96 protein-coding genes (1 of these 96 running past the window's edge) are annotated in these 115,343 nt (G+C 70.9%); 55 read left to right on the top strand and 41 right to left on the bottom strand.

All coding sequences use genetic code 11. The features are described from left to right. Window positions 1–212 precede the first annotated feature (212 nt). Complete coding sequence (locus ACGFNU_RS26625; RefSeq protein ID WP_392597789.1) at window positions 213–419, bottom strand: DUF4236 domain-containing protein; 207 nt, start codon at window positions 417–419, stop codon at window positions 213–215. Window positions 420–659: 240 nt separating this feature from the next. Between ACGFNU_RS26625 and ACGFNU_RS26630 the strand changes: the two genes are divergently transcribed. Beyond that, window positions 660–2,609: a Xaa-Pro dipeptidyl-peptidase gene (locus ACGFNU_RS26630; protein ID WP_392597791.1), complete on the top strand. Its 1,950-nt coding sequence runs from the start codon at window positions 660–662 to the stop codon at window positions 2,607–2,609. Window positions 2,610–2,942: 333 nt separating this feature from the next. Next, window positions 2,943–5,234 (top strand): WD40/YVTN/BNR-like repeat-containing protein, encoded by a 2,292-nt coding sequence (locus ACGFNU_RS26635; RefSeq protein WP_392597793.1) that lies wholly within the window; start codon window positions 2,943–2,945, stop codon window positions 5,232–5,234. An 18-nt stretch (window positions 5,235–5,252) separates the two neighbouring features. On the opposite strand, the gene ACGFNU_RS26640 is transcribed toward ACGFNU_RS26635, so the two are convergent. Together ACGFNU_RS26640 and ACGFNU_RS26645 are read right to left on the bottom strand one after the other, a co-directional pair. Beyond that, complete coding sequence (locus ACGFNU_RS26640) at window positions 5,253–8,033, bottom strand: tetratricopeptide repeat protein (RefSeq protein WP_392597795.1); 2,781 nt, start codon at window positions 8,031–8,033, stop codon at window positions 5,253–5,255. A gap of 126 nt (window positions 8,034–8,159) precedes the next feature. Then, on the bottom strand, window positions 8,160–9,245 hold the full coding sequence (locus ACGFNU_RS26645; protein ID WP_392597796.1) for a DNA polymerase domain-containing protein: 1,086 nt from the start codon (window positions 9,243–9,245) through the stop codon (window positions 8,160–8,162). 114 nt (window positions 9,246–9,359) lie between these two features. Here ACGFNU_RS26645 and msrB point away from each other — a divergent pair, with 114 nt between their 5' ends. After that, window positions 9,360–9,761 (top strand): peptide-methionine (R)-S-oxide reductase MsrB, encoded by a 402-nt coding sequence (msrB, locus tag ACGFNU_RS26650; protein ID WP_392597798.1) that lies wholly within the window; start codon window positions 9,360–9,362, stop codon window positions 9,759–9,761. 59 nt (window positions 9,762–9,820) lie between these two features. On the opposite strand, the gene ACGFNU_RS26655 is transcribed toward msrB, so the two are convergent. The 3 genes from ACGFNU_RS26655 to hemG form a co-directional block, all read right to left on the bottom strand. Then, window positions 9,821–10,420 (bottom strand): hypothetical protein, encoded by a 600-nt coding sequence (locus ACGFNU_RS26655; protein ID WP_392597800.1) that lies wholly within the window; start codon window positions 10,418–10,420, stop codon window positions 9,821–9,823. A 140-nt stretch (window positions 10,421–10,560) separates the two neighbouring features. Then, entirely contained in the window at window positions 10,561–11,277 is a 717-nt protein-coding gene (hemQ, locus tag ACGFNU_RS26660; RefSeq protein WP_392597802.1) for a hydrogen peroxide-dependent heme synthase, read from the bottom strand. Then, window positions 11,240–12,721, bottom strand: coding sequence for a protoporphyrinogen oxidase (gene hemG, locus ACGFNU_RS26665; RefSeq protein WP_392597804.1), 1,482 nt, complete (start codon window positions 12,719–12,721; stop codon window positions 11,240–11,242). Before hemG ends, hemQ begins: the two co-directional genes overlap by 38 nt. Window positions 12,722–12,898: 177 nt before the next feature. Between hemG and ACGFNU_RS26670 the strand changes: the two genes are divergently transcribed. Next, a complete protein-coding gene (locus ACGFNU_RS26670; protein WP_392597806.1) occupies window positions 12,899–13,825 on the top strand; it encodes a DUF4349 domain-containing protein in 927 nt (308 codons plus the stop codon). A gap of 16 nt (window positions 13,826–13,841) precedes the next feature. On the opposite strand, the gene hemE is transcribed toward ACGFNU_RS26670, so the two are convergent. Then, window positions 13,842–14,852, bottom strand: coding sequence for a uroporphyrinogen decarboxylase (gene hemE, locus ACGFNU_RS26675; RefSeq protein WP_392598801.1), 1,011 nt, complete (start codon window positions 14,850–14,852; stop codon window positions 13,842–13,844). Between the two features lie 377 nt (window positions 14,853–15,229). Between hemE and ACGFNU_RS26680 the strand changes: the two genes are divergently transcribed. The 4 genes from ACGFNU_RS26680 (at window position 15,230) to efeU (ending at window position 18,851) form a co-directional block, all read left to right on the top strand. Next, on the top strand, window positions 15,230–15,427 hold the full coding sequence (locus tag ACGFNU_RS26680; protein ID WP_392597808.1) for a hypothetical protein: 198 nt from the start codon (window positions 15,230–15,232) through the stop codon (window positions 15,425–15,427). A gap of 232 nt (window positions 15,428–15,659) precedes the next feature. Next, complete coding sequence (locus ACGFNU_RS26685; RefSeq protein WP_392597810.1) at window positions 15,660–16,241, top strand: DUF3000 domain-containing protein; 582 nt, start codon at window positions 15,660–15,662, stop codon at window positions 16,239–16,241. Between the two features lie 283 nt (window positions 16,242–16,524). Continuing rightward, window positions 16,525–17,808: an HRDC domain-containing protein gene (locus tag ACGFNU_RS26690; protein WP_392598803.1), complete on the top strand. Its 1,284-nt coding sequence runs from the start codon at window positions 16,525–16,527 to the stop codon at window positions 17,806–17,808. A gap of 182 nt (window positions 17,809–17,990) precedes the next feature. Beyond that, window positions 17,991–18,851, top strand: coding sequence for an iron uptake transporter permease EfeU (gene efeU / locus ACGFNU_RS26695; RefSeq protein ID WP_392597811.1), 861 nt, complete (start codon window positions 17,991–17,993; stop codon window positions 18,849–18,851). Between the two features lie 7 nt (window positions 18,852–18,858). Here efeU and ACGFNU_RS26700 read toward each other — a convergent pair whose 3' ends face one another. The 6 genes from ACGFNU_RS26700 to ACGFNU_RS26725 all read right to left on the bottom strand — a co-directional run bounded on the left by ACGFNU_RS26700 (window position 18,859) and on the right by ACGFNU_RS26725 (window position 24,670). Then, window positions 18,859–19,221, bottom strand: coding sequence for a hypothetical protein (locus ACGFNU_RS26700; protein ID WP_392597812.1), 363 nt, complete (start codon window positions 19,219–19,221; stop codon window positions 18,859–18,861). 308 nt (window positions 19,222–19,529) lie between these two features. Continuing rightward, a complete protein-coding gene (locus tag ACGFNU_RS26705) occupies window positions 19,530–20,720 on the bottom strand; it encodes an ABC transporter permease (protein WP_392597814.1) in 1,191 nt (396 codons plus the stop codon). Further along, window positions 20,717–21,397 (bottom strand): ABC transporter ATP-binding protein, encoded by a 681-nt coding sequence (locus ACGFNU_RS26710; RefSeq protein WP_392597816.1) that lies wholly within the window; start codon window positions 21,395–21,397, stop codon window positions 20,717–20,719. Before ACGFNU_RS26710 ends, ACGFNU_RS26705 begins: the two co-directional genes overlap by 4 nt. Further along, window positions 21,394–22,419: a peptidoglycan-binding protein gene (locus ACGFNU_RS26715; protein ID WP_392597817.1), complete on the bottom strand. Its 1,026-nt coding sequence runs from the start codon at window positions 22,417–22,419 to the stop codon at window positions 21,394–21,396. Before ACGFNU_RS26715 ends, ACGFNU_RS26710 begins: the two co-directional genes overlap by 4 nt. An 8-nt stretch (window positions 22,420–22,427) precedes the next feature. After that, window positions 22,428–22,919 (bottom strand): hypothetical protein, encoded by a 492-nt coding sequence (locus ACGFNU_RS26720; protein WP_392597818.1) that lies wholly within the window; start codon window positions 22,917–22,919, stop codon window positions 22,428–22,430. A 440-nt stretch (window positions 22,920–23,359) separates the two neighbouring features. Then, on the bottom strand, window positions 23,360–24,670 hold the full coding sequence (locus ACGFNU_RS26725) for a helix-turn-helix domain-containing protein (protein ID WP_392597819.1): 1,311 nt from the start codon (window positions 24,668–24,670) through the stop codon (window positions 23,360–23,362). 258 nt (window positions 24,671–24,928) lie between these two features. Between ACGFNU_RS26725 and ACGFNU_RS26730 the strand changes: the two genes are divergently transcribed. Further along, window positions 24,929–25,723: an SDR family NAD(P)-dependent oxidoreductase gene (locus tag ACGFNU_RS26730; protein WP_392597820.1), complete on the top strand. Its 795-nt coding sequence runs from the start codon at window positions 24,929–24,931 to the stop codon at window positions 25,721–25,723. On the opposite strand, the gene ACGFNU_RS26735 is transcribed toward ACGFNU_RS26730, so the two are convergent. Then, window positions 25,720–26,931 (bottom strand): cytochrome P450, encoded by a 1,212-nt coding sequence (locus tag ACGFNU_RS26735; protein WP_392597822.1) that lies wholly within the window; start codon window positions 26,929–26,931, stop codon window positions 25,720–25,722. The two genes, ACGFNU_RS26730 and ACGFNU_RS26735, sit on opposite strands and share 4 nt — an antisense overlap. 12 nt (window positions 26,932–26,943) lie before the next feature. After that, window positions 26,944–27,432 carry a hypothetical protein gene (locus ACGFNU_RS26740; RefSeq protein WP_392597824.1) on the bottom strand — a complete coding sequence of 163 codons (489 nt, stop codon included), beginning with the start codon at window positions 27,430–27,432 and terminating at the stop codon, window positions 26,944–26,946. A gap of 57 nt (window positions 27,433–27,489) precedes the next feature. Here ACGFNU_RS26740 and ACGFNU_RS26745 point away from each other — a divergent pair, with 57 nt between their 5' ends. The 3 genes from ACGFNU_RS26745 (at window position 27,490) to ACGFNU_RS26755 (ending at window position 30,103) form a co-directional block, all read left to right on the top strand. Beyond that, window positions 27,490–28,104 (top strand): TetR/AcrR family transcriptional regulator, encoded by a 615-nt coding sequence (locus tag ACGFNU_RS26745; RefSeq protein WP_392597826.1) that lies wholly within the window; start codon window positions 27,490–27,492, stop codon window positions 28,102–28,104. A 104-nt stretch (window positions 28,105–28,208) separates the two neighbouring features. Next, window positions 28,209–28,862: a response regulator transcription factor gene (locus tag ACGFNU_RS26750; protein WP_392597827.1), complete on the top strand. Its 654-nt coding sequence runs from the start codon at window positions 28,209–28,211 to the stop codon at window positions 28,860–28,862. Further along, window positions 28,859–30,103 carry a sensor histidine kinase gene (locus tag ACGFNU_RS26755; RefSeq protein ID WP_392597829.1) on the top strand — a complete coding sequence of 415 codons (1,245 nt, stop codon included), beginning with the start codon at window positions 28,859–28,861 and terminating at the stop codon, window positions 30,101–30,103. Before ACGFNU_RS26750 ends, ACGFNU_RS26755 begins: the two co-directional genes overlap by 4 nt. On the opposite strand, the gene ACGFNU_RS26760 is transcribed toward ACGFNU_RS26755, so the two are convergent. Then, the gene (locus ACGFNU_RS26760) at window positions 30,051–32,180 is read right to left on the bottom strand and encodes an AMP-binding protein (protein ID WP_392597831.1); all 2,130 of its coding nucleotides are present in this window, start codon (window positions 32,178–32,180) and stop codon (window positions 30,051–30,053) included. The genes ACGFNU_RS26755 and ACGFNU_RS26760 overlap by 53 nt on opposite strands. Window positions 32,181–32,548: 368 nt before the next feature. Between ACGFNU_RS26760 and ACGFNU_RS26765 the strand changes: the two genes are divergently transcribed. From ACGFNU_RS26765 to ACGFNU_RS26785, 5 genes are all read left to right on the top strand, one after another. Further along, entirely contained in the window at window positions 32,549–33,751 is a 1,203-nt protein-coding gene (locus ACGFNU_RS26765; RefSeq protein ID WP_392597833.1) for a thiolase family protein, read from the top strand. 103 nt (window positions 33,752–33,854) lie between these two features. Continuing rightward, on the top strand, window positions 33,855–35,948 hold the full coding sequence (locus tag ACGFNU_RS26770; RefSeq protein ID WP_392597835.1) for a 3-hydroxyacyl-CoA dehydrogenase NAD-binding domain-containing protein: 2,094 nt from the start codon (window positions 33,855–33,857) through the stop codon (window positions 35,946–35,948). Window positions 35,949–36,168: 220 nt separating this feature from the next. Next, window positions 36,169–37,653 carry an amino acid permease gene (locus tag ACGFNU_RS26775; protein ID WP_392597836.1) on the top strand — a complete coding sequence of 495 codons (1,485 nt, stop codon included), beginning with the start codon at window positions 36,169–36,171 and terminating at the stop codon, window positions 37,651–37,653. A gap of 135 nt (window positions 37,654–37,788) precedes the next feature. Then, complete coding sequence (locus ACGFNU_RS26780; protein ID WP_392597838.1) at window positions 37,789–39,144, top strand: FAD-dependent oxidoreductase; 1,356 nt, start codon at window positions 37,789–37,791, stop codon at window positions 39,142–39,144. A 152-nt stretch (window positions 39,145–39,296) separates the two neighbouring features. Beyond that, window positions 39,297–39,662: a hypothetical protein gene (locus ACGFNU_RS26785; protein WP_392597840.1), complete on the top strand. Its 366-nt coding sequence runs from the start codon at window positions 39,297–39,299 to the stop codon at window positions 39,660–39,662. Between the two features lie 61 nt (window positions 39,663–39,723). On the opposite strand, the gene dxs is transcribed toward ACGFNU_RS26785, so the two are convergent. Beyond that, window positions 39,724–41,640 carry a 1-deoxy-D-xylulose-5-phosphate synthase gene (gene dxs, locus ACGFNU_RS26790; RefSeq protein WP_392597841.1) on the bottom strand — a complete coding sequence of 639 codons (1,917 nt, stop codon included), beginning with the start codon at window positions 41,638–41,640 and terminating at the stop codon, window positions 39,724–39,726. 156 nt (window positions 41,641–41,796) lie between these two features. Here dxs and idi point away from each other — a divergent pair, with 156 nt between their 5' ends. From idi to ACGFNU_RS26825, 7 genes are all read left to right on the top strand, one after another. Next, a complete protein-coding gene (gene idi / locus ACGFNU_RS26795; RefSeq protein WP_392597843.1) occupies window positions 41,797–42,378 on the top strand; it encodes an isopentenyl-diphosphate Delta-isomerase in 582 nt (193 codons plus the stop codon). 154 nt (window positions 42,379–42,532) lie between these two features. Beyond that, a complete protein-coding gene (locus ACGFNU_RS26800; protein ID WP_392597845.1) occupies window positions 42,533–43,849 on the top strand; it encodes an ABC transporter substrate-binding protein in 1,317 nt (438 codons plus the stop codon). Next, window positions 43,846–44,874, top strand: coding sequence for a carbohydrate ABC transporter permease (locus ACGFNU_RS26805; protein ID WP_392597846.1), 1,029 nt, complete (start codon window positions 43,846–43,848; stop codon window positions 44,872–44,874). Before ACGFNU_RS26800 ends, ACGFNU_RS26805 begins: the two co-directional genes overlap by 4 nt. Then, a complete protein-coding gene (locus ACGFNU_RS26810) occupies window positions 44,871–45,761 on the top strand; it encodes a carbohydrate ABC transporter permease (protein ID WP_392597848.1) in 891 nt (296 codons plus the stop codon). Before ACGFNU_RS26805 ends, ACGFNU_RS26810 begins: the two co-directional genes overlap by 4 nt. A 98-nt stretch (window positions 45,762–45,859) precedes the next feature. Beyond that, window positions 45,860–46,741, top strand: coding sequence for a hypothetical protein (locus ACGFNU_RS26815; RefSeq protein WP_392597849.1), 882 nt, complete (start codon window positions 45,860–45,862; stop codon window positions 46,739–46,741). Next, window positions 46,734–47,318 carry a class F sortase gene (locus tag ACGFNU_RS26820; RefSeq protein WP_392597851.1) on the top strand — a complete coding sequence of 195 codons (585 nt, stop codon included), beginning with the start codon at window positions 46,734–46,736 and terminating at the stop codon, window positions 47,316–47,318. Before ACGFNU_RS26815 ends, ACGFNU_RS26820 begins: the two co-directional genes overlap by 8 nt. A gap of 185 nt (window positions 47,319–47,503) precedes the next feature. After that, window positions 47,504–47,947: a hypothetical protein gene (locus ACGFNU_RS26825; protein WP_392597852.1), complete on the top strand. Its 444-nt coding sequence runs from the start codon at window positions 47,504–47,506 to the stop codon at window positions 47,945–47,947. A gap of 104 nt (window positions 47,948–48,051) precedes the next feature. On the opposite strand, the gene ACGFNU_RS26830 is transcribed toward ACGFNU_RS26825, so the two are convergent. Then, window positions 48,052–49,377: an FG-GAP-like repeat-containing protein gene (locus ACGFNU_RS26830; RefSeq protein ID WP_392597854.1), complete on the bottom strand. Its 1,326-nt coding sequence runs from the start codon at window positions 49,375–49,377 to the stop codon at window positions 48,052–48,054. A gap of 149 nt (window positions 49,378–49,526) precedes the next feature. After that, entirely contained in the window at window positions 49,527–50,087 is a 561-nt protein-coding gene (mug, locus tag ACGFNU_RS26835; protein WP_392597856.1) for a G/U mismatch-specific DNA glycosylase, read from the bottom strand. Window positions 50,088–50,204: 117 nt separating this feature from the next. On the opposite strand from mug, the gene ACGFNU_RS26840 reads away from it, so the two are divergent. After that, a complete protein-coding gene (locus tag ACGFNU_RS26840; protein WP_392597858.1) occupies window positions 50,205–51,776 on the top strand; it encodes an FAD-binding oxidoreductase in 1,572 nt (523 codons plus the stop codon). Window positions 51,777–51,830: 54 nt separating this feature from the next. Here ACGFNU_RS26840 and ACGFNU_RS26845 read toward each other — a convergent pair whose 3' ends face one another. Continuing rightward, on the bottom strand, window positions 51,831–52,556 hold the full coding sequence (locus ACGFNU_RS26845; protein WP_392597860.1) for a sulfite exporter TauE/SafE family protein: 726 nt from the start codon (window positions 52,554–52,556) through the stop codon (window positions 51,831–51,833). Between the two features lie 65 nt (window positions 52,557–52,621). On the opposite strand from ACGFNU_RS26845, the gene ACGFNU_RS26850 reads away from it, so the two are divergent. Beyond that, window positions 52,622–53,242 (top strand): LysE family translocator, encoded by a 621-nt coding sequence (locus tag ACGFNU_RS26850; protein ID WP_392597862.1) that lies wholly within the window; start codon window positions 52,622–52,624, stop codon window positions 53,240–53,242. 46 nt (window positions 53,243–53,288) lie between these two features. On the opposite strand, the gene ACGFNU_RS26855 is transcribed toward ACGFNU_RS26850, so the two are convergent. Next, the gene (locus ACGFNU_RS26855; protein ID WP_392597864.1) at window positions 53,289–53,798 is read right to left on the bottom strand and encodes a TetR/AcrR family transcriptional regulator C-terminal ligand-binding domain-containing protein; all 510 of its coding nucleotides are present in this window, start codon (window positions 53,796–53,798) and stop codon (window positions 53,289–53,291) included. Between the two features lie 25 nt (window positions 53,799–53,823). On the opposite strand from ACGFNU_RS26855, the gene ACGFNU_RS26860 reads away from it, so the two are divergent. Continuing rightward, window positions 53,824–54,234 (top strand): hypothetical protein, encoded by a 411-nt coding sequence (locus ACGFNU_RS26860; RefSeq protein WP_392597865.1) that lies wholly within the window; start codon window positions 53,824–53,826, stop codon window positions 54,232–54,234. Between the two features lie 68 nt (window positions 54,235–54,302). On the opposite strand, the gene ACGFNU_RS26865 is transcribed toward ACGFNU_RS26860, so the two are convergent. After that, window positions 54,303–57,068 carry an aconitate hydratase gene (locus ACGFNU_RS26865; protein ID WP_392597867.1) on the bottom strand — a complete coding sequence of 922 codons (2,766 nt, stop codon included), beginning with the start codon at window positions 57,066–57,068 and terminating at the stop codon, window positions 54,303–54,305. Between the two features lie 361 nt (window positions 57,069–57,429). Here ACGFNU_RS26865 and ACGFNU_RS26870 point away from each other — a divergent pair, with 361 nt between their 5' ends. From ACGFNU_RS26870 to ACGFNU_RS26880, 3 genes are all read left to right on the top strand, one after another. Then, on the top strand, window positions 57,430–58,140 hold the full coding sequence (locus ACGFNU_RS26870) for a PadR family transcriptional regulator (RefSeq protein WP_392597869.1): 711 nt from the start codon (window positions 57,430–57,432) through the stop codon (window positions 58,138–58,140). 2 nt (window positions 58,141–58,142) lie between these two features. Further along, a complete protein-coding gene (locus ACGFNU_RS26875; protein ID WP_392597871.1) occupies window positions 58,143–58,610 on the top strand; it encodes a DUF1707 domain-containing protein in 468 nt (155 codons plus the stop codon). 272 nt (window positions 58,611–58,882) lie between these two features. Next, on the top strand, window positions 58,883–60,112 hold the full coding sequence (locus ACGFNU_RS26880) for a M28 family peptidase (RefSeq protein ID WP_392597873.1): 1,230 nt from the start codon (window positions 58,883–58,885) through the stop codon (window positions 60,110–60,112). A gap of 45 nt (window positions 60,113–60,157) precedes the next feature. Here the strand turns inward: ACGFNU_RS26880 and ACGFNU_RS26885 are convergent, their stop codons facing one another. Both ACGFNU_RS26885 and ACGFNU_RS26890 read right to left on the bottom strand, forming a co-directional pair. Beyond that, window positions 60,158–60,814 (bottom strand): response regulator, encoded by a 657-nt coding sequence (locus ACGFNU_RS26885; protein WP_392597875.1) that lies wholly within the window; start codon window positions 60,812–60,814, stop codon window positions 60,158–60,160. Beyond that, entirely contained in the window at window positions 60,811–62,073 is a 1,263-nt protein-coding gene (locus ACGFNU_RS26890; protein WP_392597876.1) for a sensor histidine kinase, read from the bottom strand. The genes ACGFNU_RS26885 and ACGFNU_RS26890 overlap by 4 nt, the downstream gene beginning before the upstream one ends. Before the next feature lie 211 nt (window positions 62,074–62,284). On the opposite strand from ACGFNU_RS26890, the gene ACGFNU_RS26895 reads away from it, so the two are divergent. Next, window positions 62,285–64,810 (top strand): ABC transporter permease, encoded by a 2,526-nt coding sequence (locus tag ACGFNU_RS26895; protein ID WP_392597878.1) that lies wholly within the window; start codon window positions 62,285–62,287, stop codon window positions 64,808–64,810. 62 nt (window positions 64,811–64,872) lie between these two features. Here ACGFNU_RS26895 and ACGFNU_RS26900 read toward each other — a convergent pair whose 3' ends face one another. The 5 genes from ACGFNU_RS26900 to edd all read right to left on the bottom strand — a co-directional run bounded on the left by ACGFNU_RS26900 (window position 64,873) and on the right by edd (window position 70,066). After that, window positions 64,873–66,078: an amidohydrolase family protein gene (locus ACGFNU_RS26900; RefSeq protein ID WP_392597880.1), complete on the bottom strand. Its 1,206-nt coding sequence runs from the start codon at window positions 66,076–66,078 to the stop codon at window positions 64,873–64,875. 42 nt (window positions 66,079–66,120) lie between these two features. Then, a complete protein-coding gene (locus ACGFNU_RS26905; protein WP_392597882.1) occupies window positions 66,121–66,516 on the bottom strand; it encodes a PPOX class F420-dependent oxidoreductase in 396 nt (131 codons plus the stop codon). Window positions 66,517–66,639: 123 nt separating this feature from the next. After that, window positions 66,640–67,269, bottom strand: a complete 630-nt coding sequence (gene eda, locus ACGFNU_RS26910; protein WP_392597884.1) for a bifunctional 4-hydroxy-2-oxoglutarate aldolase/2-dehydro-3-deoxy-phosphogluconate aldolase — start codon at window positions 67,267–67,269, stop codon at window positions 66,640–66,642. After that, a complete protein-coding gene (gene glk, locus ACGFNU_RS26915) occupies window positions 67,266–68,249 on the bottom strand; it encodes a glucokinase (protein ID WP_392597886.1) in 984 nt (327 codons plus the stop codon). Before glk ends, eda begins: the two co-directional genes overlap by 4 nt. Further along, complete coding sequence (gene edd, locus ACGFNU_RS26920; protein WP_392597888.1) at window positions 68,246–70,066, bottom strand: phosphogluconate dehydratase; 1,821 nt, start codon at window positions 70,064–70,066, stop codon at window positions 68,246–68,248. The genes glk and edd overlap by 4 nt, the downstream gene beginning before the upstream one ends. 120 nt (window positions 70,067–70,186) lie before the next feature. On the opposite strand from edd, the gene ACGFNU_RS26925 reads away from it, so the two are divergent. The 6 genes from ACGFNU_RS26925 to ACGFNU_RS26950 all read left to right on the top strand — a co-directional run bounded on the left by ACGFNU_RS26925 (window position 70,187) and on the right by ACGFNU_RS26950 (window position 76,382). After that, entirely contained in the window at window positions 70,187–71,287 is a 1,101-nt protein-coding gene (locus tag ACGFNU_RS26925; protein ID WP_392597890.1) for an ROK family protein, read from the top strand. Window positions 71,288–71,944: 657 nt separating this feature from the next. Next, window positions 71,945–72,052 (top strand): keywimysin-related RiPP, encoded by a 108-nt coding sequence (locus ACGFNU_RS26930; protein ID WP_392597892.1) that lies wholly within the window; start codon window positions 71,945–71,947, stop codon window positions 72,050–72,052. A gap of 80 nt (window positions 72,053–72,132) precedes the next feature. Continuing rightward, entirely contained in the window at window positions 72,133–73,971 is a 1,839-nt protein-coding gene (locus ACGFNU_RS26935; RefSeq protein ID WP_392597894.1) for an asparagine synthase-related protein, read from the top strand. Next, the gene (locus ACGFNU_RS26940) at window positions 73,952–74,212 is read left to right on the top strand and encodes a lasso peptide biosynthesis PqqD family chaperone (protein WP_392597895.1); all 261 of its coding nucleotides are present in this window, start codon (window positions 73,952–73,954) and stop codon (window positions 74,210–74,212) included. Before ACGFNU_RS26935 ends, ACGFNU_RS26940 begins: the two co-directional genes overlap by 20 nt. A 39-nt stretch (window positions 74,213–74,251) precedes the next feature. Continuing rightward, window positions 74,252–74,668, top strand: coding sequence for a lasso peptide biosynthesis B2 protein (locus tag ACGFNU_RS26945; RefSeq protein ID WP_392597897.1), 417 nt, complete (start codon window positions 74,252–74,254; stop codon window positions 74,666–74,668). 4 nt (window positions 74,669–74,672) lie between these two features. Continuing rightward, entirely contained in the window at window positions 74,673–76,382 is a 1,710-nt protein-coding gene (locus ACGFNU_RS26950) for an ABC transporter ATP-binding protein (protein WP_392597899.1), read from the top strand. A gap of 663 nt (window positions 76,383–77,045) precedes the next feature. On the opposite strand, the gene ACGFNU_RS26955 is transcribed toward ACGFNU_RS26950, so the two are convergent. Beyond that, window positions 77,046–78,323: a DUF222 domain-containing protein gene (locus tag ACGFNU_RS26955; RefSeq protein WP_392597901.1), complete on the bottom strand. Its 1,278-nt coding sequence runs from the start codon at window positions 78,321–78,323 to the stop codon at window positions 77,046–77,048. Between the two features lie 984 nt (window positions 78,324–79,307). Between ACGFNU_RS26955 and ACGFNU_RS26960 the strand changes: the two genes are divergently transcribed. The 6 genes from ACGFNU_RS26960 (at window position 79,308) to ACGFNU_RS26985 (ending at window position 86,415) form a co-directional block, all read left to right on the top strand. After that, entirely contained in the window at window positions 79,308–80,321 is a 1,014-nt protein-coding gene (locus ACGFNU_RS26960) for a LacI family DNA-binding transcriptional regulator (RefSeq protein ID WP_392597903.1), read from the top strand. A 92-nt stretch (window positions 80,322–80,413) separates the two neighbouring features. Then, window positions 80,414–81,715: an extracellular solute-binding protein gene (locus ACGFNU_RS26965; RefSeq protein ID WP_392597905.1), complete on the top strand. Its 1,302-nt coding sequence runs from the start codon at window positions 80,414–80,416 to the stop codon at window positions 81,713–81,715. Between the two features lie 313 nt (window positions 81,716–82,028). Beyond that, a complete protein-coding gene (locus ACGFNU_RS26970; protein WP_392597907.1) occupies window positions 82,029–83,012 on the top strand; it encodes a carbohydrate ABC transporter permease in 984 nt (327 codons plus the stop codon). Then, complete coding sequence (locus tag ACGFNU_RS26975; RefSeq protein WP_392597909.1) at window positions 83,009–83,917, top strand: carbohydrate ABC transporter permease; 909 nt, start codon at window positions 83,009–83,011, stop codon at window positions 83,915–83,917. Before ACGFNU_RS26970 ends, ACGFNU_RS26975 begins: the two co-directional genes overlap by 4 nt. After that, window positions 83,914–85,350 (top strand): GH1 family beta-glucosidase, encoded by a 1,437-nt coding sequence (locus tag ACGFNU_RS26980; RefSeq protein WP_392597910.1) that lies wholly within the window; start codon window positions 83,914–83,916, stop codon window positions 85,348–85,350. The genes ACGFNU_RS26975 and ACGFNU_RS26980 overlap by 4 nt, the downstream gene beginning before the upstream one ends. Window positions 85,351–85,398: 48 nt before the next feature. After that, the gene (locus ACGFNU_RS26985) at window positions 85,399–86,415 is read left to right on the top strand and encodes a LacI family DNA-binding transcriptional regulator (RefSeq protein ID WP_392597912.1); all 1,017 of its coding nucleotides are present in this window, start codon (window positions 85,399–85,401) and stop codon (window positions 86,413–86,415) included. An 83-nt stretch (window positions 86,416–86,498) separates the two neighbouring features. On the opposite strand, the gene ACGFNU_RS26990 is transcribed toward ACGFNU_RS26985, so the two are convergent. Next, a complete protein-coding gene (locus tag ACGFNU_RS26990) occupies window positions 86,499–87,884 on the bottom strand; it encodes an endo-1,4-beta-xylanase (RefSeq protein WP_392597913.1) in 1,386 nt (461 codons plus the stop codon). A gap of 317 nt (window positions 87,885–88,201) precedes the next feature. Between ACGFNU_RS26990 and ACGFNU_RS26995 the strand changes: the two genes are divergently transcribed. The 8 genes from ACGFNU_RS26995 to ACGFNU_RS27030 are packed head-to-tail and all read left to right on the top strand — an operon-like array spanning window position 88,202 to window position 96,044. Further along, window positions 88,202–88,900, top strand: coding sequence for a hypothetical protein (locus tag ACGFNU_RS26995; protein WP_392597915.1), 699 nt, complete (start codon window positions 88,202–88,204; stop codon window positions 88,898–88,900). Continuing rightward, window positions 88,887–89,648 (top strand): glycosyltransferase family 2 protein, encoded by a 762-nt coding sequence (locus ACGFNU_RS27000; protein ID WP_392597917.1) that lies wholly within the window; start codon window positions 88,887–88,889, stop codon window positions 89,646–89,648. The genes ACGFNU_RS26995 and ACGFNU_RS27000 overlap by 14 nt, the downstream gene beginning before the upstream one ends. Next, complete coding sequence (locus ACGFNU_RS27005; RefSeq protein WP_392597919.1) at window positions 89,645–90,991, top strand: 2-phospho-L-lactate transferase CofD family protein; 1,347 nt, start codon at window positions 89,645–89,647, stop codon at window positions 90,989–90,991. The genes ACGFNU_RS27000 and ACGFNU_RS27005 overlap by 4 nt, the downstream gene beginning before the upstream one ends. Next, complete coding sequence (locus ACGFNU_RS27010; RefSeq protein ID WP_392597921.1) at window positions 90,988–91,668, top strand: HAD family hydrolase; 681 nt, start codon at window positions 90,988–90,990, stop codon at window positions 91,666–91,668. Before ACGFNU_RS27005 ends, ACGFNU_RS27010 begins: the two co-directional genes overlap by 4 nt. 32 nt (window positions 91,669–91,700) lie before the next feature. Next, entirely contained in the window at window positions 91,701–92,465 is a 765-nt protein-coding gene (locus tag ACGFNU_RS27015; protein ID WP_392597923.1) for an NTP transferase domain-containing protein, read from the top strand. Beyond that, entirely contained in the window at window positions 92,453–93,754 is a 1,302-nt protein-coding gene (locus ACGFNU_RS27020; protein ID WP_392597924.1) for a lipopolysaccharide biosynthesis protein, read from the top strand. The genes ACGFNU_RS27015 and ACGFNU_RS27020 overlap by 13 nt, the downstream gene beginning before the upstream one ends. A gap of 38 nt (window positions 93,755–93,792) precedes the next feature. Further along, window positions 93,793–95,049 carry a glycosyltransferase family 4 protein gene (locus tag ACGFNU_RS27025; protein WP_392597926.1) on the top strand — a complete coding sequence of 419 codons (1,257 nt, stop codon included), beginning with the start codon at window positions 93,793–93,795 and terminating at the stop codon, window positions 95,047–95,049. Beyond that, complete coding sequence (locus tag ACGFNU_RS27030) at window positions 95,046–96,044, top strand: glycosyltransferase family 2 protein (RefSeq protein ID WP_392597927.1); 999 nt, start codon at window positions 95,046–95,048, stop codon at window positions 96,042–96,044. Before ACGFNU_RS27025 ends, ACGFNU_RS27030 begins: the two co-directional genes overlap by 4 nt. Here the strand turns inward: ACGFNU_RS27030 and ACGFNU_RS27035 are convergent. The 8 genes from ACGFNU_RS27035 to ACGFNU_RS27070 all read right to left on the bottom strand — a co-directional run bounded on the left by ACGFNU_RS27035 (window position 96,032) and on the right by ACGFNU_RS27070 (window position 104,592). Then, window positions 96,032–97,009, bottom strand: coding sequence for an aldo/keto reductase (locus ACGFNU_RS27035; RefSeq protein ID WP_392598805.1), 978 nt, complete (start codon window positions 97,007–97,009; stop codon window positions 96,032–96,034). The genes ACGFNU_RS27030 and ACGFNU_RS27035 overlap by 13 nt on opposite strands. 104 nt (window positions 97,010–97,113) lie before the next feature. Next, complete coding sequence (locus ACGFNU_RS27040) at window positions 97,114–97,851, bottom strand: cupin domain-containing protein (protein ID WP_392597929.1); 738 nt, start codon at window positions 97,849–97,851, stop codon at window positions 97,114–97,116. After that, window positions 97,845–98,759 (bottom strand): PmoA family protein, encoded by a 915-nt coding sequence (locus ACGFNU_RS27045; protein WP_392597930.1) that lies wholly within the window; start codon window positions 98,757–98,759, stop codon window positions 97,845–97,847. The genes ACGFNU_RS27040 and ACGFNU_RS27045 overlap by 7 nt, the downstream gene beginning before the upstream one ends. Next, window positions 98,756–99,880, bottom strand: coding sequence for a Gfo/Idh/MocA family protein (locus ACGFNU_RS27050; protein WP_392597932.1), 1,125 nt, complete (start codon window positions 99,878–99,880; stop codon window positions 98,756–98,758). Before ACGFNU_RS27050 ends, ACGFNU_RS27045 begins: the two co-directional genes overlap by 4 nt. Beyond that, window positions 99,877–101,310 carry a glycoside hydrolase gene (locus tag ACGFNU_RS27055; RefSeq protein ID WP_392597934.1) on the bottom strand — a complete coding sequence of 478 codons (1,434 nt, stop codon included), beginning with the start codon at window positions 101,308–101,310 and terminating at the stop codon, window positions 99,877–99,879. Before ACGFNU_RS27055 ends, ACGFNU_RS27050 begins: the two co-directional genes overlap by 4 nt. 21 nt (window positions 101,311–101,331) lie before the next feature. Beyond that, window positions 101,332–102,216 carry a carbohydrate ABC transporter permease gene (locus tag ACGFNU_RS27060; protein WP_392597936.1) on the bottom strand — a complete coding sequence of 295 codons (885 nt, stop codon included), beginning with the start codon at window positions 102,214–102,216 and terminating at the stop codon, window positions 101,332–101,334. After that, window positions 102,213–103,289 carry a carbohydrate ABC transporter permease gene (locus ACGFNU_RS27065; RefSeq protein ID WP_392597937.1) on the bottom strand — a complete coding sequence of 359 codons (1,077 nt, stop codon included), beginning with the start codon at window positions 103,287–103,289 and terminating at the stop codon, window positions 102,213–102,215. Before ACGFNU_RS27065 ends, ACGFNU_RS27060 begins: the two co-directional genes overlap by 4 nt. A 7-nt stretch (window positions 103,290–103,296) precedes the next feature. Then, a complete protein-coding gene (locus ACGFNU_RS27070; RefSeq protein WP_392597939.1) occupies window positions 103,297–104,592 on the bottom strand; it encodes an extracellular solute-binding protein in 1,296 nt (431 codons plus the stop codon). 255 nt (window positions 104,593–104,847) lie between these two features. On the opposite strand from ACGFNU_RS27070, the gene ACGFNU_RS27075 reads away from it, so the two are divergent. From ACGFNU_RS27075 to ACGFNU_RS27090, 4 genes are all read left to right on the top strand, one after another. Then, window positions 104,848–105,936: a LacI family DNA-binding transcriptional regulator gene (locus ACGFNU_RS27075; protein ID WP_392597941.1), complete on the top strand. Its 1,089-nt coding sequence runs from the start codon at window positions 104,848–104,850 to the stop codon at window positions 105,934–105,936. Then, window positions 105,908–108,277: a glycoside hydrolase family 3 N-terminal domain-containing protein gene (locus ACGFNU_RS27080; protein ID WP_392597943.1), complete on the top strand. Its 2,370-nt coding sequence runs from the start codon at window positions 105,908–105,910 to the stop codon at window positions 108,275–108,277. Before ACGFNU_RS27075 ends, ACGFNU_RS27080 begins: the two co-directional genes overlap by 29 nt. After that, on the top strand, window positions 108,277–109,815 hold the full coding sequence (locus ACGFNU_RS27085; protein ID WP_392597945.1) for a glycoside hydrolase family 43 protein: 1,539 nt from the start codon (window positions 108,277–108,279) through the stop codon (window positions 109,813–109,815). The genes ACGFNU_RS27080 and ACGFNU_RS27085 overlap by 1 nt, the downstream gene beginning before the upstream one ends. A gap of 189 nt (window positions 109,816–110,004) precedes the next feature. Next, on the top strand, window positions 110,005–112,308 hold the full coding sequence (locus tag ACGFNU_RS27090) for a xyloglucanase (protein ID WP_392597947.1): 2,304 nt from the start codon (window positions 110,005–110,007) through the stop codon (window positions 112,306–112,308). Between the two features lie 83 nt (window positions 112,309–112,391). On the opposite strand, the gene ACGFNU_RS27095 is transcribed toward ACGFNU_RS27090, so the two are convergent. After that, window positions 112,392–113,561, bottom strand: a complete 1,170-nt coding sequence (locus tag ACGFNU_RS27095; protein ID WP_392597949.1) for a lactonase family protein — start codon at window positions 113,559–113,561, stop codon at window positions 112,392–112,394. 148 nt (window positions 113,562–113,709) lie between these two features. Further along, a protein-coding gene (locus ACGFNU_RS27100) for a glycoside hydrolase family 6 protein (protein WP_392597951.1) crosses the window boundary here: on the bottom strand, window positions 113,710–115,343 show its 3' portion. 103 nt of this gene lie beyond the right edge of the window; only the last 1,634 of its 1,737 coding nucleotides appear in the window; its start codon lies off the right edge, out of view; its stop codon occupies window positions 113,710–113,712.

The following is a 115,343-nucleotide window of genomic DNA, read 5'->3' on the forward strand; positions in this document are numbered from 1 at the left end:
TCCATCTCGGCCAGCCGCGCCATCTGGACCGCGCGCTGCCGCTCCATGTCCGCCCGGTCGCGGTGCTCCCGGACGACCATCGCGGTGAGCACCGGGCCCCCCCCCCCCCCCCCCCCCCCCCCGCCCGCCCCCCCCCCCCCCCCGCGGGGGGGGGGGGGGGGCGCGCCCCCCCCCCCCCCCCCCCCCCCCCCGCCACAAGCGCATCTAGCGGATCAGCGGCGGCGACGGCGGTCCCGGCGTCCCACCGGGCGCCGCCAGGACAGGCCGGTGCCGGGGATGCGGAACGTCATCTCCCGGCGGCCGTCCGCCGTGCGGGTGTAGCGGGCGCCGCGTCCGCCGACGCTGTGTCCGACGCCCGACTTGGACAGATTGATCCGGAAGGGACCCATCTTGATTGACTTTCGATAACCCCAGCCCATCGTTCCTCCTGATCGACTCGAGGACGTTCGCTGGGATGCCCCGGAGCGCGGCGGATCACCCGCACCGCCACAAAACAGACAGATCAGAACCCTCGAAGAGGGCGGCCCGGAACCGCAACGGCAAGAACGACCAAAACCGGCCATGGTTACTGGAGCCTGGGATATTTACCTGAAGCCGGACAACGAGGAACCTGTGCCTCCGTAGAGATCACCCTTTCGATTCCCCTCCGGAGGTGCGGGTTGCCCAGGAGATCCCTGAGACGAACCCCGCAGACGATCGCGATCGCCGTGCTGTCCAGTGCGGCGTTGATCGGCGCGGGCGGCGTCGCCGACGCCCAGGCCGCGGCGCCCAAGATCGTGGTGAAGGACGGCGTCACGCAGCCGGTCTTCTCCTACAAGGACGCGATCCGCGAGTACGTGTACGTGGAGTCGTCGCTCGACAGCGACGGCGACGGCAAGCGCGACCGCGTCCGGGTCGACATCGTCCGGCCCAAGGAGACCCAGAACGGGCTCAAGTCACCGGTCATCATCGACAACAGCCCGTACTTCGACAACCTCGGCCGAGGCAACGAGTCCGAGCACAAGACCTACGACGCGGCGGGCAATCCCCTCAAGTTCCCGCTGTTCTACGACAACTACTTCGTGCCGCGCGGCTACGCCTACCTGGCGATCGACATGATCGGCACCACCAAGTCCGACGGCTGCCCGGGCACCGGGCAGGTCCAGGACATCGCGGGCGGCAAGGCCGTCATCGACTGGCTGAACGGGCGGGCCACCGGATACGGCGCCGACGGCAAGAAGGTCAAGGCGAGCTGGCACAACGGCCGGTCCGGCATGATCGGCAAGTCGTACGACGGCACCCTCGCCAACGGCGTGGCGGCGACCGGCGTCAAGGGCCTGTCGACCATCGTGCCGATCTCGGCGATCAGCAGCTGGTACGAGTACATCCGCAGCAACGGCGCCAAGTTCGCCGACAACTACCACGACTACCTGGCCAAGGTGGTCGACAGCGACCCCGACGCCAAGTGCGAGGCCGTCCGCCAGGCGCTGCACGTCGGCGAGGACGACGCGACCGGCAACTACAACAAGTTCTTCGCCAACAGCAACTACCGGCACGGCACCTACGGCGACGTCCGCAAGGTCCGCGCCAGCGTCTTCGTCATCCACACCGTGAACGACCTCAACGTTCAGCCGGTGCACTTCTCGCGCTGGTGGGACGGGCTGAAGAAGCAGGGCGTCAAGCGGAAGATCTGGGTGGGCCAGTACGGCCACACCGACCCGTTCGACTTCCGCCGCGAGACGTGGGTGCCGACGCTGCACCGCTGGTTCGACAGCGAGCTCTTCAAGATCAACAACGGGATCCACCGCACGCCCAAGGCCGACGTCGAGACCGCGCCGGGCCAGTGGATCAAGCAGCCGGACTGGCCCGCCAAGTCCCGCGAGGTGACCCTCCACCCGGGCGCCGACGGCACGTTCGGCCTGAAGACCGCGCCCAAGGGCAGCACCGCCTCGTTCACCGACACCGCGGCCTCCGAGGCCGACCTGGTCGCCGACCCGACGACGGCCAAGCCGTACCGCCTCGCGTACGTGTCGCAGCCGCTGCCGGGCGACGCCCGCCTGTCGGGCACCCCGGTCGCCGACCTCAAGGTCAAGCTCGACAAGCCGACGAGCAACCTGACCGCGATGCTGGTGGACTACGGCACCGACGCCCGCGTCGACTACCTCGGCGCGCGCGGCGGCCTCGACGAGCTGCCCACCGAGACGTGCTGGGGTGAGAGCACCGCGGCCGACGACGCCTGCTACAGGCAGACGCCGATCCGCACGGTCACGAGCCCGGTGAACGTCGTGGCACGCGGTTGGATCGACGCCCAGAACCGCCTGTCCCTGACCGACCCGACCCCGCTCACGCCCGGCAAGTTCCACCGCGTGAAGTGGCAGACCCTCCCGCAGGACTATGTCTTCAAGAAGGGTCACCGCCTCGCCCTGGTGATCGCGGGCACCGACACCGACTACCTCGCCGAGAACGCGACCGGCGCCCAGGTGACGGTGGACCTCGCGGGCAGCGGCATCAGCGTCCCGGTCGTCGTCGGCGGCTCCGCCGCCTCGGCGCTCGCCACCCCGCAGACCAGGTCCGCCTGGCGCGGCCCGGTCAACGTCACCATCCCCGTCCAGTCCCGCGAACTGAAGTAACGAACCTCGACCCGGGCCGCCGTCCCCACCAGGGGCCGGCGGCCCACCCACGTCCAGAACACCCCCACCCGGCAACACACCCAGGCGCGGCATACTCCCAGCGCTGCACCCGGGCCAGGCGCGGGCGTATGTGGCTTGCGGGGTCTCTGTGCTGCGTGGGGGCGGCCAGGCTCGGCCAGGAGGGCGGGGCTAGAGCGGCGGTCAGCAGCGGACTTCGCGACAGTTGGGGTGATGCGCGCGGAAGTTCGTGAACAGCTGTGGATGTACGGATCGAGGGCGCCGCGTTACGAGTGATGCCGGAGGCGATCGGACACGATCCCTGGAGGCACCCCCATGCCGTTCCCCTCACGTTCCCCGGCCCGGCGCGGCGCGCTCGCGCTCGGCCTCACGGTCGTTCTCGCGTCCTCGACGCTCGCCGCGCCGCCCGCGGCCCGGGCGGATCGCGTCCCCCCGAGGCTGGGCCCGGCCGCACCCGGCGAGTTCAAGGCGTTGCAGGACACCTCGGGCGGCCTGGGGCTGCCCGAGCGCGCATTGATCCAGGCCGGTGCCGCCGCGCGGCAGCGGCCCGGCATCGGCGTGCGATGGCGTCCGGAAGGGCCCGACAACATCGGCGGCCGGGTCACCGGCGTCGCGGTGGACCCGCGCCGGGCCGGCACCGTCTACGTCGCGGCGGCCAGCGGCGGCATGTGGAAGAGCACGGACCGGGGCCGCACGCTCACCGCGATCTGGCCCGAGTCGTATCCGCAGGCCATCGGCGCGGTCGCCACCGGCCCGGACGGCTCGATCTACGTCGGCACCGGCGAGGCCAACCCCGGCGGCGGCTCCATCACCTACGAGGGCGACGGGATCTACAAGTCCACCAACGGCGGCCGGACCTGGACGAACATCGGGCTCCGCCGCTCGGCCACGACCTCGCTCATCGCGGTCGACCCGGCGAACCCGAAGCGGATCTACGTCGCGGCGACCGGCTCGCTGTTCCGGCCGGGCGGCGAGCGCGGCGTCTACGTCTCGTCCAACGGCGGCCGCACCTGGACGCGAAGCCTGGACGTGCCCAACGACACGACGGGTGCCAGCGACCTGGCCATCGACCCGGCGAACCCCAAGCGCGTCTTCGCCACGCTGTGGGACCGGCGCCGCGAGCCCGACCTTCGCCGCTACGGCGGCACCGGCTCGGGCCTCTACCGCTCGCTCGACGGCGGCGCGTCCTGGAAGCGCCTCGACAACGTGACCACGCCGACGCCCGGTGACGACATCGCGCTGCGCAGCGACCCGCGGCTGGGCCGGATCGGCGTCGGCGTCGCGCCGTCGCGTCCGGACCGGGTGTACGTACTGACCTCGACGTACGGGCAGTTCGGCAACCACAAGGGCTTCTACGTCTCCGACGACGGCGGCGACTCGTTCGCGACGGCGGAGCTGCCGCCCGGCAACGTGCCGTTCTGGTGGACCGGCCATGTCTGGGTCGACCCGGCCGATCCCGAGCGAGTGCTCGTCCCCTCCGCCTCGCTCTGGGAGTCGACCAACGGCGGCAAGAGCTGGACGTCCAACGAGGGCATGCACGTCGACCATCACGCGATCGCCTGGGATCCCAAGGTGCCGGGCCGCGTGTACGAGGGCAACGACGGCGGCGTCTACCGTTCGGACTCCAACGGCCAGAGCAACACCTGGCAGATGGCGACGAACCACCCGTTCACCCAGTTCTACACGCTGACCGTCAGCGCGCAGGACGCCACGCGCATCGCCGGTGGCGCGCAGGACAACGGCTCCCTGCGCACATGGGGCGGCCCGCGCTGGAACGAGTTCCAGGGCGGCGACGGCGAGGCCAACGTCATCGACCCGGCCGACCAGAACATCGTCTACAGCTGCTACCAGTTCGGCTTCTGCTCGCGTTCGGCCGACGGCGGCGACACCCTCGTGGAGTTCCGCGGACTGGCCGACGCCGACCGCTACAACTGGCTCAGCCCGGTCGTCCTGCAGCCCGGCGCGACCGGCACCGTCTACTTCGGCAGCAACCGGCTCTACCGTTCGGCCAACGGCCTCGACTACGCGCCCATCAGCCCCGACCTGACCGGCGGCCCGGGACGCGACGAGGTGTACCCGTTCGGCACCCTCACCACGATCGCGCCGAGCGCCACCGACCCGCGGTCGATCCTGGTCGGCTCCGACGACGGCCGCGTCTCGGCCACGACGGACGGCGGCCAGAGCTGGCGCCTGCTCCTCAAGGACCAGCCTTGGGTGACCCGTGTGGCCGTCGACCCGCGCAACGCCCGCCGCGCGTTCGCCACCCTCTCGGGCTACCGCGCGCAGGGCACGGGCGGCCACGTGCTGCTCACCACCGACGGCGGCGCCACCTGGCGGGACGTCACCGGCACGCTTCCCCAGGCACCGGTGAACGACATCGTCATAGGCCCGGCCGGAATCCTGTTCGTGGCGACCGACGTCGGCGTCTACGCGGGTGCCCCGTCGGGCCGCTTCTGGCTGCGCCTGGGCGACCTGCCCCTGGCCCCCGTGAACGACATCGAGTTCAACGCCACGTCCGGCCGCCTCTTCGCGGCGACCTTCGGCCGCGGCATCTACAGCACCCAGATCACCCCGGCCATCCGATCCCGCCTCCTCCAAACCCCCTGACCACCAGGAGGAACCCGGTCACCAGCGTTTGGTGTAGTCCTTTCCGCGCTTGATCAGGGACAGGTAGTGCTTCCTGTCGCCGGGCGTGGCGCCTTCCACCGAGGAGGTGAACGAGCCGTACGGGTTGGCGTCCTGCTGGACGTTCGAGAGTTTGGGAAGGCTGCCGCGCAGAGTCAGATGCCAGACCGCGGCGTCCGCGTTGACGTGGATGTCGTAGAGATCAGGGCAGTTGTCGAACTCCAGGCGTTCGGGAAAGGCGCCCGAGTAGTCCTCGTCGATTCCGGTGTGGAACTTGCTGAGCGGGGAGCCGGGGCCGGCATAGAGCGAGTCGGCATGGACGACGCAGTCCTCGAAGGACAGGACGCGCAGGCGTGATCCGGTGTCGAGGCGGATGTCCCTGACCTCGCCCTTGTACTCCGACTCGCGCAGGTACAGCTCTTCCAGGGCCGGGTGGGTGAACACCGAGGCGTTCACAAGCCCGTCGCGGACGGCCAGGTAGCGCAGGTTGGGGCACGACGCGGCGAGGTCGAGCGCGCTCAGGTCAACGGTGGTGAAGCGGTACGACCTGATGGTGAGCTTGTCGAGCAGGCGGCCGTGCTCCGACAGGAACTCCATGAGCCGAGCGAGCTCGACCTCGGGCAGTTCCTCTGCCAGCAAGGCGACCTTTCCCTCCTCGATGCCGGTGACGTCGTCCAGCCGATCAAGACGGCCTGGCCTGATGTGCCACACATGCTCGCCCGGTGGCAGCACACGCGGCAGGAGGAAGGCGCCGAGCGTCGGGGCGAGATAGGTCAGGGTGTGATCCGGGGAGACGCGGTAGATCTCGCCGGTCGCCCCATCGACGGCGGCCTCTCCGCCGTCGTCGAGGCGGCCGAGGATGTACAGGCCGTCGCCCAGGCCCGGAGGCAGGCGGTCGCCGGGCAATCCTCGGTGACCGCCGAGCTCATAGGGACGCAGGGTCTCGGAGTACGCCTCCAGATCCAGCTCGAAGCCGTCCGCGGCGCGGGGAAGACCGACCTCGCGCAACAGCGAGCGCAGCCGCGGCTCGGCGATCTCGCCGGGCAGCTTGTGGTCGTCGAGCCGCCGGGGGTGGACGCCTCGCATCTCGAAGATGGTGGTGAGATCGGCCAGGTCGCCTTGAGCGGTGGGAGGAGGGCCGGGCGGGCGTACGGCTGCGCGGGCGTTGCGGTGGTACGTGGTCTCCGCGGCGGCGGCCAGCTCGGGAAGCCGCGCGAAACGCGGATCCGTACGAAGCGGATGCAGATCCAGGTCTTCGACGATCTCGTTCGCGAGCCAGGGGCTCAGCCGCACCGCCTGTTCGAGGCTGTCCAGGGCCGGGCCGTGCTCTCCGGTGAGCATCTGCGCGTAGCCCAGGAAGTACCACAGCTCACCGTCGGCGTGGAGCTCCGTCGCCTCAGTGAGCACCTCGACCGCTTCCGCCGCCCGGCCGGACTTCGCCAAGATCAGCCCCCGCCAGGCCCAGCAGGTGACATGCGCCGGATCCTCCGTCGTGCCACGCGTGAAGGCCGCGATGGACTGCTCCACGTCCCCGATCACCCAGTTGAGCACCAGCCCCCGCAGGCGGTGGGACTCCCCCGTGACACCGCCGCCCGCGGCCGCGCGCTCCAGATCGTCCAGAGCCGCGTGCGGGTTCAGATACCGCCGGAGCCAACCGCGGCACATCAGCGGCAGCCCGCCCGCGACACCGAGCTCGGCGGCCTTACCGAACGTGGTCACCGCGAGATGGGGCAGCTGCGCCTTCACCGCGGCGAACCCGGCGGCCAGCCACCTGTCGCCGTCATCCGGATGCGCGCGTACCTCCGCGGCCGCCTCCTCCAGCGTCAGGCCGGTGTCGCGGGAGGGGGCGACCTTGACATCCTCGCCGAACCGCATCCGAGCGAGCGTCCACCGCTGCCCCCTCCAGTAGTGGACGGCCGCGGCCGCCACCAGCCCTTGGCACAGCCGGTCGAACGGCTCCCCGGCCAAGAGATCGGGGGCGCTTCGCCGGATCAGCGCGAGCATCTCCTCAAGCTGATCATCGTGGTCGTCGAACGGCAGCTCCGGGCCCGTCGCACCGGTCACGTCGATCATGAGATTCCACGTCTCGGCCACCGTCCCGGCGGTCTCCGGGAACGCGCACCGCCACCACAGCGCCTCGGGAAGCTCGGGATCGCCGGTCAGCACGTAGGCGATGTGGTGCCTGACCTTCGCCGGGCCGCTCAGGGCCGCCATCCACAAGACCCGCAGACCCGGTTCGGGCTTGGTCGCGGCGCGAGCGGTGGTATCGCGCCAGCCCGCGTCGCGCAGGGAGTCGAGCGTCCGCGCCGCCCGCCGCTGGGTTTCGGGACGCGGCTCCGCGGTCAACGATCCGAGCAGCGTTGTGACCAGCGGCTGGAGGTCTTCGCCGGGCCCGTCGGCCTTTCGGCGACCGACACCGCCGCCGAGCGGCCACCATGGTCCCGTCGCCTCGCGGACCCACACCGGCGTCTCATGCCGCACCCGGTCGAGCCATGGCACGACCGCGCCGGCCGCCACCATCGCCGGACCGGCGAGAGCGAGATCGGCGATGCGCTCGAACCAGTCGCCGCCCGTGTGCCTGCTGGTGTTCTCGAAGCCGACGGCGAACGAGATCCGGCGCCCCGCAGGCTCCCACGTCACGCACAGCAGCTCACGATCTGGAAGGCCGTCGCCGCCGGCCACGGCGAACGCCTCCGCCCCGTCCGGCTCCCGGAACACGTCGCCGTCCGCGCCGCGCGTCCAACCCGCCGTGAGCGCCCTCTCCTCGAAGACCTTCCGCACCGCTACGCCGCCTTCTATCCAGTTGTCAGAGAAATCGAGCACACTGACGCGAGCCACATCCCCGGGCTCCGCGCCTTCGTGATCTTAAGACCGCGCGTGCGCCCCGGGCAGGGTGTTGCGGCGAGGTCAGTCTTCTTCTTTGCGGGCCTTGCTCGGCTGGACGCGCTTGGGCTCGCCGGCCATCTTGGGGTAGTTGGGCGGGTAGGGGGCGTCGCCGAGGCCGTGGTCCTTCTCGTCGCGGTCGGCCATCTCCAGGAGCGGCTCCAGGGAGAACGCCTGGTCGTCGATGGTGGCGTGCAGGTCGCCCACCTCGGCGAAGCGGGCGGGCATGGTGGCGATGGTGAAGTCCTCGGGCTCGACGTCCGGGAGCTCGTCCCAGGTCACGGGCGCGGAGACGGGCGCGTGCGGGAGCGGCCGGATGCTGTAGGCCGAGGCGATCGTCCGGTCGCGCGCGTTCTGGTTGAAGTCGATGAAGACCTGCTCGCCGCGCTCTTCCTTCCACCACTTGGTGGTGACCAGCTCGGGGACCTGGCGTTCGACCTCACGGCCGAACGCCAGGGCGGCGCGGCGGACGTCGGTGAACGTCCAGCGGGGCTCGATGCGCACGTAGACGTGCAGGCCGCCCTTGCCGGACGTCTTGGCGAAGCCGGTGTAGCCCAGCTCGTCCAGCAGGTCGCGGGCGGGGCCGAGGGCGACCTTGACCGCGTCGCCGAAATCGGTGCCGGGCTGGGGATCGAAGTCGATGCGCAGCTCGTCGGGGTGGTCGACGTCGTCGCGGCGCACCGGCCAGGGGTGGAACGTCAGCGACGCGAGATTGGCCGCCCAGGCGATCACGGCCACCTCGGTCGGGCACACCTCGTCGGCGGACCGGCCGCTCGGGAACTCGATCCGGGCGGTCTGCACCCAGTCGGGCGCGCCCTTGGGCACGCGCTTCTGGTAGAAGCCGTCGGACTTTCCGGCTCCCATGCCCGCCTGGCCGCGCGCGTAGTCCATGCGGGTGGCCATCTTGGCGCCCTCGAAGAAGCCGCCGGGCCACCGTTCGAGCGTGGTGGGGCGGTCGCGCGTGGCGCGGAGGATGCCGTCTCCGACCGCGATGTAGTACTCCACCATCTGGCGCTTGGTGTAGCCGCGTTCAGGAAAGAGCACTTTGTCGGGATTGGACACTTTGACGAGCCGATCCCCTACCGGGATCTCGATGAACGGCGAGGCCATACACGCACGTTAACCCACGGGTCCGACATGATCAGGTACCCGTCCCGTAACGGCCGCCGCCGCCCGCTCCCCCCATGCCGCGCGTTCCGGCGCCCGCGAGGTACCGTCGAAGGCATGGAGAAGATCCACAAGAGCGACGAGGAATGGCGGGCCTCGCTGAGCCCCGAGGAGTACCACGTGCTCCGCGAGGCGGGCACCGAGCGTCCCTTCACCGGCGAGTACACCGACACCAAGACGGTCGGCGTCTACCGCTGCCGGGCCTGCGGCACCGAACTGTTCCGCTCGGACGCCAAGTTCGACTCGCACTGCGGCTGGCCGAGCTTCTTCGAGCCGTCCAAGTCCGAGGCGGTCACCCTGCTGGAGGACCGGTCGCTGGGCACGGTCCGCACCGAGGTGCGGTGCGCCACCTGCGACTCGCACCTGGGCCACGTGTTCCACGGCGAGGGCTACCAGACCCCGACCGACGACCGTTTCTGCATCAACAGCATCAGCCTGACCCTGGAGCCCGCCGAGTAAGCACGCCCCGCACGTTCCGCACGCCCGCGCCCGCGTGGCCTTGAGGCTTCGGATGCGGGTCAGCGCGTCTCGTCTACGCCGCAGTCGTCCTTGTCGCTCTGCTTGTTGGCGAGCACCACCATGCCGTTGTCCTCGCTCTTGCCATGGACGAAGACGCGGGGGGCCGTCTCACCGCCGTCACGCAGGAACTGCGTGGTCCACTCGCAGAGGGACTTGGCGGGTGCGGAGTTCTCGTCGCCCTCTTCGAGATCGGTGTAGACGCGCAGGAACGTGCCGCTGCGGCGGACGTCCTTGACGTGCTTGGTGACCTTCTTGTCCGGGTCCTTGCTCTCGAAGAAGGGCATCGCGTCCGGGACCTCGTCCGGGTCGGCACCGTCCGTCTCGGCACCGTCGGACGGACTGGCGGTGGCGGCGGACTTGCTCTTCTGCGCGGCGATGGCGGCCCGGGGCGCGCGGTCGTCGCCCGTCGCCGCCGAGAGCCCGGCGAGCCCGGCCACGCCGAGCAGCGCGACCGAGGCCGTGCCGGTCCCGATGACGATCAGCCTGCGCCGCCCGGGCTCCCCCATGGCGTTCTTGATCATGCGGTCCCAGCGCGTGGCGAACTCGGACGGCGGCTTGGCATGCCGGCCACGGGCATGCTTGGGGGGAGCTTTGGTCACGGCCAGCACTTTACTGGCCTTTTGCCTTCCGTTCCTCCCAGATTGGACAATCTTGGACCGTACGACGCACCGGTTACAGAAGGGCCATGACAAGGGCTACGGAGAGCCCGGCGAGGGCTATGGAAGGGCCCGGACGAGCACTACGGAAGGGCCCGGACGAGCTCCGCGATCGGCTTGCGGCGGCCGGTGTAGAAGGGAACTTCCTCCCGGACGTGGCGCCGCGCCGTGGAACCGCGGAGGTGGCGCATCAGGTCGACGATGCGGTGCAGCTCGTCGGCCTCGAACGCCAGCATCCACTCGTAGTCGCCCAGCGCGAACGAGGACACGGTGTTGGCCCGCACGTCCGGGTAGCCGCGCGCCATCTTGCCGTGCTCGGCGAGCATGGCGCGGCGCTCCTCGTCCGGCAGCAGGTACCACTCGTACGAGCGGACGAACGGGTAGACGCACACGTAGTCGCGCGCCTCCTCCTCGGCCAGGAACGCCGGGACGTGGCTCTTGTTGAACTCGGCCGGCCGGTGCAGCGCCATCTGCGACCAGACCGGCTCGCTGGCGCGGCCGACGGCGGTCCGGCGGAACCGGCTGTAGATCTCCTGCAGGTCGTCGGACGTCGCCGCGTGCCACCAGAACATGTAGTCGGCGTCGGCCCGCAGGCCGGACACGTCGTACAGGCCGCGCGTGGTCACGTCCTTCTCCGCCGCCTGGTCGAGCAGGTCCTGCACCTCGGCGGCGTCCTGCTCGCCGATCTGGCCCGGGTTCTTGACCCGGAAGACCGACCACATCGTGTAGCGGATGACCTGGTTGAGATCGCGTGCCTTCGGCTTAGCCGCCCGCTGCGGCTCCTGCTCCGTCGCTGCCATGGCTCAATTCTCCCCGACTGTCGAGATGGTCCAGCACCCGGGCCGCCGCGGCGCGCGCCGTGGCGATGCAGGCCGGGACGCCCAGCCCGTCGTACGCGGCGCCCGCGACCGCCAGGCCGGGCTGCCCGGCGACGGCCGCCCGGATGCGCGCGACCCGGTCGGCGTGGCCGACGTTGTACTGCGGGAGCCCGCCGCCCCAGCGGGTCACCCGGGTCTCCAGCGGCAGTTCGGCGACCCCGCAGGTGGCCGCCAGCTCGGTCATCGCCGCCGCCTTCAGATCGTCGTCGGCGCGCTGGAGGGTGTGCTCCTCGCCGAACCGCCCGATGGAGCAGCGGACGACGATCATCTCGGGCGCCCTGTCGCGCAGGTGCGGCCACTTGACCGAGCTGAACGTGACGGCCTTGACCTCGCGGCCCTCCACGGCTGGCACGAGATAGCCCGATCCGCGCGGCAGCCTGCGGAAGGCGGACGTGGCGTACGCGAGTGTGACGATCGCCATGCTCGCGTACTCGATCCGCCGCAGCTCCCGGGCCGCGGCCGGGACGTCCTCGGCGAGCAGGCGGGCCGCCGGGGCCGCGGGCACCGCGATCACCACGCCGTCGGCGTCCATGATCTCGGGATCGCGGGCCGAGCCGAGCGTCAGCCGCCAGCCGTCCGGGCGGCGCCGCAGCTCGCGCACCATCGTGCCGGTGCGGATCGTTCCACCGCCGCCGGTGATCGCCTCGGTCAACAGCCCAGGCAGCGTGCCCAGCCCGCCCGGCAGCGTCGCGAAGACCGGCCCGGCGTTCTTGGGCGCCGCGTCCCGCACGCCCCTCGCCGCCGAGATCAGTGACCGATGGACGCGTGCGGCCGTCGCGATCGCGGGCAGCGTCGACTCGAACGAGAGCTCCTCGACGCGCCCCGCGTACACCCCGCCCAGCAGCGGCTCGACCAGCCGGTCGACGACCTCGCGCCCCAGCCGCGCGCCGACGTAGTCGGCGACCGAGACGTCGGTGCCGTGCGGCGTCTCCGGCAGGACGAGATCGAGCGGGACGCGCGCCATCCCCGCAGGCGACAACACCTGCGAGGCCGCGAGCGCGCGCAGGTCGGACGGGACGCCCATCACCTGCCCGGCCGGCATCGTGCGCAGCGCCCCGTGGCTGAGGATCGCGGCGGTGGTCGTGCCGGGGTTGACCAGTTCGTCCCCGTGGCCGAGCTCGCGGACGAGCTCAAGGCCCTCTGGGCGGCGCGCCAGCATCGACTCGGCGCCCTCGTCCACCGGCAGGCCCGCGATCTCGCTGATGCGCAGCTTGCCGCCGACCAGCGGCGAGCCCTCCAGCACGGTCACCCGCACGCCGCCACGGCTCAGCAGGCGGGCGGCGGCCAGCCCGGCGACGCCGCCCCCGACCACGACGACGTGCGCCGCGCCCCGCGCGGCGCCGGCGGGTCTCCGAGAGGTGGTCATGGCCTCCACGATCCCAGATGCCGGCCCGCACCCGGTAACGGGGCGCCCCTTCGCGGAGCGTCCATCCGGCGTCTTCGTGGAGCGCCACCCGGCGCCGTGATCCGAGCGCACTCTCATCGTGGCCGTATCGCGACCCTCGGAGCGGAACGGTGATCTGCGACACACCGTCGAAACGCCATGCAGACCGTCACAAGAGCCAGATACGCGCTGTGTGCCGTCGTCCTGTTGCTGGCCGGCGGACTGCTGGCCGGCTGCGCGGGCGACGCCTCCGACGAGTCGGGAAGCGCCTCGTCCGCACGCAATTCGGCGCCGCAGCCGGCGCAGGCCTCCGGCGCTCCCGGTTTCTCCGGGGGTGCCTCCGACTCGTCCGGCACCCAGAAGCGGCAGGCGAACGGGGCGAATCCCGCGAAGCTCGAGCCCTACCCGGCCGGCCGGGCCGTCATCTACCAGTCGGACCTGCGGGTGCGGGCCAAGAACGTGGAGGCCGCCACAGCGCGGGCCAAGCAACTCGTCACGGCGGCGGGCGGCTACGTGGACAACGAGTCGTCCACGAGCGAGCCGGTGGGCGCCACCATCACGTTCAAGATCCCTGCCGACCGCTACCCGGCCGTCCTGGACCAGCTCGCCGGGCAGCTCGGCACCAAGCTCTCCTTGCGGCAGCAGGCCGAGGACGTCACCGGCGAGGTCGCCGACGTGGACAGCAGAGTCCGTTCGGCGCAGGCCACGCTCGGCTCGTTCCGCAAGCTCCTCGACAAGGCCCGCACGGTCGGCGAGGTGATGAACGTGGAGCAGGAGATCTCGCAGCGCCAAGCGGACCTGGAGGCTCTCCAGGCCCGCCAGAAGTCGCTCCAGCAGCGCACGCGCTTCGCCACGGTCTCGCTCGCCGTGGAGGCACCGAAAGCCGGGCAGAAGAGCAGCAAATCCCGAGAGGGTTTCCTGGGCGGGCTTGAGGGCGGATGGGACGCGTTCACCGCGTTCGTCAGCGGGTTCCTGCTGGTCCTCGGTTGGCTGCTGCCGTTCCTGGTCCCGCTGAGCGTCGTCGCCGCAGGCGCGCTGGCACTCCGGCACCGTCTGAAGCGGGAGAAATCACCCTCGTCCTCGTAGCCAGGTTGCGCCTGACTCAACGCTCGGCGGAAGCCTCGTGGACGAGGTCGGTGAGGCGGGCCAGCACGTCGGGGTTGGTGGACGGCGGAACGCCGTGGCCGAGGTTGAAGATGTGGCCCTCGGCCGTACGTCCACGGGCCAGAACATCGCGGGCCCGCTGTTCGACGACCTCCCACGGGGCGAACAGCAGCGCCGGGTCGAGGTTGCCCTGCAGCGCCTTACCGGCCTCCACACGATGCACGGCCTCGTCCAGGGGCACCCGCCAGTCGACGCCGACGACGTCGGCACCGGCCTCCCCCATCAGGCCCAGCAGCTCACCCGTGCCCACGCCGAAGTGGATCCGCGGGACGCCCAGGGACTCGATCGCCTCGAAGATCTTGCGGCTGTGCGGCAGGACCGACTCGCGGTAGTCCTGCGGGCCGACCGCGCCCACCCACGAGTCGAACAGCTGGATCGCGCTCGCGCCCGCCTCGATCTGGACCTTGAGGTAGTCGATCGTCATGTCGGCCAGCCGGTCCATGAGCTCGGCCCACAGCTCCGGCTCGCCGTACATCATGGCCTTGGTGTGGTCGTGGTTCTTGGACGGCCCGCCCTCGATGAGGTACGAGGCCAGCGTGAACGGGGCGCCCGCGAAGCCGATCAGCGGCGTCGAGCCGAGCTCGCCCACCAGCCCCCGGATCGCCTCGGTGGTGAACGGCACGTCGCCCGGAGTCAGCCGGCGCAGCCGTCGCACGGCCGCCTCGTCCCGGATCGGGTCGGCGATCACCGGGCCGACGCCGGGCTTGATGTCGAGGTCCACGCCGATGGCCCGGAGCGGCACGACGATGTCGCTGAAGAAGATCGCCGCGTCCACCCCGTACCGCCGGACGGGCTGCATCGTGATCTCGACGATCATGTCCGGCCGGGCGCAGGCCTCCAGCATCGGCACGCCCTCGCGCACCCGCAGGTACTCCGGCAGCGAGCGGCCCGCCTGCCGCATGTACCAGACGGGGGTGTGCGGCACCGGCAACCGGCGGCACGCCCGCACGAAAGCGCTGTCCTCCGGACCGGAGGCTTCCTTCGAACCAGCAACGTCAACAGCCACGTGCCGATGGTCCCACGAACTCACCGCCGCCACGCACCAGGGTGAGACCTCCCGCCCATGACGCGCAAGGCCAGCGCGAGACCGGCGCGCGGGCGTTGCGAGACCGAGTGCGGGCGATGTGCGTGCAACGTCGGTTCTGACGTATACCGTGGCGCGGGTCCGGACGACGGATCGCGGCACAGAGGGGTCGGAGAGCGGGGCCGTGGCGTGCGCGGGGGACGGCCGGGAGGTACGAAGTTCCGGACACGCCGAGCGAAGTCCCGCATTCTGTCCCTGGCTCATGCCAACGTGATCCGTGTCATAGCCGAGGGAGGTCCCCCTTGTACTGCTCCACCTGCGGTGATGAACGCCTGTTCGAGCAGCCGCCCTGCCAGGACGGGCACGGCGCCGATTGCCCCGAGCGGATGTGCACGGATTGCGGCACGGCGATGCTGATCGGTCTGCCGGTGCCCTCACCCGCGACCCTCGAGAGCGCCGCGAAGCACGACGCCCCGTCCGCCGCCGAGCGGGCCGCCTGAACGGCGTGACCCACGAACCGAAATCTGAGCCGTGCCTCCTTCCCCGCCCCCACCGCCCGTCGCCCCGCCTCGAAAGCCGTCGCACGGCGGTCCCGCCGGCCGTGACGCCGCCGGCCGGCCAGGCGCCGCCGCAGGCCCCCTCGACCTCGGACCGCCCGGAAAGCCGGGCGCCGTCGGGGAGCCCGGCGTGGCGCCGCCCGGCTCCGCGCGTCCTCCGATCTACGCTCGCCAGATGGCCGGTCCTGGCATGACCCCTCCCCCGTTCCAGCGGGCCGTCGACACGCTGCAGGCGATCCTCGACGGTCCCCAGCTCCGTCCCGAACTCGAACTGGAGGACATGCCCGCGCCCCAGCGGCTGGCGCCGTACTCGGCCGCGATAGCCGGCAGCGTCTACCGCGAGGACGACTCCGAGGTCGCGATGGGCCGCCTGATCGTCCTGTACGACCCGGAGGGCCGCAGCGGCTGGAGCGGCGAGTTCCGCATCGTGGCCTACATCCGGGCCGATCTGGAGCCGGAGATCGCCGCCGACGAGCTGATCGGCTCGGTGGCGTGGAGCTGGCTGCTGGAGGCGCTGGAGCCCGCCGGGTACGCCGGGGTGTCCGGAACGATCACCCGCGCGGTCTCGGAGAGCTTCGGCGACAAGAGCGACGAGCCGTCCACGACCGAGCTCGAACTGCGCGCGTCATGGTCTCCGACCGGCGAAGATCTCATCGGCCACGTGGCCGCCTGGTGCGAGGTCATGTGCACCACGGCGGGCCTGCCGCCCACCGGGATCAGCGCTCTGCCGGACCGTGAGGGCGGAAGGTCGAAGTGAGCGACGTACGGTAGGGGACGTGGGTAGCGCAGCGTCCGGAACCGAGGCGGCAGGCGAGAGCACGGAGATCGCAGCAGTGTCCGACACCCAGGAGGCCCCGTCCGGCGAGACCGGGCCCGGCGGTGATACGTCCGCCGACGGCAGGCCGACGGCCCCCGGAACGCCCGGGGCGCCCGCCGGCTCCGCCGGGCTGCCCGTCGCAGCCCAGGCGCAGACCAGCGGAGTGAAGGCACAGACCGGCGCCGGGGCCGCCGCCTCGGAAGCCGGGGGTGGCTCGGAAACCGTGAGTGGCCCGGTAGGCGCTTCCGGTGACGCGGCCGTCGCGGCGGGCGAGCCCGGAGACGAGGCCGTTGAGGCGGCCGTGCCGTTGCTGGAGCCGCGTGACGGCGTGCCGCCCGTCATCGAGACCGCCGCGGATCTGGAACGTGTCATCGCCGCGTTCGCCGCCGGTACCGGCCCGGTCGCCGTCGATGCCGAACGCGCCTCCGGCTACCGCTACGGGCAGCGTGCGTACCTCATCCAGCTGCGCCGCCGCGGCGCGGGCAGCGCCCTGATCGACCCCGTCGCGCTGCCCGATCTGTCCGAGCTGGGCGCCGTGCTCGACGGCACCGAGATGGTGCTCCACGCCGCCAACCAGGACCTGCCCTGCCTGGCCGAGGTCGGTATCGTGCCGAGCCGCCTGTTCGATACCGAGCTGGCCGGACGGCTCCTCGGCCACCCGCGGGTCGGGCTGGGCTCGATGGTCGAGAACGTGCTGGGCTACGTCCTGGAGAAGGGCCACTCGGCGGCCGACTGGTCGACGCGTCCGCTCCCCGAAGACTGGCTGCGGTACGCGGCGCTGGACGTCGAGCTCCTGGTCGAGCTGCGGGACGCGCTCCACGCCGAGCTGGCGGCCTCCGGCAAGCTGGAGTGGGCGCTGGAGGAGTTCGCCGCGATCCTCACCACGCCGCCCAAGCAGCCGCGCCCCGACCCCTGGCGCCGCACGTCCGGCATCCACCGCGTCCGCAACCGCCGTTCGCTGGCGGTCGTGCGCGAGGTGTGGGAGACCCGCGACAGGATCGCCCAGGAACGCGACCTCTCGCCCGGCCGGGTGCTGCAGGACGCCGCGATCGTCGAGCTCGCGCTCAACTCGCCCAAGTCCCCCGCCGATCTCCAGGCCCTGCCCACCATGCGGGGCCGGGGCGCCCGCCGTCACCAGACCGCCTGGCTGCGCGCGGTCTCCAAGGCCCGGAGCCTTCCTGATCGGGCCCTCCCGGAGTCGAACCTGCCGGGTGACGGCCCGCCGCCCGCCCACCGCTGGGCCGAGCGCGACCCCGAGGCGGCCAAGCGGCTCGCCGCCGCCAAGGCCGTCGTCGCCGCTCTCGCCGACGAGCACACCATGCCCACGGAGAACCTCCTGCAGCCCGACTCCGTCCGCCGCCTCTCGTGGACGCCGCCGGCCGACAGCACCCCCGAGGCGATCGCCGCGATCCTCAGCGAGCTCGGCGCCCGGCCGTGGCAGGTCGACCTGGTCGCCACGCCGCTGGCCAAGGCGTTCGTCCGCCTCGAATGCAAGGGCGACCTCTGACCGCGGCGAATGTCCGGGGATGATCTCTGAATGACGAGTCGTCCCTTTGGGGGGCTGTCGACGGGGCATGGACGGGATTAGGTTAGGTTTACCAAACCGTCCGCACGCCGTCGTGAGGCCGGGACGCGTCCGTTCGCCGCCGGGAGGCCTTCCCGAGGCCCGACCCCCTGAGGACCTCAGCCATGTTCCTGGGCAACTTCCTCATCGGCCTGCGGGAGGGGCTCGAAGCCGCCCTGGTCGTGAGCATCCTCATCGCCTACCTGGTGAAGACCGGCAACCGGCGGGCCCTGATCCCCGTGTGGACGGGCATCGCGGTGGCGGTGGCGCTGGCGGTCGGGTTCGGCATCGCGCTCAGCGCGGCGTCGGCCGAGATGCAGTTCAAGACCCAGGAGCTGGTCGGCGGCCTGCTGTCGATCGTCGCGGTCGCCCTGGTCACCTGGATGGTCTTCTGGATGCGGACGGCGGCCCGCCACATCAAGGCCGACCTCGAGGGCAAGCTGGAGGACGCGCTCAAGCTCGGCCCGCTCGCCCTCACGCTGGTGGCGTTCCTCGCCGTCGGCCGCGAGGGCCTGGAGACCGCGCTCTTCCTCTGGACCAACATCAACAACTCGTCCGAGGGCTCCACCCAGCCGATCATCGGGGCGTTCACCGGCCTCGCCGTCGCGGTCGTCCTCGGCTACCTGCTCTACATCGGCGGGCTCAAGCTCAACCTCAAGCGCTTCTTCACCTGGACCGGCGCGGGCCTGATCGTCGTCGCCGCCGGGGTCTTCGGCTACGGCTTCCACGACCTCCAGGAGGCCGACGTCCTGCCCGGCCTGAACTCGATCGCGCTGGAGCCGCACGAGTTCTTCGCGCACTTCGGCTCGGCCGGCGACTGGCTGCAGACCGTCTTCCAGGGCGTCCTGAACGTGACGCCGCAGATCACCTGGCTGCAGCTGATCATGTGGGCGGCGTACCTCGTCCCGGTGATGTACCTCTTCCTGCGGCCGACAGGGACGCCTTCCCCCAAGCCGGCCAAGGCCACCGAGACCGCCTCGTCCTGACCGGCCTTCAGAGGTCCGGAAGCGGATCCCGGGGCAGGCTGTCGCGCGCGAAGACCTCCGCGTCCGCCGCGTTGATCACCGCCACGTACTCGTCGTCGACCTCGAACGAGGCGCCCGAGAACTCGAACGACGCCCCCGAGCCGGTCTCCACCGGCCCGATCCGGGTGCCGCGGGGATAGCTGCCCCAGACGCTCCTGGGCTTGGTGCGGCTGAGCGCCCCGGTCGAGATCACCGCGACCTGGCTGTCGGTGACCACGAAGATGAACCCGGCCCCGCCCCCGTAACTGAACGCGGGGAAGATGTAGCGGATCTCGTCCTCGATGCCCAGGAACTCTCGGCAGCGGTCGCGAAGCGGACGTGGTACGGGCATGACGGCGGAAGCACCTCCCCCGGGGAACGGTCCTCGTTGGGCAAAAACCTACCCCGGCGGGCCCCTCGGAGCCGACCTCCACGCCAATCAACCCCCAACTCTTTCGATCATGTCTCCCACCCCCGCCCGCGGCCCCCGCCGACCACCCATCTCGTCCCAGAAAATCCGCGACCGCCCGCCCCCACGCAGCGAATCGCCCGCCATCGCACAGCAGACCGGCCGCCCGCGCGCAGCGGACCACCCACCGTCGCGCAGCAGATCTCCACACCCCGCGCGGAGCCTCCCGCGGCCCATCGACGGCGCGTGGCTCAGACGGTGGCCAGGGCGGCGGTAGGGGCCAGCCGGGCGGCGCGCATCGCGGGGTAGAGCCCGGCGACCGTGCCGATGGCGAGGGTGGCCACGAGCGCACCGCCGAGGGACCAGGAGGGCACGACCGGCGGCCAGCCCCGGTACACGGCGAACCCCACGGTGACGACGCTGCCGAGCACCACACCCACAACACCGCCGAATGCCGACAGCAGCAGCGACTCGGCCAGGAACTGCACCCGCACCTGCCCCCTCGTCGCCCCCAGAGACCGGCGCAGCCCGATCTCGCGCCGCCGTTCGAGCACCGAGATCACCATCGTGTTGGCGACGCCCACGCCGCCCACCAGCAGAGCCACCGCCCCCAGCCCCAGCAGCAGGCTGGTGAACGCGCCGGCCGCCGCCGCCTTGGCCTCCAGCGCGTCCGAGGGACGGCTGACCTCGACCTCTTCGGGCTTCTCGGGGTTGACCGTCCGGGCTAGGACGTCCCGCACGTCGCCCACGGCCGCGTCCGCCGACCGTTCATAGATCATCGTCGGGTGCCGGTCGAAGCCCAGATACCTCTCGGCGGCGTCCCATCCCACCAGCGCAGAACGGTCGATCTCGGGCGCCAGCTCGGCCGACCGCAGGATCCCGATGACACCGAACCACCGGTCGCCGATCCACACCTGGCCACCGACCCGGTCGAAACCCATCCTGCGCGCCGCCTCCGACCCCAGCACCACCGCCGGATACCGCCCCGTGCCCGCGTTCAGCCACGTCCCCGCCCTCACCCGGACGTTCAACGTGCCCAGCAGGTCTCCCGAGGCCGCCTGCACGGCGATGCCGCTCGTCACTTCCTCCGCGATCCTGTCGGTACGCCGCATCGACGCGTCCACCGTTCCCGTGGCGCCGACAGACGTCACAGGCCCGATCCGCGCGACCATCTCAGGAGCGTTCTCGGGCAGCTTCGCGTTCTCGCCGAAGAGCGTGTCGCCCGGCGACACCGTCAGCAGATTGGTGCCGAGCCGGTCGATACGCCGCAGCAGTTCCTCCTTGCTCGACGACGAGATCCCGATGACGGACACCATCGTGGCGATCCCGATGGCGATCCCCAGCGCCGACAACACCACCCGCGTCGGCCGTGCCCTGAGCCCGCCCAGCCCGACCCGGACCACGTCCCGCCCGTTCAGCCGCGCCGGCGCCAGCCCGCTCATGAGACGTACGCCCGCTCGTCCGCGACGATCAGCCCGTCCCGCACCCGCACCCGCCGCGGCGCCCACGCCGCGACCTCCATGTCGTGCGTAATAACGGCGACAGTCGTCCCACTCCGATGCAGCTCACCGAGCAGTTCCAACACACCCTCCCCCGCCGCCGAGTCGAGATTCCCCGTCGGCTCATCGGCCAGCAGCAAATCCGGCTCGCCGACGACAGCCCGCGCAATGGCGACTCGCTGCCTTTCACCACCAGACAACTCATTCGGCCGGTGCCGAACCCGCGCCCCCAGCCCGACCCGCTCCAACGCGGTACCGGCCCTCGTCCTCCGCTCCTTCAACGGAACGCCCGAATACAGAAGCCCATCGGCGACATTGTCAAGCGCGCTGGCGCCCTCCGCCAGGTGAAACTGCTGGAAAACGAACCCGATATGCCTTGCCCGCAACGCCGACAACTCCCGATCGCTCAATTCAGCGACCTCGTGCCCGGCAATACGGACCACACCCGCGCTAGGACGATCCAGCGTCCCGACCATATGGAGCAACGTGGACTTGCCCGACCCCGAAGGCCCCACGATCGCCGCCAGCTCACCCCTCTCCACAACCAGGTCAACCCCTCTGAGAGCGGCCACCCCACCCGGATACTCCTTGGTCACACCGCTCAGCTCCACAATGGTCATGAAACCGGCACCCCGACCTTCATGCCTTCCTTGAGGGCGCCGCGAACCTCCACCCGGCCGCCCCCGAACGCCCCGGTGGTGACAGCAACGACCCGCCGAGCGCCGCCCTCCACCACCTCAACCCCGAAGCCGCCCTCCTTCAAGGCAAGCAGCGCCTCGACAGGCACCGACAGCACACCCTTCGTCCGCTCGCTCTCCAGCTCCACCGTCACAGGCGCCTGATCCAACCGCCCGGTCTTGGCGCCCTTCTCCAGGACGACCTCCACGTCCACAGTGGTCTTGGCGTTCTGATCCGACCCCGTCTTCTCCGCGACGCTCCCCACCTTGGAAATGTGCCCCCGCACCACATTTCCGTCCGGCAGTTCAACCTCCACCCTCGCGTCCTTCCGCGCGAGGTCCTGCTTTTCCGCCTCCAAATCAACATGCACAACTCTTTGAAGGCCGGTAACCGACATCACGGCCTGCCCCGCGACCCTCTGCCCCTCCCCCACCCTCACGTCCTTGACGCGCACGGCCCCCGGCAGAAAAACGACCTGCCCGACCTCAACAACCCCGGAGACCGCCAACCCCCGATCGTCCTGCCACTCCTCGACAGCCGCCGCCGTAGCCCCCGTGAACTCCTCATCCACGGTCAGCGCGCCATACCCCAGCACCTCCAGATTCCTTTCCAACTGCTCGACATCACTCCCCTCCACCCCCTCCTTGAGAGCCCGATACATGGGCTCACTCCCGTAGAAAAGAGTGACCGGCTTGCCATCGACCTTGAGCAGCGCCTTCCCCCGCCGCACAACACTCCCTTCCTCAGGCACCCTGGTAACGGTCCCCGTCACCCCCATAACAGAGCGCTCATCCTCATAAGTGAGCGTCCCGTCGACCTTCTCGCTATCCACAAGATCGCCCCGGACAACCTGAGCGGTCTCCAACTCCTTCGCGTCCGCCGTGGCCTCAGAGCGATCCCGGCTGAGCCCGAACCCCAGCCCACCTCCCGCAACAACGACGACGCCCACAATCCCCGCCGCCATGACCCGCCTCACTTGCGCCCCACATTCGGCATGAGGCCCCTACAAGCTTCCCGAGCCTTCCGCGCCTTCTCCTCACTGACGCCCGTAGGCATCTTGAAGAACCCGTCAGGCCCCGGGTCCGGCATGTCGACCCCGTTCTGCCGCATGCACTGCGCGAACTTGGTCATCGCGTCCCGCACCTTGGGGTCCTTGAGATCAGGCATCTTCCCGCCCGCCTCAAGGAAGGGCCGGCACTTCTTCATGGCCCCCTCGAGCTTGCTCCGATCGATCCCCTTACCGAGCCTGACGTCCCGCCGGTCAGTTCCGGGCTTCGGATCCGGAACGTTGACCCCGTTCTCCCGCATGCACTGAGCGAACTTGAGGTCCGCCTCCTCAGCCGAGAGCGACGCCGAAGGAGAAGCCGAAACAGCCGTCCCTCCAGCCGAAGCGACGCCGCTCCCCTCCGCACCCCCACAGCCCGCCAGAACAAGCCCCAAGGCCACCAGCCCCAAAACCCGCATCGCCGATCTCCTCCCGCCAAGGCCACACACCCCGGCAAGAAGCCATCCGACAACCCAAGGGGTTAAACCCGCATTAGCCCCCGGTAGCGGCGACATGAGGGCTCTAGGCGGGTTTCGAATCGCCGCGCTGGTGCCGCTGGCGTTGACGGTCGCCGGAACCTGATCAAGGGGAGCGGGACGATCCGGGATCTGACGCCCGGGAACGACGCCGTCGCGGTTCAGACGTTCATCCAGCGTCGGGGTAACGGGCGCTGGGTGGACGTCGTGCGCGGTCGGCGGGTGGCCGGGAACAACGTCGCCACCAGCAACATCGGCTGGCGGCGGTGCGTCGACGGGAAGGTCTACCGGGTGACGTTCAGTCCCAGTATTTGCGGAGGGGCGGCGCCTTGACGCGGGCCGTTGTGTGCTGAGTTGGCGGGCGCCCATCGTGGGATGGGCGCTCAGAGGGATTCGGTTATGGTTCTGGCGATTGCCGTGGTGTAGCGGATCACGCCGGGTGAGGTGACCGTGCAGCGGCCGCGGATGGTGCTGGTGGTGCGGCAGAGCTGGTGGGCGTCGTGCTCGGGGTGCAGCTGGGTGACACCGCCGAACGCGCGTGGGTGGGTGCAGAGGCCGTAGCGCCGCTCGGTCTCGTCGCAGGGCAGGAAGGCCGTCCACCGGTAACGGCCGTCGCGGACGGTCTCGTAGACGTTGGCCGCCATGCTGATCTGCTGGCCGGCGTCCGATACCAGGTCGCCGTATTCGTCGGCGACGGGTTGGTAGATCTCCTCGTTCAGGCGGCGGATGCGTTCTGGGCGGGCGCGGTCTGGGCCCTGGAGGATCCAGATCATGCGGGGGCGGGGGATGCCCAGGCGGCTTGCCACCTGGCCGATTTGCTGGGCGGTCTGGCGGGCGATGGAGTGGTACCGCTCGTAGTACTCGTCGCTGCCTGGGGCCGCGGTGCCAGTGCAGGTTGAGGAATGCCCCCAGAACTGCAGGACGACTAGGCGTGGTTTTGTTTCTGCTATCTGGGCTGGTAGCTGGTTGGGCTGTAGGTAATCGCACAGTGCTGCCCCGGTGCGGGCCTTGGTGACGACCTTCGCCTTGCCGCTGCGGTGGACGAAATAGGTCAGCGCGCTGGACGTCTCCGTGGCAATCGAATCGCCGACATAGAGGACCGTGGGCGCCTTGGCCGGGGCGGCTGGTGGCCTGCGCAATTGGGCTTCAGTGGGGGGCGGGAGTTGGAGGGCTTCGAGGGGTGTCGGCTGGACGTCGGTGATGGATAGCGGCTTCCGCTGCGTCGGGCCGTCCGGCGAGTTGTGCAGGATCACCGCCACACCGGCGGCGACCAGCACCGCGAGCGCGGCCAGCTCGGCGACCAGGCGCCTGTGCCATAGCTTCCCGGCAAAGCCCTTCTGCTCAAAGCCTGGCGGGGGCGTTGGTCTGGGCTGTGGTTCGTCCTGGACGGGCGGCGCTGCTTCGGCTGCTGCTATTCGGCGGCGGGCAGCGGCCCACTCGTCTATTTCTTGTTCATCGCAACCACAAGCTCTCGCGAAGGCTATGACCAGGTGCTCCTGCGGTACGCGGTCACGTGACAACGCCGAGGTCACGGTTGTGCGGGGCAACGCCTCCCCTGCTTGGGCCGCCTGTCTTTCCAACTGGCGAAAGCTCAACCCCGTCCAGCTCTTCAACTGCCGCATGACCGCGACGAAGTCGGCAGGAGTCGCGGCATGGCGGGGCGTGGGTCTTTCCGGGTCCTTCTCGGAGACCACTACGACACCTCCCTCACAACCAGACAACAATGCCGGGTGCGGGGATGCCCTTTAAGGGCTGGCGACGCAAGAGACCAGAAGCGGTCTTCTGGACCGCGCCAATATTGACAGAGGCGAAGTCGATTGGAGGATCGTTCGATTAGAAAGACCTCCGGATTACCCTCTTTCCGCCAACGGTGTCGCCGCTTCCGCGCTCGCCGATGGGGTGGCGGCCTGATCTGGCTGAGTAGGCGGGCGGGGGCGGGGAAGGGCTGGGGTATGTTGATCGATCTTTCGGGGAAGACGGCGCTGGTCACTGGGTCTACGCAGGGCATTGGGGCGGCGATCGCGGCTGGGCTGGCGCGGGCGGGGGCTCGGGTCGCCGTCAATGGGCGCGGTGAAGAGAGCACGGAGGAGGCCGCGGGGCGTTTGGGGGCCGAGGTTCCGGGGGCTCAGGTCGTCGCCGTCGCGGGTGATCTGGCCACGGAGGACGGGACGCGACGGCTCCTGGAGGCACTGCCGGACGTGGACGTCCTCGTCAACAATCTGGGGATCTTCGAGTCACGGCCGCCGCTGGAGATCACCGACGCGGAGTGGCGTCGGTTCTTCGAGGTCAATGTGCTCGCGGCGGTACGGCTGACCAGGGCCTACCTCCCCGGGATGAGAGATCGGGGCTGGGGCAGGATCCAGTACATCGCCAGCGACTCCGCGGTGGCCGTCCCGGCAGAGATGATCCACTACGGCATGTCCAAGACGGCGTTGCTGGCGGTCTCCCGGGGGTTCGCCAAGGAGGCCGCGGGGACGGGCGTCACGGTCAACTCGGTCATCGCCGGGCCGACGCACACGGGCGGGGTCGAGGACTTCGTCTACCAGCTCGTCGACCGGGACCTGCCGTGGGAGCAGGCGCAGCGGGAGTTCATGCGGCGGCACCGGCCGCAGTCGCTCCTGCAGCGCCTGATCGAACCCGAGGAGATCGCCAACATGGTGGTGTATCTCAGCTCGCCGTTCGCGTCCGCCACGACGGGCGGCGCGCTTCGGGTCGACGGTGGATACGTGGACTCGATCCTTCCCTAGACCGCGACGGGAAGGCGGGCGGGGCCGCGCAGGTTGATGCGTCCGTTCCACTCGACCTCGCCCGCGAACGCCAGGCCCGGGAAACGCCTGACGAGTCGTTCGAACGCGACGCGGCCCTCCAGGCGGGCGAGCGCGGCGCCGAGGCAGTGGTGCGGGCCGACGCTGAACGCCACATGCTGCCGGGCGTTCTCACGATCGATCCTGAGCTTGCCGGCGTCCGGCCCCCAGAACTTCTCGTCCCGGTTCGCCGAGGCCAGGCAGGCGATGACGAAGGCCCCGACCGGGATCTCGCGCCCCTGAGCGACGTGCGGCTTGAGGATGATCCGCCTCGTCTGCTGCACCGGGCTGTCGTACCGCAGGAACTCCTCCACGGCGTTCGCGGTGAGCTCCGGGCGTTCGCCCAGCAATGCCAGCTGGTTCGGGTCGCGCAGCAGCGCGATCGTGCCGTTGGCGATCAGGTTGACGGTCGTCTCGTGGCCCGCGACGTAGAGGAGGGCCACCTGCGCGACCAGTTCGTCGTCGTCGAGCCGGTCACCCTCGTCCTCGGCGGCGATGAGGGCGCTGAGGAGATCGTCCGCGGGATGGGCGCGCTTCCACTCGATCAGCTCGCGGATGACCCCGGTCATCTCCGTGCCCGCGTCGGAGATCTCCTTGAGCGCCTCCGGGTCGAAGACCGGCTCCAGCGAGCGGACCAGCATGCCGCTCAGCTCGCGGATGCGGACGTGGTCGGTGGGCGGCATGCCGAGCATGTTGGAGATCACCGCGAACGGCAGCGGGAACGCCAGTTCCTCCACCAGGTCGACTTGGCCCGCCGCCGCGATGCGGTCGAGCGACGCGTCCACGAGCCCGGTCACCTCGGGTTCGAGCGCCGCGATCGAGCGCGGCGTGAACACCTTGGACACCAGGGAGCGCAGGCGCGTGTGGTCCGGCGGGTCGCGGTCGAGCATGGACAGGTTGAGCACGTTGAGGCCGTCGCGTTCCAGCAGGGCGTACTGCTCCTGCGCCGCGCCCTCGCCGGTGCTCAGCCGCGAGTCGACCGAATGCCCGGCGCGCAGCAACGCGACGACGTCCTCGTAGTCGCTCAAAACCCAGAAGCCGAGCGGGTGGTCCTGCACCGGATCGTGTTCGCGCAGCCGGCGGTAGGCCGGATAGGGATCGTCGGTGAAGCCGGGCTCGAACGGGTTGAACGCCGTTTCCATCTCTGTCATCGGGTTGCCTCCTCAGAAGGCGGAGATCCACCGGCAGGGCTGGATCATGCGCTGCCGGCGTGCGGAGGGTGTCACGCGGCGCGCGGTGTCCGCGTGAGGCGGCGGTACGGGCCGGGGCCAGTCGTCCGGCTTCCGGTAGATCCCGGTCGCGGCGTGCAGCATCAGCTGGTGTCGAACGTGCACGGGCTCCAGGGCCGGATGGTCGAGGTGCGCGTCCAGCAGGAGCCTCGCGGTCGGCATGGTGTCCGAAAGCCCCAGCCAGAGCTCGTCGAGTGCGGCCGGCGGATCCTGCGGCCAGGCTTCGAGCAGGGCGTCGAGACGTGCGTCGAAGGCCCGGTACCAGCGGACCTGGACCTGGACCAGAAACTGCCCGAGACCGCCGAACTCGGCGTCCACCTCTGCTTGCCGCCATACCGGGATCTCCGGACGGCCATCGGTGCCGATGTCCGCCAGCACCTCGTGGACGAGCTGGTGGCGGCGGTGTGTGCGGCTCCACGACATTGTGAATACCTACTTCGCGTTGGAGACATACGCTGTGTATGTTCGTATACTCATCGCATGTCACGTGTCAAGAGCAGGCGTGAGCAGTACTCGGACGAGACGAGGGCCGCACTGCTCGACGCGGCCACCCGCCGCTTCGCCGAGCGAGGCTTCGCCAAGACGTCCCTGGAGGACGTCGCCACCGACATCCGGGCGACCCGCGGCGCGGTCTACCACCACTTCCCCAACAAGACCGCCCTGTTCGAGGCCGTGTTCGACGCGCTGGAGACCGAGATGATCCGCCAGGTGGTCGAGGTCGCCGCCGGCGAGACCGACCCGTGGCTATCCGCGATGGGCGCCATGGAGCAGTTCCTCGACGGCTCCTGCGACCCCGTCTACGGCCGCATCGTCTGGCAGGAGGCCCCCATCGCGATGGGCTGGCAGCGCTGGCGCGAATGCGAGGAGAAGTACGCCTACGGCCTCATCGAGCAGATGATCCAGGCGTTGAGAGAGAGCGGCGACCTCCCGTCCCTCCCCCTCGAACCGGTGTCCCGCATCACCTTCCACATCCTCGGCGCCGCCGGAATGGCCCTCGCCGAGGCCTCCCCAGAGGACAAGCCCCGCGTCCGCGACGAATACGCCCGCGTCATCCGCCACCTCCTCAACAGTTCCCGCACCCCCCGTCCCAGCTGATTCACATGCCAGCTCAGGCAGGCCGGTGACCACCGGCTTATCGGGGTTTAACGCCTCGCCGTGCATGCTCCTGGCTGGAGCGTGGCGGCAGGGGGTGGCGCAGCATGCGGGTGTTGATCGTCGAGGACGAGCGGCTGCTCGCGGACACGATCGCGGACGGGCTCCGCGAGGAGGCCATGGCCGTGGACGTGGTGTACGACGGCGACGTCGCCCTGGAGCGGGCCTCGTACATCGAGTACGACGTGATCGTGCTGGACCGCGACCTGCCCACCGTCCACGGCGACGACGTGTGCCGCGAGCTGGTGGCCGGGCGGGGCGCCGGGCGGATCCTGATGCTGACGGCCGCCGGTGAGGTCGAGGAACGGGTGGACGGGCTCCGCATGGGCGCCGACGACTACCTGTCCAAGCCGTTCGTCTTCAGCGAGCTGGTCGCGCGGGTCCGGGCGCTGTCCCGCCGGTCGGTGCCGCCCGTCCCGCCGGTGCTGGAGAAGGCCGGGATCAGGCTCGACCCGTACCGGCACACGGTCGAACGGGACGGGCGGGAGCTCAAGCTCACCAAGAAGGAGTTCACCGTGCTGGAGGAACTGCTCAGGGCCGGCGGGGGCGTCGTGAGCGCGGAACGGCTGCTCGACCGGGCCTGGGACGAGAACATCGACCCGTTCAGCAACATCGTGCGGGTGACGATGGCCACCCTGCGCAAGAAGCTGGGCGAACCCGCGGTCATCGAGACGGTGACGGGCTCGGGGTACCGGCTGTGACGCGGCTCCGGAGGTGGGCGCGGTCGGCTGAGCCGCCGCGGCTGAGCGTGCGGGCGCGGCTGACCCTCGTGTACGGGACGTTGTTCCTAGTGACCTCAACGGTGCTGGTCGGCGTGACGTACCTGCAGACGGTCAAGGCCATGGACCAGCGGTTCAACGCGAGGTTCCAGACGCAGACCCCGGCGATCGCCTCCCTGCAGGGGCTGAACCAGCTGCCGCCCTCGCAGCAGTGGCAGAAGCTCCTCAGCGCGCGCACCGAAATCCAGGCCGAGGTAGAGAACCGGCTTCAGGAGCAGAAGCAGGACGTGCTGCAGCAGATGTTGCAGAGTTCGCTGTTCACGTTGCTCGTCCTGGGGGTGCTCGGCGTCGGGATCGGCTACCTGGTGGCGGGACGGACGCTGCGTCCGATCCACACGGTGACCGCGACCGCGCGGCGATTGTCCGAGAGCAACCTGCACGAACGGATCGCGCTGACCGGACCCCAGGACGAGATCAAGGACCTGGCCGACACGTTCGACCGGATGCTCGACCGGCTGCATCGCGCGTTCGACGCCCAGCGGCGCTTCGTGGCGAACGCGTCGCACGAGCTGCGCACCCCGCTGACGATCAACCGGACGGTGCTGGAGGTCGCGATCGCGAGCCGCAAGAACCCTCCGGAGACCAAGGCGCTGGCCGATGTCCTGCTGGGCAACACGGCGCGGCACGAACGACTGATCAACGGCCTGCTGCTGCTGGCGCGGTCCGAACGCGAGCTGAACGCACCGGCGCCGACACCGCTCGAGGACGTGGTGCGCAGCGCGGTCGACCAGCTGGACGACCTCGCCGGCGAGACGGACGTGGACGTGACCGTGGAAATCTCGCCCGCGACGACGATCGGCGACCCGGTGCTGCTGGAGCGGTGCGCGGTCAATCTGCTGGAGAACGCGCTGAAGTACAACGTCTCCGGTGGCCGGGTCTGGGTCAGGACCTGGCGGCGGCGCGATCAGGTGATGCTGCGGGTGGAGAACACCGGCCGGCCGGTCCCCTCCTACGAGATCGCCACGATCTACGAACCGTTCCGGCGCCTGGGCACCGACCGCATCGGCTCCGCCGGCGGCGCCGGGCTCGGCCTGTCGATCGTGCGCGCGGTGGTGCACGCGCACGGCGGAACGATCGACACCGTGCCCCGCCCGGACGGCGGACTAGCGATCACTGTGCGGCTGCCTGCGGCCCCTGCGGCTGCTCTTCCGCCGGCTCGCTGACGTACGGCGCGGCCAGCGGCATCGCCTCGGCGACGGGCGGCGGCGGCCAAGCCGACGGCCAGCTCACCCGCCCCTCGAAGAGCACCGGATCCTCGGCGTCCACCCGACCCTGAGCGCTCGCCCGACCCTCGGCAGTCGCCTGATGATCGCCGCCAGCACCGCCCAGAGCGCCCAGCCGATGCCCGGCGCCCAGCTGATGTTCGGCGCCCAGCTGATATGCACCGCTCCCTTCATCCGGACCACTCGCCTCTCCCTGTGCTCCTGCCTGTCCCTGGGCGCTCGCGTGATCCTGGGCGCCCAGTTGATGTTCGGCGCTCGCCTGACCCGGGGCGCTCAGCCTCTGGTCTGCGGCCGGTTGGGCTTCGGTGTTCGCTGGTTGTTCGTCGGCGGGCTGGGCGGGAGGCGGGGGCGGGGTGGCGATGCGGGTCGGGGTGCGGGGGGAGGCGGTCAGCCAGCGGTGGACTACCTTGCCCGTCGCGTTGCGGGGCAGCTCGGCGAGGAAGTGCACGTCGCGCGGCACGGCGTAGCGCGCGACCTGGGTGTGGACGTAGGAACGGATGGCCTCCCGGGTCACGTCCGCGCCGGGCCTCCGCACGACGTAGGCGGCGAGACGCTGGCCCCACTCGTCGTCCGGCACTCCGATCACCGCGACCTCGTGGATGCCGGGCAGCTCGAGGAGGGCGTCCTCGACGTCGCGCGGCACCACGTTCTCGCCGCCCGACACCACCATGCCGTCGACGCGGCCGTCCACGAAGAGCAGCCCGCGGTGGTCGATGTGCCCCAGGTCGCCGGTCGACATGAGGCCGTCCCGCACCTCGGTCGGCTCGCCGCCCGTGTAGCCCTCGAACAGCAGCTCGTTGGCCGCGAAGATCCGCCCGATCGTCGACCTCCCGGCCGGGCGGTCGTGGTCGTTCAGGATGACGAGGCGGGTGTTGCGCGGGGGCCGGCCCGCGGTGCGCGGGTCTTTGCGCAGGTCGCGCGGGGTCGCGATCGACACCCAGGACGCCTCGGTCGAGCCGTAGACGTTGTAGAGGACGTCGCCGAACGCGTCCATGAAGCGGGTGCCCAGCTCCCCCGGCAGCGCCGCGCCCGACAGCGCCACGATGCGCAGCGAGGACGTGTCGTACCTTCGCCGGACCTCTTCGGGCAGGTCCATGATGCGCTGGAGCATGATCGGCACCGCGAAGACGACGACCTCGCGATGGCCGGCGATCGCGCGCAGCGTCCCCTCGGCGTCGAACCGGCGCCGCAGCACGATGGGCGCGCGCAGGCCCCAGGCCATCTGCAGCGCCGCGTATCCCCAGGTGTGGAAGAGCGGCGCCTCGACGATCATCGTCTGGCGGGCCCGCAGCGGGATGCGCGAGGCCATCGACGCCAGCGGCCACAGCCCTGGCCGAGGGGGCCGGCGGGCGCCCTTGGGGCGGCCGGTGGTGCCGGAGCTGAGCACGATCGTCCGGCTGTTGATCTGCGGTGGCCGCAGCTTGGGCGCCGGGTTGGTGTTCACGATCTGCTCGATCGTCCGGCCGGCGCCGGCCGGGTCGCCGGGCCGGTCGGCCCACACCACCACGCGGCGGAGGGCCTGCGGGGAGCCGGCCAGCAGCGGGGCGAACTCGGCGTCGGCGACGATCAGATCCATCCGCAGCTCGCTCAGCACGTTGCGCAGTTGCCCGGCGCCGAATCCCGTGTTGAGCAGGACGACCTCGACGCCGCGCTTGCTGCAGGCGACCAGCGTCTCGACCAGGCCGCGGTGGTTGCGGCAGAGCACGCCGACGCGGGGCCGCGGGCCGTCCAGGGGCAGGCCGACGGCGAGCCGGGTGGTCCGGTCGTCGAGCTCGGCGAACGTCAGGAGGCCCTGCTCGTCGATCACGGCGGTGCGGTCGGGGCTGCGGGCGGCGTTGGCGACGATGAGGCCGGCCAGCGTCGTACCCCACAGGCGGAGCAGGCCGAGCTGGTGGAGCGCGCGCTGCGGCTCGCCGCTGAAGAGCAGCCCGGTGCGCGTCAGGAGCGCGGTGAGATCGCGGATGTGCCCGATCCGCCGCAGGGGTCCAGGGCGATAGACGGGCCTGGCGTGGACCACCGCATCCTCCTCCCCGAATCCGGCGAAGCCGGCCGGGGGGCTGTGTTCCCTGCGCGGGGCCGTCCCCCCGAAGGGACACTGACCTTCCGGTCACGGTACCTACGGGTCCGTAGGTGAACAAGGGCACGCCCGGGCATGACTAACTCGTCAGTGGTTACTGACGAGTAGTATTAGGGGTTACCAACGAGTAGCATCGATGGCGTGGGTACTCGTACCGCCAGGGCCGCCACGACCCGGCAGGGCTCCGGCCCGGCAAGGGCCGCCAGGGCCTGGCGGTACGAGGCTCAACTCCACCCGACCGCCGCAACCCGGCAGCCGGATCCACGATCCGGCGGTCCAGCCGTAGAGCCATCAAGGGAGGACGACCCGTGCCCCGTACCGCACGCGACGTCGTGTTCGTCGACGGTGTCCGCACGCCGTTCGGCAAGGCGGGCCCCAAGGGCCTGTACGCGGAGACCCGCGCCGACGACATGGTCGTCCGCGCCATCCGCGAGCTGATGCGCCGCAACCCGTCGCTGCCGCCCGAGCGGGTCGACGAGGTCGCGATCGCCGCCACCACCCAGACCGGCGACCAGGGCCTGACCATCGGCCGGTCCGCCGCCGTGCTGGCGGGCCTGCCCAAGTCGGTCCCCGGGTACGCCATCGACCGGATGTGCGCGGGCGCGATGACCGCCGTCGCCAACACCGGCGCGGGCATCTCCTTCGGCTCGTACGACGTGGCCATCGCGGGCGGCGTCGAGCACATGGGCCGGCACCCGATGGGCGAGGGCATCGACCCGAACCCGCGGTTCCTCGCCGACAAGCTCGTCGACCCGTCCGCGCTGGTCATGGGCTCGACGGCGGAGAACCTGCACGACCGGTTCCCGCAGATCACCAAGGACCGCGCCGACGCCTACGCGGTGCGCAGCCAGCAGAAGGTCGCCGCCGCGTACGCCGCCGGCAAGATCCAGCCGGACCTCGTGCCGACCGCGATCCGCTCCGGCGAGAAGGGGTGGGGCCTCGCCACCGAGGACGAGCCGCCGCGCCCCGGTACGACGCCGGCCGACCTGGCCAAGCTCAAGACCCCGTTCCGCGTGCACGGCAACGTGACCGCGGGCAACGCCGCCGGCCTCAACGACGGCGCGACCGCGTGCCTGATGGTCGCCGAGGACGTGGCCCGCGAGCTCGGCCTCACCCCGAAGATGCGCCTGATCGACTTCTCGTTCGCCGGCGTGGAGCCCGAGGTCATGGGCGTCGGCCCGGTGCCGGCCACCGAGGAGCTGCTCGCCCGCAACTCCCTGACCATGGACGACATCGGCCTCATCGAGATCAACGAGGCGTTCGCCGTGCAGGTGCTCGCGTTCCTGGAGCACTTCAAGATCGCTGACGACGACGCCCGCGTGAACCCGTGGGGCGGCGCGATCGCGTTCGGCCACCCGCTGGCCTCCTCGGGCGTGCGCCTGATGAACCAGCTGGCGCGGCAGTTCGAGGAGCGCACCGACGTCCGCTACGGCCTGACCACGATGTGCGTCGGCATGGGCATGGGCGGCACCGTGCTCTGGGAGAACGTGAACTGGGAAGGCGCCAAGTGAGCCTGAGCGGGCGCGCGACGTCTGGACTGAGGAGCGAGGAACGAGCGGCGAGGGAAGACGTCGCGAAGAAGCGCACGCGAGGCGCCGAGCGGAGCGAGGCAAAATGAGCAGGGCCCACATCAAGGACATCTTCGCGGACGAGGTCGTCACGCACGCGCGGGTACGCGACGTCGCGCTCCCCCTCGGGGCGGGCACGCTGGCGCTGATCACGCTCGACAACGGCTTCGACCACACCAAGCCGAGCACCTTCGGCCCGAACGGCCTGACCGAGCTGAACGAGGCCATCGACGCCGTCGCCGCGCGCGACGACATCGTGGCCGTCGGCGTGACCGGCAAGCCGTTCATCTTCGCGGTCGGCGCCGACCTCAAGGGGGTGCCGCTCGTCCAGAAGCGCGAGGACGCCCTCGCCATCGGCAAGCTCGGCCACGACGTCTTCCGCCGCCTCGGCGAGCTCGACGTCCCGTCGTTCGCGTACGTGAACGGCGCGGCGATGGGCGGCGGCGTCGAGATCGCGCTGCACTGCTCGTACCGCACCATCTCCGCGGGTGTGCCCGCGCTGGCGCTGCCCGAGGCGTTCCTCGGCCTCGTGCCCGGCTGGGGCGGCACCTACCTGCTGCCGAACCTCATCGGCGCGGAGAAGGCCCTCAAGGTCGTCATCGACAACCCGCTCGCGCAGAACCGCATGCTCAAGGGCGCGCAGGCCTACGAGCTCGGCATCGCCGACGCGATCTTCGAGGCCGCCGACTTCCTGGAGGAGTCGCTCGCCTGGACGGCCCGCGTGCTCACCGGCGCGATCGAGGTCAAGCGCCCCGAGGTCGACAAGGGCAAGGCCTGGGACGACGCGATCGCGCTCGCCCGCTGGAACGTCGAGGGCAAGCTCCACGGCGCCGCGCCGTCCTACGTCCGCGCGCTGGACCTCGTCGCCGCCGCCAAGGACCGTTCGCGCGACGAGGGCTTCGCCGCCGAGGACGAGGCGCTGGCCGACCTCATCATGAGCGACGAGCTGCGCGCCGGCCTGTACGCGTTCGACCTCACGCAGAAGCGCGCCAAGCGGCCCGCCGGCGCCCCGGACAAGGCCCTCGCCCGCAAGGTCACCAAGGTCGGCGTCGTCGGCGCGGGCCTGATGGCCGGGCAGCTCGCGCTGCTGTTCGCCCGCCGCCTCGAAGTGCCGGTCGTGCTGACCGACCTCGACCAGGAACGCCTCGACAAGGGCGTCGCCTACACCCACGGCGAGATCGACAAGCTGCTCGCCAAGGGCCGGGTGTCCGCCGACAAGGCCAACCGCCTCAAGGCGCTGATCAGCGGCTCCCTCACCAAGGACGCCTTCGCCGACGCCGACTTCGTCATCGAGGCGGTCTTCGAGGAGATGTCCATCAAGCAGAAGGTGTTCGCCGAGCTGGAGGAGCACGTCTCCCCCGAGTGCGTGCTGGCGACCAACACCTCCTCGCTGTCGGTGTCGGAGATGGGCGCGCACCTCGAGCACCCCGAGCGGGTCGTGGGCTTCCATTTCTTCAACCCGGTCGCGGTGCTGCCGCTGCTGGAGATCGTCCGCGGCGAGCAGACCGACGACGCGGCGCTGGCCACCGCGTTCGCGGTCGGCAGGCAACTGAAGAAGTCGTGCGTGCTGGTCAAGGACGCCCCGGCGTTCGTGGTCAACCGCGTCCTGCTGCGCCTGATGGCCGAGATCATCCAGACGGTGGACGAGGGCACCCCGATCGAGGTGGCCGAGCGCGCCGCCGCGCCGCTGGGCCTGCCGATGCCGCCGTTCGTGCTGATGGGCCTGGTCGGCCCGGCGATCGCGCTGCACGTGAACGAGACGCTGCACGGCGCGTTCCCCGAGCGCTTCCCGCTCTCGGAGAAGTTCGCCAAGTTCGTCGCGGCCGGGAAGAAGGGCGTCTACCAGCCCGACTTCACCCTCGACCCGGACGCTGTAGCGATCTTCGGCGGCGGCACCAGCCCCTCGACCGAGGAGCAGGTCCTGGAGCGCGCGCTCGCGGCGCTCGCCGAGGAGATCAAGCTCATGCTCGACGAGGGCGTGGTGCAGGCCGCGCAGGACATCGACCTGTGCATGATCCTCGGCGCCGGCTGGCCGTTCCACCTGGGCGGCATCACGCCGTACCTGGACCGCAGCGGCGTCGCTGACAAGGTCAACGGCACCCGCTTCCTGGACCCGGGCGTCGCCAGCCTGCCGAACTGACAAGCGTCACGCACCAGCGAAGAGGCGTCCCGAGCGTTCGGGGCGCCTCTTTCGGTTGCGTCCCTCTTGGTGCGCCTTTCGGGTGCGCCCCTTGGGGCATGGCTTTTTGGGTGCGCCAGATTTCGCGCTTCCGGGACATAACGGGCAGGAGCGCGTTTCGGCCGTCCGGAAGGGGTGATGATCCCTCCGTCGTGTCACCCGGCGTGAAGGGGCCAGAACAATGAGCCTGTTTCGCACCAAGTCCGTCGAACAGTCGATCCGGGACACCGAGGCGCCCGAACACCGGCTCCGCCGCGATCTGTCGGCGCTGGACCTGGTCATCTTCGGCGTCGGGGTGATCATCGGGACCGGGATCTTCGTGCTCACCGGCCAGGTGGCCAAGGAGAAGGCCGGTCCGGCGGTGGCGATCTCGTTCGTCCTCGCGGCCGTCGTCTGCGGCCTCGCGGCGCTCTGCTACGCCGAGTTCGCGTCGACCGTGCCGGTGGCGGGCTCCGCCTACACGTTCTCGTACGCGACGCTCGGCGAGTTCCCGGCGTGGATCATCGGCTGGGACCTGATCCTGGAGCTGGCCCTCGGCGCCGCCGTGGTCTCGGTCGGCTGGGCGGGGTACGCCGCCTCGCTGCTGGACGACATGGGCATCACCCTGCCCGCGTCCATCAGCCATCCACCGGGCGAGGGCGGCACCATCAACATCCCCGCGATCCTGCTGGTCCTGGCCGTCACCGCGCTGCTCGTGCGCGGCATCAAGATCACTTCCCGGGTGAACGCCGTGGTCGTGGCGATCAAGGTGTCGATCGTGCTGCTGGTCATCATCGCCGGGCTGTTCTTCGTCGAGGGCGGCAACTACAAGCCCTTCATCCCGGAGGCCGTGTCCAACCCCTCGGTGGAGGGACTGCACGCCCCGCTCATGCAGGTGCTCTTCGGCATCACGCCGGTCAGTTTCGGCTGGCTCGGCATCTTCGCCGCCGTCTCGCTGGTGTTCTTCGCCTACATCGGGTTCGACATCGTCGCGACCGCCGCCGAGGAGTCCCGCCACCCGCAGCGCGACATCCCGATCGGGCTCATCGGGTCGCTCGCCATCACGGCCACGCTGTACGCGGCGGTGTCGCTGGTCGTCGTGGGCATGGAGAACTACAAGAAGCTCAGCACGGACGCGCCGCTGGCCGACGCGTTCAAGTCCGTGGGACATCCCGCGTTCGCCACCATCATCAGCGTCGGCGCCGTCGTCGGCCTCACCACGGTCGTGCTCATCCTCCTGCTCGGCCAGAGCCGGGTCTTCTTCGCGATGAGCCGCGACGGCCTCATGCCGCCCTGGCTGTCGGCCGTCCACCCCAGGTACGGCACGCCCTACCGTTCGACGGTCATCATGGGCGCCATCGTGGCCGCGCTCGCCGGCTTCATCCCGCTGTCCAAGCTGGCCGAGCTGGTCAACATCGGCACGCTCTTCGCCTTCATGGTCGTGTCGATCGGCGTGGTGATCCTGCGGCGCACCCGGCCCGACCTGCCGCGCGCGTTCCGCACCCCGATGGTGCCGCTGATCCCGATCCTGTCGGTGCTGGCCTGCCTCTTCGTGATGCTCAACCTGCCGGTCGACACCTGGCTGCGGTTCCTGGCCTGGATGGTGCTCGGCATCGTGATCTACTTCGGCTACGGCCGCCGCCACAGCCGTCTCGGCGTCGTCCAGGCCCGCGCCGCGTCCCGCTGACACCACCCCGCCGTCCTGCTGACGCCATCCCACCGCCCCGCCCGGCCACGTCCGTTCCGCCGGCGACGAGCGGACGGAAAAGAACGTGACCGGTGATCGGATTCACTGTGTCCTTTTACCGCGCGTCTGGGCACAATGGCGCCCATGGCAGCTCCTCTGCAGGTTGCGGTGATCGGATCCGGGCCGGCGGGCCTCTATGCCGCCGAGGCCCTGGTGAAGCAGACGGACGGCGAGGTGAAGGTCGACGTCTTCGACCGGCTGCCGACGCCGTACGGGCTGGTCAGGTACGGGGTCGCCCCGGACCACAAGTCGATCAAGTCGATCGCCCGCTACCTGCAGCGCGTGCTGGAGGGGCCCGGCGTGCGCTTCTTCGGCTGCGTGGAGCTCGGCCGCGACGTGACCCGCGCCGACCTCCTCGACTGCTACGACGCGGTGATCTACTCGACCGGTGCCATGGTCGACCGGCATCTGGGCATCCCCGGCGAAGGCCTGCCCGGCAGCATCGCCGCCACCGACTTCGTCAACTGGTACTGCGGGCATCCCGACGCCGCCGACCACACCTTCGACCTGTCGGTCGAGGAGGTCGCCGTCATCGGCGTCGGCAACGTGGCCGTCGACGTCGTGCGGATCCTCGCCAAGACCGCCGACGAGCTGCGCGAGACCGACGTGCCCGAGCAGGTCCTGGAGGCGCTGGCCAAGAGCCGGGTGCGCCGCGTCCACATGATCGGGCGGCGCGGCCCGGCGCAGGCCAAGTTCACCACCAAGGAGGCCCGCGAGCTCGGCGACCTGCCGCACGCCGAGATCCACGTCCGGCCCGAGGACATGGACCTCGACCCGGCGAGCGCCGAGGTCGCCGAGAACGACCGGCACGTGCGCGGCAACATCAAGGTGCTGAACGGCTGGACCGGTGAACCCCCAGGCGACCGGCCGCGCCGCATCGACGTCCGGTTCTGGCTCGCCCCCCACGAGATCATCGGCACCGACCGGGTGGAGGGCCTGCGCCTCGAACGCACGCGCCTGGACGAGACCGGCCGCGTGACGGGCACCGGGGAGTACGAGACTCTTCCGGTCGGCATGGTGCTCCGCTCCGTCGGCTACCAGAGCGTGGCGCTGGAGGGCGTGCCCTTCGACGAGCGTTCGTACGTGGTGCCGAACGAGGGCGGCCGCGTCCTCGGGCCCGACGGCGCGCAGATCCCGCGGGAGTACGTGGCGGGCTGGATCAAGCGCGGACCCACCGGCGTCGTCGGCACGAACAAAGCGGACGCCGCCGAGACCGTCCGCAACCTCCTCGCCGACCTCGCCGACCGGGAGACACCGCCCGCCCACAAGATCGAGGAGCTGCTGGGCACGCGCGGCCTGCCGATCGTCACCTACGCGGACTGGCTGAATCTGGACGCCGCCGAGATCGAGCTGGCGCGTTCGCTGGCCCGCGGCGAGCGCGTCAAACTGGCCCGCTGGGACGCGATGCGGAACGCCTGCCGCCCCTCCTGACCAGGGCCGGAGCACCCGTCCGACCAAGCCGGCACCGCGCGTTCACCCGTCCCGCCTGACCTTACGGGCCAATCGCGGCAAACTCCTTGCGAGCCGAGACATGCCGCCGGGAAGTAGTGACGTGAGTGTGATCGGAGCGCTACGGTGCGCGTGTGACCGGCGGTCCCGAGCTGTACGGATTCCCCCCGCCCGACATGCTGCCCGACCTGCGGTGGCTCGGCCCGGACTACGTCTCCGTACTCGTCTACGACCTGACGCAGGGCCTCCTGCGCCAGGACTCAGGCACGCAGGTGATGGGCGTGCGCTGCGAGGCCCCGCCCGACCTGCAGGCCTCCGTCGACCCGGCGGGCGTCATCCGCGCCCACGACGCGACCTTCCCGCTCCAGGTCTTCGTCCAGGACGGCACCGGCCGCCCCTGGCTCCTCACCGGCCGCTGGACCTACTCGGGCCGCGGCCTCGGCTCGCCGACCGCCTCCATCACCCACTTCTGGCACCTCGACTCAGCCCAAGGCGTCTGACCCGCCCCACCCCCCGAGCAATCCGTGCACAGGCGGGGGTGGGTTTGGTCGGTCGGCGGGGCTAGTCGGCGGGGGTGGGGTGCTTGGTCTCGGTGTTGGTCACCTTGGCGAAGGCCTCGGTGATGTCGCGGGCGAGATCCTGCTCGTTGAGGCCGATGTCGGTGAGGATCTCGCCGCGCGAGGCGTGGTCGAGGAACTCCTGCGGGATGCCGAAGGTGCGCAGGGGGGTGTCGACGGCGGCGTCGCGCAGGAGGCGGCCCACGGCGTCGCCCACGCCGCCGGTGCGGCCGTTGTCCTCCACCACGGCGACGAGGCTGTGGTCGGCGGCCAGGTCGAGAAGGGCGGGGTCGAGCGGCTTGACCCAGCGCGGGTCGACGACCGTGACGCCGATGCCCTGGGCCTGCAGGCGGTCGGCGGCGGCCACCGCGGGAGCGGCCATGGGGCCGACCGCCACGATGAGGACGCGGGCCCCGTTGGCACCGTCGTGGCGGGCGAGGACGTCCATGCCGCCGATGGTGTCGATGGCCTCGACGTCGGCGCCGGCCGGGCCCTTGGGGTAGCGGATCGCGCTCGGGCCGTCGGAGATCTCCACGCAGGCGCGCAGCAGCTCGCGGAGACGGGCGCCGTCGCGCGGGACGGCCAGACGCAGGCCGGGGACAAGCTGCAGGATCGACAGGTCCCACATGCCGTTGTGGCTGGCGCCGTCGTTGCCGGTCACGCCGGACCGGTCGAGGGCGAACGTCACGGGCAGCTTGTGCAGCGCGACGTCCATGAGCACCTGGTCGAACGCGCGGTTGAGGAACGTCGCGTACAGGGCCACCACCGGGTGCAGCCCGCCCATCGCGAGGCCGGCGGCGGAGGTGGCGGCGTGCTGCTCGGCGATGCCGACGTCGTAGATGCGGTCGGGGAACGCGTCGGCGAACGGCGCCAGGCCGACCGGGTAGAGCATCGCGGCGGTGATGCCGACCACGTCGCGGCGCTCGCCGCCGATGGCGACCATCTCCTCGCCGAACACCTTGGTCCAGCTGGGGCCGCCGCCCTTGGACTTGATCTCGCCGGTGATCGGGTCGAACGCGCCGGGGCCGTGGAAGCAGTCTTCCTCGTGGTTCTCGGCGGGGGCGTAGCCGCGGCCCTTCTGCGTGATGCAGTGCACGATCACGGGGCCGCCGAACCCGCGGGCCTTGCGGAGGGCGCGCTCGACGGCCTCCTCGTCGTGGCCGTCGATGGGCCCGACGTACTTCATGCCGAGGTCCTCGAACATGGCCTGGGGCTGCAGGACGTCCTTGAGGCCCTTCTTGATGCCGTGCAGCGCCTCGTACGCGACGTTGCCGACGATCGGGGCCCTCGGCACGGTCTTCTTGATGAGGTCGAGCGCGTGCTCGTACCCCTGCGTCACCCGCAGGTTGGCGAGGTGGCTGGCCAGCCCGCCGATCGTCGGGGAGTAGGAGCGCCCGTTGTCGTTGACGACGATGATCACCGGACGGTCCCTGCCCGCCGCGATGTTGTTGAGCGCCTCCCAGCACATGCCGCCGGTCAGCGCGCCGTCGCCGACGACGGCGACCACGGCGCGGTCGCTCTGACCGCGCAGCTGGTAGGCCTTGGCCAGCCCGTCGGCGTACGACAGGGCGGTGGAGGCGTGCGAGTTCTCGATCAGGTCGTGCTCGGACTCGGCCCGGCTCGGGTATCCCGACAGCCCGCCGCGCTGGCGCAGCAGCTCCCAGTCGTGCCGGCCCGTGAGCATCTTGTGCACGTACGCCTGGTGGCCCGTGTCAAAGAGGATCTTGTCGTGAGGCGAGGCGAAGACCCGGTGCAGCGCGATGGTGAGCTCGACCACCCCCAGGCTGGGGCCCAGATGGCCGCCGGTCTTGGAGACCGCGTCCACCATGAACTCACGGATCTCCCCCGCCAGCTGCGGCAACTGCGTGGCGTCCAGTCGCTTGAGGTCCTCCGGACCCGAGACCGTCTCCAGCAAGCTCACGCGGTTCATCTCCTCCATCGGGAACACGTGGCCCCAGGCTCCCCCGGGTGCTGCCGAGTTTAGTCCCGGTTTGCGGGCGGCGGGCCGCGGGGCGGGGCCTGCCGACTTTGTCTACACCGAATCTCCACAGGCCCGGAGTGCTGTATCTGTAGAGCCATGGGTGCCGAGGAGATAGTCCTGCTCAACGAGGCCGACGAAGCGATTGGTACCGCTCCGAAAGCGGAGAGTCACCATCGCGATACCCCTTATCACCTGGCCTTTTCCTGCTATCTGGTCGATCCGGAAGGCCGGGTGCTCATCACGCGGCGCGCCCTGGACAAGCGGACCTTCCCCGGCGTGTGGACGGGCAGCTGCTGCGGCCACCCCGGACCAGGCGAAACGCTGCGCGCCGCGGTGCTGCGGCGGCTGGAGACCGAGCTCGGTGTGACGGCCGACACCATCACGTCCGTCCTGCCGGGTTTCCGCTACCGCGCCACGGCCGCGGACGGCATCGTCGAGTACGAGCGCTGCCCCGTCGTCAGGGCGGTCACGTCGGAGGCCGCGCCGCGCGTCGACCTCGACTCCACGGAGGTGGCCGAGTCGAACTGGCGGACGTGGGACGAGTGCCTGGAGCTCGTCCGGCATCCCGACTCGTCCCCTTGGTACCGGTTGCAGCTGGCCGAGCTCGCCCCGCTCGGCGCCCCGCTCGACTGGCCGGACGCGGGCACCTCCGCTCTCCCGCCCGCCCTCACCTGGTGATCCGCCAACCCGCACCGCCGCCGCCCGGCCGACCGTGACAGAAAGCGCTTTCAGAAAGGCTTATAACCAGAAGATTTCGGTTCGGTCCCCGGTGTTGACCCGGCGCGCCTCCCGAACGGACGCTTGTTCTTCGGGTGACCCGAAGGGACGGGCGATGCGAGGACCTACGGCCGGTATCCGATGGAAGGCACTCGCCGCGGTTGCGGTCAGCGGAGCGCTCGCGCTCTCCGCGTGCGGCGGAGGCGACGATGACGACGGCGGCAAGGGTGGTGGAGACACCTCGCAGGTCGAGGTCTTCTCCTGGTGGACCGGCCCGGGCGAGGCCGACGGCCTCAACGCCATGAAGGCCGACTTCGAGAAGAAGAACCCGGGGACCAAGTTCGTCAACGCCGCCATCGCGGGCGGCTCCGGGACGCAGGCGCAGGCGGTGCTCGCCAGCCGCCTCCAGAACCGCAAGCCCCCGGACTCGTTCCAGGGCCACGCGGGCGCGGAGCTTCTGGACTACATCAAGCAGGGGCAGATCGAGTCACTCGACTCGTTCTATGACCAGAACAACCTACGGCAGGCCTACCCGCCGCAGCTCCTGGAGCAGATCTCCTACCAGGGCAAGATCTACTCGGTGCCGGTGAACATCCACCGCTCGAACATGCTCTGGTACAACCCCGGGATCCTGAAGGACGCCGGGCTGTCCGGGCCGCCCAAGTCCGTCGCGGAGTTCATCACCGCGCTCAAGGCGGTCAAGGACAAGACCAAGAAGGTCCCGCTGTCGCTGGGCGCCCAGTGGACCGCCGACCACCTGCTGGAGAGCGTGCTGCTCGGCGACCTCGGCACCGACGCCTACAACGGGCTCTGGAAGCCGGGCGCCGACTGGAGCAGCCCGGCCGTCACCAAGGCGCTGACCGACTTCGCCGAGATCATGAAGTACACGACGGCCGAGGCCGCCTCCACCGACTGGCAGGGCGCGTCCAAGGCGGTCGTGGACGGCAAGGCCGCGTTCAACATCATGGGCGACTGGGCGTACGGCTACTTCACCGGCTCCGCCCCGAACGGGCTCGGCAAGAAGGACGGCACCGACTTCAAGTACGCCGCGTCCCCCGGCACGGACGGCACGTACATGTGGCTGTCGGACAGCTTCACCCTGCCCAAGGGCGCGCCGCACCGCGGCGGTGCCCTCGCGTGGCTGAAGGTGGCGGGCAGCAAGGAGGGCCAGGACCTCTTCAACCCGAAGAAGGGCTCCATCCCCGCCCGTAAGGACGCCGACAAGAGCCTCTACAAGGGCTACCTGGAGTACGCGCTCAACGAGTGGAACAAGCCGGGCATCAAGCTGGCCGGCTCGTTCTGGCACGGCGTCTACTCCAACAAGCGGTGGCACGCCGACATCGACACCGCGGTCGGCCTGTTCCTCCAGAACAAGGACGTGGCCAAGCTGCAGAGCGCGCTGGTCACCGCCGCCAAGAACAACGCGCAGTGACGAGTCCGGACGTCACGCCGCCCGTCGCCGGCGACTCGCTCGCGGGCGACGGGCGGCGCGGGCAACGCGGCGAGGGCGGGCCGCGCGAGCAGGACGGCCGTTCCGGGCGGCGCGGCCGTCGCGGGTGGCACGCGTGGCGTCGCCGGACGCCGCGCTGGCTGCCGGGGCTGCTGCTGCTCTCGCCGTCCATCGTGGCGATCGGCCTGTTCGTGTACGGGCTGATCTTCTGGAACACGCGCGTCGCCGTCAGCGGCAAGCACGACATGGTGTCGCCGTACGGGTTCGACAAGGGCAGGAACTTCGTCGACCTGTGGGACGTGCCGAGCTGGCCCGGCGCGGTGCGGCACGCGCTGCTCTTCACCGCCGTCTTCGTGGTCGGCGCCCTCGTGCTGGGCTTCTTCCTGGCGTTCCTGATGGAGAAGGGCATCAAGGCCGAGGCGGGGTTCCGGGCGATCTACCTGTTCCCGATGGCGGTCTCGTTCATCGCGAGCGGCGTCGTCTGGCGGTGGCTGATGAACCCGGCGCCGCCGGAGCGCGCGGTCGGCCTCAACCAGCTGTTCGGCAAGCTCGGGCTGGACGCGCTCGGCAACGACTGGTGGCAGAACCCCCGGTTCGGCATGGCGGCGATGGCGCTGCCGGCGATCTGGCAGATGTCGGGATATGTGATGGCGCTCTACCTGGCGGGTTTCCGCGGCGTGTCCGAAGACCTGCGGGAGGCTGCCCGGGTGGACGGCGCGTCCGAGTGGAAGGTCTACCGGTACGTGGTGTTCCCGCAGTTGCGGCCGGTCACGCTGTCGGCGCTGATCATCCTGGGCCATATCTCGCTGAAGGTGTTCGACCTCATCATGGCGATCGCGGGCAAGCAGATCATCACGTACGTGCCTGCGGTCGCCACCTACGTCGAGGTGTTCGACCGGGGCGACCCGGCCAACGGCGCGACCATCGCCACCTACCTGCTGCTCGCCGTCGGGCTGCTGGTGATCCCCTACCTCGTGTGGTCCGTCCGGGCGGAGCGTGACCGATGACCGCGACGACGACCACGCCCGCACCCACGCCCGCGGCCCGGCCGCGGCGGCGCGTTCCCGTCCCCGGCCCGGGCGGCATGCGGATGATCCGGTTCGCCGTGCTGCTGGCGTTCGTGGTGGTCTTCCTGATCCCGGTGTACGTGCTGGTCGTGACCAGCTTCAAGTCGCTGCAGGAGGCCGACCCGTCCACCGCCTGGAGCCTGCCGGAGAACTGGAGCCTGGACGGCTGGCGGTCGGCCTGGGACACGCTGCGGCCGGGCCTGGAGAACAGCTTCAAGATCTCGATCCCGGGCGCGCTGATCTCGGCGGTGCTCGGCTCGCTCAACGGCTACGTCCTGTCGAAGTGGCGCTTCCCGGGCGCGGACGCGGTCTTCACGCTGTTCCTGTTCGGGATGTTCATCCCGTACCAGGCCGTGATGATCCCGCTGCAGGGCCTGCTCACCCAGATGGAGCTGGTCGGCAGCATCCGCGGGCTGGTGCTGGCGCACGTGGTGTACGGCATCCCGATCTGCACGCTCATCTTCCGGAACTACTACGTCACGATCCCGAACGAGCTGATCGAGGCGGCCCGGGTGGACGGCGCGGGGATGCTCCGCACCTACGCCTCGATCGTGCTGCCGGTGTCGGGGCCCGCGTTCGCGGTCGTCCTCATCTGGCAGTTCACCTCGATGTGGAACGACTTCCTGTTCGCGGTCTTCCTGGGCTCGCAGGAGAGCTGGCCGGTGACGGTGCTGCTCAACAACACGGCCGGGTCGGGCGCGGTCGCCGTCCAGTACAACCAGCAGATGGCCTCGGCGCTGCTCGCGTCGCTGCCGACCCTGATCGTCTACATCGTGCTCGGCAGGTTCTTCATGCGCGGCCTGATGGCGGGGGCGCTCAAGGGGTGACCTGATGCGGTCTCACTAGTGACAAGGGTCTCACTGATCGTTACAATCCGCTGTCTATTGACTTGCTCCCCAATAACCTCCCAGGTGGTGCGAACCTCATGGGCAACAGCAGATTCGTCGCCGTCGGGGCCTTCTCCGGCGCAGCCCTGGCGGCCCTGGCGATCCCCGGCGCCACGGCAGCGAGCGCCACGGCGAACGCCGCCGCGCGGGCCAAGCCGCAGGCCACCTACAGCCCCAAGCGGTTCACGCCGGGAGACAACCTCTGGGTGCGCATCACCGGCTGCGCCGGCGAGCCCCGCCTGGCGGGCACCAACGAGGTGTTCGACGAAGGCGAGCCCGGCTCGTTCGACAGGTCGGGAACCGGCACCTGGACGGGCATCGGCGGCACGCTCCGCACCCTCAAGTCCGGCAACTCCTACCTGACCCGGTTCGGCTGCTCGACCGGCACGGGGTTCCAGACGTTCCCGCTGTGGGTGACGCCGCCCGACAAGATCCCGTCGACGCCGCCGAGCCCGCCGGGCAAGCCACGCCCCGAGCCGCCGCCGGGCGGCGGCGGCTTCAGCTTCGGTCACGACGATGTCGACTTGTCCATCCGCACGGTCAGGCCGGGCGGCACGCTGGGAATCCGCGTCACCTGTCCCGGTTCGGTGCGGGCGACCTCCGCCTCCTTCGCCTCGGAGCCGCGCTTCCGACGGATCGGCGAGGACGAGCACAAGGGAACCGCGCGCTTCACGTCCAGCCTGCCGTCGGTCGTCAAGGTGCGGGTCGAGTGCCGCGGGTACGGCTCCGTCACTTTCAGCACCACGGCCGGACGAAACGAAGTCGAGCCTCGCGACCAGAGCATTCCCCAAGGCTCGCCCAACACCGGCGACGGCAGCCTGGCGAACCGCCAGGACAACCCCCTCCCCCTCCTCGGCACGGTCGTCCTCGTCGGCGCCTACGTTCTGTGCCGCCGCCGGAGAGCCCCCGAACGTGCGTAAGAGAGTCCTGCTCGTCCTCACGTTCACGCTCACGGCATGCGGCGGCGGGGACAACTACAGCGGCGGCCCCGTCGACCCGGGCTCCAGCCCGCGCGGCGTGACCTTCGCCAAGCCGCTCTCCCGCTCGCTGCCCGCGACGATCAAAATCCCCAAGCTGAACGTCTCGGCCTCCATCTCCGAACTCGGCCTGCGACCCGACGGCAGCATCGAAGAGCCGCCGCTCGCGCAGCCCAACCTCGCGGGCTGGTGGAAGGACGGGCCCACGCCCGGCGAGGGCGGCCCCGCGGTGATCCTCGGCCACGTGGACGCCCGGGGGAAACGCGCGGTGTTCTACCGGCTCAAGGAGCTCCGGTCCGGCGACCGCGTCCAGGTCACCCGCCGCGACGGCACGACCGCGACGTTCGCGGTGCAGCGTGTCGAGAACGTCCCCAAGGCGTCCTTCCCCAACGAGAAGATCTACGCCGAGGACCTCGACTACGCGGCACTTCGCCTGGTCACCTGTGGTGGCATGTTCGACGCGTCGAAACGCCACTACGCTGAGAACGTCATCGCCTACACACGCCTGGTGCGGGCCTGATGCGGCGCGCCGATTTGCATTCACCCCCCTTCTTATGAGAAATCACTCTTTGAACCTTTTGCACATCCGTTCTGTGCGCATATCGTTGACCTTTCATCTAGCTGGACGGTAACGACTGCGTGGCTCGCGCTCCGGCACGACCGGGCGGCAGGTCCGGCGAAGATAGAGATCAGGGAGGTGACCGCGTGCAGGCGATCAGCGTTCAGCAGCCATGGGCGTTCGGTATCGCGAGAGGCGTCAAGGCCGTCTCCAACCAGAGCCTGCCCACCGCCTACCGCGGGCCGCTCCTGATCCACGCCTCCATGCGCGTCGACCTCAAGGCCTGCGACGACCCCGGCATCCGCGCCGCCGGCTGGGACCCCCGCGACCCGCTCGCCACGATCGGCGCCGTCATCGCCATCTGCGACCTCACCGACGTCTGCTCGGCCGCGGCCCGCCATGAGCCGTGCGACTGCGGCCCCTGGGCCGACCCGAACGCCTACCACTGGCGCCTGACCTCCGTCCGGGCCCTCCCCCGCCCCATCGTCGCCCTCGGCCGCCCCGACATCTGGGAGCCCAAGCCCACCCTCGTCGTCGAGGTCATGGCCATGCTCGAAGCCGAAGCCGCCCGCCTCGTCCAGCAAGACTGACCGACGCCGGCGTCCTCATCGCCGGTGGGGCGGTGGGGAGCGCTCGAAGAGATCTGAGATCGGCGGCGGGCGGCCGCCTAGGTGAGGCGGCCGCCCGCTTGTCGTCAGGAGGAGAGGGCCCAGCCCAGGCCGGCTGAGGCCGGGGGCAGCTTGAAGGTCTGGGGCACGTAGCTGGCGGAGCCACGGCCTGTGAGGCCGGCCTTGGTGCCGCGTAGCACCGCCACCGAGCCGTCGCCGGTGTAGATGTTGTTGGGGTCGCGCTTGTTCTCGCCTACCGCCGACACGATGAGTTCGGCGCGGCGGTCGCGGTTGACGTCCACGAGGGCGACCATCCAGCCGAAGAGGTCGTCCTTCTCCGCGGTCCCGGGGACGCCCGTGCCGTTCTGCGTCCACCACTGCGCGCCGCGTCCGGTCACGCCCGCCTTGGTTCCCTTGAGGAGCACCACGGCGCCCGCGCGGGTGGCCTTCCCGATCGGCTTGTTCTGGACGCCGACCGCCACCTCCGGGTTTCCGTCTCCGGTGACGTCGCCGATGGCGACCGAGGAGCCGAACTGGTCGACCCCGGTCGGCTCACCCGGCACGCCCGGCGTCCGCTGCGTGAACGTCTTGACGGGCGACTTCGCCACGCCCGCACGGGAACCGTGCCGGATCTCGACGGTGCCGCCGCGCTCGTACTGCCCGATCCGGCCGGTCACCACGTCCGCGCGACCGTCCCGGTCGAGGTCGCCGACCGCGACCGTGTCGGCGACGAACTCCGCGTGCTGCCGGACGGCCAGCCCGCCGCGGCCGCCCAGGTAGACGCCTGCCAGAGGGGTGCCGCCGACCGCCGCGTACGTGGCCACGACGTCGGCGTAGCCGTCGCCGTTCACGTCGCCCGTGGCGATCGCCGCGCGGCCGAAGCGCTGCTCCTTCTGCGGCAGGGCCCGGAGGGTGAGCTTGCCGCGCGGCACCGTGAAGACGCGGATGTTGCCGAACGTCGAGTCGTACTCGCCGCCGATCAGCTCCAGCCTGCCGTCACCGTTGACGTCGCCCATCCCGACCGATGAGCCGAGGCGATGCTCGCCCGCGATGGTGGTGGCGCGGCCAAGGCCCTTCTTGCTTCCGAACAGCACCGTGACCGAGCCGCGGAACTGGTACGCGCTGCGGGGGTTGTCCTGCGGGGCGCCCACCGCCAGGTCGGCGTAGCCATCGCCGTTCAGGTCGCCGGTCGCGACGGACGTGCCGAACCGGCCGTCGGCGCGCGCGACGCCGGGGACGCCCGCGGTGTTCTGGGTGATGACGTGGCGCTTCTTGGGTGACAGGCCGGCCTTCGAGCCGTACAGGACCACGACGGCGCCCGCGGCGGTCTTGCCGCCCACGCTCGTGGTGGGGGCGCCGATCACGACGTCCCGGTAGCCGTCCCGGTTGAAGTCACTGGACGGCCTGGCCATCTTGGGCTTCGCCGCTACCGGCGAGGCTACTGAAAGCAGTGGGACGACCAGGATGAATGCGAGGACGGCATGGCGAACTGAGGCGCGCAAAGTCGCTCCGTATGCGGGGGGATTCGAGATGAATAGCCGAGATCGTAGCGGCTCGGCGATCACTCGGGCGTGGAAAGTGCGGCGGTGCGGAGGCGTGCGAATTCGGCGGCCAGTTTGGCGAGGGTCCAGCTGGCGTTGAGGCCGCTGGGGTTGGGCAGCACCCAGAGGTTGGACGGGCCGATCTTCTCTGGCTGGGGGCCGATCTGGGTGCGGGGCTTGGCGAAGGCGGTCCGGTAGGCGGTGACGCCGGCGACGGCCAGGTAGGCGGGACGGTGGCGGTCGACCAGGCGGAGCAGGCGTTCGCCTCCCTCGCGGAGCTCTTCGGCGGTGAGCTCGTCCGCGCGGGCGGTCGTGCGGGGAGCCAGGTTGGTGATGCCGAGGCCGTATGCGGGGAGGAGGTCCTGCTCGTCCGGGGTCAGCAGGCGGTCGGTGAAGCCCGATCTGTGGAGCGCGGGCCAGAAGCGGTTGCCCGGACGGGCGAAGTGGTGGCCGGTCGCGCCCGAGTAGAGGCCCGGATTGATGCCGCAGAAAAGGACGTGCAGCGGCTCGCCCGGCGGGGGAAGCAGGTCGGGGATCACGCGGTCGCGGGCGGCCTCCAGATCGGCCTTGGTGGGGCGCATCAGGTCAGGCTACGCAGTGGGGTTTCCCCTACCGGGCAGGGGGTGGCAGCTCCCCTGGACTTGGTGATCTCGGCTTCGTAGTGTCCGTCCGTGGGCGGCTCTACACGAGGAGGCCACGTGGTCGAGCACACCCGGAGGACTGTCCTGCGCAGCGGCGGCATCGCCGTCGCATCCGTACCACTGGCCGGGCAGATCAGCCCGGCCGGCGCGGAGGCCGCGGCCGGCACCGAGCCGATCACGGTCGGCCCCGGCGACTCGCGGTATCGCTCGCTGGTGCTGCGGGGCTACAACCGGCGCTTCGAGGGTCGGCCCGAGGAGATCCGGGTGGCGATGTCCACCGAGGACGTCGTACGGGCCGTCGAGCGCGCGGTGCGCACGGGCCGGCGGGTGGCCGTCCGGAGCGGGGGGCACTGCTTCGAGAACTTCGTCGACGATCCGTCGGTGCGGGTGCTCATCGATCTGTCCGGCATGACGGAGGTCGACTACGACCGGCGGCGCAAGGCGTTCATGGTCGAGGCGGGCGCCACGCTGGGCGAGGTCTACCGCCGGTTGTACGTGGAGTGGGGTGTGACGATCCCTGGCGGGACGCATCCGGATGTTGGAGTGGGCGGGCATATCGCCGGCGGCGGCTACGGGGTGCTCTGCAGGCGGGACGGTCTCTCCGTGGACCACCTGTACGCGGTGGAGGTGGTCGTCGTAGATAGGACCGGCAAGGTGAGAAGTGTCGTGGCCACGCGCGAGGCCTCGGATCCCCATCGTGACTTGTGGTGGGCCCACACTGGAGGGGGCGGCGGCAACTTCGGCGTCGTCACGCGCTACTGGTTCCGGTCTCCAGGGAAGCAGGCCGCGCTGCCTAAGCCGCCCGGCACTGTTCTCACATTCAGCGTGGACTGGCCGTGGGCGAAGCTCGACCAGGAGACCTTCGTACGGCTCCTGCGCAACTACGGGGAATGGGGTGAGCGCAACTCGGCTCCAGGCTCGCCCATGGCGGCTCTGTACGGCGAATTCGTCTGTTCCAGCAGGCCCAGTGAGAACGTCACCCTGACCGGACAGGTGGTCACTGACAGCGGCGCCGAACGGATACTGGCCGATCTGACGGGTGCCCTCCACCGTGGGCTCGACCTGCGTCCCGAGCCGAAGACGACCACCATGCCGTGGCTGCACGCGACACGGTACGGCTTCGGCGGCGGTCCCGCGCCGTTCTACCGGATCAAGATCAAGTCGGGTTACCGCCGGCGGCGCTTCACCGACGCGCAGGCCGCCGTCGCGCACGAGCAGCTGACCAGGCCCGACTTCGACTACGGGCACTTCTTCATCAACACCTACGGCGGCCGGGTCAACGCGGTGGCGCCGGGGGCGACCGCCGTGGCGCACCGGGACTCGATCTTCAAGATCGGTTACCTGGTGGGCTGGGAGGACGCGAAGGACGACGACCGGAACCTCGCGTGGATCCGCGAGTTCTACACGAAGGTCTACGCGGCGAGCGGCGGTGTCCCGGCTGAGGAGGGCGGCTTCGGCGCGTTCATCAACTACCCGGACGCCGACCTGGCCGACCCGCGGCAGAACGAGTCGGACGTGCCGTGGCACGCGCTGTATTACGGCGACGGCTATGCGCGCCTTCAGCGGGTCAAGGCGCGGTGGGATCCGCGCAACGTCTTCCACCACGCGCTGTCGGTCCGGAGCGCGTGACCGGGCTCGAACCGGCTCGTGCCAGGTCAGGGCCGGGTCAGGCCCGCGCTCAGCTCAGGCTGTGATCAGGCTGCGGAGGATCAGGCTGGTGGCTGAGGCTCCGACGACGATGAGGATTCCGGTGCGCATGCGTCCGTCGTCCAGGTAGCGGCGCACCGGGCCCGCCAGGAGGAAGCCCAGGAAGACGAACGGGGTCAGCGCGAGGCCGGAGGTGACCTGGCGGAGCGGCAGCTGATCGACGGCGGCGAGGGTGAGGAGGGAGAGCAGGGCGCCGATCGTGAAGAAGACGGCGAGGGTGGCGCGGACCCGGGGGCCGTCCTCCCGCTGGTAGAGCAGCGCGAGGGGCGGGCCGCCGATCGAGGACGCGGTGCCGGTCGCTCCCGCGATCACCCCCGCGGTGGTGAGCGTGCCGGGGTTGCGCGGCACGTTCGCCACCCACGCGGTCGCGCCGAGGGCGGCCAGCACCACCACGCCGATCAGGACTCCGAGGACGCGCGCGGGCACGGCCGCGACCACCCAGACCCCGACCGGCGTCCCGAGCACCCGGCCGCCGAACGCCCAGCCGAGGCCGCGCAGGTCGGCGTGCTTCAGCTCCTGGGCCAGGGTCGCCAGGGGCAGCACGGTGGCCACCACGAGGATCGACCCCGGCATCAGGGACGGGAAGAGCATGGTGACGATCGGCGCGGCCACCAGGCCGACGCCGAGCCCGATGCTGCCCTGCACGATGGCGCCGACCAGGGCCGCCAGGCCGCCGACGACGAGAAACTCAAGATCCGGCATAACGGTTTGGAACGTTACATGTCCGCATTTCAGATAGGACATCCCAGGTTCATAGGATGTGCTCCATGCTCACCGCCTGCCTGGCGTTCGCCGCCGTCGCCGCCCTGGTCACGATCACCCCCGGCCTCGACACGATGCTCGTCCTGCGCACCACCCTGACCAGCGGCCGCCGGGTCGGCTACCTGGCCGCGCTGGGCATCGCCGCGGGCTGCTTCGCCTGGGCCGTCGCCGGAGCGCTCGGCCTCACCGCGCTGCTGGCGGCCTCCGAACTGGCCTTCAACGCCGTACGGATCGCGGGCGCGGGCTACCTCTTCTGGCTGGGCGCCCAGGCCCTGTGGCAGACGCGCCGCCGCCGCACGGCCGAGGCCGCGGAGGAACTCCCCTCGATCTCCGGAATGGGCGCCCTCCGCACCGGCTTCGTCACCAACCTGCTCAACCCGAAGGTCGGCGTGTTCTACATGAGCCTGCTGCCGCAGTTCGTCCCGGACGGCGCCACGATGCTGGGGACGAGCCTGATCTTCGCCCTGATCCACGTCGCCGAGGGCCTCGTGTGGTGCGCGCTGCTCGTCCTCGCGGCCGCGGCCGCGCGCCGTACGCTGGCCCGCCCCTCGGTCAAGCGCCGCTTCCAGCAGATCACCGGCCTGGCGTTCATCGGCTTCGGCCTCCGCCTGGCCACCGACCACTGAACCGCCGCCCCGGACCGCCGCCGCGGACCGCTGCCGCGACAGGTGTTCAACCTCGTGCCTGCGTCACCAGTGAGCGGCTCAGCTCTTTCGCCTCCCGCTCACCGAGAGGCGCGTGGCCGACCAGGATTCGGTACCACAGCACGCCGAAGGCCTGGTCGACCATCAGGTCGAGGTCGGCCTCCGGCCTGATCTCGTCGCGTTCGCGGGCACGCTCCAGCACGCCGCGCAGCGCAGTACGGCGTCTGGCGATGAAGTCTCGCATCGCCTCGCCGGCCTGCTCGTCGCGCTGTGCCTCGGCCATGACCGTGCGGAGGAGCACAGCGGTCCGGCCCGTCCGGGCGGAGCGGAAGGTCGCGAGCAGGAACGTCTCCAGATCGCCCGCCAGCGAGCCCGTATCGCCCACGGGAATCTCGGCGGTGGCCCGCTCGGCCAGCGCGTCCAGGAGCACGGCGCCCTTGGACGGCCACCACCGGTAGATCGTCTGCTTGCCGACCCCGGCGGCCGCCGCGATCGTGTCGATCGTCACGGGCCCCTCGTCGCGCCCGATCAGTTCCACGGCGGCGTCCAGGATCGCCCGCCGCGTGGACGGTTCCGTCCCTGACGAGGTGAACGCGTTCTTCGCCGACGGCACCGCCTACGACCACCTGGTGCTGGCTCTCAGCGGCGGTGCGGGCGCCGGGCCGTTCCCCACGCTCGACCTGGCCGAACTGCGCGGCGGGTTCGAGGCCAAGTTCTGGCTGCACCTGGGGATCCTGCAGGCCGCGCTCCCGCGATTGGCCGCGGACGGCTCGATCACGTTCATCACGGCCTCGTCGGCGCGCGCGGCGCTTCCGGGCACCGCCGGGCTGGCCGCGATCAACGGCGCGCTGGAGGCGGTCGCCCAGGCGGTCCTGCTCGCCGCGACCAACGGGTTCATGACGGGCAACGTGATCGAGGTGAACGGCGGCCTCAGCCTCGCCACCGGACGCCGAACAACGCGAAGCGCACACTGAACAACGTGAAAGGGCCGTCCTCCCCGAAACGGGAAGGACGGCCCTTCAGCTTGGTGCCTATGCCCTGCTTACTTGCGCAGCAGGTTGCGGAGCACGAACTGCATGATGCCGCCGTTGCGGTAGTAGTCGGCCTCGCCCGGGGTGTCGATGCGGACGACGGCCTGGAACTCCTTACCGTCCGCCTTGACTGTCACCTCGGACGGGACGCCGCCCTCGTTGAGCGCCTCGACGCCGATGACCTCGAAGGTCTCAGTGCCGGTGAGGCCGAGGGACGCGGCGCTCTCGCCGTCCTTGAACTGCAGCGGCAGGACGCCTATGCCGATGAGGTTCGAGCGGTGGATGCGCTCGTACGACTCGGCGATGACGGCGCGGACGCCGAGGAGCGCGGTGCCCTTGGCGGCCCAGTCGCGCGACGAGCCCGAGCCGTACTCCTTGCCCGCGATGACGACCAGCGGCGTGCCCTGGGCGGCGTAGTTCTGCGCGGCGTCGTAGATGAACGACTGCGGCGCGTCGTCCTGGGTGAAGTCGCGGGTGTAGCCGCCCTCGACGTCGTCCAGGAGCTGGTTGCGCAGCCGGATGTTGGCGAAGGTGCCGCGGATCATGACCTCGTGGTTGCCCCGGCGGGAGCCGTAGGAGTTGAAGTCCTTGATCGCGACGCCGTGCTCCTCCAGGTACTGCGCGGCGGGTGTGCCGGCCTTGATGGAGCCGGCAGGGGAGATGTGGTCGGTGGTGACCGAGTCGCCCAGCTTGGCCAGCACCCGGGCGCCGTGGATGTCGGTGACCGGGGCGGGCTCCATCTCCATGCCGTCGAAGTACGGGGCCTTGCGCACGTACGTGGACGACGCGTCCCACTCGAAGGTGTTGCCAGTGGGGATGTCGAGGCCGCGCCAGCGCTCGTCGCCCTTGAAGACGTCGGCGTAGTTCTTGGTGAACATCTCCTGGCCGATCGACGATTCGACAATGGCGGCGACGTCGTCGGGGTTGGGCCAGATGTCCTTGAGGTAGACCGGGCCGTCGGTGCCCTCGGCGATCGGGTCGTTGAGGATGTCGATGTCCATGGTGCCCGCGAGCGCGTAGGCGATGACCAGCGGCGGCGAGGCCAGGTAGTTCATCTTCACGTCGGGGCTGATGCGGCCCTCGAAGTTGCGGTTGCCGGACAGGACCGCGGTGACCGCCAGGTCGTGGTCGTTGACCGCCTTGGAGATCTCTGGCTGGAGCGGCCCGGTGTTGCCGATGCAGGTGGTGCAGCCGTAGCCGACCAGGTTGTAGCCGATCTTGTCGAGGTACGGGCTGAGGCCCGCGCGCTCGAGGTAGTCGGTGACGGCCTGGGAGCCGGGCGCGAGGGAGGTCTTCACCCACGGCTTGCGGGTGAGGCCCTTCTCGACGGCGTTCTTGGCCAGCAGGCCCGCGCCGACCATGACGTACGGGTTGGAGGTGTTGGTGCAGGAGGTGATGGCGGCGACGGCGACGTGGCCGTGGTCCAGCTCGAAGCCGCTGCCGTCCTCCATGGTGACGGTGACCGGGTTGTGCGGGCGGCCGCCGTTGCCGGTGACGGTCTCGCGCGGCTTGTCGCCGTTGCCGTCGTGGCTGATGGCCGGGGAGTCCGAGGCCGGGAACGACTCGTCGGACGCCTCGTCGGCGGGGCCCTGGATGCTGGAGGCGTAGTTCTTCACGTCGCGGCGCCAGGTCTCCTTGGCGGCCGACAGGGAGATGCGGTCCTGCGGGCGCTTGGGGCCGGCGAGCGACGGGACGACCGTCGCCAGGTCGAGCTCCAGGTACTCGGAGAACTCCGGCTCGACCGACGGGTCGAGCCACATGCCCTGCTCCTTGGCGTACGCCTCGACCAGCGCGATCTGCTCCTCGCTGCGGCCGGTGAGGCGCAGGTAGGACGTGGTCTCGCCGTCGATCGGGAAGATGGCGCAGGTGGAGCCGAACTCGGGGCTCATGTTGCCGATGGTGGCGCGGTTGGCCAGCGGCAGCGCCGCCACGCCCTCGCCGTAGAACTCGACGAACTTGCCGACGACGCCGTGCTTGCGCAGCATCTCGGTGATGGTCAGCACGAGGTCGGTGGCGGTGGTGCCGGCCGGGAGCTGGCCGGTCAGCTTGAAGCCGACGACCCGCGGGATGAGCATCGAGATCGGCTGGCCGAGCATGGCCGCCTCGGCCTCGATGCCGCCGACGCCCCAGCCGAGGACGCCGATGCCGTTCTCCATGGTCGTGTGGGAGTCGGTGCCGACGCACGAGTCGGGGTAGGCGACGCCGTCGCGGTCGAAGACGACGCGGGCCAGGTGCTCGATGTTGACCTGGTGGACGATGCCGGTGCCGGGCGGGACGACCTTGAACTGGTCGAACGCGGTCTGGCCCCAGCGCAGGAACTGGTAGCGCTCCTTGTTGCGCTCGTACTCGACCTGGACGTTGCGCTCGAACGCGTCCGGCGAGCCGAAGTAGTCGACGATGACGGAGTGGTCGATGACCATCTCGGCCGGGGCGAGCGGGTTGATCCTGGTCGGGTCGCCGCCGAGGTCGCGGACGGCCTCGCGCATGGTCGCCAGGTCCACCACACAGGGCACGCCGGTGAAGTCCTGCATGATCACGCGGGCCGGGGTGAACTGGATCTCGTGACTCGGCTGGGCGCCGGCGTCCCAGCCGGCGAGCGTGCGGATGTGGTCGGCGGTGACGTTGGCGCCGTCCTCGGTGCGCAGCAGGTTCTCCAGGAGAACCTTGAGGCTGTACGGGAGACGGGCCGAGCCCTCGACCGCGTCCAGCCGGTAGATCTCGTACGACTTGTCGCCCACCTGCAGCGTGTTACGGCTGCCGAAGCTGTTCGCGGACACGGACTCCTCCTCCGTCAACGCCGCCCGTCCGGTCCGAGACGTGAGCGCACGGCGTTCTTCACTGGCTTGTCGATCATGCTCCCGGCTCCGCCGGCGCGGGGTGAATCGCGCCGCAAAGGTCCAGGGCCGGGGATTTATCCCCTATGAATCCTGCCCTAGTCCGGACCCTGCTCAGGACTCAGGTCCGCCTAACTTCGCCAGGATTTCTCTTGACGTCAAGCTATCGCCAATTTATCTCGACATCAAGCTACCTGTCGGTAGGCCGCTCGGCCGGGAACCATCTAGCGCACTCCGCCGTTTCCGATATATCGTTGTCGTATCGCGAGAGATCAAAGAACGATCTCGGAAGGCTGTGAAGAACATGAGCGCGACGCACCACGGCCCGGACCTGCGCTGGGCCTTCGCGGCGGCCGCCCTGGGCGCCAAGGCCGCGGCCCACGCGAGCCGCCACCAGCACGGTTGCGGCCCCCGGTCGAGGCACGGCATCCCCGACTTCGGTTTCCTCTTCGGCGGCGGCCCGGGCCCGTGGGGGCCACCGGGAGGCGGCGGCCCCTGGGGACGTGGCGGCGGCCCGCCCTGGGCCAAGGGCCCGATGGGGCGGGGCCCGAGAGCGAGAAAGGGAAACGTGCGCGCGGCGATCCTCGCCCTGCTCGCCGAGGAGCCGCGCAACGGCTACCAGATCATCCAGGAGATCAACGCCCGCAGCCAGGGCGCTTGGAAGCCGAGCCCCGGCGCGGTCTACCCGGCGCTCCAGCAACTGGCCGACGAGGGCCTCATCGTCGGCGAGGAGGGCGAGGGCCGCAAGACCTTCCGCCTCACCGACGAGGGCCGCGCCTACGTCGGCGAGCACGCCGACGAGGTGTCCGAGCCGTGGGCGGAGATGACGCCCGACTTCGGCGAGGGCGTGTCCGACCTCTTCAAGCAGGCCGCGCAGACGGGGGCCGCGGTCATGCAGATCGTCCACTCCGGCTCGCCCGAGCAGGTGGCCCAGGCCAAGACCGTGCTCTCCGACACCCGTCGCGACCTCTACCGCATCCTCGCCGAGGACGCGCCCGACACACCCGAGGAGTAGTGGTGACACGGCCCGACGAGATCCGTATCGGCGACGCCGAACGGGACGCGGTGACCTCCGCCTTGCACGACCACTTCGCGGCGGGGCGGCTCGACCAGGACGAGCTCGACGAACGCCTGGACGCCGCCCTCGCCGCCAAGACCCGGGGCGACCTGGGCGAGATCGTGCGCGACCTGCCCGGCCAGAACGGACTCCCCGAGGCCGTCCACCCGAGCCGCGGCCCGCACTGGCACCCCGCCATGCGCCACGGCCACCCCGCCCTGGCCCACGGGCATGGGCATCCGGCCTGGGCCGGGCGGCGCCGACCAGGCTTCCCGGCGTTCCCCCTCCTGCTCGGCGTCTTCATGATCGTCATGTTCACCGCCGGACCGGCCACCGCGTTCTTCGCGGTGTTCCAGCTCGCCCTGCTGGTCTGGATCATCAAAGCGATCGTGTTCGCCGCGGCCCACCGCCGCGCCCAGCGCAGATGACGGCCCCCGCGTGACGGCCTGCTCGGCAGTCCGGGCGCGGGTCTCCCGACCCGGCTGCGGGATCGCGGCCCCCGAACGCGATCCCGCAGCCGCCGCACGCCCCCGCCACGCACCCCGCCACGCACCCCGCCACGCAGCCGCCCACGCGCCCAGCCGCGCAGCCGCCGCGCACCTCGCCATGTGACCGCCGCGCACCCTGCCACGTGGCCGCCTTGTGACTGCCACGCAGCGCTCATGGACCCTTACACGAGGGTCGTGAAACCGTCTCCGGTATGCCTTCCGAGCGGTTCCTCCATCCGGTGTCGCCGGTGGCCCGGCCGGCCGAGGAGGCGCTGCGCGCCACGATCGAGCGGCTCGCCGCGATCGAACGGCCGCCCTGCTCGCCGGGCGAACGCGAGGCGGCGCACCTCATCGCCGACCGGCTGCACGCGCTGGGCCACTCCGCGAAGGTGCAGGACGTCCCCGCGTACGGCTCGTACGCCTGGCCCGTCGGCGCCCTCGCCGCCCTTTCCACGCTCACGGGTCTGACCGGCAAGCGCCTTCGCTGGACGGGCACGTTCGCGGGCGCGATGTTGACCGCCGCCCTGGCAGACGAGATCTCCTACGGCCGCCAGTTCGCCCGCACCATGCTGAGCCGGCGCCGGACGGCCTGCAACGTCGTCGCCGACCTGACCCCGTCACGCGCCCAGCGGCAGGCGCCGCACCGCACGCTCGTCGTCATGGCGCACCACGACGCCGCTCCCTCGGGCACCGTCTTCGACCAGACCCTGTCGCGCTGGTTCGCGAGTCGTTTCCCCGGCGCGGTCGAGCGGATGACCGAGAATCCGCCCCTGTGGTGGCCCGTGGTGGCCGGGCCCGCCCTCATCGCCCTCGGCAGCGCCGCCCGTTCCGCCGTCCTCCGCCGTACCGGCACCGCGCTCAGCGCCCTCACGGTCGCCGCGATGGCCGACATCGGCTCGCGCCGGGCCGTGCCCGGCGCCAACGACAACCTGAGCGGCGTCGCCGTGCTGATCGCGCTGGCGGAGTCGCTGGGCCGCCGCCCCATCCCCGGCCTGCGCGTACTCCTGTTCTCCGCGGGTGCCGAGGAGGCGCTGCAGGAGGGTGTACGGGGATTCGCGCACCACTACTTCCCGGATCTCCCCCGCGAGAGCACCTGGTTCCTCAACCTCGACACCGTGGGCTCCGGCAACCTCGTCCTTCTCGACGGCGAGGGCCCGCTGCGCATCGAGCCGTACGACGCCGCCTTCGGCGACATGATCGCCCACTGCGCCCTGGAGCAGGACATCGACGTGCGGCGCGGCCTCCGCTCACGCGCGAGCACCGACGCCGTGGTCCCGCACCGCCACGGCTACCCGACCGCCTGCCTCGTCTCCCTCGACGACCAGAAGCTCATCCCGAACTACCACCTGCACACCGACCTCCCCGAGCACGTCGACTACCGCTGCGTCGCCGACGCCGCCCAGCTAGCCGAGTCCGTGGCCCGCGCCCTCGCCGCCCACTGACACAGAACGGGCAGAAGCCACCACTGGCAAGGGCCCTCACCGGGGTCAGAGACCTGCTTCATAGGCCAGGAGGCCGGCCTGGGTCCGGTTGGCGCAGCCCAGTTTGTCGAGCAGGCGGGAGACGTAGCCCTTGACGGTCGCCTCGCTGAGATGGAGGCGCTGCGCGATCTGGGCGTTGGACAGGCCCTCGCCGAGGCAGGCCAGTACCTCGGCCTCGCGTTCGGTCAGGTCTCCGATGCGGGCGCGGTGACGGTCGCGTTCGAGGGAACGGTCGGCGGCGGAGGCGACCAGGCGGCGGGTCGCTGCGGCCGACATGACCGTGTGGCCGTCGGCGGCGACGCGCACGAGCTCGACCAGGTCTTCGGGCGGCGTGGACTTCAGCAGGAACCCGGCCGCTCCCGCCCGCAGCGCGTGGAGCACGTAATGGTCGGCGTCGAACGTGGTGAGGGCGACGACGGCGGGAGGCGGCCCCTCTCGTGTGGCGCCGAGGGCGGTGATGCGCTCGATGGCGGTCAGGCCGTCCACGCCGGGCATGCGGAGGTCCATGAGGACGACGTCCGGGCCGTGCCGGAGGACGGACTCGACGGCGGCGGCACCGTCGTACACCTCGTCCACGACCTCGATGTCGTCCGCCGCGCCGAGGATGGTCCGCAGGTGCGCGCAGACCATGCGTTCGTCGTCGACGAGGAGGACTCTGATCACGTCACGGCCTCGGGGGCGGGCGTCGGGACGAACGCGGGGAGGGACGCCTCCACCCGGAAGCCGCCGTCCGGGGTGGGATCGGCGGTGAACGTGCCACCGATGAGGTCCACCCGCTGGCCCAGGCCGCTCAGCCCGGTGCCGGAGCCGGTGGCGGCGAGGTCGCCGTCGGCGGGCCCGGACGGCGCGGAGTTGAGGACGGTGAGGCGTACGCCGTCGGTGCGGTAACGGACCTCCACGCGGACGCGGGCGCCGGGCGCGTGCTTGCGCACGTTGGTGAGGGCCTCCTGGACGATGCGGTAGGCGGTGCGCCCGACGACCGGGGAGGCCAGGGGCGGATCGCCCTCCTCGGCCAGGTCCACCGGGACGCCGACCGAGCCCGACTCGGCGATCAGCGTGGAGAGGTCCGGCAGGGGGCCGTGCATCCCGGCCTCCTCGTCGGGGCCCTCGTCCGTGCGGCGGAGGAGGCCGATCACGTCGCGCAGTTCCTCCAGGGCCTTGGCGCCGGTACCGCGCATCTCCTCGGCGGCCTGGCGCGTCTCGTCGTCGCGGGCCCGGACGCGCAGGGCGCCCGCCTGAAGGACCATGAGCGTCACGCGGTGGGCCACGACGTCGTGCATCTCGGCGGCGAGGCGGGCCCGCTCGTCCGCCCGCGCCCGCTCGGCGGCGGTCTCGGCGCGTTCCCGCAGCCCGTCGAGCACCCGGCGGCGGGCGGACACGTACATGCCGAGCAGCGCGCCGCCGATGACGAGGATGACGCTGCGGAAGACCATCGCGCTGTCGGTGTCGGTGCTCTGGCCGGCGATCGGATGGATGGCCGCGTCGGGGATGACCTCCGGGGTGAACGCGAGGACGAGCATCAGGGCCGCGATCGGCAGTGCCCGCAGCCAGGACGGCTGGTGCGCCTTGGGGAACGCCGTGACGGCGTACGCAGCGAAGATCGCACCCGGCGGCCACAGCGAGATCGACTCCACGTCGATCTCGCCCTCGGTGTACAGCAGCGTCCCGGGGGCCAGGAACTCGGCGGCCAGCACCACGGCCGGGATCGCCGTGGTGATCCAGATGACCGTGAGCGGCACCCTGCGGCGGAAGATCAGCGACAGGGCGACCAGCACGAGCACGAGCGCGGCCACGCCGTGGAAGGGCCGCAGGACGGACTTGGGGTCCAACACCGTGATGAGGCTGGCCACGACGGCGGCCGCGGTCACCAGGGTGTCGGACACCACGGCGCGCACCGGCCGCGCCGGAAGGCTTGATTGCACAACCAACACCGTACGCATCGGGCCAGCGGCTGCCACCCTACGAAAGTCGCGACCGAACGCGACGTGCGTAGGCGCGGGTCCATCCGTTGCGCGCTGCCGCCCGGCCGTGCCCGTGGGCTCGAATCGACGCATGAAGATGCCAAGCGGGGCTCGTTGGTGGCGAAGGCGGCCGGGTGTGGGTCGTGGGATGGCGAGGCTGGCGCTCCGAAGCTTGATCGCGCACAAGACGCGGCTGGTGTTGACCGCGGTGGCGGTGATCGCGGGGGTCGCGTTCGTCTCGGGCACGCTGATCTTCGCGGCCACGCTCGATCGCTCCTTCGATCGCGCCTTCGAGGACTTCGGCCGGGGCACGGACACCGTCGTGCGGGCCAAGAAGGCGTTCGGCGAGGAGCTGGGCAGCCGCGACCGCGACCGTCCACTGGACGCCTCCGTCCTGGCGGCGGTGCGGAAGGCCGACGGCGTGGCCAAGGCCCGCGGAGAGATCAGCGGGTTCGCCGCCGTCGTCGACCGCGCCGGGACGATCGTCGGAGCCGAGCCGCAGACCGGAATGGACTGGAACGCCGATCCGGACCTGTCGCTCATGCGCCTGGAATCCGGCACCGCGCCCCGGCGGCCCGACGAGATCGCGATCGACGCCCACACCGCCCGCGCGGCCCGTTACAAGGCCGGCGACCGGGTGCCGGTGGTGCTGGCGGCCGGAACGCGGACGTTCACCCTGACCGGCGTCCTCCGGTACGGCGACAGCGGGCTCTCCAGCGCGCTGTCGGTCACGGCGTTCGAGCCGAAGACGGCACAACGGCTGCTCATGGAGCGGCCCGGCTACACGCGGATCACCGTGCACGCCGCCGGCGGCGTCTCCCAGGACCAGGTGCGCGACGCGGTCGCCAGGGAGTTGCCGAACGGGCTGGAGGCCATCACCGGGCGGCAGTCCATCGACGAGGTGGCCGAGCCGCTTCGCGACATCCTGAAGATGTTGCGGACGCTGCTCATGGTCTTCGCCGCGATCGCCGTGTTCGTCGGCTCGTTCATCATCTTCAACACGTTCTCGATGCTGGTGGCCCAGCGCACCCGCGAGATGGCGCTGCTGCGCGCCGTCGGGGCGGGCCGGTCGCAGGTGACCCGCGCGGTGCTCGGCGAGGCCGCCGGGGTCGGGCTGATCGGCGCGACGCTGGGACTGCTCGCGGGCGGCGCGATGGCGCTCGGGCTGGCCGAGCTGATGTCGCTCGTGGCGGGCGAGGCGCTCCCGTTCGGCACCCCGGTGGTGCCCGCGGCCGCGGTCATCGCCGCGTACTCGGTCGGGCTCGGCGTCACGCTCACCGCCGCGTACGTCCCGGCGCGGCGCGCGGCGAAGATCCCGCCGGTGGCCGCCCTGCGGGACGAGGTCGCGACGCCCGCCCGCTCGCTGCGCCTCCGCGCGTTCGCCGGAGGGACCGCGATCGTGGCGGGCACGGCCGGGCTGGCCGCCGGGCTGGCCGGCGGAAGCGGCAGGATCACGCTCGCTCTCGCGGGCGGCGGCGCGATGGCGTTCTTCGTGGGGGTCACGACGCTGAGCCCGATCATCAGCCGCCCGCTGACCTGGTTCATCGGCTGGCCGCTGGCGCGCTTCGGCGGCGCGGTCGGCCGGATGTCGCGGCAGAACGCGCTGCGCAACCCCCGGCAGACCGCCGCGACCGCGTCCGCCCTCATGATCGGCCTGGCACTGATCGGCACGGTCTCGGTGATCACCCAGTCGCTGTCCACCACCGTGAACAAGCAGCTCGAGTCGGGCCTGACCGCCGACTACCGCGTCGTCGGGCGCAGCGCGGTCACCCCGGTCGGGCCGGCGGCCTACGACGCCGTGGCCAACGTGCCGGGCGTGGGCAGCGCGATCGCGATCCGGTCGGCCCGGATCAAGCTGGCCGGGAAGGTGCAGACCGTGACCGCCGGCCGCCCGCAAGAACTGACCGGCCACTTCCGGCTCAGGGTGGACGAGGGGACGCCCGCTGCCAGAGGCACCGATCTCCTCGTGAGCCGGACGGTGGCGGACGCCCGGCGGTGGAGGGTCGGCATGACTGTGCCGGGCCAGTTCCAGGACGGCGCGAAGGCCACCTTCCGCGTCGCCGGGATCTACGCCGGCCAGAAGGCGATCTCCCACCCGGCACCCGAGATGATCATCGACGACGCCGCGTACCGGCCGCACGCCGCCGACGCGACGATCGACCGGATCGACCTCACCCTCGCCCCCGGAGCCAGCGCCGCCGCGACGCGGCGCGGGCTGGAAGCGGCCCTCACCCCATGGCCCAACCTCGACGTCAAGGACCGGAAGGCGATCAAGGCGGACGCGGCCGGGGACATCGACCTCTTCCTGCAACTCGTCCTGGCACTGCTGGTTCTGTCGGTGATCATCGCGGCCCTCGGCATCGTCAACACGCTCGCCCTGTCGGTCGTCGAGCGGACCCGCGAGATCGGCCTGCTCCGCGCCGTCGGCCTCCAGCGGCGGCAGCTACGCCGGATGATCCGGTACGAGGCCGTCATCATCTCCGTCTTCGGCGCGCTGCTGGGCCTCGCCATCGGGGTCGTCTTCGGCGTGACCGTCCAGAACGTCATGGCCGAGGACGGCGTGACGGAACTGGCCGTACCCGTGGGACGGCTGCTCCTCTACGTCCCCGCGGCGGCCGTGATCGGCGTCCTCGCCGCCGTCTGGCCCGCCCGCCGAGCCGCCCGCCTCAACGTCCTCGACGCCATCCAGACCTCATGACAAACCCACCCATCACCAGCACACCGCCGCACCGTCACATCACCATGACGAGCTCGCCGCAGTCAGGGCGCTGTGATTAGCTCGCCGTCGCGGGCGACGACTCGGCCGCTCTTCAGGACGAGGTCGCGGGCCGGATGGGTGACGACGGCCGCCGCCGGGGTCTCGGCTCGCACCACGACGAGGTCGGCCGGGGCGCCGGGGACGATCCCGTAGGCGTCCAGGCCGAGCAGCCGGGCGCCGCCGTGCGTGGCGGCCTCCAGCGCGAGCTCGATGTCGTCGTCACGGCGGAAGGTGTTGCGGTAGGCCAGGTGCATCGCCCGTTCCAGCATGTCGCCGCTGCCGAACGGGCCCCACAGGTCGCGGATGCCGTCGTGGCCGCACGCGACGTTCGCCCCGGCGGCGCGCAGCTTCTTGACGGGCGGCACGGGGAAGTCGTAGACGGCTCCGGTCACCAGCGAGACCCCGGCCGCCGCGAGCCGTTCGATCAGGCGCTCGCGCGGCGCGGCGTCGATCTGCGGCAGCGCGTAGCCGTGGCTGATCGCGACCCGGCCGCCCAGCCCGGCCGCCTCGGTCCGCTCGATGATCAGCTCGAACTCGAACGCGCCGAGCGTGCCGCCGTCGTGCAGATGGATGTCGATCCCGGCGCCGTACCGTTCCGCCAGCCCGAAGATCAGGTCGAGCTGGCCCACTGGATCGCGGTCGAACCCGGCCGGGTCAATGCCGCCGATCGTCTCGACCCCGCCCTTGAGCGCCTCCTCCAGCAGCTCGGCGGTACCGGGGTTGACGAGCACGCCGTGCTGCGGGAACGCGACCTGCTCGACGGTGACGCGCCCGTCCAGCCGTGCCACCGCGGCCCGCACCGCCTCGACGCCCCGGAGCCCGACCTCCGGATCGACGTCGGTGTGGGAACGCACGTACGAGGTGCCGGCGGCGACCATCCGTTCCAGCAGCGCGGCGATGCGATCGACGTCCGGGATGCCGAGCTCACCGCGCCTGTTCCGGTCGTTGGCGATGCGTTCGGCCAGCGGCTCACCGGCCGAGTGCGGAACCCACGGCCCGCCGTAGAGCGTCTTGTCGAGATGGCAGTGCGCCTCGACCAGCCCCGGCAGGACGAGCCGTCCGGAGACGTCGATGACCTCCGCGTCCGCCGAAGCGTCGGCCCCCGCCCCGGCCGCGACGATGACACCGTCCCGGATGAGGATGTCGGCGCTCTCCACGTCCAGTCCCGGCTGCCAGACCAGCCCGCCGCGCAGCAACGTCTCGCCCATGCGTCCCACCTCCGGCCCCCACTATCGGGCACGGGTGGATCATCAGTCGAGGACGAGTTCGTAGTGCAGCGTCTTGTAGCCCTTCAGCTTGTGCAGGATCGGCACGGCGATCCCCTGCTGGATCGGGTGCTTGCGGGCGAGAAGCCGCCGGACGGGCTTGGCCTCGGCGTCACTGAGCAGGCGCGCGTGGCCCTTCACCTTGTCGCTGGTGGTCTTCCCCATGTACTTGCTGTGCGCCACTTCGACGTTGGGGTTGTTGCGCAGGCGCTTGGCCTTCCACGCCTTGTCGTACGTCCGGAAGTACGCCCGGCCGTCCTTCACCACGACGTTGACCGGCGTCCCGATCGGGCTGCCGTCGCGCTTGAACGTGGTGAGCAGGATCGTCCGCTGCTCGGTCAGGGTCTCCAGAGTCGGGTGGTTCGTCGCGGTGGTGCTCATCTCGATCCCTTTCCTAGGTGTTTGACCTGGAGACGGGAGAGGAGCCGCGAATGTGACATGCGGTGGATCGGCCTGCCGGGCGCCAACTCGTCAGACCGATCCACCGCAGCTCAAGGACCCGGCTCAGCCAGCCGGACGCAGGGCGGAGGCTTCTTTGGCCAACGCCTCGATGCGGTCCCAGTCACCGGCCTGGACGGCGTCGGCGGGGGTCAGCCAGGTGCCGCCCACGCAGCCCACGTTCGGCAGCGCCAGGAAACGGGGCGCGGTCTCGACCGTGATGCCGCCCGTCGGGCAGAACCGCGCCTGCGGCAACGGGCCGCCGAGGGACTTCAGGTAGGGCACGCCGCCCGCCGCCTCGGCCGGGAAGAACTTCATCGCCGTGATGCCGTGCTCCAGCAGCGCCATCGCCCCCGACGCCGACGACACCCCCGCGAGGAACGGCCGTCCGGTGGCGGTCATCGCCTCTCGCAGCGTGGGCGTGCAGCCGGGGCTGACGAGGAACCGCGAGCCCGCGTCCACCGCGCGGGCCGCGTCCTCGGGCCGGACGATCGTGCCGGCGCCGACCACCGCGTCCGGCACCTCGGCGGCGATGCGCTCGATCGCGGCGAGCGCGGCGGGCGTCCGGAGCGTGACCTCGATGACCGGCAGGCCGCCCGCGACGAGCGCCCGCGCCAGCGGCACGGCGGTGTCGGCGTCGTTCAGCACGACGACGGGGACGACCGGGGCGAGGTCGAGCAGCTGGTCTGCGTTCACACGAGCTCCAGGGCGAGAGTCTGTGCCAGCCGGGCCGTGGCACCGACGAGCGCGGGATTCGGATGGACGATCAGCGCGGTGGGGATGGCTCGAACGTACTCCTCCACCCGGGGCTTGGCCTCGAAGCGCCGCCGGAAATCGCTGGATTCGAGCACGTCAGCGATGCGCGGAAGGATTCCGCCGCCCAGGTAGACGCCACCACGCGCGCCCAGGGTGAGCGCCGCGTTGCCCGCGAACGCGCCCAGCAGCGCGCAGAACATCTCGATCGTCTGGACGCAGAGCGCGTCGCGCCGGACGCAGATCTCGGCGGCCGTGAGGGCTTCGGCCCGTTCACCCTGGACCGTCGCGAGCAGCCGGTGGAGCCGGGCCAAGCCGTCACCGGACAGCAGGAACTCGGCGTTGGCCGCGCCCTGCTCGGCGCGGAGCAGCCGCATGACCTCGACCTCACGGTCGGTGCCGGCGGGCACGTCCACCTGGCCGCCCTCGCCGGGCAGCGGCACCCAGCCGCCGGGCGTGGGCAGCAGCCCCGCCACGCCCAGCCCGGTGCCGGGCCCGAGCACCGCGAGCGGCGCCGAACCGTCCCGGATCGGCAGCTCCCGCCCGCCCACCGGCCGCAGGTCGCCCTCGCCGAGATGCGGCAGGGCCAGGGCGAGCGCCTCGAAGTCGTTGAGCACCTCGACGTGCTCCAGGCCGAGGTGAACGCCCACCCGTTCGGTGGTCTCCGACGCCCAGTCCGCGTTGGTCAGCCGGAACCGCCCGCCGACCACCGGACCGGCGACCGCGAGGCAGGCCGCGCGGGGCCGGATCCCGCCCGCGTGCTCGGCGAGGTAGGTCGCGGCGGCTTCCGCCAGCCCCGCATGGTCACGGCTGGCGAGCGTGCCGACATGGCTCGGCACCGCACCCGGCTCCGCCACCAGCGCGAAGCGCGCGTTGGTACCACCGACATCGGCGACCAGCCACGGGTACGGGAGGGCGCTCATCCGAAGACTCCGGCGCCGCGCTCGGCTGGGCCTACGGCCTGGCGGAACGCGTGGAAGAGCTCGCGGCCGGTGCCCGTCCACTCGTCCTCAGCGGGCGCGCCCCCGACGGGCGCCCGCGCGGCGAACTCCTCGTCCGGTACCAGAACCTCCAGCAGCCCCTTGTCGGCGTCCAGCCTGATCACGTCGCCGTCGCGGACCCTGGCCAGCGGCCCGCCCGCGGCCGCTTCCGGGGAGACGTGGATGGCGGCGGGCACCGCGCCCGACGCGCCCGACATCCGCCCGTCGGTCACCAGCGCGACCTTGTGCCCGCGGTCCTGGAGGACGGCCATCGGCGGGGTGAGCCGGTGCAGCTCGGGCATGCCGTTGGCGCGCGGGCCCTGGTAGCGGACCACCGCGACCACGTCGCGTTCGAGCTCGCCCGCGGCGAACGCGTCCTGCAGCTGCTCTTGTGTCTCGAAGACCCGGGCGGGGGCCTCGATCAGGCGGCAGTCGCCCGGGACGGCCGACACCTTGACCACGGCGCGGCCGAGGTTTCCGTTGACCGTGTGCAGGCCGCCGTGCTCGTCGAACGGCTCGCTCACCGGACGCAGCACGCCGGTGTCGCCCGACAGGCGCGGCCCGCGCCGCCAGACGAGACCCTGCTCAGCCAGGGCGGGAGCCTCCCGGTAGGCGGCGAGGCTGGCGCCTCCCACCGTGCGGGCGTCCTCGTGCAGTAGCCCGGCGTCCAGGAGTTCTCCGATGAGGAACGCGGTACCGCCCGCGGCGTGGAAGTGGTTCACGTCGGCGGTGCCGTTGGGGTACAGGCGGGTGAGCAGCGGCGTGACCGCCGACAGCTCGTCGAAGTCGTCCCAGGTCAGCTCGATGCCCGCGGCGGCGGCCATCGCGACCAGGTGCAGCGTGTGGTTGGTGGAGCCGCCGGTCGCCAGCAGCGCGACGACGCCGTTCACGAAGGCCCGCTCGTCCAGCATCTCGCCGATCGGGGTGTAGCCCTCGCCGCGCAGGTCGGTGAGCTCCAGCACGCGGCGGCCGGCCTCGGCCGTGAGCGCCTCCCGCAGTTGGGTGCCCGGCGGGACGAAGCTGGCGCCCGGCAGGTGGAGGCCCATGACCTCCATCAGGAGCTGGTTGGAGTTGGCCGTGCCGTAGAACGTGCAGGTGCCCGCCGAGTGGTACGAGGCGGCCTCGGCCTCCAGGAGTTCGTCCCGGCCGACCTCGCCCGCCGCGTACCGCTTGCGGACCTTGGCCTTCTCGGCGTTCGGCAACCCGGAGTGCATCGGCCCCGCGGGAACGAGGATCACCGGCAGATGCCCGAACGACAGCGCCCCGATCACCAGTCCCGGGACGATCTTGTCGCACACCCCGAGCAGCAGCGCCCCGTCGAACATGTCGTGCGACAGCGCCACGGCCGTCGCCATGGCGATGACGTCGCGGCTGAAGAGCGACAGCTCCATCCCGGCGCGGCCCTGCGTGATGCCGTCGCACATGGCGGGCACTCCCCCGGCGAACTGCGCCGTGCCCCCCGCGTCGGCGATCGCCGCCTTCAGGATGTCGGGGTAGTCCTTGAGCGGCTGGTGCGCCGAAAGCATGTCGTTGTACGAGGACACGATCGCCACGTTCGGCGTCACGTTCCCTCGGAGCTGGAGCTTCTCCAGCGGTCCGCACGCCGCGAACCCGTGCGCCAGGTTGGCGCATCCCAAGCCGCCCCGGGCGGGGCCGGCGGTCCGCGCGCTCTGGATCCGCGCCAGATACGCCGCCCGCCGATCGGCGCTGCGCTCGGCTATACGCCGCGTGACCTGCTCGACCACCGGATGAAGGCTCATGTGCCGGAAAACTACCGTGACTTAGGCCACCGAAACAACCCACTTACGAACGAAAACTTACCTAAGTCGAAATCATTGATGGTCTCGACATGCAGAAGTCACCCGTGCTTCACTGATCGGATGCGCCGCCCGTCCACCAGCGGCGACGTGCTCCGGCTGATCCGCGAGGAGGGCGTCGACACCCGCGCCGAGCTGGCCCGGCTCACCGGCCTGTCCCGCCCCGCGGTCGCCCTCCGGGTGAACGAGCTGATCGCGCACGGCCTCCTGGCCGAACGCGCCGACGGCCCGTCCACCGGCGGCCGTCCCCCGGCCCGGCTGGAGTTCAACGCCGCCGGCGGCACCGTCCTCGTCGCCAACCTGGGCAAGTCCCGGGGCCAGGCGGCCGTCTGCGACCTATCCGGCGAAGTCCTGCTCCAGGCTGAGGCCGCCCGCACGCTCCCCGCGCTCCTGGACCAGTGGGACGATCTCCTCGCCAAGGCCGGCCTCTCCCCCGCCACCGTCCGAGGCGCGGGCATCGGCATCCCCGGCACGGTGGAGTACGCGGCCGCCGAATGGGACGGCACCCCGATCCGCCCCGCCGTCGCCGACCGCTACGGCGTCCCCGCGTTCCTGGACAACGAGGTCAACATCGCCGCCCTCGGCGAGCACCGCGCGGCCTACCCCGATCTCGATGACCTGCTCTTCGTCAAGGTCTCCACCGGCATAGGAGCCGGCCTCATCACCGGCGGCCAGATCCAGCGCGGCGCCCTGGGCGCCGCCGGCGAGATCGGCCACATCCCCGTCCAGGCCGGGAACGGCACCCCCTGCCGCTGCGGCAACCTCGACTGCGTCGAAGCCGTCGCGGGCGGCGCCGCCCTCCTCGCCCGTTCCGGCGCCTCCGACCTCGCCGCGTTCTCCGCCCTGGCCCGCGACGGCGACCCCGGCACCGTCGCCCTCGTCCGCGACGCAGGCCGCCGCATCGGCGAGGTCATCGCCGCCGCGGTCAACCTCCTCAACCCCGCCGTGGTCGTCCTGGGCGGCGACCTCACCGGCGCCTACGAACCCCTCATCGCGGGCGTCCGCGAGGTCGTCTACCAGCGCGCCACAGCCCTGGCCACCCGCCGCCTGCGCATCGAACCCAGCCGCCTAGGCGACCGCGCGGGCCTCACCGGCTGCGCCGCCATAGTCCTGGACCACACCCTGACCCCTGAAGCCATAGACGCGACCCTCACCACTTCCTGACAGGCCACGTTCTGCCAGTCCTTAGGAAGTAGTTCTTCCTGAGAGGTCGGACATCAGGCCGTGCCGAATCCAATCGAAATTGCCCCGTGATAACTTGGACGCATTTCGAGGGATGACTCAAAAGGCACCGACGTATCACCATTCCGGGTGTGCACGGCCAGTCCGGAACCGGCCGCCCACGGATGTCGGGAATCTGATAAGGGGCGCGCGCTCCGAACCGTCGGCACCGCAGCGGCGATCGGCCGGTCAGCCGGATTCCCGGCATGTCCGGGACCGCATATTTCAGATAGCGTAAATCCACTCATATCGGATGGAATCGGATTGACACCGGCGTAGGTACCCCCAGGAACGCCAGATCCTGCTAACCCTCCTGAACATCGGATCTGGCGTAATGGCGTGACTTCACCCTTCTCCGGGCGGGTGAAAGAGATCGTTAAATTGCGAGATGTCCAGGTCAGGGCAACGACCCGCCATTATGACAGCCACTGACGCCAGCGGTTTCCCGCTGACTCGACTAGACGCCGACCGAAAGCCCATGCAAGCCTGAAATAACAAAGGAATGGAAGATCTAGTTTGACTCCGAGCGCTCGGCGCCCAGAGACAAATCATCTCCATTTCTCGTTGCGACAACAGAACGCAAGAGGGGAGGTGGCGAACATGCAGGCATACGAGCGTCCCACGCTCATGCGAGCCGGGTCCTTCACGAAGACCGGTGTCGGCAACAAGGGTCCTAAGGACCTTCTCGGCGGGAAGCAGCTCCTCTGATTCCTGACCGGAGCCGGGTGGTGGCGGCTCGCCGCCACCACCCGCAACCACTCACAGCCTATCCAGGAAGGCTTCACTCCATGGCCGGACCGTCGTGGTTCGCCGCTCTCCCCGACCACCCGTCGGCGGAGCGGGCGGCCGGGCTCCTGCGCGGAGCCCGCGACCGCGGGATCACCCACCCGTCCGGCCGCCCCTGGATCGTCGGTTCCTGGGCCGACGGCGAGGTGACCACCGGGTGCGCGGGGGCCACGGCGATCGCCGTGATCGGCCAGCACTCGGCCGACCCCGGGCTGCTGGCGGGTGCCGCCGGGCGCATCACCGCGCCCGGCGGCGCCGACCGGCTGGCCGCGTCGCTGGCGGGCGCCTTCCACCTGATCGTCTCGACCCCGGCGGGCATGCGCGTGCAGGGCACCGTCAGCGCCGTCCGCAGGGTGTTCCACGCCGACATCGGCGGCTGCACGGTCGCCGCCGACCAGGCGTACGTGCTCGGGGACGTCATCGACGAGGAGCGGCTGGCCCTGCACCTGCTCGACCCGGGCGTGCTGCATCCGCTCGCCGGCCGTCCCGTCTGGCGCGGTGTGGAGGTCGTCCCGGGCGACCGGTACCTGATCGTGGGCGACCCGGCGGACGGCGCCCCCCGGACGGTCCGGCGCTGGGCCGTGCCGGAGCCGGCGGTACCCATGGCCGAGGGCGCACCGGCGCTGCGCGACGCGCTCGTCGCGTCCGTCGAGGCCCGGACGCGGGCTCATGCCCTGGTCAGCTGTGACCTCGGCGGGCTCGACTCGACCGCCCTGTGCTGCGTGGCGGCGCGCTGTGGCCCGGCGCTCGTGGCCTACACGGCGGAGACCAACGACCCGGACTGCGACGACGAGCGATGGGCCCGGCTCACCGTCGCGGGGCTCGGCGGCGTCGAGCACCACGTCATCCCGGCGCGGGAGATGCCGCTCACCTACGACGGCCTGCTCACCGGGACGGAGCTCGACACCGTGCTCGACGAGCCGTGCGCGGTCGCCGTCGACCGCGAGCGGTTCCTCAGCACCGTCCGGCGGGCCGGGGCACGCGGATCCCGGCTGCACTTCGCGGGGATCGGCGGCGACGAGCTCTTCTACGGCTCGCTCGCCCACCTGCACGCCCTGGTGCGCAGGCGGCCCCGCGTCGCGCTGCGGCACGCACGCGGCTTCGCGGTCAAATACCGGTGGAAGTACGGACGGATGGCCCGCCAGCTGGCCGACGGCACTCCGTACGGTGCCTGGCTCGCCCGGGTCGCCGGCAACCTCACCCTGCCTCCCGAAGGGCTGGACGTTCCGCTGTTCGACTGGGGCTTCGAGCCGCGCCTGCCGCCGTGGACGACGCCCGCGGCGGTGGCGGCGGTGCGCACGCGGATCGAGGAGGCGGCCCGCCACGGCGTCCCGATGGCCGGCGACCGCGGACAGCACCGGGAGCTGGAGTCCATCCGGTCGCTGTCGCGGACCGCGCGCCTCGTCGGCCGGATGGCCGCGCTCGACGGCGTCACCTACGCCACCCCCTACTACGACGACCGCGTCCTGGAGGCCGCCCTGGCGGTGCGGCCCGAGGAACGGATCACGCCATGGCGGTACAAGCCCCTGATCGTGGAGGCGATGCGCGGGATCGTTCCCGAGCGGAGCCGCGCCCGCCAGACCAAGGCCAACGGAACGAGCATCGATGAGCCGGGGTTGCGCCGGCACCGCGCCGACCTGCTCGCTCTGTGCGACGACTCCCGGCTGGCTCGGCTCGGCCTCATCGACGCGGCGGCGCTGCGCGAGATCTGCCTGCGCCCCCAGTCCGAGGACGAGCTGGGCCGCCTCTACACCACTGTGGCGTGCGAGGTATGGCTGCGCGCCCACGACCGCAGGATCGCCGCGACCCGAGGGAGGACGCATGACGCTTCGCCTGCGTGACGGCATGTCGGTCGCCGAGACCGAGTACGGGATGGCGCTGCTCGACGAGAAGAGCGGCGAGTACTGGACGCTCAACCCCACCGGCCTGCTGGTCCTGCGCACGCTGCTGGACGGCGGCGATCTGGACGGGGCCGCCCGGCGGATCACCGACGAGTACGCCGTCGACCTCGACACGGCGGCCGGGGACGTGCGCGCCCTGGTCGGTGAGCTGCACGGCGCCGGCCTGATCACCGAAGGCTGACCGGCGAACGAGCCGGCCGACAAGCGAGAGGCGCGTTCCATGAGCATGCCCGAGGCCGTTTTCCGTGACCCGCGTTCCGTGCCGCCACGGACCAGGCTCCTCACGCGGGTCGTCGTGGTGGCCGCCAGGTTGCTGGCGACGCAGTCCCCGGACCGCATCCGGCGGGTGCTCACCGTCCTGCGGCGCGGAGCGCGGCCCGCCATCCCGGCCGAGGCGGCGGCCGCCCGCGCGTCCGTCGTCGCGGTGAGCCTGACGTGCGCGGGCCGCGAAGGATGCCTCGCCCGCTCGCTGGCCACGGTGCTGTTGTGCAGGCTGCGCGGCCAGTGGCCGGCCTGGTGCGTGGGGGTGCGCCGGATCCCGCCGTTCGGGGCGCACGCGTGGGTGGAGGCGGACGGCGTCATGGTCGGCGAGGAGTTCCCCGACGACTACTTCCGCACGCTCATCACGGTCCGCTAGCAAGATGATCACGCGGATCCTCATGGGACAGCGCGGCTGGGTGGTCCTGGCGGTGGTGCTGAGCCTGGCCGCGTCCGCGCTGGGGCTGACGCAGCCGCTGGTGGTGCGCGAGCTGGTCGGCGCCGCGACGGGCCCCGTCCCCTGGGGGCTGATCGCGCTCCTCGCCGGCCTGTTCGCCGCCTCGACCGCGGTGAAGGCGTTCGTGCGGTACGTCCTCGGCCGCATCGGCGAGACCGTCGTCCTCGGGTTGCGCCTGCGGCTCGTCGACCACGTCCTGCGGCTGCGGATGCGCGAGTACGAGCGCCAGCGGATCGGTGATCTCGTCTCGCGCGTCGGCACCGACACCATGGTGCTGCGCAGGGTCGTCGCCGAGGGCGTCACCGAGGCGGTCGCGGGCACGATCGTCCTCGCCGGGGTCGTCACGCTGATGGTCTGGCTCGACTGGTTCATGTCCCTGGTGGTGGCGGCGCTGGTCATCGCCGGCGCGCTGGTGCTGATCCCGGTCCTCGCCCGCACCGGCAAGGCGTCCTGGCACGCGCAGGAGGCGACCGGCGAGATGACCGCCGACCTGGAGCGCGCGCTGAGCGCCGTCCGCACGGTGCGCGCCGGGACCGCCGAAGACCGCGAGAGCGAACGGATCGCGGCGCGGGCGCGGCGGGCCTGCGCCGAGGGCGTGCGGATGGCCCGGCTCGACGCGGCCGCGGCGACCGCGAGCGACCTGGCGGTGCAGGGGTCCTTCCTGGTGATCCTGCTGGTCGGCGGCGTCCGCGTCGCCACCGGGGCGGGGTCGGTGGCCGACCTGATCGCGTTCCTGCTCTACCTGCTGTACCTGGCCGGGCCGATCGGCTCGCTCTTCGAGGCGGTGAGCGTGGTGCGGCAGGGCTCGGGCGCGCTGCGCCGCATCACCGACGTCCTCGACATGCCGAAGGAGACCGGCGCACTCCAGGGTGCCCTGGCCGACCCGGCGCGGCGGGGCGGCGACGTACTGGAGTTCCGGAACGTCTCGTTCGGCTACGCCCCCGACCGGCCCGTCCTGCGAGGGGTGTCGTTCGCCGTCCCACCGGGCGGCCACGTCGCGCTGATCGGCCGGTCCGGCGCGGGCAAGTCCACGGTCTTCGCGCTCGCCGAGCGGTTCTACGACACCGACCGAGGGATGATCCTCTTCGAGGGCCGCGACGTACGCGCCCTCGACCGCGCCCGCCATCGCGGCCGGATCGGGCTGGTCGAGCAGCACGCCCCGGTGTTCCACGGAACGCTGCGCGAGAATCTGCTGTACGCCCGGCCGGACGCGAGTGACGCCGAGCTGCGGCGGGTCATCGACCTGGCCAACCTCACCGACGTGATCGCGCGCCTGCCGGCCGGGCTCGACACCGAGGTCGGCGAGCACGGCATGCGGCTGTCCGGCGGCGAACGGCAGCGCGTCGCGCTGGCCCGCGCCATGCTCGCGCGGCCCGCCCTGCTCCTGCTCGACGAGCCCACCTCGCAACTCGACCCCGTGAACGAGGCGGCGCTGCGCACGGCCATCGACCAGGTCTCGGCCGAGTGCGCGCTGCTCGTGATCGCCCACCGGTTCGCCACCGTCCAGCCCGCCGATCACGTCATCGTCCTGGACGACGGCGAGGTGGTGGCCGCGGGTCCCCCGGCCGAGCTCATGGAGACCAGTGCCTACTACCGCGGCATGGCGACCGGCGACCCCAGCCGCGGCTTGTGTTAGCACTCACCAACTGGCAAGGAAAGGGCATTGCCGCGCTGCGCGGGGGCGGCGGCTGATGCTGCCGTCTGGCGCTGCCGTCTGGTGACCGCGTTCATGTCTACGGCGGGTCAAGGCATGCGAGAGCGGCGTTGGTCGCCCTTTTTGCGGGGTTGGTCGCCCGTCTGCGGGCCGTGAGGGGTTGGGGTTCGAACTTGGCAGCGAGGTGAGCGGGTGCCGGGGCAATGCGTCAGCGTGACCGCACTCTTGGTGAGGAAGAACCGTGCCGCGCTACGCACGGGGAAGGCTCGGCCACCCCTTTGGCGCGACCGGTCGCCCGCCTGCGGCCTGGCGTGGAGCCGGGGTTCGAGCTTGGCGGCGAGGTGAGCGGGTTGCAGGGCGGTGCGCCAGTGTGGCTGCGTACTTGGTGGTGGGGAAGTGCATTGCCGCGCTGCGCGGAGGAGGCGGGGTGCGGCTGGCGGGTGCGGCTGTGTGGCGTCCGTCCGCTGCGGCTTTGGGGCGCGTGTAGGGCTGGCCGATGTGGTGGTGACGAGGGTGGGTGGGGAGTTTGGCAAGAGCTGCCGACGCGGCCGTAACCATGAGTGCAGGTCGTTGTGTGGGGTGTGGGCGTGCCTGTAGGCCCGGTGCGGGGGGTGCGCCGGGCTGCAGGCTGGAATTTGTGGTGGGTCAGGCCGCGTGGCGGGGATCGTGCCACGGGTTGTCGGCCTGATCATCGGACGGTCTTCGTCTGGATCTCACGGCCTCGTCGGGTGGCAGTGTCCGGTAGACGTAGCGTCCGTGATCGCCTCTGCTGATGTGCATCTGCTTGGGGTTGGCGTGTTTCCACCGGTTGTGCCAGCCGCAGCAGAGCGCGAGTTTGTCGATGTCGGTGGGGCTGTTGCCCAGCGCCCACCCATCGACATGGTCGATTTCGCACAGGAAGCCGGGTACTGCACAGCCCTGTACGGCGCAGGTGTCGTAGAGGGTTTCCAGGACGTGGCGCTGGCCAGGGCTGGCGAGACGGGCGGTGCGGCCCAGGTACAGCGGCACGCCCTTGGCGCCCAGGATCAGTGTCGAGATTCCGGCGTTGAGCGCCAGGCGTCGGATCTGCGCGGCGGGAATCGGTGTGCCGTCGCGGAGCCGTCCGGGGGTGTCGCTGCCGGTCAACGTCTCCAGATGGGCGATGACAGTGATGCGGGTGTCTTTGTGGCCCTGGGACAGGACGGTGGTGAGGGCGGCGGCAGTGCGTTCGGCCAGATCCCGCTGGTCATCGGACCCGGCGGGCTTGGCCAGGGGTGCGATGACGCCGTCGAAAGTGGCGTTGTCCTCGGGGTTGAGGTAGCCGTTGATGAAGCAGCCGCCGTCCAGCGCCCGGCTCTTGACCACCCAGGACCGGTCAAAGCCGCGCTGGACGTCCTTGGGCGGCTTGTCGGTGCCGTTGACCTCGGCGATCAGATCATGGAGCTTGGTGCCGAGCCGGGCGACCTCGTCGACCGGCACCTCCTTCGCAGCGGCCTCCAGCAGGATGCCTTCACCCGCGACACAATCCTCACCGTTCTTCAGCCGCTGCACCGCCTGGGCGATCGTCGTCGCGTACCCCAACGACAACACACCGCGAGCCAGCCCCTCTCGCACCCGATCCAACCGCGGCAACTGACGAGCCAGCGTGACACGCTCCCTGATCCGGCTGTCACGCATCCCCATCCGACACCGCAACCACGCCTGCGTGGACGCCAGCCCACAACCCTTCATCTGCCCGGTGCGATCCACCACACCGATCATCCCGGCCAGCGCGCACTCATACTGGCCGATGACCACGGCCAATTTCTCGGCCAATTCCATGCACGCGGCACCCGATTCGGGGGCAGGGCGGCAGGCGAGGGTGGCGGCGATCGCCGCCGCCGCTTCCACCAACTGCGCAGTGGAAGCGGAACCGAGATCTTGGCCCGCCACGATCGAATTCATACCGTTATTCTACCGTCACGCTCTGCAATATTTTGATCCATTGTGTGATGATAGGTGGCCGTACCTGGCCATCGGTATGTTGGAACCTTGAGCCGGGTTGTCATCCCTCGGTTGTTGCGTGGTTGCGGACGGGGTGAGTCGGAGATTAGGCCGGTTGCTCAAGGCGACGGTTGAGCGGAGCCGAAGTGACCCAATGCGCATATGTGTGGCTTTTCTGGGGTTGCGGTCACGTTGGCTGAGGTTGCGGGAGTCTGGCCATGTGTGGAGAGTAGAGGTGGGCTGTGACCTGGGGTGGCAGCAAAATCCGCGCTCCGCGCGACCAAGGCACGAACCTCAGCCGCCAGCGCACCCGAACGCACCGGACCGCCCCCGGCCCGCTCCCTTCTTTCTTGTCGATGCCACTTTTAAGATCTCCAGCCCCGCCCAACCCACCAGCCGGGTGGAATGGTGCTTCAGAGGGGTGACCGATGCCGCCCACCGCGAAGCGGAAAAGCAGTAATCCGCAGACGCACAAATCCGCACAGAGGTACAAACCTGGTGCACCCACAAGAGGAGGTAGGTAGGCAGGTGCACACCCCGCAGGTATAGGAAAGCCTCAAGCCTCCCGCAACCTTCTTTTGTCGCTGCCGATGTTCGAAGCGAAGTCGCGCGAAGCCGCGGCTGGACGACCGCACTGACCAAAGGGGCGACTGTTGCCGCCAATGATCGCCTCGAGATTGATGCGACAACCCTTACCGCCGACCGACCCTTACCGCCGACCGACGTCCCTGCTTCGGTGCCGACCTGGGTACCCGACGAAGTGACCATTGTCGGCCTTGATCATTTCTCGGGTGCGCCCTGTGCGCCGGGAGCCGGCGGGACTCCGGTCCCGCTTGTCGAGGGCCTCTGCTGGGGGTTGGCCCTCACACGTCGGCGGCTGGGCGGTTGCGGTGCTGGTGGACGGCGAGCGGTTGGGAGAGAAAGCTAAAGGTAAGGTCAGGGTTCATGACAATGCGCCTGGCCGATATCGCGGCCCATGCGGGGGTCAGCGAGGCGACGGTGAGCCGGGTGCTCAACGGGAAGCCGGGCGTGGCGGCGGGGACGCGGCAGGCGGTGCTCACGGCGCTGGACGTGCTCGGATACGAGCGGCCGCCTCGGTTGCGGCAGCAGAAGGCCGGGTTGATCGGGCTGATCGTGCCGGAGCTGAGCAATCCGATTTTTCCGGCGTTCGCGCAGATCATCGAGAACGCGCTGGCGTTGTCGGGGTACGCGGCGGTGCTCTGCACGATGACTCCCGGAGGGATCCGGGAGGACGACTACACCGACCTGCTGCTGGAGCGGGGAGTGTCGGGGATCATCTTCGTCAACGGGGAGCACGCCGATTCGCAGTCGGACGTGTCGCGGTACCGGCGGCTGATCGATCGGGGGCTGCCGGTCGTGCTGATCAACGGGTATCGCGAGGAGATTCCGGCTCCGTTCATCTCGAACGATGACACCGCCTCGCTGGAGATGGCCGTCGCGCATCTGGCCGCGCTGGGGCATCGGCGGATCGGGCTGGCGGTGGGGCAGTCGCGGTTCGTGCCGTCGATCCGGAAGACCGAGGGCTTCCGGCGGGGCATGAAGCAGCTTGGTGTGGAGGACGATCTCGTCGTCCATTCTCTGTTCACGGTGGAGGGCGGGCAGGCGGCGGCGCAGCAGCTGATCGACCGGGGGGCCACGGCGATCTGCTGCGGCAGCGACATCATCGCGATCGGGGCCATCCGGGGGGTGCGGCAGCGGGGGTTGCGGGTGCCGGAGGACGTGTCGGTGGTGGGGTTCGACGACTCGCCGATGACGGCTTATCTGGATCCGCCGTTGACCACGGTGCGGCAGCCGGTGCGGGAGATGGGGCTGGCGGCGGTGGCGAATCTGCTGGAGGAGATCGGGGGCACCCGGGCGCCGCGCGCGGAGCTGCTTCACCGGCCCGAGCTGGTCGTACGCCGCTCCACGGCACCGGTCCGCATGGCGGCCGCTAAGTAACGGTTACGTTTCGAGCCATTGACAGTGGCGTGGCTCACGGTCTTTCCTTCGTGGGAGCGCTCCCACAGGCAACGAGCGAGAGGGGTCCGGTCATGAGACGCGGGCTGACAACAGGGATCGCCGCCGTGCTGGCCGGGCTGCTGACGACAGCGGCGGCCGGCTGCGGCGGTGACGATGACGGCGGCGAGAAGTCGGGCGGCAACATCGAGCTGACCGTCGACATCTTCGGCGAGTTCGGTTACGACCAGCTCTACAAGCAGTACGAGGCGGCACACCCGAACGTCAAGATCAAGCAGCGCAAGGTCGACACGCTCGACAACTACAAGCCGCGGCTCCAGCAGTGGATCGCGACCAACAGCGGCGCCGGCGACGTGGTCGCGCTCGAAGAGGGCATCCTGCCGCTCTACATGCAGCAGAAGGGCAAGTTCGTCAACCTGTACGACTACGGCGGCCGGGAGCTCCAGAACAACTTCCTGCCGTGGAAGTGGCAGATGGGCATCAGCCCGGACGGCCAGCAGCTCGTCGGCCTCGGCACCGACATCGGGCCGCTCGGCATGTGCTACCGGAAGGACCTGTTCAAGAAGGCGGGCCTCCCGACGGAGCGGGACGCGGTCTCCAAGCTCTGGCCGACGTGGGACGCCTACTTCCAGACCGGGCAGAAGTTCACCGGCAAGGCCTCGGGGACCAAGTGGCTCGACGGGCCCACGGCGATCTTCCGTACCACCGTGCTGCAGAACGCCGGCGCGGGACCGGGCTACAGCTTCTTCGACAAGAGCAACAACCTGGTGTTCGACACCAACCCGGCCATCAAGACCGCGTTCGACACGTCGCTGAAGTTCGAGCAGGCGAAGATGACCTCGGACATGTCGATCTTCACCCCGCCGTGGCAGACCGCGCTGAAGCGCGACACGTTCGCCACGATCCCGTGCCCGTCCTGGATGCTCGGCGGCATCGAGGAGTTCTCCGCCGGCTTCGGCAAGGGCAAGTGGGACGTCGCGGCGGTGCCGGGCGGCAGCGGCTACTGGGGCGGCTCGTGGCTGGCGGTGCCCAAGCAGACCAAGCACGCCAAGGAGGCCGCCGACCTCGTCAAGTTCCTGACCAACCCGCAGGGACAGACGGCCGCGTACAAGGACAAGAACGTCTTCCCCTCGTCGCCGCAGGCCGCGCAGGACCCGACGGTGTCCGGCGCCAAGAGCACCTACTTCGGTGACGCCCCGGTCGGCAAGATCTTCGGTGACATGGCCGCCCAGGTGAAGCCGGTCTACCTCGCGCCCAAGAACGAGGACGTGCGCGCGGCGGTCGAGAACGTCCTGATCGCGGTGGGCCAGGGCAAGGTCAAGCCCGAAGAGGCCTGGGCCAAGGCGGTCGACGCCGCCAAGAAGGCCGCCCGGTAGTTCCGAGCCCGCCCGCCCGTACGGCTCAGAGCCGGTCAGCTTCAAGCCGGTCAGTTCAGAGGCAGTCAGCTTCGAGGCGGTCGGCTCAGAGTCGGCCAGCTTCAAGCCGGTCAGCTTCGAGCCGTGCGGTTCCGGGGCCAAGCGGTCCCGGGCCGTGCAGCTCCGGGCCGTGCGGTTCCCAGCCGTGTGAGCCCGGGCCGCGCAGCTCCAGCCGCTCGGCTTCGAGCTCCGTTTGTTCTCAGCCGCGGTGGTGGTGCCGCGATTCCAGGACGATCCGGCACCACCATCGCCCCCACCGTCGAAAGGAGGCCGCATGAGCGTGGACCTTCGCCCCACCCGGAACGGCGGCCCGCCGAAGGCCGCGGAGCCGGAGGCCCCGCGCCGCACCTGGCGGGCCCGCCTCGCCCGGTTCGATCTGAAGGCCTCCCCCTATCTCTTCATCTCGCCGTTCTACCTGGTGTTCCTGGTGTTCGGCGCGTTCCCTCTCGCCTACACGCTCTGGGTCTCCCTGCACGACTGGGGGCTGGCCTCCGGTACGCGCAAGTGGGTCGGCCTGGAGAACTACAGCTATCTCCTCGGGGACGAGGACTTCTGGCACGCTGTCGTCAACACGATCGGCATCTTCTTCCTGGCGACCGTCCCGCAGCTGCTGCTGGCCCTCTTCCTCGCCAACGCGCTCAACCGGCGGATGCGGTCTCCCACGCTGTTCCGCATCGGCATGGTCGCGCCGCTCATCACCTCCACCGCGGCCGTCGCGATCGTGTTCACCCAGCTCTTCGACCGTGACTACGGCTTCGTCAACTGGGGCCTGGACCTCATCGGCATCAGTGCCATCGACTGGCAGGCGAGCCGCGGCTGGTCGTGGGTGGCGATCTCGGCGATGGTCAACTGGCGCTGGATCGGCTACAACGCGCTGATCTACCTGGCCGCGATGCAGGCGATCCCCAAGGACCTGTACGAGGCGGCGGCGATCGACGGGGCCTCCCGGATCCGGCAGTTCTGGCAGATCACGGTGCCGATGCTGCGGCCGACGATCATCTTCACGGTGATCATCTCGACCATCGGCGGGCTGCAGCTGTTCACCGAGCCGGTGCTGTTCAGCGTGGGCACCCCGAACCGCATGGACGGCGGCCCGGTGCACCAGTTCCAGACCGTGACGATGTACATGTTCGACAACGCGTTCGGCCATGACCGGTACGGCTACGGCGCGACCGTGGCCTGGGCCCTCTTCCTGCTCATCATCATCTTCTCGCTGCTCAACTTCGTGTTCGTGCGGCGCACCGGAGGCACGAAATGACCACGCTCTCGCCGGCCCGCCGCCAGCGCGGGCCGTCCCGGCGCGGGCCGGGCAAGCGCGGGCCGGCCCGGCGGATGCGCGGGCTCTGGGACGCCAGCCCGCTGACCTATCTCACGCTGATCGTGGCGCTGGCGCTGTCGATCTTCCCGATCTACTGGATGATCGTCGTGGCGACGCGCACGAACGACGTCGTCTCGGACGTGCCGCCGCCGGTCCTGCCGGGCGGGAAGCTCGGCGACAACGTGAGCCGCCTGTTCGGCACCGAGGACGTCTACTTCGCCAAGGGCCTGATCAACTCGTTCATCGCGTCCGGCGCGGTCACGATCTCCACGGTGTTCTTCGCCTCGCTGGCCGGGTTCGCGTTCGCCAAGCTGCGCTTCCGCGGCAAGAACGGCCTGCTGCTGACGATCATCGCGACGATGATGATCCCCGTCCAGATGGGCATCGTGCCGCTCTACATGATCATGGTGGAGCTGGGCTGGCAGAACAAGCTGCAGGCCGTCATCATCCCGTTCCTGGTCACCGGGTTCGGCGTGTTCATGATGCGGCAGTACGCCGACCAGGCGGTGCCCGACGAGCTCATCGAGGCGGCCCGCGTCGACGGCTGCACCACGTTCGGCATCTACTGGCGCGTCGTGCTGCCCGCGCTGCGCCCGGCGGCCGGCGTGCTCGGGCTCTTCACGTTCATGCAGACGTGGAACGAGTTCATGTGGCCGCTGGCGGTGCTGACGCCCGACAACCCCACCGTGCAGTTGTCCATCAACAACCTGGCCAACGCCTATTTCAAGGACTACACGCTCATGTTCGCCGGGACGACCATCGCGATCCTCCCGCTGCTGGTCGTGTTCGTCGTGTTCGGCCGCCAGATCATCGGCGGCATCATGGAAGGTGCGATCAAGGCGTGACATCCCTACAGCGGTCTTCCGGCCAGCAGCCTTCCGGCCAGCACCCGTTCCCCGCGGACTTCCGCTGGGGCGCCGCCACCGCCGCGTACCAGATCGAGGGCGCGGCCGCCGAGGACGGGCGCGGGCCGTCGGTCTGGGACACCTTCGCCCGGACGCCCGGCAAGGTGCTCGGCGGCGACACCGGCGACGTGGCCGTCGACCATTACCACCGGTTCCGCGAGGACGTCGCGCTGATGGCCGACATGGGCCTGCGCGCGTACCGCTTCTCGGTCTCGTGGTCGCGGATCCAGCCGTACGGTTCCGGGCCCGCCAACCTGCGCGGCCTCGACTTCTACCGGCGCCTGGTGGACGAGCTCCTCGGCGCGGGCATCGAGCCGTGGCCGACGCTCTACCACTGGGACCTGCCCCAGACGCTCGAGGACGCCGGCGGCTGGCCGGAACGCGACACCGCGCACCGCTTCGCCGACTACGCGACGCTCGTGCACGACGCCCTCGGCGACCGCGTCCGGCACTGGACGACGATCAACGAGCCGTGGTGCGCCGCGTTCCTCGGATACGCCTCGGGCGAGCACGCGCCCGGCCGGCTCGAACCGGCCGCCTCGCTGCACGCCGCGCACCACATGATGCTCGGGCACGGCCTCGCCGTCGAGGCGATGCGCTCGCGGCGCCCCGACAACCGTTTCGGCGCCGCGGTCAACCTCTACGCGATCTCCCCGGCGAGCCCCGTCAACGCCGACCTGGACGCCGCCCGCCGCATCGACGGGATGCAGAACCGGTTCTTCCTCGACCCGCTCCTGCGCGGCGCCTACCCGGCGGACGTGCTGACGGACCTGGAGGGCCTCGGCTTCGACGTCGCCATCAAGGACGGCGACCTGGCCACGATCAACCAGCCGATCGACCAGCTCGGCGTCAACTACTACTCGCGGTTCACCGTCTCGGGGTTGCCGGGCGAGGCGACGCAGGCGGTGTCGTCCCCGTTCTCCTCCCACTCCCCCTGGGTCGGCAGCGACTTCGTGCGGTTCGTCGACGGCGGGCGGCCGGTCACCGGGATGGGCTGGGAGATCGACGAGAGCGGCCTGCACGAGATCCTGACCCGGCTGCACACCGAGTACCCGCGGGTCGACCTCTACATCACCGAGAACGGGGCCGGCTACGACGAGACCCTGAACGGCGACGACACGATCAACGACCACGAGCGCGTGGCCTATCTCGACGCGCATCTGCGGGCCTGCCACACGGCCATCAGCGATGGCGTACCCTTGCGCGGCTACTTCACGTGGTCGTTGCTGGATAATTTCGAGTGGTCATGGGGCTACTCCAAGCGTTTCGGCCTGGTCCACGTCGACTACGCCACGCAGCGGCGGGTGCCCAAGGAGAGCGCGCGCTGGTACGCGGCGGTGATCCGGCAGGGCGGACTGCCCGTCCGCCGCTGACGAGACGCCGCTGACGAGAAGGGGGCGGACTGAGCCGATGAAGGTCCGATGACGGTGCGGCGCGCGCAGGCGCGCCCCACCCTGGAGGAAGTGGCGGCCCGGGCCGGGGTCGGGCGGGGCACCGTCTCGCGCGTCATCAACGGGTCGCCGCGGGTGAGCGAGCAGGCCCGCGAGGCGGTGCTCCAGGCGATCGACGAGCTGGGGTACGTGCCGAACCGGGCCGCCCGGACGCTGGTCACCCGGCGCACCGACACGGTGGCGCTGGTCGTGGCCGAGTCCGAGCAGCGGCTGTTCGATGAGCCGTTCTTCGCGGGGATCATCCGGGGGATCAGTTCCGAGCTGAACGCCACCGGGCTGCAGATGCTCCTCGCGCTGGCGCAGTCGCCCGACGAGTACGCCCGGCTGGAGCACTACCTGACCGGGCAGCACGTCGACGGGGTGCTGCTGACCTCGCTGCACGGCGACGACCCGCTGCCCGCCAAGCTGGAGGCGGGCGGCGTGCCGACCGTGCTCGGCGGCTGCCCGCCCGGGCTCTCCCCCGTCAGCTACGTGGACGTCGACAACCGCAACGGCGCGCGGCAGGCCGTCGAGTACCTCGTCGAGCAGGGCCGCCGGCGGATCGCGACGGTGGCCGGCCCGCAGGACATGGGCGTGGGCATCGACCGGCTCGCGGGCTACCGCGACGCGGTCGCCGCGGCCGGGCTGCCCGAGCTGATCGCGTACGGCGACTTCGGCGAGGCGAGCGGCGGCACCGCGACCGAGGAACTGCTGGCCCTGGAGCCCGGGCTCGACGCGATCTTCGCGGCGGACGACCCGATGGCGCTCGGCGCGATGCACGTCCTGCACAAGGTCGGCCGCCGCATCCCCGAGGACGTCGCGGTCATCGGCTTCGAAGACTCGGCCCGCGCGCCGCTGGCCGACCCGCCGCTCACCAGCGTCCACCAGTCGAACGAGGAGATGGGCCGGCAGATGGCCCGGCTGCTGATCTCCCGCATCCAGGGCGAGCAGGTCGCCGCCCCCGTCGTCATCCTGGAGACGCACCTGGTGCTCCGCGACTCGGCCTGATCGCGACTGGCTCGATCACGCCGCGTTCGCGGAGCACCGGCGCGCCCGGCCCGATCGGACCGGGCCGGGCGGGGGCAAGCCGGTCAGCTTGCGCGGCAGGCCGTGCCGTTGAGGGCGAACGTGGCGGGCGCCGCGTTCGTCCCGGTGTACGAGGCGTTGAAGCCGATCGAGGCCGAGGCCCCGGCGGCGAGCGTGCCGTTCCAGGAGGCGTTGGCGGCCGTCACGTCCCGTCCGGTCTGCGACCATCCGGCGTTCCAGCCCTGGGTGACCTTCTGGTCACCGGGGAAGGCGAACGTGAGGCGCCAGCCGTTGATCGGCGTGGTTCCGCGGTTGGTGACGGTGACCGCGGCGGTGAAGCCCGCGTTCCACTGGCTCTCCACCTTGTAGGCGACCGCGCAGGCGGCGGTGGGGCCGGGGTCGCCGGGGGTGCCTCCGAGGGCCGTGCGGAGCGCGTTGTACGCGGGCTTGGGCCTGAGGTTCTCGTCGTACGGCAGCGCGGCGCCCTCCCCGGGGAAGACGCTCGGGATCCAGGAGTACTTGTCGGTGTAGTCCCAGATCGTGATCCCGACGCAGCGGGAGACCGCCAGGCACGCCTTGGTGACGTCGGAGTACCAGGTGGCCTGGGTAGCGAGTTTGGTGGCGTCCGCAGGCAGGTTCATGCGGATGTCCAGCTCGGTGATGGCCACGTCCACGCCGAGGTCGGCGAAGCGCCGCAGGTTCTCCTGCATCTTGTACGGGAAGCCGTACTGCAGCGCCAGATGCCCCTGGAATCCAACGCCGTCGATGGGCACGCCCTGCGCCTTGAGCGACTTCACCAGGTTGTACATGCCGTCGCTCTTCGCGCCGAGCCCGTCGGTGTTGTAGTCGTTGATGTAGAGCTTGGCGGCGGGGTCGGCCGCGCGGGCGGCGCGCAGCGCGTCGGCGATGTAGCTCTGGCCGAGCGTGCGGTAGAAGACGGAGTCGCGGAACGTGCCGTCCTCGTTGAACGGCTCGTTCACCACGTCCCAGTGCGCGAGCTTGCCCTTGAAGTGGGTGGCCACGGTCGTGACGTGGTTCTGCAGGATGGAGCGCAGTTCGGTGGCGGGAAAGCCTCCGTTCGACACCCAGCCCGGCAGCTGGCTGTGCCAGACGAGCGTGTGCCCGCGCACGCGCTGGGAATTCCTCTGAGCGAGAGCGACGACCTCATCTCCGCGTGCGAAGGAGAACTGTCCTCGCTGCGGTTCGGTCGCGTCCCATTTCATCGAGTTGCCGGGAGTGATCGAATTGAATTCGCTTCCCAGGATCGCGACATAGGGCGCGTCGGTCAGCTCGGGATTGTCGGTGGCCGAGCCGAAGTAGCGGCCTTTGGCCGCGGCGAGTTCGCCCAGCGTCGGTTCGGCGGCCTGCGCGGGCGGGACGACGAGGGCCACCAGGAGGGCTAGCGCGAAAACGAGTGCGAGCAGGGGTTGAGACGGACGGGGCGGGAGCATCGAACTGCCTTTCTGCGCGTGGAAATGCCTACCGGCCCCAGATATGGGAGCGCTCCCACATCACCTCGACGATAACCCGTCCCGCAGGCACTGGGAAGGCCCGAACAGGTCCGAAAATCTGATCTTCGCCGGAGGCCTTCCCGCGGCAGACCCCCTTGCCGAGCCCCCGCCATAACCATTGTGTCTTACGTCTTGACAGGAAAAGGGAAGGCTCTCCAGGCTGTTTGGGAGCGCTCCCATATCCCGCACCTCGTAGCGCCTTCCCCGCGGGTGGGAGCGCTCCCACGCAATTGCCATCAGCGAAAGTGGAGGACGGGGTGTCGAGGTTAATGGTCGAGGGGCCGGCCGATGACGTGGTCCGGAACGGGACACGTCGCTGGGCCCCGCATCTCTGGTGGATCGCCCTCGCCGTGGGGGTGGGCGGTGCCGCCTTCGTCTGGCAGGGGACGTCGCACCGGCGGGAGATCGACGCGGTCTGGGAGCTGGCGGTCAAGCTGATCGCGTTCGCCTGCCTGTGCTGCGCGATCGCCCTCTTCCCGTGGGCGTCGCGAAAGCTCTACTGGCTGCTGTACGTGCCGTTCGTCTTCTTCACCGGCTACCTGATCCCGCGGATCAGCTGGTTCTACTACGGCGACACCGGGCGGGAGCGGTCCGACGCCTTCTACACCCATCTCTACCTGCTGCTCTACCCGGGTCTCGTGCTCACGGTCGCGGCGGCCTACCGGCTCGGCGGCGGCTCGCCGGGCCGCTGCCTGAAGATCATGGCCACCGGCATCCTCATCGTGTTCTCCGGCTTCCTCGACCTCATGTGGTACACGATCAATCCGGTCGACCGGCCCGGCGTCATCGACGCCCCGCACATCAACCTGTTCACCGGCGGGCCGATCTCGTTCGGCGCGACGATCCTGTTCGCACTGGCGCACGTCCCGGTGATCGTGGGGGTCAACCTGCTTCCCCTCGACCGCTGGATCGGCCGCCTGCTCGGCGCGGGGGTGGCGCGTGGTGACGACCGCTGAGGCCATCGGGATCTCGGTGGCCGCGCCCGCCTACAACGAGGCGGCGAACATCGCGGCCGCGGTGACCGAGTGGCGGGACTACCTGGAGCGGAACCCGGCGGTCGGCGCCTTCGAGATCGTCGTGTGCGACGACGGCAGCACCGACGCCACGCGCGCCATCCTCGACGCGCTGCCCTGCCCCGAACTCGTCGTCGTCGGGCTCGACCGCAACCGCGGCGCGGGCGCCGCCATCGCCGAGGCGATCGCGCACACCCGGCTGGACTGGGTGGTGCTGCTGGACTCCGACGGCCAGTTCCCGATCGCCAACCTCGACGGATTCATCGAGCGTATCGCGGCCGGGGACGGGGTCGCCCTCTCCGGCGCGCGGATCAGGAAGGCGGACGGGCTCGCCTACCGCTGGGGCTCGGCCGCCAGCGGCGCGGTGAGCAACCTCCTGCACCGCACCCGCTACCGCGACTTCAACTCGGTGTTCAAGGTGGTGCACGGCCCGCTGTTCCGGTCGCTGCCCCTGGAGTCGACCGGGATGAACTGCTCGACGGAGATCACCGCCCGGGTGACCGAGCTCGGGCACACCTGGGTGGAGCTCCCGATCGAGCACCGGGAACGCGGCGGGGGCAGCCGCGGGTGGCGGTTCTGGCGCGGGGCCCGCGACCGTGCCCTGGTCGTGGCCTATCTCGGCTATCACCACTGGCTGGTCCGCCGGGGCGTCCTGCGCGCCTCGTCGGCCGGGACGGAGGTGAAGCGGTGAGCGCGCGGCGCCCCGGCCGGTTCGACGTCGCCATGTTCAACGGCGGCCGCGGCGGAGCGCACATCGCGCGCCGGCTGCTGCGCACACCGGGTGCCGGGCTGACCCTGCTGATCAACGGATACGACAACGGGCTGTCGACGGGCGCGCTCCGCCGCTATCTGCCCGGGATGCTGGGGCCGTCGGACTTCCGCAAGAACCTGGCCCTCCACCTCGACGCCGCCGACCCCGGACAGGCCGCCCTCCTCGCCGTCCTGGAGCATCGCCTGCCACCCGGGACCACGGCCGGCGATCTCAGCCGTCTCGTCGACGCGCTGGCCGACTCCGGACGCGTTCCCCCTGAGCGCGCGGGCCTGGCGGCGTTCGCCGGGACGGAGGCGTCCACTGAGGTGAAGGCGTCCATCGGACTGGAGGCGTCCGCCGGGCTGGAGGCATTCGCCGCTCTGCCGCGGCGGGCCCGCGCGGCGATCGCCGCGGATCTGGCGGCCTTCCGCCACCGGCTCGACCAGGACCCCGGCGGGCTCGACCTCGGCGACTGCGCGCTCGGCAACCTCGTCTTCGCCGGCGCCCACCTGCGTTCCGGCGGGGACTTCAACGCCGCTGTGCGCGCCTGCGCCCGGACGTTCCGGACGCCGGCCCGCCTTCTCAACGTGACCAGCGGTGAGAACGCCTACCTGGCCGCGCTCAAGGAGAACGGGCGGCTGCTCGCCGACGAGGCCGACCTGGTCGCGCCGCAGGATTGCAGCGCCGTCACCGATCTCTTCCTGCTCCGGGAGCCGATGACCGCGCGGGACCGCGCCGAGCTGGAGGGGCGTCCGGCCGAGCGGATCCGGCGAACCCTGGCGGGCCGCGCGGCCGCGGTGTCGCCGAACCCCGAGGCGCTGGCGGCGATCCGGGAGGCCGACCTCATCGTGTACGGTCCGGGCACCCCGCACTCGTCGTTGTGCCCCAGCTATCTCACGCCCGGCGTGGCGGACGCGATCGAGACCGGCCGGGCCGCGGCCAAGGTCTTCGTCGTCAACCTCCGGGAAGATCATGACGTCCAGGGGCTGAGCGCCGCCGGGCTCGTCGATCTCACGCTGGCCTACCTCGGCGACCCGCTCAACGAGCGGGGAACCATCACCCATGTCCTCTGCCACCGCGACGGCACATCGCGGCCGGGCGTTCCGGCGCCGCCGGGACTCGCCGACGGCGGCACCTTCGCCGGGGCGAGGTGGATCATCGCCGATCTGGAGGACCCCGAACGGCCGGGCACGCACTGCGGGCATCGTGTGACGGCCATCCTCGCCAGGCTCGCGGGGCACCCCGCCGTGCCGTGCGAGGTGGCGCTGGCGGCCGCCGGATGAGCGCGCGCGACAGGGAGATCGCCGGGCGGCGCGTCTGGTTCTGCGATCTCGACGGGACGCTCGTGGACTCCGCCCCCGTGCACGAAGCGGCCTTTCGCGCCGCGCTCGCGGAGCTGGCGCCCGCGCTGCTCGCCTCGTTCCGGTACGACGCCTTCACCGGTGCGAGCACGGCGGACGTGATCGCGGCACTCGGCGCCGGCCCCAAGGTGGCCGGCCGCCTCGTCCGGCGCAAGCAGGCGCTCTATCGCGAGCACGTCGACGCGGGCCGGGTGCGGTTGCTTCCCGGCGCCCGGCGGCTGCTGACCCGCCTGACGGTGCGGGGCCACGCGACCTACCTGGTCACCAGCGGCAGCCGCGGATCGGTCGAGCGCGTCCTGGCCGCCTCCGCCCTGGACGGATTCTTCCGTGGCGTCCTCACCGCGGACGACGTCCCGGTGGGCAAACCCGACCCGGGCTGCTACCGGGAGGCCTGCCGCCGGTGGTCCCCCGACCCGGCCGACGCCGTCGCCGTCGAGGACTCCGCGGCGGGGGTCGCGGCGGCGGTGGGCGCCGGGCTGCTGACGCTCCAGGTGCACGCGGCGTCCCCGGCCCCCGGGGCGGTGCCGGTCGATGGCCTGACCAGCCTCGTGGCCCTGCTCGACGCGCCGGTCCCCGCTCCAGGGGGTGGTCAGCTGTGACGCGGGCTGCGACGGGGAAGAGCCTTTGCGCGGTGATCCCGGCGGCCGGGCACGGCACCCGGCTCGGGGGCACCGTCCCGAAGGTCATGCTGGAGATCGCCGATGGTGTCACGGTGTGGCATCTCCTGTACCGGCGGCTGCGCCCCTGGGTCGATCACGTCCACGTCATCGTGTCGCCGACAGGAGAACCCCCCTTCCGCCGTCTCGTGGACACCGGCATGGAAACGGGCGAGATCGAGCGCGGAACCGTGTCGGTGAGCGTGCAGGAAAAGCCGACCGGCATGGGGGACGCCATCTTCGGCGCCGCCGAGATCTGGGAGTCGTACGACGGGATTTTGGTGGTCTGGGGTGACCAGGCGAACCTGTCGTCGGCCACCGTGGGCGAGGTCGTGCGCGTCCAGTCCCAGGTCTCTGTGGGGGCGGTCCTCGCCGTCCCCCTCGTCCCCATGCCGGATCCGTACGTCCAGTACGACCTGGAGGCCGGCGCGTTACGGCGGGTGCGGATGTCCCGCGAGGGAGACCGATGCAGGCCCGGCGGCCTCAGTGACGTCGGCGTCTTCTGCCTCAGCACGAGCAGCGGCGGCCTGCGGCGGGCTTGGGAACGTTACCTGGACGAGGCGACCCCGGGCGCCGTCACCGGGGAGATCAATTTCCTGCCGTTCCTGCCGTACCTCGTGCGGGCCCACGGCTGGGAGACCCGGGTGGTCCCGGTCGCCGATCCCGACGAGGCACGCGGCATCAACACCAGGGACGACCTGGAGTTCGCACAACGGGTGTTCCAGCGGTGCGCGGACTGACGGCGCCCGGCCGCCCTGCCGGAGACCTGCGCGAACGGGCGGCGCGCGCGCTCGGCGGGCACGGGTGGGCGGCCGGCCCCACGCTGGTCAGCACCCTGGCCAGCGGCACCGCGGCGGCCACCACCCTCGTGATCGCCGGGTTGACGGGGGCCGCGGAGTTCGGCCACTACACCGTGGTGGTGTCGATCGCCCTGATCGTGACCGTCGGCATGCTGATGAGCCTGCACTACGTGATGTTCCAGGAGCTGCCCCGGTCCGAGCCCGCGGCGCGCCCGGCACTGATGACGACGGCGTCGCTGTCCACGCTCGTGCTGGGCATCGGGTTCCTGCTGCTGACCGTGCCGTTCGCGCCGTTGCTGGCCGTGCCGCTCGGCGTCGACTCCCCCACGGTCATTCTCGCCGTCGCGCTGGCGCTGTCCATGACCCTGAACCAGCTGGCGGAGAGCTTCCTGCGCGGGCTGAAGCGGTACGCGTACGTGGCGGCGCTGAAGCTGATCGTCGCCGTGGTGTATCTCGCGGGCTCGGTGTTCTGCCTCCTCGTGCTGGACGTCCAGGACGCCGGCCGCTATCTCGCCGGGCTGATCGTCACCAATCTCGTCTTCGCCGCCGTGGCGGTGACGGGCCTGGAGATCAGACCGCGCGCGTGGTCGGCGGCGCTGGCGCGTTCGCTGTACCGGCACGGCGCGTACGTGACGGTCATCGCCGCGTTCACCGGCGTGCTGTTCGGAGTGGACGTGATCTTCCTCAACCACTGGGCGAGCCGGGCCGACGTCGGCGTGTACTCCATCTACAGCGGCTTCCCGCGGCGGCTGCTCGGCGTGGTGTTCTTCGACGGGATCGGGCTGATCCTCATGCCCACCCTGGCCACGATGGACAAGCCCGAGTTGTTCCGCCGTCTCGCACGGATCGCGCCGCCCGCAGGCGCGGCCACGGCGCTGGTGTCGTTCGCGGCGGGCCTGGTCTTCTTCTTCCTGCTGCGCGGCCACTACCCGTACTCGCCGGTGCTGCTGGCGCTGTCCGCGGCCGGGATCGGGCTGCACGCGATCTTCCATGTCTACGCGGCCGCCCTGTCGATGAGCGGCGTGCGCGGAGCCAGGGTCCTCATCGGCTGCCTGGCCGCGGGAACGCCCGTCGCGCTGGCCTGCCAGCCGGCCTGCATCGCGTGGTGGGGGCTCATCGGGGGGCTCGTCGGCTTCGCCCTGACCAATCTCGTCCTCGTGGCCATAGTGATCATCGCCGCCGGCCGGGCGTACCCGCGGCCGGCCCTGACGACGGAGCCAGTGCAGTGAGACCAGTGCAGTGAGACCAGCACAGTGAGGCCAGCGCAATGAAGATCGCCTACATCGTCACCCAGTACCCGCCCGCCGTCACCGCCGGTCTCGGCCGCTACGTCGAGAGGATCACGCCGTACCTGGCCCGGCGCCACCGGCTGGCCGTGTTCACCCTGAACGACGGGAGCCTGCCGGAGCACGAGCGCGACGGCGCCGTCACCGTGCACCGGCCCCGCACCCTCCTCGCCTCGGCCGGGCGAGGCCGCCGGCTCAACCGCACCCGGCGGCACGAGTTCCTGCTGCTGACGGCCCATGTCGTCATGAGCAACTGGCGGTATTTCCTGCGGCTGCGCCGGACGAGCCGGGACGAACGGCCCGATCTGGTCGCGGTCCACGACTCGACGAACTTCCTGTCCGCGCTGCTCTGCCATTACGTGCTGCGGCTGCCGATCGTCTACCACGTCCACACCACGGAGTACGGGGTCGCGCCGCAGCGCACCATCATCGACCCGCTCAACGTGTTCGCGGCCGTCGAGCGGCACCTCGGCAGGATCGCGCGGCGCGTCGTGGTCCCCACGCCCGACGTGCGCGAGCAGCTGGTCGCGGCCGGGTGGACGGGGACGGCGATCGACGTGGTGTGCCTGGGCGGCACGTTCGAAGCGGTGCTCGCCGACCCCGGCTTCGACCGGGACAAGCTCCGCGCCCGCGCCGCCGACCGGCGCGCCCTGCTCGGGATCCCGGCGGCGGCCCCGGTGCTGCTGTTCGTCGGCCGCCTCGAACGGCAGAAGGGGATCTACCAGCTGCTGGAGGCGATGCGGGAGATCGCCCCGGCCGTCCCCGGCCTGCGGTTGGTCGCGGTTGGCGAGGGAGACATCGAGGGTGTCCGCCGGATCGTGGCCGGCGCGGGTCTGGACGGCGACGTTCTGGCCTCCGGCGAGTTCGTCGAGGCTTCGGAGCTGCTGGAGTACTACGAGATGGCCGACGCCTGCGTCTTCCCCTCCCTCTACGAACCGTTCGGCCTGGTGGCGACGGAGTCCATGGCGATGGCCAGGGCGACGATCCTCGGGGACGGCTTCTCCCAGATCTTCCTGGGCGACCCGGCGTCGCCCTCAGCGGAGTTCGTGCGCGCGGACGATCCCCAGGACATCGCCGCCGCCGTGATCGGTGTTCTGACCGACCCGGCACGGCGCCGGGCGCTCGCCGAACAGGGCGAGCGCCTCGTCCGCGAGCGGCTGAGCTGGGCGCGCGCGGCCGAGGAGACGCTCGCGGTCTACCGGGACGCGGCGCGCACGTCGAGGAAGGAAGAGCTGTGACGACCGTCTCCCTGATCGTCCCGTGCCACAACGCGGCCCGGACGTTGCGGCTCTGCCTGGAATCGGTGCTGGCCCAGACGCGCCGTCCCGACGAGATCGTCGTGGTGGACGACGCCAGCGGCGACGACTCGGCGGCGATCGCGGCCGAGCTCGGCGCCCGCGTGATCCGGCTTCCCGAGAACCGGGGCGTGTCGGCCGCCCGCAACATGGGCGTGGCCGGCACCTCCGGGGATGTCATCTTCTTTCTCGACTCCGACGTGGCGCTGCGGCCGGACGCGATCGAGAACGCGCTGGCGATCCTGGAAGCCGACCCCGCCTGCAACTGCGCGTGGGGCATCTACGAACCCGAGCCGCTGATCGACGACGGTCCCGTCGAGTGGTACCGGATCCTGCACGCCGTCAACTGGGGCACCCGCCAGACGGGCGAGGTCACCGGCGTCGTGTTCGCGCTCGCGGCGATCGGCCGCGCGACGTTCGCCGAGACCGGCGGGTTCGACGAGAGCCTGCGCGACTGCGAGGACATCGAGTACGGCCACCGCCTGGTGCGGCGGACCCGCATCGTGCTCACCGACACGATCCGGGGCCGCCACGACGACGGGCACCGGCTGCTGCCGATCCTCGCCGAGCAGTGGCGGCGGTCCCTTCCCCTCATCCCGCTCCTGGTCGCCGCGCGGAGCGGGGCCCACGGGTCAGCCGGGCCGGGCGGGGCGGATCGCGGACGGGTGCACGCGAACCGTCCCGCCGGGATCCTCGCCTGCGCGCTGGCGATGGCCCTCCTACCGGCCGGCTTGTTCTACCCGCCCGCGCTCCTGGTGGCCGCCGCCCTGCTGGTCGTGTTCGTCCTCGCCGATCCGCCGCTGCTCAAGCTCGTGCACCGGCACCGCGGAGCCGCCTTCACCGGCTACTTCATGGCCGTTCACCTCGCCGTCCACGTGGTGCTGGTGACCGGTCTGGCCGTCGGCTGCCTCCGGGTGCGGTTCAGTCACCAGTGGTGATGGACCTGCGGGCGGATCAGCTCGTCGTAGACGGCATGGACCTTCTCCAGCGTGGCGTCCGGCAGCGGCGACAGACCGGCAGCGGCGGCGTTGGCCGCCGCCTGGGCGGGGTTGCGCGCCCCTGGGATCACCACGCTCACACCGGGCTGGTCCAGGATCCAGCGCAGCGCGAACTGGGCCGTCGTCGCCCCCTCCGGAGCCAGCGGGACGAGCCGCCGCACCGCCTCCAGGCCGGTGGCGAACTCGACGCCCGAGAAGGTCTCGCCGACGTCGAAGGCCTCCCCCTTCCGGTTGTACGCGCGGTGGTCGTCGGCGGCGAAGGTGGTGTTCTCGTCGTAGCGTCCCGACAGCAGGCCGCTGGCCAGCGGCACCCGCGCGATGATGCCGACACCGGCCTCGCGGGCGGCCGGAAGCACCCGCTCCAGCGGCTTGAGCCGGAACATGTTGAGGATGATCTGGACGGTGGCGACGCCCGGCCGGGCGATCGCGGTCAGCGCCTGCTCGCACGTCTCCACGCTCACCCCGTACGCGGCGATCTTCTGCTCGGCGACCAGGGTGTCGAGGGCGTCGTAGACGGCGTCGCTGGAGTAGACGGGCGTCGGCGGGCAGTGGAGCTGGACGAGATCGAGGGTGTCCATCCCCAGCTTGGCGCGGGACCGCTCGTTCCAGGCGCGGAAATTGGCCATGACGTAGTTCTCGGGGAGCTGCTCCATGCGGCGGCCCATCTTGGTGGCCACCGTCAGACCTGGATACCGTGCGGCGAACCGGCCGACGATCTCCTCGCTGCGGCCGTCCCCGTAGACGTCGGCCGTGTCGATGAGCGTCACCCCGGCCTCGACCGCCGCGGTCAGGGTCGCGACCGCGTCGCGTTCGCTCACCTGGCCCCAGTCGGCGCCGAGCTGCCAGGCGCCGAGGCCCACCACGCCGACCTCGCGCCCGGTCCTGCCCAGAATCCGCTGCTCCATGGCAGCAGCGTACTCGTCGATGATCTCGCCCTCGAGCAGGCTCAAGACCCGGCCATCGACGCTGCGGTTGCCGGGGGTCTGGGGGTCGTCCCCAGAGTGACGGGTCAGCGATCCCCCGCGAGGTCGTACACGTCGAGGCGCCCGCACATCCCGAGCCTGTCTCCGGCGGGGTCTGGGGCGAGGTGCACCGCCGCGCGTTCGAGATGGCTTCCGTCTCCGTGTCGCAGCGCGGTGAGCTGGGCGCCGGTGGCCTCGGCGGCGGTGAGCGCGCCCGAGCGCCAGCGTTCCTCCCACTCGGCGAACCGATCGGCCTTCAGCCGGACGGCCGCCCGGTAGAACTCCTCCAGCGCCGACGTATCGCCCGCCTCGGTCGCGCGCCTCAGCTCCAGGAAACCCTCGATCGCCAGGTCACGGCGGCGGCGCGCCGCGTCCTCACCAGCCGCGTGGACGTGGGTGCCGTCGGCGAGTGCGGCGGCCCGGTCGTACGCTTCCGCGTCGGCAAGGGTGGCGGCGGGGAACGTGAAGACCGCGTCGCCCGCCTCGGGCAGGCCGCCGTTCTGCATGATGACGACGATGCGCAGGGCTCCGTCGTCGTTGACCAGGCGGTGGATCGTGCCCGGCGTGAACCAGGCGACGGTCCCGGCCTCCAGCGGGATCTCCACGGATCCGCTCCGCGTGAGGGTCTGCACCCGTCCCGTCCCGCCGACCACGACGTAGGCCTCCGCGCAGGCCAGATGGACGTGCGGGGAGCCGCCGCAGAGCCCGTCGGCGGTGGGCCAGTCGTACACCGAGAGTCCGGACACCCCGACGCCGCCGGGAAAGGTGTTCACCGTGTTCACCATGGACGCGCCTCCACGTAGGTCTCCAGCCGGTCCCGGTCCCAGGCGCCGTCGGCGACCACGATCCGGTACGTCAGCTCAAGGATCTCCTCTGGCGCGAGGGTGAGCTCGCGGTGGAAGGCGAACGAGGGGTTCACGGCGGCGAACGGCGTGGTCCGCACGAACCAGCGGGCGGGTTCCGCCTTCCCCTCCGGGCCGTCGACGAACAGCAGCGTGGAACTCCGATCTACTTCGTCGTGACGGCCGACGTAGGCGAGCCAGCGGGCCGGCCGCCCCATCATCTCCGGGCCGCCCTGCCCGTCGGCGGCGATGACCTGGCCATCGGTGAACGCGCGCGGGCCGCGCCAGAACAGTCCCGTGTAGCCGGCCAGCTCACGGCCGTTGGTGGCGGGGCTGCCGAACACCAGCGGTTCGCCGCGCACGTTGTGCAGGGCGGTGGCGAAACGCAGCGCGTACGCCCCGTCCTCGACCTCGCCGACCGCGAGGGAACGCACCTCGTCGACCCAGTGCTCGTCGCCCTGGGTGTGCCAGCTCAGCCGTTCGACGAGCCGCACCCGCTCCCCGTCGTCCTCCACGGCGGCCTCGACGAAGTTCTCGTGGCGCATGGTGCCCACGTTCGGCAGGTCCACGTAGCCTCGATCGCGCACATAGCTGCCGCCACCCCAGAAGTTCTGCCCGGACACGTGTGAGGCGGTCATCTGGATGCCCTTGTGCCAGCGGTGATCATGCGGGCGGTAGCCCGTCACCACGTCTCCGGCGAGGGTACGGACGGGATGCAGGTAAGGCTTGGGCCCCTCGAACGGGTCCATCACGGGCCGGTGCACGTATCGAAGGATCTCCACTTCCCCTACGCGCGGCTCCGCCACCGACACCGCGACCGTGTCTCCGGAGAAGTCGAGCCGCAACGTCATCGCGGACCCTCCGGGGCCCAGCCGGGAACGTCGCCGTGCATCCGGTGGTAGAAGGGATCGCCCGGCCCGATCTCGCCGCGGGCGACCGGCCGTCCGGTGAACGCCGACTTGTAGAGGGCCGCGACGAGCTCCAGCGTTCGTCTTCCGTCGGCACCGCTGGTGGGGGGCCGCTCGCCGCGCTCGTACGCGTCGAGCAGCGCGGCCAGCTGGGCGGTATGCGAGCTGGGCGTCTCCAGCCCCGTCACCGGCCAGGCCCCGGCCCGCTCGGCGCCGACGTGCGGGGCCGGGGTGTAGGTCCAGTCGTCGTCGCCGTAGCCGTACAGGTGCCTGAGCTCCACGGACGCGTCGGTGAAGTCGAAGCGCAGGTAGCTCTCCTCGCGCGGCGACACCACGCTGTTGACCACGCTCGCCATGACGCCGGAGGCGAACCGCACCATGGCCAGGGACACGTCCTCGGTCTCGACCCGGCGGTCCAGGCGGCCCGCCATGGCCCGCACCTCGGACCATTCGCCCAGCGTCGCCACCAGCAGGTCCATCTGATGGATGCCGTGCCCCATCGTGGGACCGCCGCCTTCGGAGCCCCACCGGCCCCGCCACGGAACCTCGAAGTACTCGTGGTCGCGGTACCAGGCGGTCACGCACTGCGCCACGAGCGGCCGGCCCAGCTCCCCGGCGTCGATCAGTTCGCGCAGCCGCACGGCGCCGGATCCGAACCGGTGCTGGAAGACGAACGCGGCGTACGGACCGCCGTCCGCACCCTCGGCCGCGGTGATCGAGTCGTACTCGGCGAGCGACCGGCAGGGCGGCTTCTCGCACCACACCCACGCTCCCGCCGCCAGGCAGGCCGCCGCCTGCTCGGCGTGGACGCCGGGCGGGGAGCACACGTGCACGAGATCGGGCGCCGACTCCGCGAGCATGCGGCCGAGATCGTCGTGGACGGCGGGAACGCCGTGCTCGGCCGCGAACGCCTTGGCCCTGCCGGTGTCCACGTCCATGACCGCGACGAGTTCGGCCCGATCCCGTTCGGCGCGCAGCGCGGGCAGGTGGCAGATCCCGGCGATGCCGCCGGTCCCCACCAGCGCCACCCGGGCCGCTCCCCTGGTCTCCGTCCGGCTCGTCACCGGTGCCCGTCCAGCACGATCGTGGTGAGCGACCTTGGCGCCAGGCTCGCCGTCAGCCTCCCGCCGGGCCCGGTCGCGACCGCGCCGGTGCGCTCCAGCGAGTGCGCCGCGTCGGTGAGATAGGCGACCGCCCGGCCTCCCCGGCCGATGGACAGATCGGCCCGGGTGGCCGTGGTGCCGGTGTTGAGGATCTCCACGACCCGGGAGCCGTCGCGGTTGCGGAAGGCGGAGATCTTCAGCGCCGGATCGGCGACGGAGGCGGCGACCCGGCTCGCGCCGGGACGGATGAACCGGCCGTAGGCGGCCAGTGCCCACAGCCGCTTGGAGACCCGGTAGTTCTCGCCGTCGAGCTGGATCAGTCCGCGGGTGGTGCCGAGCGACGCCCCGAACCAGTAGACGTAGGCGTTGGCGTTCCCGGTGGTCAGCGTGCGGTGGACGTCCTCGGCCACGGTGAACCCGTCGTAGCCGCTGCCGTCGTCCCAGTTCTCGTTCCAGGTGGTCCCGTTGGGCGACCACTCCGACATCCACACGTGCCGGCGCCGCTGGCCGGCCACGGGCTGCGGCCCGGTCACCGGGCTGACGTACGGGTGGCCGGTGTAGGTGCCGATCCAGCGCCGCGCCCGCGGATCCGCCTCGATCGCCTCGGTGTAGGGGCGCTGCTCCGTCCATCCGGCGACGTCGCAGCAGGCGAGCCGCATCGGCAGGCCGGAGCGGCGGACGACGGGGCCGAGAACTTTCGTGAACTCGGCGGCCTGAGCCGGGGTGAACCGCATCGAGGCGTACGAGACCGTCAGGTCGGGCTCGTTCGTGAACCCGAGGTCCGTGATCGCGATGCCCTCCTCGCGGTAGAACTTCGCGTACCGCACGAGGTAGTTCGCATAGGCCCGCCGCCAGTCGCCGCTCGCGCAGCTCGTCCCGGCCAGGCCGCACAGCGTGCCGCCGTTGCTGTCGGTGCCGTTGTCCTTCATGTAGCCGGGGGCGCTCCAGGCGTCGGCGTAGAACCGCTTGACGCCGTACGCCTTGGCCTCCTTCGCGAGCCAGACCTGGCCGCCGTCGTCACCGTCCCAGACGTACTTCGGCGGGGCGTCCGGGCCGCCCGGGTCGACCGGCTGGATCGAGCGCATGTGGTCGTAGACGTCGTCCGCCGACGAGCCGATGCCCAGCCTCAGGATCGACAGGCCCGCGCCCTTCCGGCGGCTGAGCAGCAGATCGAGGATCTCGCGCTGCTTGGCGGGCGGCAGGCCACGGGCGCCGTGCATCACCGCGGCACGCTGGAAGGCCTGCGAGAACCCGAACCCGTCGATCGTCTGAGCTCGCGCCGAGAAGTCGACACGTCCGGTGGCGGCTTCGGTCGCGGCGGCCTGGGCGGGCAGCGCTCCCGCGCCGAGCGCGATGGCGGCCAGAAATGTCGTCGTCCAGCGCCTCGGCATGCCCTTCCTCCGTTCCATCGGTCAGCCCTTCGTCGCGCCGGCGGTGAGGCCGCCGATGAGCTGGCGTTCGGCGACGGCGTAGAAGGCCAGCGCGGGCGCCATCGCGAGCACGACGTAGGCCAGGATGCGGGCGGTGTCCTCCGCGTACTGCCCCTTGAACTGCTGGACGCCGACCGGGATGGTCCACCAGTCGGGTTCGGTGAAGACCAGCAGCGGCAGGAAGAAGTTGTTCCAGCTCGTCACGATCGCCAGCACCGACACCGTGGCCAGCGCGGGCCGGGCCATCGGCAGCAGGATCCGCCAGAAGAAGCCGAACGCGCCGCAGCCGTCGATGATGGCCGCCTCCTCCAGCTCGGCGGGGATCGTCCGGAAGAAGCCGCGCAGGATGATGATCGTCATCGGCAGGCCGAACGCCGCCTGCGGCAGGATCACCCCCAGCGGGTTGTCCAGCAGGCCGAGGGCCCGCAGCATGAGGAACAGCGGCAGGATCGCCACGGCGAACGGGAACATCAGCCCGATCGTGAAGAACGTGAACACCAGTTCCCGGCCGCGGAAGGCGAAGCGCGCGAAGACGTACGCCGCCAGCGCCGACACCGCGACGGTCACCAGCGCGGTCGCCACCGCGATGAACGTGCTGTTGAAGATCTGCCGCCAGAACGAGCCGGAGGCCAGCAGGCCGGTGTAGTTGCCGGGGGCCCAGTCCTCCGGCAGGCCGAACGGGTTGGTCGACAGCTCGCTGGTGCTCTTGAAGCCGGACAGCAGGCCGTACAGGAGCGGCACGACGATGAGCGCGCCGACGATCCAGATGAGCGCGTGCGTCGACAGGCCGCGCAGCCTCGCGGCGGCGCGACGGCCGGGACGGCGGGCCGGACGGCTGGGCGGGCGGCGGGGCGGGGAGAGTGTCATCGGCGGCCTCGCATGCTGGTCACGGCGCCCTCGAGGTCGCGCCGCAGGACGTAGCGCTGGTACAGGAGGGCGAAGACAAAGCTGATCAGGAACATCGCGACGCTGATCGCGCTGGCGTAGCCGACCTGGTAGCGCTTGAAGCCGAACTGGAACATCGTGATCGCCATCGTCTCCGAGGCGTGCACGGGGCCGCCCGCGGTGATCACCCAGACCAGGTCGAAGAGCTGGATCGCGCCGATGATGGACAGGAAGACGCTGATCCGGATCGTCGGCCCGAGCAGCGGCAGCGTGACGTACCGGAACCGCTGCCAGGCCCCCGCACCGTCGATCGCCGCGGCCTCCAGCACGTCCCGGGGAACGCTCTGCAGCCCGGCCAGGTAGAGGATCATGTGGAAGCCGAAGTACTTCCACGTCATGACCAGGAACAGGGTGACCAGGACGGTCGACGACGAGGCGAACCAGGTGATCCCGAGGTCGCCCAGCCCGACCTGGTCCAGCGCGTGGTCGGCGAGCCCGGAGTCCGGCGAGAAGATCATCGTGAACAGCACGCCGGTGATGACCTCGGACAGCACGTACGGCGCGAAGAACAGCAGCCGGTAGAACGCCCGGCCGCGCAGCCGCTGGTTGAGCAGCAGGGCCATCGACAGCGCGAACGGAAGCTGGACCCCGACCGACAGCGCGATCAGGACGAAGCCGCGCCACAGGTCGCCGAGGAAGACGTCGTCCTTCAGGAGCGTCGTGAAGTTGTCCAGGCCGACGAAGTTCTCCGGGGCACCGAAGCCGCCCCATTTGAACAGGCTGGTGTAGAGGGCGTAGAGGATCGGCACCAGGACCAGCAGGGCGAACAGCAGCAGGGCCGGTGACAGGAACGCCCCGATCGTCACCGAGTCGACGAGGCGACGGCGGCGGGCCGTACGGCGGCGCGGGCCGCCGCGCCCGGGACCCGCCGCCACCGCCGCGTCCCCGGCGGACCGCTTCGTGAGGGCGGAGTTCTCGCGGACCGGGGCGGGGTTCGTGGAGCGCGTGGACGCCGAGTTCGCCGAGGCCGGGTTCGTTGAGGCTGAGCGTGCCATCGGGCGGCTACTGGCTCTTGGCGGTCTTGGTGATCGCTTGGGCGACCTGCTCGGGGCTGGCCTTGCCCGCGACGAGCGCGGCGACCTGGTCGTTCACCTCCTGGCCGACGGCGGGCGGGAACGCCTGGTCGAGGAAGAGCTGGAATCCGGACGCGCTGTTCAGCGTCTGCGACACGGTCTTCAGGTTCGGGTCGGTGATCGCGGTCTCGGCGCCCTTGGCGATGGGCAGGAACGCCTTGGACGCCACGCGCTTGCGGTCCTGGTCGACCGAGGCGAAGAACTTGAGGAAGTCGAGTGCCTCGGCCGGGGCGCCCTTGCTGAGCGCGTTCCCGCCGCCGCCGCCGAAGGCCTCGGACGCGGCGCCGACGCCTCCCGCGACCGTGGGGAACGGGAAGAAGCCGAGGCCGTCTCCGAGGCCCTTGCCCATCTCCTTCTGCACGTTCGGGGCCCACTGGCCCATCAGCTCCATGGCCGTCTTGCCGTTGGCCATCTGGGCGGCCTGCCCGCTGGTCGTCGGGTAGGCGGCGCCCTGGAAGCCGTTCTGGAACGGGGCCAGGTCGACCAGTTCCTTGAGGCGCTGGCCGGCCTGCACGAAGGGCGCGCCGCTGAAGTCCTTGGTCTGGGCGGCCTGCTTGAGCGCGGCCACCCCGCCGATGCGGATGGCCAGGTAGGACCAGTAGTAGTGGCCGGGCCACTTCTCCTTGCCCGCCAGCGCGATCGGGGTGATCCCTGCCGCCTTGAGCTTCTTGACGTCGTCGATGAGCTCGGCCCAGGTGGCGGGCGGGGCCTTGATGCCGGCCTTGGCGAACAGCGCCTTGTTGTACCAGAACCCGACCATGCCGATGTCGTAGGGGACGGCGTAGGTCTTCCCGTCGAGCTGGTACGGCTGCACCGCGATCGGCGACAGGTTGCCGATCCAGGGCGCGACATCGCTGGTGATGTCCTTCACCAGGCCCGCCTCGACCTGCTGCTGGAGCACGCCGCCGCCCCAGGTGTGGAAGATGTCCGGCAGCTTCCCGGAGGCGGTCTGCGCGGTCATCTTGGACTTGTACGCGTCGTTCTCCAACGAGGTGATCTTGATCTGCACGTTGGGGTGCGCGGCCTCGTACTGCCGGGCGGCCGTGTTCCACAACGTCCGGCCCGGCTCGGTGGTGGCGATGTTCCACCACTCGATGGTGACCTTCTTGCCCGAGCCGCCCGAGTCGTCGGAGTCCCCGCCGCAGGCACCGAGCACGGGCACGGCGATGCCCGCCAGTCCGGCGGCGGCGAGGAACGAGCGGCGGGAGAGAGGTTCGGTGCCCATGGGCCCTCCTGACGGGTGGGCGAATGCCGGTGACAGGTCGATCGAAGACTTGGACAATCGTCGAAAAAGTTTCGAAACTTGTCGGAAACGTCCCTGTGGCCGGAACTCTAAGAAGGTGCTCCGGGACGGTCAAGACCTCAATTTTGTCCCTTTAAGGGCAGGTATGCGGCTTCGAAAGGTTGCGATAACGTTCGCTGGCGTCATGCTTGTCACTGCTCACCTGCTCGTCCCGTGTTCCACAGCCGAGGGAGGACCATGAACGACCGGCCGTCGCGCCCCACGCTCGCGGTGATCGCGGCGGCGGCGGGCGTGTCGCCCGCCACCGTGTCCAAGGTGCTCAACGGGCGGACCGACGTGGCCCCGGGGACCCGCGAGCGGGTCGAAGGGCTGCTGCGCTCGCACAACTACCTCGCGCCGGGCGGTGCCCGCCGGGCCCGGCGCTCCGGCCTGGTCGACCTGGTGCTGGCCGGGCTCGACAGCCCCTGGGCGGTCGAGATCCTGCGCGGGGTCGAGGCCGAATGCGCTCTGCACGGCACCGGCGTGGTCGTCTCGCAGGTCAACGAGGACGACGCCCGCCCGCCGAGCTGGCAGAACCTGCCGGTCCTGCACCACAGCGACGGCGTGATCCTCGTGACGTCCACGATGACGGCCGAGCAGCGCGCGCAACTGGAGCGCGCCGGGGTGGCGCTCGTCCTGATCGACCCCGTCAACCTTCCCGACGGCGACATCGCCAGCATCGGCGCCACCAACTGGGCGGGCGGGACGGCCGCCACCGACCATCTGCTCGCGCTGGGCCATCGCCGGATCGGGATGATCGGCGGACCCGCCGGCATGCTGTGCACCCAGGCGCGGGTGGACGGATACCGCAGCGCGCTCGAACGGGCCGGGATCGAGGTCGACCGGGAGCTGATCCGCTACGGCGACTTCCGGCACGAGGGCGGCTTCGCCCGGACTCGCGAGCTGCTGGCGCTCCCCGAGCCGCCGACCGCGCTCTTCGCGGGCAGCGACCAGCAGGCCATGGGCGCCTACGAGGCGGCCCGGCAGGCCGGGCTGCGCGTCCCCGAGGACCTCAGCGTCGTCGGCTTCGACGACCTGCCGATGTGCGAATGGCTCTCCCCGCCCCTCACCACGGTGCGCCAGCCGCTGGAGGAGATGGGCCGCGTCGCCGCGCGCACGCTGCTCCAGCTGCTGGACGGGCAGCCGCTGCTGAGCCCCCGGATCGAGCTCGCCACCGACCTGCGCGTCCGGCACTCCACCGCGCCGCCCCGCACCGTCCAGCCTCCCACCAGCCCGCCCGCATCCCCCGGAGGACCCCATGACGGACGCCGCCGAGCCGTGGCGTGACCCCCGCCTTCCCGTGGCCGACCGCGTCGCCGACCTGATCGCCCGGATGACCGTCGAGGAGAAGGCGGGACAGCTCTCCTCGTTCTGGGCGACGGCCGCGCAGGCCGGCGCCCCGGTCGCGCCGATGGAGGACGACAGCGGCGAGGACGCGCCCGAGCTGGACGAGCTGGCCAAGCACGGGCTCGGCCAGCTCACCCGGGTGTTCGGCACCGCGCCGGTCACCCCCGCCGAGGGCGTCGCCCGGCTGCGCGACCTCCAGGAGCAGGTCGCGGGCGCGAGCCGGTTCGGCATTCCCGCGATCGTGCACGAGGAGTGCCTGACGGGCTTCATGACCTGGCAGGCGACCGTCTTCCCCGGCCCGCCGGCGTGGGGCGCCTCCTTCGACGTCGAGCTCGTCGAGGAGATGGCCGCCGCGATCGGGGCGAGCATGCGCCGGCTCGGCGTGCACCAGGGCCTGGCCCCCGTGCTGGACGTGGCCCGCGACCCGCGCTGGGGCCGCACGGAGGAGTGCGTCGGCGAGGACCCCTACCTGGTCGGGACGATCGGCACCGCCTACGTCCGCGGGCTGGAGCGCGCCGGCATCGTGTCGACGCTCAAGCACTTCGCCGGCTACTCGTCCTCGCGCGGCGCCCGCAACATGGCCCCCGCCGCGATCGGGCCCCGGGAGCTGGCCGACGTCGTCATGGAGCCGTTCGTGCTGGCGCTGCGCGAGGGCGGCGCGCGGTCGGTCATGCCCTCCTACACCGACGTGGACGGCGTGCCCGCCCACGCCGACGAGCGGCTGCTCACCGGCCTGCTCCGCGACGCGCTCGGCTTCACCGGCACGGTGGTCGCCGACTACTTCGGGGTCTCGTTCCTCGAAAGCCGGCACGGCATCGCCGGCTCCCGCGGCGAGGCCGCGGCCGCCGCGCTGCGCGCCGGTCTCGACGTCGAACTCCCCACCACCCGGTGCTACGGCGAACCCCTCACCACCGCCGTCCGCGCCGGCACCGTCCCGGAGGAGCTGCTCGACTGGGCGGCCACCCGCGTGCTCACGATGAAGGCCGCGCTCGGCCTGCTCGACGACGGCTGGCGTGCCGAGCTCGACGAGGCGGCGCGGATCACCGCGGCCGCGGAGCCGCACGCCCTGCTCGACCCGCCCGAGCACCGGCGGCTGGCCCGCCGCCTCGCCGAGCAGTCGGTCGTGCTGCTCGCCAACGACGGCGTCCTCCCCCTGCGGGCCGGACGGGACGACGGCGCCTCTCCGCCGGCGGCCGGGCGGATCGCCCTCGTGGGGCCGCTCGCCGACGACCCGCTCGCCATGACGGGGTGCTACTCGTTCCCCAACCACGTGCACACCCAGCATCCCGACGCGCCGCCCGGCGTGCGCGTCCCGTCCCTGGCCGAGGCGCTCCGCGCCGAACTGCCCGGCGACGACGTCCACGTGGAGCCGTCGAGCCTGCTGGTGGAGCGGGACGCCGAGATCGCCGCGGCCGTGCGGGCCGCGCGGGAGGGCGGGGTGTGCGTGCTCGCGCTCGGCGACCGCGCGGGGCTGTTCGGGCGGGGCACCTCCGGCGAGGGCTGCGACGTCTCGTCCCTCGCGTTCCCCGGCCGCCAGCGGGAGCTGGCCGAGGCGGTGCTCGCCACGGGCACCCCCACCGTGATCGTGGTGATGTCCGGCCGTCCCTACGCGCTGGGCGGGCTCGCGGAACGGGCCGGCGCGGTGGTCCAGGCGTTCTTCCCGGGTGAGGAGGGCGGGCCCGCGATCGCCGGGATCCTGTCCGGCCGGGCCGAGCCGTCCGGCCGGCTCCCGATGAACGTCGCGCGCCACGCGGACGACCCCGCCGGCGGCCACCTGCGCTCCCGGATGGAGGGCCCCCACGACTGGAGCACCGTCGACCCGACGCCGCTCTACCCGTTCGGCCACGGCCTGACCTGGACCGGCTTCTCCTATGGCGACCTGCGCGTCGACCCCGCCGCACCGACCGACGGCGCCGTGCACGTCGCCGCGACCGTCACCAACACCGGAGACCGCGCGGGCACCGAGGTGGTCCAGCTCTACCTGTCCGACCCGGTCGCCTCGGTGGTGCGCCCGGCCCGGTGGCTGGCGGGCTGGGCCCGGGTCCGGCTGGAGCCCGGCCGGTCCGCGCGGGTCGAGTTCCGGGTCCACGCCGACCGCACGTCGTTCACGGGCCTCGCGATGCGCCGCATCGTCGAGCCCGGCGTCATCGAGGTGGCGGTGGGCGGCTCCAGCGCGGAGGCGGACCTGGTGCTGCGCGGCGCGTTCACCCTGGAGGGCCCGGTACGAGAGCCGGGCGCCGACCGGGTCCTCACCGTCCCCGTCCACGTGGCGCCGCTCTGATGCCCGGCGAGCCGTCGTTCCAGAATCCCGTCCTGCCCGGTTGCCATCCGGACCCGTCGATCTGCCGGGTCGGCGACGACTTCTACCTGGTGACCTCGTCGTTCGAGTGGTTCCCCGGCCTGCCGATCTTCCACAGCCGGGACCTGGTGCACTGGCGGCCCGCGGGCCATGTCCTGGACCGGCCGGAACAGCTCCCGCTCGACGGTGTGCGGGCGTCCGGCGGGCTGTACGCGCCCACGATCCGCCACCACGACGGCACGTTCTTCGTCGTCTGCACCCTCGTGGACGGGACGCGCTGGTCCGGGCACTTCGTGGCGACGGCCACCGATCCCGCCGGGCCGTGGTCGGAGCCGTACCAACTGGAAGGCGAGGGATTCGACCCCTCGCTGTTCTTCGACGACGACGGCCGCGCCTGGCTCACCGCGACCCGGACCACCGGCCGGTACGAGGGGCACACCGAGATCTGGCTGCGCGAGTTCGACCCGGTGGGCATGCGGCTGACCGGCGACGAGCACGTGATCTGGGACGGGGCGATGCGGGGCGCGATCTGGTCCGAGGCGCCCCATCTCTACAAGGCCGGCGGCCGCTACCTCCTGATCACCGCCGAGGGCGGCACCGCCGAGGACCACGCCGTCGTCGCCGCCCGCGCGGACCGGATCACCGGGCCGTACGAGGGCGACCCCCGCAACCCCGTGCTCACCCACCGGCACCTCGGGCTCGACCACCCCATCATGGCGACCGGCCACGCCGACCTGGTGGAGACGCCCGGCGGGGAATGGTGGATGGTGCTCCTGGCCGTCCGCCCGTACGGCGGCCACTTCGCCAACCTGGGCCGCGAGACGTTCCTGACGCCCGTCCGGTGGGAGGACGGCTGGCCGGTGGCCGGGCCCGTCGAACCGTCCCACACCATTCCCGCCCTGCCGGAGCACCGGTGGCCTGCCGAACCCTCGTGCGACCACTTCGACGCACCGGACCTCGCGCCGTGCTGGAACGTGCTGCGGACCCCGCGTGAGCGCTGGTGGACGTTGACCGAACGCCCGGGGTACCTGCGCCTGCGGGTGCGCCCGGAGAGCCTCGCCGACACCGGCTGCCCTTCGTTCGTGGGACGGCGGCAACAACACCGTGAGTTCGCCGCGTTCACCGCCCTGGACTTCACTCCCGGCGACGAGCACGAGCACGCTGGGCTCGCCTTGGTCCAGAACGAGGACTTCCACATCCTGCACGTGCTCGGATCGGACGGATTGCAGGTCATACGGCGTGAGCGAGGAATCGAGACGGTGCTCGCCAAGCAACCCGTCCCGCCAGGCCGCCTCTACCTGGGCGTCGAGGCGCACGGCCAGGCGTACCAGATGCGCTACGCCACCGAACCCGACCGCTGGCACTCGCTGGGCGATCCGGTCGACGGACGGCTGCTCAGTTCGGAGGTCGCCGGCGGGTTCACCGGCGCCTACCTCGGGATGTACGCCAGCTCGCGGGGCCGTCCGGGCGAGGGCGTCGCCGACTTCGCGTGGTTCGAGTACAGGCCACTGGACGGCTGACGGCGCCGCTTTCAAGCGTCTGCTCCCCCGTACATGCCGTTTGCGCAGGTCGCGTTCACCGCGGCCCCTTGGCGGCTTGTGAAAATCGCCGTCGGAACAGACCCCGCCCTTGCCTCATCGAAGCGATTCGACCATCCTCCGGCCAGTCGTAGTACTCGGCCACCCAGTAGTCCTCAGGAGGAACCCGCCATGCGAAGAGCGCTCTCCAGTGGCGTGACGGCCGGGCTGGCCACGCTGGCCATCACCGCGGCGGCCCTGGTGCCGGTCGCCGCAACGTCCACCCCGGTACAAGCCGCGGCCGCCGAGTCGTACTCCTGGAAGAACGCCCGGATCGACGGCGGCGGCTTCGTCCCCGGGATCGTGTTCTCGCGCAAGGAGAAGAACCTCATCTACGCGCGCACCGACATCGGCGGCGCGTACCGCTGGGACCAGGCCGCCAAGAGCTGGATCCCCCTCCTGGACTGGGTCGGCTGGGACAAGTGGGGCTACAACGGCGTGGTCAGCATGGCCGCCGACCCTGTGGACGCCAACCGGGTGTACGTGGCGGCCGGGATGTACACCAACGGCTGGGACCCCAACAAGGGCGCGATCCTGCGTTCGTCCGACCGCGGCAGGACCTGGCAGGCCACCGAGCTCCCGTTCAAGCTCGGCGGCAACATGCCGGGCCGCGGCATGGGCGAGCGGCTCGCGGTGGACCCCAACGACAACCGGATCTTGTATCTCGGCGCCTCCGAGGGCAACGGGCTCTGGAAGAGCACCGACCGCGGCGCGACGTGGGCCAAGGTCTCCTCGTTCACCAACCCCGGCGACTACGCCGAGAACCCGGGCGACACATCCGGCTACGGCAACCATCGCCAGGGCATCGTGTGGGTGACGTTCGACGAGAGCACCGGCACGTCCGGCAGCCCGACCAAGACGATCTACGCCGGGGTCGCCGACAAGGCCAACACCGTCTACCGGAGCACCGACGCGGGCGCGACCTGGACCCGTCTCGCCGGCCAGCCGACCGGCTACATCGCCCACAAGGGCGTGCTGGACGCGGCCGGGCACGCGCTGTACATCGCGACGAGCGACACCGGCGGCCCCTACTCCGGCGGCAAGGGCGACGTCTGGAAGTACAACACCCAGACCGGGGCGTGGACGCAGATCAGCCCGATCCCGTCCAGCAGTTCCGACGACTACTTCGGTTACAGCGGGCTCACCCTCGACCGGCGGCGCCCAGGCACCCTCATGGTCGCGACCCAGGTGTCCTGGTGGCCCGACATGATCCTCTTCCGGAGCACCGACGGCGGCACGACCTGGACCCGCGTCTGGGACTGGAACGGCTACCCCAACCGCAGCTTCCGCTACACCCACGACATCTCGTCCGTGCCGTGGCTGACGTTCGGCACCAACCCCCAGCCGCCCGAGGTCACGCCCAAGCTCGGCTGGATGAACGAGTCGGTCGAGATCGACCCCTTCGACTCCGACCGCCTGATGTACGGGACGGGCGCGACGATCTACGGCACCGAGAACCTCACCCAGTGGGACGCGGGGGGCAAGTTCACCATCAAGCCGATGGTCAAGGGCCTGGAGGAAACCGCCGTCCTGGATCTGATCAGCCCGCCGGCCGGAGCACCCCTGGTCAGCGCTCTGGGCGACCTGGGCGGTTTCCGCCATGCCAGCCTCACCAGCGTGCCCGCCGGCATCTTCACGCAGCCCGTCTTCACCAGCACCACCAGCCTCGACTACGCCGAGACCAACCCGAACGTCATGGTGCGGGCGGGCAGCTTCACCGACTCCGACAGGCCCGGCGACAGCCACCTCGCGTTCTCGACCAACGGCGGCGCCAACTGGTTCCAGGGAGGCGAGCCGGGCGGCGTCAACCAGGGCGGTACCGTGGCGGCCTCCGCGGACGGCTCCCGGTTCGTGTGGGCTCCAGGCGACTCCGGACAGCAGGTGGTCCATGCGACCGGATTCGGGACGACCTGGACCGCGTCGTCCGGCGTTCCGGCGAACGCGATCATCGAGTCGGACCGCGTCAATCCGAGCAAGTTCTACGCGTTCTCCAACGGCAGGTTCTACGTGAGCACCAACGGCGGCCAGAGCTTCACTGCGACAGCCACGAACCTGCCTGCCACCGGCGTGCACTTCAAAGCGGTGCCAGGCAAGGAGGGCGACATCTGGCTGGCCGGGGAGACGGGCCTCTTCCGCTCCACCGACTCCGGCGCCACGTTCACCAAGCTCCCGAACATCTCCAAGGCAGTCAACGTGGGCTTCGGCAAAGCCGCCCCAGGCCGGACCTACCAAGCCCTCTACGCCGTGGCCACGATCAACGGCGTCACCGGGCTCTTCCGTTCCAACGACACCGGTACCACCTGGACGCGCGTCAACGACGACCAGCACCAGTACGGGAACATGGGCGAGGCGCTGACCGGCGACCCCCGCGTCTACGGCCGCGTCTACCTGGGCACGAACGGCCGGGGCATCATCTACGGCGACACGAGCCAATAGACGAGCCTTCCAATAGACGAGCCTTCCAATAGACAGCGACCTTCCGGTAGCAGCGGCATTGCTGCTACCGGAAGGTGTTCTCCCTACCGCTGTGCGGTGATGACCGGGCCCGGAAGCACGGCGATGGACTGGCTCAGCGGACGCTCCCCGCCCGTGCTGAACGGCGACCCCGTGGCCTCCTTCAGCAGGCCGCCGGCTCCGATCCCGAACGCGACCACCTGGCTGGTGTCCCGGATGGAGCCGAAGACGTTCCGGCCGTCCGGTGAGATCGCGATCGCCGCGACCTCGGCGTGGTCGGGAGTGGGAGCGGGCGAGTCGGCGGTCGGCCTGAGCGAGCCGTCCGGGAGGATCGTGAAGCCGAGCATGCCGCCGGGAGGCGAGTCGGTGTCGAAGTCGTTGCTGCCGACGTACAGGTGCTGCCCGTCAGGCGTGACCTTGAGACCGACCGGGAGATCCGGCGCGGCGAACGGCGAGCCGGGCACGGGGGTCAGCGAGCCGTCCAGTTCGCGCCGGAACCCCCACACGTTCTGCGCGGCGGCCGAGGCCACGTACACGAAGCCGCCGTTCGGGCTGATCGCCATCGCGTAGTCGGCCGGTCCTGCCTTCGCCACGTCCAGCCCGGGCCCGAGCGAGCCGTCCGCTCCGACGGCGAACCTGGTGATGACCCGCGGCCTACTGTCAGGGGTCTCCTCGATGTCGGCGTACGAAAGGTAGAGGAACTTCCCGTCAGGCGACAGCACCGTCTGCTTGGGGTGATCCGAGGTGGTACGGAAGTCGCCGAGCCTGCCGGGCGTCCCGTCCGGGCCGATCCGGTACGCCGAGATCGTCGCCTCCTCGGAGTTGGTCACGTACAGGAAGCGCCCGTCCGGGGAGACGGTCGCCCCCCACGGCTCGTCGCCGGTCTTGACGAGCTTCGGGTCCGGCTGGAGCGCGCCGCGCGCCCCCACACGGAACACCGAGAGCGTGTCCGAGTCGCTGTTGACGACGTACGCGACGGCCCCGTTCGGCGGAAGGGCGATGCCCCGGGGGAACTCGCCGCCGGTGGACACGGGCTTGCCGAGAAGCGTGAGAGCGCCTCCCCGTCCGATCGCCAGGGACGACACGTCACCGGAGACCGCGTTCGTCACGTAGACCACGCCGCCGGACGGCGGCAGGACCGGTCCTGCGGATCGGGCCAGAGCGGGAGATGGAACGGCGAGCAGCGCGGCGGCCATGACGGCACCGCCCACTCGCGTGGACAACCGGATGAACACGGATGCCTCCTGAATGTCGAAGGGCCTACACCCCGATGGGCGTTCCATCCCGTTCCATCCATCCGGTTCCGTGCATGCCGTTCCATGCATGCCGGAGGCCGCCCAAAGACGGGGCCTTGTCCTTGGGCGGCCTGCTTGGCGGGGAGCGTCAGCCGAGTGCCGGGCGGGCGTTCCTCATCAGCTCCTGGAACTGGGCGGAGAACCAGTGGCCGGACAGCGGCGCGTCGGGCAGGGCGCCGCTCATGTTGTTGTTGTTGCGCGGGTTGCCGGGGTACGTCGGGTCGCACATCCGGTCGAAGCCCTTGCCCTCGTCGTTCGGGATCTCCTTGCTGGAGCCGTCGGACTCGCCGGGCGGCTTGATCCATACATAGGCGTCGATGCCCGCCTCCGGAGCGGCCTTGGGCCGTTCACCGAGGCCCGCACCGGACTGGTTGCACCAGTTGCCGAGGTGGATGCGGCGGTCGGTCCGGCCGCCGTTCACGTAGTCGTCGACCGAGGTCTGCGGGCCGGGTCCGGTAGGCCGGGCGGCGCCGCCCCAGCCGTTGCGGCTGGTGTCGATCAGCATGCCGATGCCGTCGCCGAAACCCGCCTGGACGAGCCGCTGGCGCATGCCGAGGGCGTAGGAGGTCTCGTCGACGTAGCGGTTCCAGTCGACCCACTTGGACTGGCGGACGGACGTGCCGCCGACCGAGTCGTTGATGGTGAAGTAGGGCTCCTTCGTGGCGCCGTAGTTGGCGGTGTTGGTGATGAAGCCGTGCACGTTCGTCATCGCGCCGGAATCCCGCGCGACCTGGGCGAGCAGCTCGGCGGACGGACCGAGGTTGTCGTCCCAGCCGAGCCAGCCGTGGTGGCCGACGTCGATGTAGTTGTAGACGTTCGGGATGGCCCCGAGCTTGTTCAGGGCGTACGCGATGCCCTTCTGGTAGTTGCCGTTCGCCTTCATCGTGTCGCAGTTGGGGGTGAACGTCGGCCGCGGCGACACGTTGGTGACCAGGTTGGGCAGCGAGTCGATCTCGACGACCGTGACGACGCGCAGGTTCGCGTACTTGGCGTCCTTGAGGATCGTGGAGATCGGGTCGATGAACTGGGTCTTGTACTTGTCGAGTTCGTCGGCCTTCAGCTCGCCGTTGGACGCCAGCGCGGCGCAGTCACGGCCGGGCAGGTTGTAGACGACGAGCTGGATCACGCCGGCGCCCTGCGTCAGGGCCCGGTCGAGATGGGCGCGCAGGCCCATGCCGCCGTTCACGCCCTGGATCGCCGCGATGCGGTCGAGCCAGACACCGGTGGGCTGGTTCGCGATGCGGCTTCCGCCCGGTTCGGCCGTGGCCTTGGCGGCCCATTCGGGGTTCACGTAGACCTTGGCGCCCGCGTACGGATTGTCCACGCGGTTGCCAGGCGGGTCAGTGGGCGGATCTGTCGGCGGGTCGGTCGGGCCCGTGGAGCCGGTGCACACCACGCCGTTCAGCTTGAACTGCGCGGGCTTGTCGTTGGTGCCCGAGTAGGTGGCCTGGAATCCGGGGCTGATCGACGCCCCGGTCGCGAGCGTGCCGTTCCAGTCGGCGTTCTTCACGGTGACATGCTTGCCCGACTGGCTGAACGTGGCGTTCCAGCCGCTCGTCACCTGCTGATTCCCGGCGAAGTCCCATTCCAGCGTCCAGCCGCTGAGCGCGTCGCCGAGATTGGTGAGCTTCACCTCCGCGGTGAAGCCGGTGTTCCACTGGTTGGCGGTGTAGTCGACCTTGCATCCGGCGGCCGCGCCCGCCTGGGTCGAGGTGAGGGCGA

The organism is Spirillospora sp. NPDC048911 (genome assembly GCF_043198015.1).
Lineage (GTDB): Bacteria > Actinomycetota > Actinomycetes > Streptosporangiales > Streptosporangiaceae > Spirillospora.

Bases quoted from the DNA above. Each gene is read 5' to 3' on its own strand.
- ACGFNU_RS26670 (WP_392597806.1), top strand. From the start codon at position 12,899: ATGCAGACCGTCACAAGAGCCAGATACGCGCTGTGTGCCGTCGTCCTG.
- ACGFNU_RS26735 (WP_392597822.1), bottom strand. From the start codon at position 26,931: ATGACAGAGATGGAAACGGCGTTCAACCCGTTCGAGCCCGGCTTCACC.
- ACGFNU_RS26950 (WP_392597899.1), top strand. From the start codon at position 74,673: ATGATCACGCGGATCCTCATGGGACAGCGCGGCTGGGTGGTCCTGGCG.
- ACGFNU_RS26900 (WP_392597880.1), bottom strand. From the start codon at position 66,078: ATGGGCGAGACGTTGCTGCGCGGCGGGCTGGTCTGGCAGCCGGGACTG.
- ACGFNU_RS27025 (WP_392597926.1), top strand. From the start codon at position 93,793: ATGAAGATCGCCTACATCGTCACCCAGTACCCGCCCGCCGTCACCGCC.
- hemG (WP_392597804.1), bottom strand. From the start codon at position 12,721: ATGACCACCTCTCGGAGACCCGCCGGCGCCGCGCGGGGCGCGGCGCAC.
- ACGFNU_RS26940 (WP_392597895.1), top strand. From the start codon at position 73,952: ATGACGCTTCGCCTGCGTGACGGCATGTCGGTCGCCGAGACCGAGTAC.
- ACGFNU_RS26815 (WP_392597849.1), top strand. From the start codon at position 45,860: ATGGGCAACAGCAGATTCGTCGCCGTCGGGGCCTTCTCCGGCGCAGCC.
- ACGFNU_RS26810 (WP_392597848.1), top strand. From the start codon at position 44,871: ATGACCGCGACGACGACCACGCCCGCACCCACGCCCGCGGCCCGGCCG.
- ACGFNU_RS26830 (WP_392597854.1), bottom strand. From the start codon at position 49,377: ATGGCCAGGCCGTCCAGTGACTTCAACCGGGACGGCTACCGGGACGTC.
- ACGFNU_RS26750 (WP_392597827.1), top strand. From the start codon at position 28,209: ATGCGGGTGTTGATCGTCGAGGACGAGCGGCTGCTCGCGGACACGATC.
- ACGFNU_RS26955 (WP_392597901.1), bottom strand. From the start codon at position 78,323: ATGAATTCGATCGTGGCGGGCCAAGATCTCGGTTCCGCTTCCACTGCG.
- hemQ (WP_392597802.1), bottom strand. From the start codon at position 11,277: ATGGCAGCGACGGAGCAGGAGCCGCAGCGGGCGGCTAAGCCGAAGGCA.
- ACGFNU_RS27080 (WP_392597943.1), top strand. From the start codon at position 105,908: ATGACGGACGCCGCCGAGCCGTGGCGTGACCCCCGCCTTCCCGTGGCC.
- ACGFNU_RS26880 (WP_392597873.1), top strand. From the start codon at position 58,883: ATGCCTTCCGAGCGGTTCCTCCATCCGGTGTCGCCGGTGGCCCGGCCG.
- msrB (WP_392597798.1), top strand. From the start codon at position 9,360: ATGGAGAAGATCCACAAGAGCGACGAGGAATGGCGGGCCTCGCTGAGC.
- ACGFNU_RS26685 (WP_392597810.1), top strand. From the start codon at position 15,660: ATGGCCGGTCCTGGCATGACCCCTCCCCCGTTCCAGCGGGCCGTCGAC.
- ACGFNU_RS26990 (WP_392597913.1), bottom strand. From the start codon at position 87,884: ATGCTCCCGCCCCGTCCGTCTCAACCCCTGCTCGCACTCGTTTTCGCG.
- ACGFNU_RS26645 (WP_392597796.1), bottom strand. From the start codon at position 9,245: ATGGCCTCGCCGTTCATCGAGATCCCGGTAGGGGATCGGCTCGTCAAA.
- ACGFNU_RS26625 (WP_392597789.1), bottom strand. From the start codon at position 419: ATGGGCTGGGGTTATCGAAAGTCAATCAAGATGGGTCCCTTCCGGATC.
- ACGFNU_RS26705 (WP_392597814.1), bottom strand. From the start codon at position 20,720: ATGAGCGGGCTGGCGCCGGCGCGGCTGAACGGGCGGGACGTGGTCCGG.
- ACGFNU_RS26905 (WP_392597882.1), bottom strand. From the start codon at position 66,516: ATGAGCACCACCGCGACGAACCACCCGACTCTGGAGACCCTGACCGAG.
- ACGFNU_RS26850 (WP_392597862.1), top strand. From the start codon at position 52,622: ATGCTCACCGCCTGCCTGGCGTTCGCCGCCGTCGCCGCCCTGGTCACG.
- ACGFNU_RS26870 (WP_392597869.1), top strand. From the start codon at position 57,430: ATGAGCGCGACGCACCACGGCCCGGACCTGCGCTGGGCCTTCGCGGCG.
- ACGFNU_RS26715 (WP_392597817.1), bottom strand. From the start codon at position 22,419: ATGGCGGCGGGGATTGTGGGCGTCGTCGTTGTTGCGGGAGGTGGGCTG.
- ACGFNU_RS26635 (WP_392597793.1), top strand. From the start codon at position 2,943: ATGCCGTTCCCCTCACGTTCCCCGGCCCGGCGCGGCGCGCTCGCGCTC.
- ACGFNU_RS26700 (WP_392597812.1), bottom strand. From the start codon at position 19,221: ATGCCCGTACCACGTCCGCTTCGCGACCGCTGCCGAGAGTTCCTGGGC.
- ACGFNU_RS26845 (WP_392597860.1), bottom strand. From the start codon at position 52,556: ATGCCGGATCTTGAGTTTCTCGTCGTCGGCGGCCTGGCGGCCCTGGTC.
- ACGFNU_RS26965 (WP_392597905.1), top strand. From the start codon at position 80,414: ATGAGACGCGGGCTGACAACAGGGATCGCCGCCGTGCTGGCCGGGCTG.
- ACGFNU_RS27065 (WP_392597937.1), bottom strand. From the start codon at position 103,289: ATGGCACGCTCAGCCTCAACGAACCCGGCCTCGGCGAACTCGGCGTCC.
- efeU (WP_392597811.1), top strand. From the start codon at position 17,991: ATGTTCCTGGGCAACTTCCTCATCGGCCTGCGGGAGGGGCTCGAAGCC.
- ACGFNU_RS26780 (WP_392597838.1), top strand. From the start codon at position 37,789: ATGGCGCCCATGGCAGCTCCTCTGCAGGTTGCGGTGATCGGATCCGGG.
- ACGFNU_RS26945 (WP_392597897.1), top strand. From the start codon at position 74,252: ATGAGCATGCCCGAGGCCGTTTTCCGTGACCCGCGTTCCGTGCCGCCA.
- ACGFNU_RS26975 (WP_392597909.1), top strand. From the start codon at position 83,009: ATGACCACGCTCTCGCCGGCCCGCCGCCAGCGCGGGCCGTCCCGGCGC.
- ACGFNU_RS26770 (WP_392597835.1), top strand. From the start codon at position 33,855: ATGAGCAGGGCCCACATCAAGGACATCTTCGCGGACGAGGTCGTCACG.
- ACGFNU_RS26745 (WP_392597826.1), top strand. From the start codon at position 27,490: ATGTCACGTGTCAAGAGCAGGCGTGAGCAGTACTCGGACGAGACGAGG.
- ACGFNU_RS26925 (WP_392597890.1), top strand. From the start codon at position 70,187: ATGCGCCGCCCGTCCACCAGCGGCGACGTGCTCCGGCTGATCCGCGAG.
- ACGFNU_RS27070 (WP_392597939.1), bottom strand. From the start codon at position 104,592: ATGGGCACCGAACCTCTCTCCCGCCGCTCGTTCCTCGCCGCCGCCGGA.
- ACGFNU_RS27060 (WP_392597936.1), bottom strand. From the start codon at position 102,216: ATGACACTCTCCCCGCCCCGCCGCCCGCCCAGCCGTCCGGCCCGCCGT.
- ACGFNU_RS27085 (WP_392597945.1), top strand. From the start codon at position 108,277: ATGCCCGGCGAGCCGTCGTTCCAGAATCCCGTCCTGCCCGGTTGCCAT.
- ACGFNU_RS26730 (WP_392597820.1), top strand. From the start codon at position 24,929: ATGTTGATCGATCTTTCGGGGAAGACGGCGCTGGTCACTGGGTCTACG.
- idi (WP_392597843.1), top strand. From the start codon at position 41,797: ATGGGTGCCGAGGAGATAGTCCTGCTCAACGAGGCCGACGAAGCGATT.
- ACGFNU_RS27040 (WP_392597929.1), bottom strand. From the start codon at position 97,851: ATGGTGAACACGGTGAACACCTTTCCCGGCGGCGTCGGGGTGTCCGGA.
- ACGFNU_RS26710 (WP_392597816.1), bottom strand. From the start codon at position 21,397: ATGACCATTGTGGAGCTGAGCGGTGTGACCAAGGAGTATCCGGGTGGG.
- ACGFNU_RS27055 (WP_392597934.1), bottom strand. From the start codon at position 101,310: ATGCCGAGGCGCTGGACGACGACATTTCTGGCCGCCATCGCGCTCGGC.
- ACGFNU_RS27090 (WP_392597947.1), top strand. From the start codon at position 110,005: ATGCGAAGAGCGCTCTCCAGTGGCGTGACGGCCGGGCTGGCCACGCTG.
- ACGFNU_RS27075 (WP_392597941.1), top strand. From the start codon at position 104,848: ATGAACGACCGGCCGTCGCGCCCCACGCTCGCGGTGATCGCGGCGGCG.
- ACGFNU_RS26960 (WP_392597903.1), top strand. From the start codon at position 79,308: ATGACAATGCGCCTGGCCGATATCGCGGCCCATGCGGGGGTCAGCGAG.
- ACGFNU_RS26970 (WP_392597907.1), top strand. From the start codon at position 82,029: ATGAGCGTGGACCTTCGCCCCACCCGGAACGGCGGCCCGCCGAAGGCC.
- ACGFNU_RS26985 (WP_392597912.1), top strand. From the start codon at position 85,399: ATGACGGTGCGGCGCGCGCAGGCGCGCCCCACCCTGGAGGAAGTGGCG.
- mug (WP_392597856.1), bottom strand. From the start codon at position 50,087: ATGCGCCCCACCAAGGCCGATCTGGAGGCCGCCCGCGACCGCGTGATC.
- ACGFNU_RS26800 (WP_392597845.1), top strand. From the start codon at position 42,533: ATGCGAGGACCTACGGCCGGTATCCGATGGAAGGCACTCGCCGCGGTT.
- ACGFNU_RS26930 (WP_392597892.1), top strand. From the start codon at position 71,945: ATGCAGGCATACGAGCGTCCCACGCTCATGCGAGCCGGGTCCTTCACG.
- ACGFNU_RS26720 (WP_392597818.1), bottom strand. From the start codon at position 22,919: ATGCGGGTTTTGGGGCTGGTGGCCTTGGGGCTTGTTCTGGCGGGCTGT.
- ACGFNU_RS27035 (WP_392598805.1), bottom strand. From the start codon at position 97,009: ATGGAGCAGCGGATTCTGGGCAGGACCGGGCGCGAGGTCGGCGTGGTG.
- ACGFNU_RS27045 (WP_392597930.1), bottom strand. From the start codon at position 98,759: ATGACGTTGCGGCTCGACTTCTCCGGAGACACGGTCGCGGTGTCGGTG.
- ACGFNU_RS26775 (WP_392597836.1), top strand. From the start codon at position 36,169: ATGAGCCTGTTTCGCACCAAGTCCGTCGAACAGTCGATCCGGGACACC.
- glk (WP_392597886.1), bottom strand. From the start codon at position 68,249: ATGAGCGCCCTCCCGTACCCGTGGCTGGTCGCCGATGTCGGTGGTACC.
- ACGFNU_RS27010 (WP_392597921.1), top strand. From the start codon at position 90,988: ATGAGCGCGCGCGACAGGGAGATCGCCGGGCGGCGCGTCTGGTTCTGC.
- ACGFNU_RS26935 (WP_392597894.1), top strand. From the start codon at position 72,133: ATGGCCGGACCGTCGTGGTTCGCCGCTCTCCCCGACCACCCGTCGGCG.
- edd (WP_392597888.1), bottom strand. From the start codon at position 70,066: ATGAGCCTTCATCCGGTGGTCGAGCAGGTCACGCGGCGTATAGCCGAG.
- ACGFNU_RS26740 (WP_392597824.1), bottom strand. From the start codon at position 27,432: ATGTCGTGGAGCCGCACACACCGCCGCCACCAGCTCGTCCACGAGGTG.